At 64.9% G+C, this 113,413-nt stretch carries 103 protein-coding genes, 3 tRNA genes, 1 other RNA gene and 2 pseudogenes (2 of these 109 cut by a window edge); 47 read left to right on the forward strand and 62 right to left on the reverse strand.

Annotated features, from left to right (window positions below; translation table 11 throughout):
- From ACZ1II_RS17145 to efp, 5 genes are all read right to left on the reverse strand, one after another.
- Positions 1–100, reverse strand: partial view of a hypothetical protein gene (locus ACZ1II_RS17145; protein ID WP_465144827.1) — the start only. 1,604 nt of this gene lie to the left of the window's left edge; 100 of the gene's 1,704 nt are visible here — the first part of the coding sequence; the start codon lies at positions 98–100; its stop codon lies off the left edge, out of view.
- Between the two features lie 519 nt (positions 101–619).
- Positions 620–703, reverse strand: a tRNA-Leu gene (locus ACZ1II_RS17150).
- A gap of 75 nt (positions 704–778) precedes the next feature.
- A complete protein-coding gene (locus ACZ1II_RS17155) occupies positions 779–1,594 on the reverse strand; it encodes an inositol monophosphatase family protein (RefSeq protein WP_147215175.1) in 816 nt (271 codons plus the stop codon).
- A 43-nt stretch (positions 1,595–1,637) separates the two neighbouring features.
- Positions 1,638–2,093, reverse strand: a complete 456-nt coding sequence (locus tag ACZ1II_RS17160; RefSeq protein WP_465144828.1) for a hypothetical protein — start codon at positions 2,091–2,093, stop codon at positions 1,638–1,640.
- On the reverse strand, positions 2,093–2,656 hold the full coding sequence (efp, locus tag ACZ1II_RS17165; RefSeq protein ID WP_147215179.1) for an elongation factor P: 564 nt from the start codon (positions 2,654–2,656) through the stop codon (positions 2,093–2,095). Before efp ends, ACZ1II_RS17160 begins: the two co-directional genes overlap by 1 nt.
- A 106-nt stretch (positions 2,657–2,762) precedes the next feature.
- Between efp and ACZ1II_RS17170 the strand changes: the two genes are divergently transcribed.
- From ACZ1II_RS17170 to ACZ1II_RS17180, 3 genes are all read left to right on the forward strand, one after another.
- Positions 2,763–3,197: a hypothetical protein gene (locus ACZ1II_RS17170; RefSeq protein WP_465144829.1), complete on the forward strand. Its 435-nt coding sequence runs from the start codon at positions 2,763–2,765 to the stop codon at positions 3,195–3,197.
- A 31-nt stretch (positions 3,198–3,228) separates the two neighbouring features.
- Positions 3,229–3,717, forward strand: coding sequence for a hypothetical protein (locus tag ACZ1II_RS17175; RefSeq protein ID WP_465144830.1), 489 nt, complete (start codon positions 3,229–3,231; stop codon positions 3,715–3,717).
- A 118-nt stretch (positions 3,718–3,835) separates the two neighbouring features.
- A complete protein-coding gene (locus ACZ1II_RS17180) occupies positions 3,836–4,780 on the forward strand; it encodes a cation diffusion facilitator family transporter (protein ID WP_465147326.1) in 945 nt (314 codons plus the stop codon).
- Between the two features lie 146 nt (positions 4,781–4,926).
- Here the strand turns inward: ACZ1II_RS17180 and ACZ1II_RS17185 are convergent, their stop codons facing one another.
- Together ACZ1II_RS17185 and katG are read right to left on the reverse strand one after the other, a co-directional pair.
- Positions 4,927–5,292 (reverse strand): c-type cytochrome, encoded by a 366-nt coding sequence (locus ACZ1II_RS17185; RefSeq protein ID WP_465144831.1) that lies wholly within the window; start codon positions 5,290–5,292, stop codon positions 4,927–4,929.
- A gap of 146 nt (positions 5,293–5,438) precedes the next feature.
- A complete protein-coding gene (gene katG, locus ACZ1II_RS17190; RefSeq protein WP_465144832.1) occupies positions 5,439–7,682 on the reverse strand; it encodes a catalase/peroxidase HPI in 2,244 nt (747 codons plus the stop codon).
- A gap of 355 nt (positions 7,683–8,037) precedes the next feature.
- On the opposite strand from katG, the gene ACZ1II_RS17195 reads away from it, so the two are divergent.
- Positions 8,038–8,340: a hypothetical protein gene (locus tag ACZ1II_RS17195; protein WP_334185249.1), complete on the forward strand. Its 303-nt coding sequence runs from the start codon at positions 8,038–8,040 to the stop codon at positions 8,338–8,340.
- A 92-nt stretch (positions 8,341–8,432) separates the two neighbouring features.
- Entirely contained in the window at positions 8,433–9,221 is a 789-nt protein-coding gene (locus ACZ1II_RS17200; RefSeq protein ID WP_465144833.1) for a hypothetical protein, read from the forward strand.
- A 55-nt stretch (positions 9,222–9,276) separates the two neighbouring features.
- Here ACZ1II_RS17200 and purQ read toward each other — a convergent pair whose 3' ends face one another.
- Positions 9,277–9,954, reverse strand: a complete 678-nt coding sequence (gene purQ / locus ACZ1II_RS17205) for a phosphoribosylformylglycinamidine synthase subunit PurQ (protein ID WP_465144834.1) — start codon at positions 9,952–9,954, stop codon at positions 9,277–9,279.
- A complete protein-coding gene (gene purS, locus ACZ1II_RS17210) occupies positions 9,954–10,187 on the reverse strand; it encodes a phosphoribosylformylglycinamidine synthase subunit PurS (protein ID WP_132262461.1) in 234 nt (77 codons plus the stop codon). Before purS ends, purQ begins: the two co-directional genes overlap by 1 nt.
- Positions 10,188–10,322: 135 nt before the next feature.
- Between purS and ACZ1II_RS17215 the strand changes: the two genes are divergently transcribed.
- Positions 10,323–11,228 carry an SDR family NAD(P)-dependent oxidoreductase gene (locus ACZ1II_RS17215; protein WP_465144835.1) on the forward strand — a complete coding sequence of 302 codons (906 nt, stop codon included), beginning with the start codon at positions 10,323–10,325 and terminating at the stop codon, positions 11,226–11,228.
- Between the two features lie 73 nt (positions 11,229–11,301).
- Positions 11,302–12,393, forward strand: a complete 1,092-nt coding sequence (locus ACZ1II_RS17220) for a hypothetical protein (RefSeq protein ID WP_465144836.1) — start codon at positions 11,302–11,304, stop codon at positions 12,391–12,393.
- Positions 12,394–12,395: 2 nt separating this feature from the next.
- On the opposite strand, the gene ACZ1II_RS17225 is transcribed toward ACZ1II_RS17220, so the two are convergent.
- From ACZ1II_RS17225 to ACZ1II_RS17240, 4 genes are read right to left on the reverse strand one after another with little or no spacing between them, the layout of a single operon-like run.
- Entirely contained in the window at positions 12,396–12,758 is a 363-nt protein-coding gene (locus ACZ1II_RS17225; RefSeq protein WP_465144837.1) for a DUF2794 domain-containing protein, read from the reverse strand.
- 7 nt (positions 12,759–12,765) lie between these two features.
- The gene (gene epsC, locus ACZ1II_RS17230; RefSeq protein WP_465144838.1) at positions 12,766–13,467 is read right to left on the reverse strand and encodes a serine O-acetyltransferase EpsC; all 702 of its coding nucleotides are present in this window, start codon (positions 13,465–13,467) and stop codon (positions 12,766–12,768) included.
- A gap of 44 nt (positions 13,468–13,511) precedes the next feature.
- Positions 13,512–14,186, reverse strand: a complete 675-nt coding sequence (locus tag ACZ1II_RS17235; RefSeq protein WP_465147327.1) for a P-loop NTPase family protein — start codon at positions 14,184–14,186, stop codon at positions 13,512–13,514.
- Between the two features lie 11 nt (positions 14,187–14,197).
- Positions 14,198–15,484, reverse strand: a complete 1,287-nt coding sequence (locus ACZ1II_RS17240) for a heavy-metal-associated domain-containing protein (RefSeq protein ID WP_465147328.1) — start codon at positions 15,482–15,484, stop codon at positions 14,198–14,200.
- A 218-nt stretch (positions 15,485–15,702) separates the two neighbouring features.
- Here ACZ1II_RS17240 and purM point away from each other — a divergent pair, with 218 nt between their 5' ends.
- Together purM and purN are read left to right on the forward strand one after the other, a co-directional pair.
- Positions 15,703–16,806 carry a phosphoribosylformylglycinamidine cyclo-ligase gene (purM, locus tag ACZ1II_RS17245; protein ID WP_465144839.1) on the forward strand — a complete coding sequence of 368 codons (1,104 nt, stop codon included), beginning with the start codon at positions 15,703–15,705 and terminating at the stop codon, positions 16,804–16,806.
- Complete coding sequence (purN, locus tag ACZ1II_RS17250) at positions 16,799–17,764, forward strand: phosphoribosylglycinamide formyltransferase (protein WP_465144840.1); 966 nt, start codon at positions 16,799–16,801, stop codon at positions 17,762–17,764. Before purM ends, purN begins: the two co-directional genes overlap by 8 nt.
- A gap of 187 nt (positions 17,765–17,951) precedes the next feature.
- On the opposite strand, the gene ACZ1II_RS17255 is transcribed toward purN, so the two are convergent.
- From ACZ1II_RS17255 to ACZ1II_RS17275, 5 genes are all read right to left on the reverse strand, one after another.
- Positions 17,952–18,206, reverse strand: a complete 255-nt coding sequence (locus ACZ1II_RS17255; protein ID WP_465144841.1) for a YdcH family protein — start codon at positions 18,204–18,206, stop codon at positions 17,952–17,954.
- A gap of 75 nt (positions 18,207–18,281) precedes the next feature.
- Entirely contained in the window at positions 18,282–18,527 is a 246-nt protein-coding gene (locus ACZ1II_RS17260; protein ID WP_465144842.1) for a hypothetical protein, read from the reverse strand.
- A gap of 237 nt (positions 18,528–18,764) precedes the next feature.
- Positions 18,765–19,187: a nucleoside-diphosphate kinase gene (gene ndk / locus ACZ1II_RS17265; RefSeq protein WP_465144843.1), complete on the reverse strand. Its 423-nt coding sequence runs from the start codon at positions 19,185–19,187 to the stop codon at positions 18,765–18,767.
- Between the two features lie 251 nt (positions 19,188–19,438).
- Positions 19,439–19,876 carry a DNA polymerase III subunit chi gene (locus ACZ1II_RS17270; RefSeq protein WP_465144844.1) on the reverse strand — a complete coding sequence of 146 codons (438 nt, stop codon included), beginning with the start codon at positions 19,874–19,876 and terminating at the stop codon, positions 19,439–19,441.
- A gap of 21 nt (positions 19,877–19,897) precedes the next feature.
- A complete protein-coding gene (locus ACZ1II_RS17275) occupies positions 19,898–21,361 on the reverse strand; it encodes a leucyl aminopeptidase (protein WP_465144845.1) in 1,464 nt (487 codons plus the stop codon).
- A 94-nt stretch (positions 21,362–21,455) separates the two neighbouring features.
- On the opposite strand from ACZ1II_RS17275, the gene ACZ1II_RS17280 reads away from it, so the two are divergent.
- From ACZ1II_RS17280 to rsmA, 4 genes are all read left to right on the forward strand, one after another.
- Positions 21,456–23,759 carry an LPS-assembly protein LptD gene (locus ACZ1II_RS17280; RefSeq protein WP_465144846.1) on the forward strand — a complete coding sequence of 768 codons (2,304 nt, stop codon included), beginning with the start codon at positions 21,456–21,458 and terminating at the stop codon, positions 23,757–23,759.
- 206 nt (positions 23,760–23,965) lie between these two features.
- On the forward strand, positions 23,966–25,333 hold the full coding sequence (locus tag ACZ1II_RS17285; protein WP_465144847.1) for a peptidylprolyl isomerase: 1,368 nt from the start codon (positions 23,966–23,968) through the stop codon (positions 25,331–25,333).
- A gap of 19 nt (positions 25,334–25,352) precedes the next feature.
- A complete protein-coding gene (gene pdxA / locus ACZ1II_RS17290; protein WP_465144848.1) occupies positions 25,353–26,399 on the forward strand; it encodes a 4-hydroxythreonine-4-phosphate dehydrogenase PdxA in 1,047 nt (348 codons plus the stop codon).
- Positions 26,396–27,220 (forward strand): 16S rRNA (adenine(1518)-N(6)/adenine(1519)-N(6))-dimethyltransferase RsmA, encoded by an 825-nt coding sequence (gene rsmA, locus ACZ1II_RS17295; protein WP_465144849.1) that lies wholly within the window; start codon positions 26,396–26,398, stop codon positions 27,218–27,220. Before pdxA ends, rsmA begins: the two co-directional genes overlap by 4 nt.
- Before the next feature lie 49 nt (positions 27,221–27,269).
- Here the strand turns inward: rsmA and ACZ1II_RS17300 are convergent, their stop codons facing one another.
- Both ACZ1II_RS17300 and ACZ1II_RS17305 read right to left on the reverse strand, forming a co-directional pair.
- A complete protein-coding gene (locus ACZ1II_RS17300) occupies positions 27,270–27,644 on the reverse strand; it encodes a hypothetical protein (RefSeq protein ID WP_465144850.1) in 375 nt (124 codons plus the stop codon).
- 90 nt (positions 27,645–27,734) lie between these two features.
- Positions 27,735–29,864, reverse strand: a complete 2,130-nt coding sequence (locus tag ACZ1II_RS17305) for a malate synthase G (RefSeq protein WP_465144851.1) — start codon at positions 29,862–29,864, stop codon at positions 27,735–27,737.
- A gap of 284 nt (positions 29,865–30,148) precedes the next feature.
- On the opposite strand from ACZ1II_RS17305, the gene ACZ1II_RS17310 reads away from it, so the two are divergent.
- Positions 30,149–30,436 (forward strand): hypothetical protein, encoded by a 288-nt coding sequence (locus tag ACZ1II_RS17310; protein WP_465144852.1) that lies wholly within the window; start codon positions 30,149–30,151, stop codon positions 30,434–30,436.
- Between the two features lie 61 nt (positions 30,437–30,497).
- Here ACZ1II_RS17310 and ssrA read toward each other — a convergent pair.
- Positions 30,498–30,865: a transfer-messenger RNA gene (gene ssrA / locus ACZ1II_RS17315) on the reverse strand.
- Between the two features lie 57 nt (positions 30,866–30,922).
- Complete coding sequence (mscL, locus tag ACZ1II_RS17320) at positions 30,923–31,348, reverse strand: large conductance mechanosensitive channel protein MscL (RefSeq protein ID WP_334185370.1); 426 nt, start codon at positions 31,346–31,348, stop codon at positions 30,923–30,925.
- Between the two features lie 202 nt (positions 31,349–31,550).
- On the opposite strand from mscL, the gene ACZ1II_RS17325 reads away from it, so the two are divergent.
- The 4 genes from ACZ1II_RS17325 to ACZ1II_RS17340 are packed head-to-tail and all read left to right on the forward strand — an operon-like array spanning position 31,551 to position 34,231.
- The gene (locus tag ACZ1II_RS17325) at positions 31,551–32,156 is read left to right on the forward strand and encodes a LemA family protein (RefSeq protein WP_465144853.1); all 606 of its coding nucleotides are present in this window, start codon (positions 31,551–31,553) and stop codon (positions 32,154–32,156) included.
- A 4-nt stretch (positions 32,157–32,160) separates the two neighbouring features.
- Positions 32,161–32,982 carry a TPM domain-containing protein gene (locus ACZ1II_RS17330; protein WP_465144854.1) on the forward strand — a complete coding sequence of 274 codons (822 nt, stop codon included), beginning with the start codon at positions 32,161–32,163 and terminating at the stop codon, positions 32,980–32,982.
- Between the two features lie 14 nt (positions 32,983–32,996).
- Positions 32,997–33,680 (forward strand): TPM domain-containing protein, encoded by a 684-nt coding sequence (locus ACZ1II_RS17335; protein WP_465144855.1) that lies wholly within the window; start codon positions 32,997–32,999, stop codon positions 33,678–33,680.
- Complete coding sequence (locus tag ACZ1II_RS17340; protein ID WP_465144856.1) at positions 33,677–34,231, forward strand: NUDIX hydrolase; 555 nt, start codon at positions 33,677–33,679, stop codon at positions 34,229–34,231. The genes ACZ1II_RS17335 and ACZ1II_RS17340 overlap by 4 nt, the downstream gene beginning before the upstream one ends.
- A gap of 410 nt (positions 34,232–34,641) precedes the next feature.
- On the opposite strand, the gene mmsB is transcribed toward ACZ1II_RS17340, so the two are convergent.
- The 6 genes from mmsB to ACZ1II_RS17370 all read right to left on the reverse strand — a co-directional run bounded on the left by mmsB (position 34,642) and on the right by ACZ1II_RS17370 (position 40,875).
- Positions 34,642–35,511 (reverse strand): 3-hydroxyisobutyrate dehydrogenase, encoded by an 870-nt coding sequence (gene mmsB / locus ACZ1II_RS17345; RefSeq protein ID WP_465144857.1) that lies wholly within the window; start codon positions 35,509–35,511, stop codon positions 34,642–34,644.
- Positions 35,512–35,736: 225 nt separating this feature from the next.
- Positions 35,737–36,519: an enoyl-CoA hydratase-related protein gene (locus ACZ1II_RS17350; protein WP_465144858.1), complete on the reverse strand. Its 783-nt coding sequence runs from the start codon at positions 36,517–36,519 to the stop codon at positions 35,737–35,739.
- Positions 36,516–37,589 carry an enoyl-CoA hydratase/isomerase family protein gene (locus tag ACZ1II_RS17355; protein ID WP_465144859.1) on the reverse strand — a complete coding sequence of 358 codons (1,074 nt, stop codon included), beginning with the start codon at positions 37,587–37,589 and terminating at the stop codon, positions 36,516–36,518. The genes ACZ1II_RS17350 and ACZ1II_RS17355 overlap by 4 nt, the downstream gene beginning before the upstream one ends.
- Before the next feature lie 13 nt (positions 37,590–37,602).
- A complete protein-coding gene (locus tag ACZ1II_RS17360; RefSeq protein ID WP_465144860.1) occupies positions 37,603–38,745 on the reverse strand; it encodes an acyl-CoA dehydrogenase family protein in 1,143 nt (380 codons plus the stop codon).
- A gap of 27 nt (positions 38,746–38,772) precedes the next feature.
- Positions 38,773–39,252 (reverse strand): hypothetical protein, encoded by a 480-nt coding sequence (locus ACZ1II_RS17365; protein ID WP_465144861.1) that lies wholly within the window; start codon positions 39,250–39,252, stop codon positions 38,773–38,775.
- 129 nt (positions 39,253–39,381) lie between these two features.
- A complete protein-coding gene (locus ACZ1II_RS17370) occupies positions 39,382–40,875 on the reverse strand; it encodes a CoA-acylating methylmalonate-semialdehyde dehydrogenase (protein WP_465144862.1) in 1,494 nt (497 codons plus the stop codon).
- A 142-nt stretch (positions 40,876–41,017) separates the two neighbouring features.
- On the opposite strand from ACZ1II_RS17370, the gene ACZ1II_RS17375 reads away from it, so the two are divergent.
- From ACZ1II_RS17375 to ACZ1II_RS17385, 3 genes are read left to right on the forward strand one after another with little or no spacing between them, the layout of a single operon-like run.
- Positions 41,018–41,914 carry a LysR family transcriptional regulator gene (locus ACZ1II_RS17375; protein ID WP_465147329.1) on the forward strand — a complete coding sequence of 299 codons (897 nt, stop codon included), beginning with the start codon at positions 41,018–41,020 and terminating at the stop codon, positions 41,912–41,914.
- A gap of 49 nt (positions 41,915–41,963) precedes the next feature.
- Positions 41,964–42,458: a flavin reductase family protein gene (locus tag ACZ1II_RS17380; RefSeq protein ID WP_465144863.1), complete on the forward strand. Its 495-nt coding sequence runs from the start codon at positions 41,964–41,966 to the stop codon at positions 42,456–42,458.
- A gap of 1 nt (position 42,459) precedes the next feature.
- Positions 42,460–43,242, forward strand: coding sequence for an alpha/beta fold hydrolase (locus ACZ1II_RS17385; RefSeq protein WP_465144864.1), 783 nt, complete (start codon positions 42,460–42,462; stop codon positions 43,240–43,242).
- A gap of 112 nt (positions 43,243–43,354) precedes the next feature.
- Here ACZ1II_RS17385 and ACZ1II_RS17390 read toward each other — a convergent pair whose 3' ends face one another.
- Positions 43,355–44,500 (reverse strand): acyltransferase family protein, encoded by a 1,146-nt coding sequence (locus tag ACZ1II_RS17390; RefSeq protein WP_465144865.1) that lies wholly within the window; start codon positions 44,498–44,500, stop codon positions 43,355–43,357.
- A 279-nt stretch (positions 44,501–44,779) separates the two neighbouring features.
- Here ACZ1II_RS17390 and ACZ1II_RS17395 point away from each other — a divergent pair, with 279 nt between their 5' ends.
- Together ACZ1II_RS17395 and ACZ1II_RS17400 are read left to right on the forward strand one after the other, a co-directional pair.
- A complete protein-coding gene (locus ACZ1II_RS17395) occupies positions 44,780–45,730 on the forward strand; it encodes a GGDEF domain-containing protein (protein ID WP_465144866.1) in 951 nt (316 codons plus the stop codon).
- A 76-nt stretch (positions 45,731–45,806) separates the two neighbouring features.
- Positions 45,807–46,061, forward strand: a complete 255-nt coding sequence (locus ACZ1II_RS17400) for a hypothetical protein (protein WP_465144867.1) — start codon at positions 45,807–45,809, stop codon at positions 46,059–46,061.
- A gap of 166 nt (positions 46,062–46,227) precedes the next feature.
- Here ACZ1II_RS17400 and ACZ1II_RS17405 read toward each other — a convergent pair whose 3' ends face one another.
- Positions 46,228–47,010 (reverse strand): enoyl-CoA hydratase-related protein, encoded by a 783-nt coding sequence (locus ACZ1II_RS17405; protein ID WP_465144868.1) that lies wholly within the window; start codon positions 47,008–47,010, stop codon positions 46,228–46,230.
- Positions 47,011–47,175: 165 nt separating this feature from the next.
- On the opposite strand from ACZ1II_RS17405, the gene htpX reads away from it, so the two are divergent.
- Entirely contained in the window at positions 47,176–48,045 is an 870-nt protein-coding gene (gene htpX, locus ACZ1II_RS17410) for a zinc metalloprotease HtpX (RefSeq protein WP_465144869.1), read from the forward strand.
- A 7-nt stretch (positions 48,046–48,052) separates the two neighbouring features.
- Here htpX and ACZ1II_RS17415 read toward each other — a convergent pair whose 3' ends face one another.
- The 3 genes from ACZ1II_RS17415 to ACZ1II_RS17425 all read right to left on the reverse strand — a co-directional run bounded on the left by ACZ1II_RS17415 (position 48,053) and on the right by ACZ1II_RS17425 (position 50,705).
- Positions 48,053–48,868 carry a LysR family transcriptional regulator gene (locus tag ACZ1II_RS17415; protein WP_465144870.1) on the reverse strand — a complete coding sequence of 272 codons (816 nt, stop codon included), beginning with the start codon at positions 48,866–48,868 and terminating at the stop codon, positions 48,053–48,055.
- 58 nt (positions 48,869–48,926) lie between these two features.
- On the reverse strand, positions 48,927–49,325 hold the full coding sequence (apaG, locus tag ACZ1II_RS17420) for a Co2+/Mg2+ efflux protein ApaG (protein ID WP_465144871.1): 399 nt from the start codon (positions 49,323–49,325) through the stop codon (positions 48,927–48,929).
- Positions 49,326–49,496: 171 nt separating this feature from the next.
- On the reverse strand, positions 49,497–50,705 hold the full coding sequence (locus ACZ1II_RS17425; protein ID WP_465144872.1) for a trans-sulfuration enzyme family protein: 1,209 nt from the start codon (positions 50,703–50,705) through the stop codon (positions 49,497–49,499).
- A 143-nt stretch (positions 50,706–50,848) separates the two neighbouring features.
- Here ACZ1II_RS17425 and ACZ1II_RS17430 point away from each other — a divergent pair, with 143 nt between their 5' ends.
- On the forward strand, positions 50,849–52,132 hold the full coding sequence (locus tag ACZ1II_RS17430; RefSeq protein ID WP_465144873.1) for a phospholipid carrier-dependent glycosyltransferase: 1,284 nt from the start codon (positions 50,849–50,851) through the stop codon (positions 52,130–52,132).
- Between the two features lie 17 nt (positions 52,133–52,149).
- Here the strand turns inward: ACZ1II_RS17430 and ACZ1II_RS17435 are convergent, their stop codons facing one another.
- The 8 genes from ACZ1II_RS17435 to ACZ1II_RS17470 all read right to left on the reverse strand — a co-directional run bounded on the left by ACZ1II_RS17435 (position 52,150) and on the right by ACZ1II_RS17470 (position 58,029).
- Positions 52,150–52,497 (reverse strand): hypothetical protein, encoded by a 348-nt coding sequence (locus ACZ1II_RS17435; RefSeq protein WP_465144874.1) that lies wholly within the window; start codon positions 52,495–52,497, stop codon positions 52,150–52,152.
- Positions 52,498–52,598: 101 nt separating this feature from the next.
- Positions 52,599–53,228, reverse strand: a complete 630-nt coding sequence (locus tag ACZ1II_RS17440; protein ID WP_465144875.1) for a DUF2238 domain-containing protein — start codon at positions 53,226–53,228, stop codon at positions 52,599–52,601.
- A gap of 5 nt (positions 53,229–53,233) precedes the next feature.
- Entirely contained in the window at positions 53,234–54,409 is a 1,176-nt protein-coding gene (locus ACZ1II_RS17445; protein WP_465144876.1) for a glycosyltransferase, read from the reverse strand.
- Between the two features lie 62 nt (positions 54,410–54,471).
- Positions 54,472–55,515, reverse strand: a complete 1,044-nt coding sequence (leuB, locus tag ACZ1II_RS17450; protein ID WP_465147330.1) for a 3-isopropylmalate dehydrogenase — start codon at positions 55,513–55,515, stop codon at positions 54,472–54,474.
- Positions 55,516–55,534: 19 nt separating this feature from the next.
- Entirely contained in the window at positions 55,535–56,140 is a 606-nt protein-coding gene (recO, locus tag ACZ1II_RS17455; RefSeq protein WP_465144877.1) for a DNA repair protein RecO, read from the reverse strand.
- 121 nt (positions 56,141–56,261) lie between these two features.
- The gene (locus tag ACZ1II_RS17460) at positions 56,262–56,510 is read right to left on the reverse strand and encodes an accessory factor UbiK family protein (protein WP_465144878.1); all 249 of its coding nucleotides are present in this window, start codon (positions 56,508–56,510) and stop codon (positions 56,262–56,264) included.
- 67 nt (positions 56,511–56,577) lie between these two features.
- Positions 56,578–57,132: a TspO/MBR family protein gene (locus ACZ1II_RS17465; protein ID WP_465144879.1), complete on the reverse strand. Its 555-nt coding sequence runs from the start codon at positions 57,130–57,132 to the stop codon at positions 56,578–56,580.
- Positions 57,133–57,225: 93 nt separating this feature from the next.
- A complete protein-coding gene (locus tag ACZ1II_RS17470; protein ID WP_465144880.1) occupies positions 57,226–58,029 on the reverse strand; it encodes a TlyA family RNA methyltransferase in 804 nt (267 codons plus the stop codon).
- A gap of 47 nt (positions 58,030–58,076) precedes the next feature.
- On the opposite strand from ACZ1II_RS17470, the gene ACZ1II_RS17475 reads away from it, so the two are divergent.
- Positions 58,077–58,625: a hypothetical protein gene (locus ACZ1II_RS17475; RefSeq protein WP_465144881.1), complete on the forward strand. Its 549-nt coding sequence runs from the start codon at positions 58,077–58,079 to the stop codon at positions 58,623–58,625.
- A 908-nt stretch (positions 58,626–59,533) separates the two neighbouring features.
- The gene (locus ACZ1II_RS17480; RefSeq protein WP_465144882.1) at positions 59,534–60,634 is read left to right on the forward strand and encodes a branched-chain amino acid aminotransferase; all 1,101 of its coding nucleotides are present in this window, start codon (positions 59,534–59,536) and stop codon (positions 60,632–60,634) included.
- A 60-nt stretch (positions 60,635–60,694) separates the two neighbouring features.
- On the opposite strand, the gene ACZ1II_RS17485 is transcribed toward ACZ1II_RS17480, so the two are convergent.
- Positions 60,695–61,336 carry a TetR/AcrR family transcriptional regulator gene (locus ACZ1II_RS17485; protein ID WP_465144883.1) on the reverse strand — a complete coding sequence of 214 codons (642 nt, stop codon included), beginning with the start codon at positions 61,334–61,336 and terminating at the stop codon, positions 60,695–60,697.
- A 203-nt stretch (positions 61,337–61,539) separates the two neighbouring features.
- On the opposite strand from ACZ1II_RS17485, the gene yghU reads away from it, so the two are divergent.
- Together yghU and ACZ1II_RS17495 are read left to right on the forward strand one after the other, a co-directional pair.
- Positions 61,540–62,388 carry a glutathione-dependent disulfide-bond oxidoreductase gene (gene yghU / locus ACZ1II_RS17490; protein ID WP_465144884.1) on the forward strand — a complete coding sequence of 283 codons (849 nt, stop codon included), beginning with the start codon at positions 61,540–61,542 and terminating at the stop codon, positions 62,386–62,388.
- Between the two features lie 86 nt (positions 62,389–62,474).
- Positions 62,475–62,549, forward strand: a tRNA-Gln gene (locus ACZ1II_RS17495).
- Positions 62,550–62,723: 174 nt separating this feature from the next.
- Here the strand turns inward: ACZ1II_RS17495 and ACZ1II_RS17500 are convergent.
- Positions 62,724–63,257: pseudogene (locus ACZ1II_RS17500) on the reverse strand (tyrosine-type recombinase/integrase); the annotation flags it as partial.
- Between the two features lie 57 nt (positions 63,258–63,314).
- On the opposite strand from ACZ1II_RS17500, the gene ACZ1II_RS17505 reads away from it, so the two are divergent.
- Positions 63,315–63,908, forward strand: coding sequence for a site-specific integrase (locus tag ACZ1II_RS17505; RefSeq protein WP_465144885.1), 594 nt, complete (start codon positions 63,315–63,317; stop codon positions 63,906–63,908).
- A gap of 154 nt (positions 63,909–64,062) precedes the next feature.
- Here the strand turns inward: ACZ1II_RS17505 and ACZ1II_RS17510 are convergent, their stop codons facing one another.
- From ACZ1II_RS17510 to ACZ1II_RS17545, 8 genes are all read right to left on the reverse strand, one after another.
- The gene (locus tag ACZ1II_RS17510; RefSeq protein ID WP_465144886.1) at positions 64,063–64,692 is read right to left on the reverse strand and encodes a hypothetical protein; all 630 of its coding nucleotides are present in this window, start codon (positions 64,690–64,692) and stop codon (positions 64,063–64,065) included.
- Position 64,693: 1 nt separating this feature from the next.
- Positions 64,694–65,422, reverse strand: a complete 729-nt coding sequence (locus tag ACZ1II_RS17515) for a HupE/UreJ family protein (protein ID WP_465144887.1) — start codon at positions 65,420–65,422, stop codon at positions 64,694–64,696.
- An 8-nt stretch (positions 65,423–65,430) separates the two neighbouring features.
- Complete coding sequence (locus tag ACZ1II_RS17520) at positions 65,431–65,814, reverse strand: hypothetical protein (protein ID WP_465144888.1); 384 nt, start codon at positions 65,812–65,814, stop codon at positions 65,431–65,433.
- A 53-nt stretch (positions 65,815–65,867) separates the two neighbouring features.
- On the reverse strand, positions 65,868–66,623 hold the full coding sequence (locus ACZ1II_RS17525; RefSeq protein ID WP_465144889.1) for a DUF4198 domain-containing protein: 756 nt from the start codon (positions 66,621–66,623) through the stop codon (positions 65,868–65,870).
- A gap of 191 nt (positions 66,624–66,814) precedes the next feature.
- Entirely contained in the window at positions 66,815–70,051 is a 3,237-nt protein-coding gene (locus tag ACZ1II_RS17530) for an efflux RND transporter permease subunit (RefSeq protein WP_465144890.1), read from the reverse strand.
- Positions 70,048–71,211 carry an efflux RND transporter periplasmic adaptor subunit gene (locus ACZ1II_RS17535; RefSeq protein WP_465144891.1) on the reverse strand — a complete coding sequence of 388 codons (1,164 nt, stop codon included), beginning with the start codon at positions 71,209–71,211 and terminating at the stop codon, positions 70,048–70,050. Before ACZ1II_RS17535 ends, ACZ1II_RS17530 begins: the two co-directional genes overlap by 4 nt.
- Positions 71,208–72,476 (reverse strand): TolC family protein, encoded by a 1,269-nt coding sequence (locus ACZ1II_RS17540; protein WP_465144892.1) that lies wholly within the window; start codon positions 72,474–72,476, stop codon positions 71,208–71,210. The genes ACZ1II_RS17535 and ACZ1II_RS17540 overlap by 4 nt, the downstream gene beginning before the upstream one ends.
- 57 nt (positions 72,477–72,533) lie before the next feature.
- Positions 72,534–72,956 (reverse strand): hypothetical protein, encoded by a 423-nt coding sequence (locus ACZ1II_RS17545; RefSeq protein ID WP_465144893.1) that lies wholly within the window; start codon positions 72,954–72,956, stop codon positions 72,534–72,536.
- Positions 72,957–73,334: 378 nt separating this feature from the next.
- On the opposite strand from ACZ1II_RS17545, the pseudogene ACZ1II_RS17550 reads away from it, so the two are divergent.
- Positions 73,335–73,627, forward strand: a pseudogene (locus tag ACZ1II_RS17550) (ATP-binding protein); the annotation flags it as partial.
- Positions 73,628–73,887: 260 nt separating this feature from the next.
- Here ACZ1II_RS17550 and ACZ1II_RS17555 read toward each other — a convergent pair.
- Positions 73,888–74,985 carry an ROK family transcriptional regulator gene (locus ACZ1II_RS17555; protein ID WP_465144894.1) on the reverse strand — a complete coding sequence of 366 codons (1,098 nt, stop codon included), beginning with the start codon at positions 74,983–74,985 and terminating at the stop codon, positions 73,888–73,890.
- A 244-nt stretch (positions 74,986–75,229) separates the two neighbouring features.
- On the opposite strand from ACZ1II_RS17555, the gene ACZ1II_RS17560 reads away from it, so the two are divergent.
- The 5 genes from ACZ1II_RS17560 (at position 75,230) to ACZ1II_RS17580 (ending at position 86,440) form a co-directional block, all read left to right on the forward strand.
- Positions 75,230–77,848 (forward strand): TonB-dependent receptor, encoded by a 2,619-nt coding sequence (locus ACZ1II_RS17560; protein ID WP_465144895.1) that lies wholly within the window; start codon positions 75,230–75,232, stop codon positions 77,846–77,848.
- Between the two features lie 63 nt (positions 77,849–77,911).
- Complete coding sequence (locus tag ACZ1II_RS17565; protein WP_465144896.1) at positions 77,912–78,811, forward strand: glycerophosphodiester phosphodiesterase family protein; 900 nt, start codon at positions 77,912–77,914, stop codon at positions 78,809–78,811.
- A 187-nt stretch (positions 78,812–78,998) separates the two neighbouring features.
- Entirely contained in the window at positions 78,999–82,310 is a 3,312-nt protein-coding gene (locus tag ACZ1II_RS17570; protein WP_465144897.1) for a TonB-dependent receptor, read from the forward strand.
- Positions 82,311–82,366: 56 nt separating this feature from the next.
- The gene (locus ACZ1II_RS17575; RefSeq protein WP_465144898.1) at positions 82,367–83,170 is read left to right on the forward strand and encodes a S1/P1 nuclease; all 804 of its coding nucleotides are present in this window, start codon (positions 82,367–82,369) and stop codon (positions 83,168–83,170) included.
- A 294-nt stretch (positions 83,171–83,464) separates the two neighbouring features.
- Complete coding sequence (locus ACZ1II_RS17580; RefSeq protein ID WP_465144899.1) at positions 83,465–86,440, forward strand: TonB-dependent receptor; 2,976 nt, start codon at positions 83,465–83,467, stop codon at positions 86,438–86,440.
- A gap of 28 nt (positions 86,441–86,468) precedes the next feature.
- Here ACZ1II_RS17580 and ACZ1II_RS17585 read toward each other — a convergent pair whose 3' ends face one another.
- Entirely contained in the window at positions 86,469–86,726 is a 258-nt protein-coding gene (locus ACZ1II_RS17585; protein ID WP_465144900.1) for a hypothetical protein, read from the reverse strand.
- Between the two features lie 218 nt (positions 86,727–86,944).
- Between ACZ1II_RS17585 and ACZ1II_RS17590 the strand changes: the two genes are divergently transcribed.
- Together ACZ1II_RS17590 and ACZ1II_RS17595 are read left to right on the forward strand one after the other, a co-directional pair.
- A complete protein-coding gene (locus tag ACZ1II_RS17590) occupies positions 86,945–87,469 on the forward strand; it encodes an RNA polymerase sigma factor (protein WP_465144901.1) in 525 nt (174 codons plus the stop codon).
- Positions 87,466–88,500, forward strand: a complete 1,035-nt coding sequence (locus tag ACZ1II_RS17595; RefSeq protein WP_465144902.1) for a FecR family protein — start codon at positions 87,466–87,468, stop codon at positions 88,498–88,500. The genes ACZ1II_RS17590 and ACZ1II_RS17595 overlap by 4 nt, the downstream gene beginning before the upstream one ends.
- 347 nt (positions 88,501–88,847) lie before the next feature.
- Here ACZ1II_RS17595 and ACZ1II_RS17600 read toward each other — a convergent pair.
- A tRNA-Ser gene (locus tag ACZ1II_RS17600) sits at positions 88,848–88,939 on the reverse strand.
- A gap of 257 nt (positions 88,940–89,196) precedes the next feature.
- On the opposite strand from ACZ1II_RS17600, the gene ACZ1II_RS17605 reads away from it, so the two are divergent.
- The 3 genes from ACZ1II_RS17605 to ACZ1II_RS17615 all read left to right on the forward strand — a co-directional run bounded on the left by ACZ1II_RS17605 (position 89,197) and on the right by ACZ1II_RS17615 (position 91,967).
- Complete coding sequence (locus ACZ1II_RS17605; RefSeq protein ID WP_465144903.1) at positions 89,197–90,003, forward strand: DUF1134 domain-containing protein; 807 nt, start codon at positions 89,197–89,199, stop codon at positions 90,001–90,003.
- A 213-nt stretch (positions 90,004–90,216) separates the two neighbouring features.
- A complete protein-coding gene (locus ACZ1II_RS17610) occupies positions 90,217–91,395 on the forward strand; it encodes an amino acid aminotransferase (protein WP_465144904.1) in 1,179 nt (392 codons plus the stop codon).
- Positions 91,395–91,967: a GNAT family N-acetyltransferase gene (locus ACZ1II_RS17615; protein WP_465144905.1), complete on the forward strand. Its 573-nt coding sequence runs from the start codon at positions 91,395–91,397 to the stop codon at positions 91,965–91,967. Before ACZ1II_RS17610 ends, ACZ1II_RS17615 begins: the two co-directional genes overlap by 1 nt.
- 114 nt (positions 91,968–92,081) lie before the next feature.
- Here the strand turns inward: ACZ1II_RS17615 and ACZ1II_RS17620 are convergent, their stop codons facing one another.
- The 3 genes from ACZ1II_RS17620 to ACZ1II_RS17630 are packed head-to-tail and all read right to left on the reverse strand — an operon-like array spanning position 92,082 to position 98,181.
- Positions 92,082–93,680 (reverse strand): amidohydrolase, encoded by a 1,599-nt coding sequence (locus ACZ1II_RS17620; RefSeq protein WP_465144906.1) that lies wholly within the window; start codon positions 93,678–93,680, stop codon positions 92,082–92,084.
- A gap of 5 nt (positions 93,681–93,685) precedes the next feature.
- Positions 93,686–95,278, reverse strand: a complete 1,593-nt coding sequence (locus tag ACZ1II_RS17625; RefSeq protein ID WP_465144907.1) for an amidohydrolase — start codon at positions 95,276–95,278, stop codon at positions 93,686–93,688.
- A gap of 17 nt (positions 95,279–95,295) precedes the next feature.
- On the reverse strand, positions 95,296–98,181 hold the full coding sequence (locus ACZ1II_RS17630) for a TonB-dependent receptor plug domain-containing protein (protein WP_465144908.1): 2,886 nt from the start codon (positions 98,179–98,181) through the stop codon (positions 95,296–95,298).
- A gap of 646 nt (positions 98,182–98,827) precedes the next feature.
- Between ACZ1II_RS17630 and ACZ1II_RS17635 the strand changes: the two genes are divergently transcribed.
- From ACZ1II_RS17635 to ACZ1II_RS17645, 3 genes are all read left to right on the forward strand, one after another.
- Positions 98,828–101,302 carry a zinc-dependent metalloprotease gene (locus tag ACZ1II_RS17635; RefSeq protein WP_465144909.1) on the forward strand — a complete coding sequence of 825 codons (2,475 nt, stop codon included), beginning with the start codon at positions 98,828–98,830 and terminating at the stop codon, positions 101,300–101,302.
- A 49-nt stretch (positions 101,303–101,351) separates the two neighbouring features.
- Positions 101,352–101,936, forward strand: coding sequence for an Lrp/AsnC family transcriptional regulator (locus ACZ1II_RS17640; RefSeq protein WP_465144910.1), 585 nt, complete (start codon positions 101,352–101,354; stop codon positions 101,934–101,936).
- A 419-nt stretch (positions 101,937–102,355) separates the two neighbouring features.
- Positions 102,356–103,225, forward strand: a complete 870-nt coding sequence (locus ACZ1II_RS17645; protein WP_465144911.1) for an OmpA family protein — start codon at positions 102,356–102,358, stop codon at positions 103,223–103,225.
- Between the two features lie 217 nt (positions 103,226–103,442).
- Here the strand turns inward: ACZ1II_RS17645 and ACZ1II_RS17650 are convergent, their stop codons facing one another.
- A complete protein-coding gene (locus ACZ1II_RS17650) occupies positions 103,443–103,958 on the reverse strand; it encodes an N-acetyltransferase family protein (protein ID WP_465144912.1) in 516 nt (171 codons plus the stop codon).
- A gap of 127 nt (positions 103,959–104,085) precedes the next feature.
- Between ACZ1II_RS17650 and ACZ1II_RS17655 the strand changes: the two genes are divergently transcribed.
- On the forward strand, positions 104,086–104,742 hold the full coding sequence (locus ACZ1II_RS17655) for a glutathione S-transferase family protein (protein WP_465144913.1): 657 nt from the start codon (positions 104,086–104,088) through the stop codon (positions 104,740–104,742).
- 10 nt (positions 104,743–104,752) lie between these two features.
- On the opposite strand, the gene ACZ1II_RS17660 is transcribed toward ACZ1II_RS17655, so the two are convergent.
- Together ACZ1II_RS17660 and ACZ1II_RS17665 are read right to left on the reverse strand one after the other, a co-directional pair.
- A complete protein-coding gene (locus ACZ1II_RS17660; RefSeq protein ID WP_465144914.1) occupies positions 104,753–106,819 on the reverse strand; it encodes a putative bifunctional diguanylate cyclase/phosphodiesterase in 2,067 nt (688 codons plus the stop codon).
- Positions 106,820–106,918: 99 nt separating this feature from the next.
- Positions 106,919–107,050, reverse strand: coding sequence for a hypothetical protein (locus ACZ1II_RS17665; protein ID WP_465144915.1), 132 nt, complete (start codon positions 107,048–107,050; stop codon positions 106,919–106,921).
- Positions 107,051–107,096: 46 nt separating this feature from the next.
- On the opposite strand from ACZ1II_RS17665, the gene ACZ1II_RS17670 reads away from it, so the two are divergent.
- Together ACZ1II_RS17670 and ACZ1II_RS17675 are read left to right on the forward strand one after the other, a co-directional pair.
- Positions 107,097–108,524: a protoglobin domain-containing protein gene (locus ACZ1II_RS17670; protein ID WP_465144916.1), complete on the forward strand. Its 1,428-nt coding sequence runs from the start codon at positions 107,097–107,099 to the stop codon at positions 108,522–108,524.
- Between the two features lie 297 nt (positions 108,525–108,821).
- Positions 108,822–110,576: a chloride channel protein gene (locus tag ACZ1II_RS17675; RefSeq protein WP_465144917.1), complete on the forward strand. Its 1,755-nt coding sequence runs from the start codon at positions 108,822–108,824 to the stop codon at positions 110,574–110,576.
- A gap of 203 nt (positions 110,577–110,779) precedes the next feature.
- On the opposite strand, the gene ACZ1II_RS17680 is transcribed toward ACZ1II_RS17675, so the two are convergent.
- Together ACZ1II_RS17680 and ACZ1II_RS17685 are read right to left on the reverse strand one after the other, a co-directional pair.
- Positions 110,780–112,693, reverse strand: a complete 1,914-nt coding sequence (locus tag ACZ1II_RS17680) for a CocE/NonD family hydrolase (protein WP_465144918.1) — start codon at positions 112,691–112,693, stop codon at positions 110,780–110,782.
- A 163-nt stretch (positions 112,694–112,856) separates the two neighbouring features.
- A protein-coding gene (locus ACZ1II_RS17685; protein WP_465144919.1) for a class II 3-deoxy-7-phosphoheptulonate synthase crosses the window boundary here: on the reverse strand, positions 112,857–113,413 show its 3' end. Its footprint extends 817 nt past the window's final position; only the last 557 of its 1,374 coding nucleotides appear in the window; its start codon lies off the right edge, out of view — the gene reads right to left on this strand; the stop codon is at positions 112,857–112,859.

Raw genomic sequence — 113,413 nt, forward strand, 5'->3', positions numbered from 1 at the left:
GATAGGACAGAAGTTCCGCCAGTTTCGGCGAAGACCGGAAAGTAGAACCGGCGAGGACACGGCGCAGCGCCTCGCGATATTCTTCGTCGGTGGGTTCCATATCGTCCCCCTCCGGATCAAAATAATCCGGAGGGGGAGATTTGGCAAATACGCTTCCAGTTGCGACCCGAAGCGGCTTTCCAAAAACCTTGCCTGTCGAGAGGCTTCTCGAACCTTGCGTCCTGCCGGACGAGGCGCGGAAGCCGAACTGCCGGAAGCGTGCCGATGGTCCCAGCGGCCATCGGTGTCCCGCAGCCTCGTTTCCTCGGTTCGGAACGAGCTTCCGGCAGACCTCGACGTCGATCGCCATCCCGGAGGGAACGAACGCAGCCCCCGAGGGAGCGACCGGACATGCCACCACAAGTCTGCGGCGGGATTTCAAGGTTATTACCAATGTAGAAAAATTGGAGCGCGAAGCATCCGTGTTTAACCGTTAAATTCAGGGATTCTCCGCGCAGATCGAAGGCTTCATGCCCGATCGGATCATCTTGCGTTCACCATTGAACATATCTTCAGGTGCGCGGAACCCGGACACGAAAAAGCCGCGAGACCCGATCCGGGTTCGCGGCTTTTCGTTTTTTGGTGCCCCTGGCCCGACTCGAACGGGCACGCCTTGCGACAAACGATTTTGAGTCGTTCGCGTCTACCATTCCGCCACAGGGGCAACCCTGCCACCATGATCCTTGCGGATCACGGCATCGACGCGGCTCACTTAGCCGCGCCTTGGCTTCGGCTCAAGTCACTTGAGCGCGTTTGCCAACAACTTGTGGAGACGCGAGTGCAGCGCGTCGTTGCCAGCGAGGATCTGCGTGTCGTGGATGGGCAGCGAACGCCCCTTCCAGTCGGACACGAAACCACCGGCCTCGCGCACCAGCAGGCAGCCTGCCGCGGTGTCCCAGGGCTTGAGATCGGCTTCCCAGAAACCTTCGTAGCGACCGGCGGCCACCCAGGCGAGATCGAGCGCAGCCGAGCCGAAGCGGCGGATGCCCGCGACTTGCGGGGCCAGCGCGTGGTAGATCTTGGTCCACTCGCCCGCATCGCCGTGACCGGCAAAGGGAATGCCGGTGGCGATCACGCTTTCGTCGAGGTGACGGCGCGACGAGACGCGCAGGCGCTTGTCCTGCAGCCAGGCGCCGCGGCTCTTTTCGGCCCAGTAGCTCTCGTCGGTGACCGGGTTGTAGATCAGGCCGGCAGTGACTTCACCCCAGCCCTTGCCGTCCAGACGCGGCTCCTGCACGGCGATCGAGATCGCGAAGTGCGGGATGCCGTGCAGAAAGTTGGTCGTGCCGTCGAGCGGATCGACGATGAAGCGCGGCTTGTCGGGATCGCCCTCGATCTCGCCCGCTTCCTCGAAGAGGTAGCCCCATTCGGGACGCGCCGCGCGCAGTTCGTCCCAGATGGTGCGTTCCGAGGCCTGATCGGCCTTGGAGACGAAATCCGCCGGTCCCTTGCGCGAGACCTGGAGGTGCTCGATTTCGCCGAAGTCGCGGCGCAGGCGGCTACCCGCCTTGCGGGCCGCCTTTTCCATGACGCGAATGAGACCGGAGATGGCCATAAAACTTACCTTGTCCTTCGAGGTCCGGCCGTAGCCGGTCTGATTATCGGCCCTGCGGCGCGGGTTGTTGCGGGGTGGCGGCGGGAGCAGCCGGAGCACCGGCGGCGGGCGCCGTGGGCTTGTAGCCGCAGATCACCACCATGGCGCTCAGCAGTTCGGTGGGGTTGTCGCGGTGAATCTTGCCGGGGTTCTCGGCGATCACCTTGTCCATCGATTCGCTGATCTTCTGGAGCGAGTTGTTGTAGATGCAGCCGACGAGCGCGCCCTTGGCCGGGGCCTCCACCTTTTCGGACTGGAGGCCGCTGATCAGCACTTTCAGGTAGAGCATCGCGCTCTCCACTTCGGGAGAAGCGGCGTGCGCGCCCGCAGCCGGAGCCGCAACCCCGGTCTTTGCCGGAGCAGCGGCCTTCGCCGGCGCCTTCTTCGGCGCGCCTTGAGCCGGAGCAGCAAGCCCTGCCACCAGGGCAGCCGCAGCGATGATCGACGCCAGCGCGCGCATCAGTCGGCCTTCTTCACGTAGGACTTCTCGTAGACGTCCACGACGATGCGCGTGCCGCTTTCGATGTGCGGCGGCACCATCACGCGCACGCCGTTGTCGAGCACGGCGGGCTTGTAGCTGGACGAGGCGGTCTGGCCCTTCACCACGGCGTCGGCTTCGACGATGACGGCTTCGACCTGTTCGGGCAGCTGCACCGAGATCGGGCGCTCTTCCCAGAGTTCGAGCAGGACCTGCATGCCGTCCTGAAGGAAGGCTGCGGCATCGCCCAGAAGGTCGGCGGGAAGCTGGATCTGTTCGTAGGTCTCGATGTCCATGAACACCAGCTGGTCGCCCTCGACGTAGAGGAACTGGAAGTCCTTGGTGTCGAGACGAACCTTTTCGACGGTGTCGGCGCTGCGGAAGCGGACGTTGGTCTTGCGGCCGTCGATGAGGTTCTTCATCTCGACCTGCATGAAGGCGCCGCCCTTGCCCGGCTGGGTGTGCTGCGTCTTGGCAACTTTCCAGATGCCCTTTTCGTATTCGAGAATGTTGCCGGGACGAATGTCGACGCCGCTGATCTTCATGGGATGAACCTTAAGATGGGAAAGAGCCGGTACTACCGAAAGCATGCGCCCTTAGCCGAGGAGACTGCCTGTGGCAATTGCTTCGCGCCGATGCTAGCGGTTCGTCATGATGCGCGCCCTTCGTAACGCCCCTTTCGCCGCCCTCCTCCTTGCTGCCGCCGCTGCGGGAACGGCCAGCCCCACGCCGCCGCCCGTTCCCGGCGGGCCGATCGGCACGATGGAACTCGGCCCCTACAATTGCGAACGGGACGGCACCGCGGGCGGTCCGGTCGGCATCCGCCTGCCGCAGTACGACTTTCGCGCCGTGACCGGCTCCAACTACAAGACGCCGGACGGCGTGCGCGGCAGCTACCTGATGACCGGCGACCAGATCCTGATGACCGGCGGCGAACTCAAGGGCACCCGGCTGCACCGCACCTCCAAGGGGTTCCTGCGCCATATCGGGCCGGACGGAGCGGATACCGACGTGCGCTGCGTGCTGACCCGGAGTGGCCGTGGCCCGCTCGATCCGGCCGGAAACGTCAACGAACCGGATAGCTGACTTCGAAAATCGCCAGCCTGGGGTACAAGACATGCCTGCTGCCCGTAGAATCGCCCTGCTCGCATTTCTTCTCGCCGCCCCGGCCAATGCAGCTCCGGCCCCGGAACCGAAATTGACGCCCGCCCAGTACGACCAGTTGATGCGCGCGGCGGGCTACGTGAAAGCCGGTGTGTCCTGGAAAGGCTGCGACGGCGCCACGACCGTCACCCGCGACGACGTGACATTCCGCGACCTCAACGCGGATGGCCGCGCCGAAGCGCTGATCGTGGACGAAAGCACCGCCTGCTACGGCATGACCGGCATGGGCTTCCAGCTTCTGCGTCAGACACCTGCCGGATGGCAGCTCATGACCAGCGAAATCGGGATCGCCACCTTCCAGAAGGAACGCGGCGTGGGCGGCTATCCGGACATCGAGATCGGCGGCCCCGGCTTCTGCTTCCCGATCGCCCGCTGGAACGGACGCGAATACAAGACGGTCCGCTTCGCCTACGAAGGCAAGCCCTGCAAGTCGCCGGGCTGAGACCGCACGACACCCGGCATTCGGGGCGCTTGCGAAAACCCGTCCGGCCGCCAACATGCGACAGGGCCTGACCGCCCTTCCCCTTACCCGCCCCCTGCAAAGAGGAACCGGCTTCGCGATGGACCAGCCCGACAGCGTCACCGCGCACTTCAAGGCCAATATCGTCCTTTACGGCGCGCTGGCAGCCAATCTCGGCATCGCCGTCGCCAAGTTCTCGGCAGCCGCGATCAGCGGTTCCTCCTCGATGCTGACCGAGGGCGTGCACTCACTGGTGGACAGCGGGAACCAGGTGCTGCTGCTCTACGGCCAGAAGCGCGCTGCCCGAAAGCCGGACCAGACGCACCCCTTCGGCTATGGCCGCGAGCTCTATTTCTGGGCTTTCGTGGTCGCCATCCTGATCTTCGCGGTCGGCGCGGGCGTGTCGATCTACGAGGGAATCGTCCATATCGCCGACCCACATCCGATCGCCGACCCCAGGCTCAACTACATCGTGCTGGGCATCGCCTTCCTGATGGAAGGCGCATCGTGGTCGCTGGCAGTGCGCGAATTCAACGCCCGGCGCGGCGAACAGACGTGGTGGCAGGCGATCCACCGCAGCAAGGACCCGCCGGGCTTCATCGTGCTGTTCGAGGACAGCGCCGCACTGATCGGCCTCGTCATCGCCGCACTCGGCAGCTGGGCCTCGATCCACTTCGCCGATCCGCGCATAGACGGTCTCGCCTCGGTGCTGATCGGCGGCGTGCTGGCGGGCGTGGCGATCCTGCTCGCCCGCGAATCGAAGGAGCTGCTGATCGGCGAAGCCGCCGATCCCCGCCTGATCGCCCGGCTTCGCGCCGTCATGGAACAGGACCCGCGTATCGTCGCGGTGAACCACATCCGCACCATCCACACGAGCCCCCAGGCGATCTTCGTCGCAATCAGCGCCGACTTCGAAGACAGCCTGGTGATGGGCGCCGCGGAAGCGCTGATCGAGGACCTGGAGTGCCGGATGAAAGCGCTCTCCCCGTGGATCACCTCGATCTACATCCGCCCGGAAAAGCGCAGCGAGGCAATGGTCTGGTGAGTTAGGGCCTGTGGGGATTCAGTTCAGGTGGAGCCGGGAATAGTGGACTTTCGTGACCCGGAGCGCAGCGTACTTTCGGTACGTGAGCACCGGAAGCGCGAAACGCCGCCATTCGCAGGCCCGCATGGGCCGGATATCCACAGGCCCTACTTCAGCGTCATCAGGTAATCGATCACCTGCTTGCGCTTTGCCGGATCGGGAATGCCCGCGAAGGGCATCTTGTTGCCGGGCACTTTCTTCTGCGGCGACGTCAGCCAAGCGTCGAGCGTAGCGCGATCCCAGGTAAGGCCGGAAGCCTTGAGCGCAGGACTGTAGGCATAGCCGGGCTGGCTCCCGGCCTTGCGGCCCGCGACGCCGTGCAGGTTCGGGCCGTAGGAGGTCTTGCCCGCCTCGGTCGCATGGCAGGCCGCGCAAGTGCCGAAGATCGGCGGACGCGGTGCCGCGCTCTGGGCCGAGCCGGCGGAGGCCATCAGGGCGGTAAGCGGAACGGCTGCGAGAAAATAGGTCTTCACGAAAAAGCATTCCAATAGAAAGGATTGGCGCCTCTAGCGCCCGAAGTCGATCCAAACCACCCCGTCGCTCCCGCGGAGGTGTGGGCGACGAAGAGTATTCGGCTAAGGTAATGGCGGCGCCGGATCACCGGCACCGCCACCTGTCTTCAGAACCTGTCGAGGTTCATCACTTTGCCCCAGGCCGCCACGAAGTCGGTCACGAACATCTGCTTAGCATCGTCGGAGGCATAGGCTTCCGAAACCGCGCGCAGTTCCGAGTTCGATCCGAACACGAGGTCGACCGGGCTGGCCGTCCACTTCAGCTTGCCGCTGGTGCGGTCATAGCCTTCGTAGACGCCGGGGGTCTTGGCCGACTTCTGCCACTTGGTGCCCATGTCGAGCAGGTTGACGAAGAAGTCGTTGGACAGCGTTCCCGGCGCCGCCGTGAACACGCCGTTCGCCGAATGGCCGGTATTGGCATCAAGCGTGCGCAGACCGCCCACCAGCACCGCCATCTGCGGCACCGTCAGTTCCAGCTGGTTCGCCTTGTCCACCAGCATCTCGGCCGGGGAGTGATCGCTGTCCGCCCCGTAGAAGTTGCGGAAACCGTCGGCGCGTGGACGCAGGTAGTCGTAGGACTTGGGGTCGGTCTGCGCCTGCGCGGCATCGACACGGCCCGGCGTGAACGGCACGGTCACGGTGTAACCCGCCTTCGCCGCCGCCTGCTCCACCGCCGCATTGCCGCCCAGCACGATCAGGTCCGCCAGCGAGACCTGCTTGCCTGCCGGAGCCGAAGCGTTGAAGGCCTTGCGCACGCCTTCCAGCTTGGTCAGCACCTTGGCCAGTTCGGCAGGATCGTTGACCGCCCAGCCCTTGGCCGGATCGAGCCGCAGCCGCGCGCCGTTGACGCCGCCGCGCATGTCGGTGCCGCGGAAGGTGGCCGCAGCCGCCCATGCCGTCTTCACCAGTTCGCGCGGTGCTATGCCGGTGGCGAGGATTTTCGCCTTCAGTGCGGTCGCGTCGGCCTGATCGATCACGGCATAGTCAGCCTTGGGCAGCGGGTCCTGCCAGACGAAGCTGACATTGGGTGCATCCGCACCGAGGTAGCGCGCCGAAGGCCCCATGTCGCGGTGGGTCAGCTTGAACCATGCCCGCGCGAAAGCCTGCGCGAAGAGTTCGGGGTTCTCGCGCCACCGGGTGGTAATCGCGCGGAAGCCCGGATCTTCCTTCAGGGCGATGTCGGTGGTGAACATGATCGGCGCGTGGCGCACGTCGGGGCGGTGCGCGTCGGGCACAAGCTGAGCGGCGCTCGCATCGCTGGGAATCCACTGCGTGGCACCTGCCGGGCTCTTGGTCTTCACCCAGTCGAAACCGTAGAGGTTGTCGAGGTACTGGGTGGTGAACTTCACCGGATCGGCCGACCATGCGCCTTCGAGGCCGCTGGTGATCGTGTCCTCGGCATTGCCCTTGCCACACTTGTTCGCCCAGCCGAGGCCCTGCTGCTCGACCGGCGCGGCCGAGGGATCGCCGCCAAGGCACTCTTCCGGCTTGTGCGCGCCATGCGCCTTGCCGAAAGTGTGACCGCCCGCGATCAGCGCGGCGGTTTCCTCGTCATCCATGGCCATGCGGCCGAAGGCGAGGCGGATATCGGCGGCGGCGGCCAGCGGATCGGGATTGCCGTTCGGGCCTTCGGGATTGACGTAGATCAGGCCCATCTGCGTGGCGGCCAGCGGGCCTTTCAACCCGGTCTTGGCATCGCGGCGCTCGTCGCCCAGCCACTTCTTCTCGGGACCCCAGAATACCGTGTCCGGCTCCCAGCTATCGGCGCGGCCACCCGCGAAGCCAAGCGTCTTGAAGCCCATGTCTTCCAGTGCGACGTTGCCCGTCAGCACCATCAGATCGCCCCAGGAGATCTTGCGGCCATACTTCTGCTTGATCGGCCAGACGAGGCGGCGCGCCTTGTCCAGACTTACGTTGTCCGGCCAGGCGTTGAGCGGATCGAAGCGCTGCTCACCGCCCGCGCCGCCGCCGCGGCCATCGACCACGCGGTAGGTGCCGGCGCTGTGCCAGGCCATGCGGATGAAGAACGGACCGTAGTGGCCGTAGTCCGCCGGCCACCAGGCCTGCGAGGTGGTGAGCGTCTTGCGGATATCCGCCTTCACCGCCGCGAGATCGAGCGTGGCGAACTCCTTCGCGTAGTCGAAGCCGGCGCCATAGGGGTTGGACGCGGGATCGTTCTGGCGCAGCGGCGAGAGGTCGAGCCGGTCGGGCCACCAGTCCTTGTTGGTATTGGGGCCATTGGTATTGGAGGCAGCAGCGGGTGCGGTTTCGGCAGCCTGCGCGGGATTTGCCGCCAGCGGCAGCATCACGGCTGCCATCAGCGCACAAAGCGATGTCGATGTCCTGAACATGGGTTCCTCCTCCTGTTGATCGAACGCTTGTTGGATCTTTCGGATAGCCCCTTTGATATTTTCGGAAAAACTGATCGAACCAATGATTGTGATCGCCTGCCACGATCATGCAACATTTTGTCACAGTTGGATTCCTCGGCGATGCACGCCTGCCCGGACGGTCGCCGCACGCGCCGAGACGAGGCCAGACCGGCTGGAACCGGACGCCGTTACGTAACTTATTGCACATGGCAGGCCGGTTTCCGTTCACCTTTGCGGAAGCACGGTCGGCCAGAATCGCATTGTTCACGCTTCCCCGCTCGGCTTGGAGCGGCGCGGGGCTGTTAAACAACATAGACAACAAGGAGTGAATGCGATGTCGCCTTATCTGACGAAACTTGCCCCTGTCGCCGTGATCCTCGTCGGATCGATCGGCCTGGGTGGCTGTGCCACCAAGGGTTTTGTGCGAGACCAGATCGCCACCGTGAACCAGCGGATCGACGGTCTCGATTCCCGTCTCCAGCAGACCGATGCCACCGCGAAGCAGGCCCTCGCCGAGGGACAGGCCGCTTCCGGCCAGGCCCAGCAGAACGGTCAGCGCATCGACCAGCTCAATTCGCGCGTCGACGGCGTCGAGCAGCAGCTGGCCGCCAGCCAGCGCAAGCGCGCGCGCAACTGAGCGCCGTTACCGGCCTCCGGCCGAAAAGACTGTGATATCATGGTCGGCGCCTGTTCCGGGCGCCGACCATTTTCCATGAGTACACCACGCCGATGACGAGCCTTTCCCTGGCCCTTGCCGCCCTCGCGCTGGCAGGCGCCGCACCGCACCCTGCCCCCGTCCGCGCCCCCACCCGCGAAGGACCCGAGACGCATCTCGCCAAGGCATCTACGAAAAAGGCTGCGGCCAAGAAAACCGCCGGGAAGAAGGCGCCTGCAAAGCAAGCGAGCGCACCCGCGAAAGCGCCGGAAGCCGCGCCGGAACGGGAACTTTCCGCCCCGGCCCTGCAAGTCGCGAACTGGGTGGCAGGCTCGCTCGACAACCATTCCCTGCCCTACATCATCATCGACAAGAGCGCCGCGCGCGCCTTCCTGTTCGATGCCGAGGGCAAGCGGCTGGCCGATGCCCCGGTACTGATCGGCAAGGCGCTGGGCGACGAGGCCACCCCCGGCATCGGCGCCAAATCGCTTTCCGAGATCGGCCCCGCCGAAAAGACCACGCCCGCCGGGCGCTTCCTGGCGAAGTTCGGCTGGGCGGCGGGCAGGCAGAGGGTGCTCTGGGTCGACTATGCGACCTCGGTGGCGCTCCACACGATACCGAAGGGCAACAAGGAAAATCGCCGGGCGCGGATGTTGTCCGAGACGATCGAGGACAACCGCATCACCTTCGGCTGCATCAATGTGCCGATGGCGTTCTACACCAACGGCGTCAGCCCGCTGTTCAAGGAGAAGGGCGGCTACGTCTATGTCCTGCCGGACATCAAGCCGCTGGAGGAAGTCTTCCCGCGCCTGCGCGTGGAAGCCGTGCTGCACGCCAACGCCGCAACGCTGGGCCAGCAATAGTCACAAGTCAGGGAAACGGGGCCATGGCGCTGCCACGGCCCCCGAAACCGGAGTGTCAGGCGCCAACCAGCCCGCGGATGGCGCTTTCGAACAGCGCGCGGCCGTCGGTACCGCCGTGGGTGTTCTCGATGGCGCGCTCGGGGTGCGGCATCATGCCCAGCACGTTGCCTGCCGCATTGAGCACGCCCGCGATCTGGCGAGCCGAGCCATTGACGTCCTCGGCATAGCGGAAGGCCACGCGGCCCTCGCCTTCGAGGCGGTCGAGCGTTTCCTCGTCGGCATGGTAGTTGCCGTCATGGTGGGCCACCGGGATGCGGATGTGCTGGCCGGTCTCGTAGCCCGAGGTGAACAGCGACTGCGCGTTCTCCACCTTCAGCGAAACCTCGCGGCAGACGAAGCGGATGCCCGAATTGCGCAGCAGCGCACCCGGCAGCAGACCGCTTTCGGTAAGCACCTGGAAGCCGTTGCAGACACCGAACACCGGCACACCGCGATTTGCCGCTTCGATCACCGCCTGCATGACCGGCGAGCGCGAGGCGATCGCGCCGCAGCGCAAGTAGTCGCCGTAAGAGAACCCGCCGGGCAGGCCGATGAAGTCCAGGTTGTCCGGCAGTTCGGCATCGCCGTGCCAGACGCGGATGCACTCGGTGCCCGAGACCTTTTCCAGCGCCACCGCCAGATCGCGGTCGCAGTTGGAGCCCGGGAACGTGACGACAGCGGAGTGGAAAGCCATCAGGCGACCTTCTCGATGCGGTAGTTCTCGATCACCATGTTGGCGAGCAGCTTCTTGCACATGTCGTCGATCGCTTCGTCGCTGACTGTGTCTGCAACGTCGAGTTCGAACAGACGGCCGGCACGCACGTCGTTGACGCCCGAGAAGCCCAGGCCTTCGAGCGAGTGATGGATCGCCCGGCCCTGCGGGTCGAGGACACCAGGCTTGAGGCTGACGTGGACGCGGACTTTCATCTCAGGGCCTTTCGCTAAGGGCGCAGATTCGTTTCAGGCCGCCTATGGCCCCGGACAGGCGCGGGGGCAAGGTTTGTGATCGTATTGAGAGGACCGGCATTGAAGCCCTCGGCGCAACCTGCCATTTCCTCGGCCATGCAGAACTATATCTCGTTCGCCGGACAAGTCGCCGTGGTAACCGGCGCCGGACAGGGCCTCGGCCGCGCCTATGCGCTGGAACTGGCGCGGCGCGGTGCGAAAGTGGTCGTCAACGACATCGGCGCCGCGCGCGACGGCAACGGGCATTCGGACGCCGCCCTCGCCGTCGTCGAGGAAATCCGCGCGGACGGCGGCGAGGCCATGGCGGACGGCGGCGACGTTGCCGACTTCGCGCAGATGGAAGCGATGGCCGCCCGCGCCCGCGAGGCCTGGGGCGGCGTGCATGTGCTCATCAACAACGCCGGCATCCTGCGCGACCGTACGTTCGCAAAGATGGACATGGCCGATTTCGAGCGCGTCGTGCGGGTCAATCTGCTCGGCAGCGCCTATGCGACCAAGGCCGTGTGGGAAACCATGCGCGAACAGAACTACGGCCGCGTGCTGATGACCACCAGTTCCAGCGGCCTCGGCGGCAATTTCGGCCAGGCCAACTACGGCGCGGCGAAATTGGGCGTGCTCGGCCTCGCCCGCACCTTGCGCATGGAAGGCGCCAAGTACGGCATCCGCGTCAATTCGCTGGCCCCCACGGCGGGAACGCGGATGACGGCGGACATCTTCCCCGACGAGGCCTACAACGCCTTCCGCCCCGAAGCCGTCGTCCCGGCGGCACTGTTCCTCGTCTCGAAGGATGCCCCGAGCGACGCCGTGGTCGGCGCTGGCGGCGGCGTGTGCCAGAGCGCCTTCATCACCATGAACGACGGCGTGCTGCTGGAAGAGAGCGCGTTGACCGTCGAAGGCTTCGCCGCAGCCTGGCCGCAAATCCGCGACCGAGGCGGCGACTTCGTGCTGGAGACCGGGATGGAACAGGCGCATCATGCCTTGTCGATGCTGCTGAAATCATAGAGTTAAAATCCGGATAATCCGTTGACCTCGCGTAAAAGGCGAGACAGTTTGCCAAAAATTCAGGGAAACGCGGGTGTATTCGGAACAAGATTTGCAATCCGCGATTTCGGCGGGCGCCATTAGCGCAGAGGCAGCGGAGGCGTTGCGCTTCCATGTCCAGAGCCGCCGCACCTTGCCCATGGCCGACGAGGAGAATTTCAGGCTTATTACCGGCTTCAACGATATATTCGTTGCGATCGCCTGCCTTCTGGTGATTTCTTCGGGGCTCTACGCGGTCGGCTTCAAATACATGTGGGCGGGCGGCCTCATCGTGGCCGCAGTAAGCTGGATCATGGCAGAAATTTTCACGCGCAAGCGCCGCATGGCCCTTCCATCGATCATTCTGCTGATGGCATTCGTGCTTGGGCTTGCGCTTTTTTCGGGCGAATTGGCCACGCTGGCTCTGCCGCAGCACCTCGTTGTGCGCCATCATCAGTTCCAAGGGCGCGACGAAGTTTGGAACACGCTCGAACGCTATCCCTGGCAGGATGCCACGATCGCGCTCTGCGCTGCCATTTTTGGGATGGCAGGCGCCATCGCCCACTGGCTGCGCTTTCGCGTATCGATCACGGTAGCCGCGGGCACGGCTGCCCTTGTGCTGACCCTGCTTTCCATCATCGCTGCCGCCACTGGCCTGAAACTGGAAACGAATCCCGTCATGGCGCCGGCCGCCTTTGCGTGCGGTCTAGCCGTTTTCGCCTTTGCGATGCGCTGGGACCTATCGGATCGGGAGCGACTTACACAACGTGCGGATATCGCCTTCTGGCTACACCTGCTGGCAGCGCCCCTGATCGCCCACCCGCTGTTTTTCTGGTTAGGAGCACTGAATGACGATATCTCGAACATCCGCAGCTTCGGTGTCCTGGCTATCTACATGGCCTTCGCTTTTGTAGCGCTCGTCATCGATCGCCGCGCTCTTCTGGTCTCGGCTTTGCTTTATGTTCTCGTGGCGCTCAACGGCATTCTGACTCAATTCGGCTCAATCGGTGCGAGCCTTGCCATCACGACACTGATCATCGGCTGCGCCTTGTTGATGCTGTCGATTTTCTGGGCGCCCCTGCGTCACCGTCTGGTATCGCATCTCCTGCCGAAAAACTGGCAAGACAGACTACCTATGGCAGCCTGAAATCAGTCCTCGACCACTTTCAGCAGCTTGCGCTCCAGCGGGCTGAGCACGCCCGCCAGTTCATGACCGCGCTTGAGCACTTGGCCGACTTCTCCGAACAGGGTCCACATGCCCTGACGCCCCCGCAGCGAAGGGCGTTTCTCGATGCGCGCCTGGGGCCGCTCGGCAGCGCGGCGGAAAGCGGAAAAGTTGGCCGCTTCCTTGCCAAAATCCATCGCATAGTCGCGCCAGATTCCGGCGGCGACCATGCGTCCGTAGAGGTCGAGAATGCGCTGGAGTTCGATCCGGTCGAAACCGACCTGGAGCGGCACCCGCCCTGGAAAGGCGACGACGGTTCCGGGATGAGGATGACTGCCTGCGGCCATCCGCCGGTCAGACGCCCTTCACGACCGGCTCGGCCCGCTTCTCTTCTTCCAGCTTGCGCATCAGCGTATCGACCTGGGCGCGCAAAGCCGCAACCTGCTCTTCCAGTTCGTCCACGCGCTGGCTGCCCACCGGCTCGCACGGCTCCTTGCAGGGCGTGCCGTAAGGCATGAATTCCTTGGCGTAAGTCTCCGCCTTGACCAAAGTGGAGCGGGCCTTGACGCCGATCATCGTCGCGCCTTCCGGCACGTCCTCGGTCACGACCGCGCTGGCACCGACGCGGGCGCGCTTGCCCACCGTGACCGGGCCGATGATCTGCGCGCCGGAACCGACGATCACATTGTCCAGCAGGGTCGGATGGCGCTTGCCGCCCTTGCCGTTGGTCGGGTTCGAACCGCCGAGGGTAACGCACTGATAGATCGTGACGTTGTCGCCGATATGGGCAGTCTCGCCGATCACGGTGAAGCCGTGGTCGATGAAGAAATTGCGGCCGATCGTGGCGCCGGGGTGAATGTCGATCGCGGTCAGGAAGCGCGAGACGTGGTTCACCACGCGGGCGAGGAAGAACAGGTCGGCGCGGAACAGCCGGTGCGCGATCTTGTGGAAGAACAGCGCCCAGACGCCGGGATAGAGCAGGACTTCCCAACGCGAACGCGGTGCAGGATCGCGCGCGACGACGGAATCCAGATAGCGAACCAGATTAGCCAACATCGCACGAATCTCCCATCAATCGGCCCGCGTGGCAAGCCATGAGGTCAAGAGGCCTCCGGATCGCCATCTGCCCCGTCATCCCCACGCCCGGCCAGCCCGTCCGAACCGTAGAGTTCGAACAGCGCCTCGCGCCAGATCGCCAGGGTTGGCGGCTGCTTGCGCTCAAGGCTGAGGCGGTCGATGGCGGCGACCAGGTTTTCGACGCCGAGATGGCTACGCTCGCAGCGCGGTACAAGATAGTCGCGCGCCGAAGGATCGAGCGAAAGTCTGCGAACCTGGGCATGCACGTCGATGAGTTCGCCGAGCATCTCCTCGTCGGGATCGCCGATTTCCAGTTCCAGCGCGGCGCCGAGGCGAGAGCCGAGGTCGGGCAGCTTGACCTGCCACAGGCCTTCGGCTTCCGCGCCGCTCACGGCCCGGCGGCGGTTGGAGATGATCAGCAGCGGGCGGCGGCTTTCCTGCGCGCGGTTCCAGCTGTGGAACACCGCGTGTTCGTCCATGCGATCGGCATCATCGAGCACGTCGCCATGGCTCGATTCGACGAACCAGCGCGCCAGCAGCGACTTGCCCGAGCGCGGCGGCCCGTAAAGGATCGCGCTGTGAAACGGCCAGGACGCCGATTCCAGCAGCCCGTCGACCGCATGGGCATTGGCATTGCCGACGACAATGCGCGGCGGGCTGTCGCTCGCGGCGGACAGCGGGAGTGCGATCTGCTTCATCATGGGAGGACCTAGCGGGTGATCCTCAGGGCGCCGCCGCCGCTCGTCACCTTCCAGCCCTGCCCGCGCAAGGCCGAGGCAAGCCGCTCGCTGCCCCCCTCGACGGTCACGCGCATCACCGAAGTGCCGCCGACGGCGAGACTCATCGTCGCCGCGCCGCGTACGCCGGGAACCCCGCGCACGGCGGCGAGCGCCGCATCGACCGCCGCCGCATCGGGCGAGGCGAACTGGACGGACACGGTCTCGACCGGCGCCCTGGGCGCCAGCGGCGAAGGCGTGGAAGTCGGTATCACGGCCTGCGACGGCAGCACATCGATCGGCGCGCCGCCCTTGGGCATGAGCTTGGTACGCAGCTCGGCAAAGGCGCGGTCGAGCACCTGGCCGCTGGTGGTCAGCGTCGGATCGGGGCGAAGCTGGCCGCCCGAGAGCGCGTCGCGGTAAAGGCCGTCCATGCGCTGGACCGCCTTTTCGAGCATGGCGGGCAGTTCCTGCTCGCTGCCCGCGTCCATCTCGAACGTGCCGAGGAAAGTGTTGTCGGGGCCGTAGCGCGCCGTGAAAGTGCCGTGGATCGGACCACCCGGCCACTGCCGTTCGAGGCGGGCATAGGGGATAACCACGTCGGCGGCGTCGAACTGGTTGAGCACGTTGCGCCACCACAGACGGCTGCGGCGCGAGGCCTGCCCTGCCGTGAGGATCAGCGATTCGCCGCCCGCGCCCACCGGGCGCACATAGTCGATCGGGCTTTGCGAGGCCTGGAATTCGGCCCAGGCCCGCTGCCAGGGGCCGCGCACTTCGAATACCTGCTGCACGCCGCCCGAATAGAGCACCGGCAGCACCAGCATCGGCGCCGAACGGATCGTCGCGCCGCCGGCACCGACATATTGTCCGGCGCGGGCCTTGTTGAAGATCACGCCGAGCGTGGCGATGTAGCGGCGCGGGCCGACCTGTTCCTGGCCGATCACCACGGACGAGACCATCGCGTCGATCGCCTCGACCGGCATGTCGGGGCCGCCGAGCTTCTTCCAGGCTTCCTTCTCGGCCTGCTTCCAGCCTTCCAGGCGCGCATCGGCGCCGGTCTTGGCGGTCACGTCGACTTTGATGCCGTTGACCTGGATATCTTCGGAATTGGCGAGCGGGGCGATGCCGCGATCGCCCTCGACTTGCGCCACGAGGCGATAGCCGCCCGCCGCGCCGAGTGCGAGAATCGCCGCGCCGCCGGCCACGAGCGCCATGCGCCGCGCAGAAGCCGGAGCGCTGCCGGCCACACGCCGGATTTTGGGGGAAAACGTCAGAGCCATCATCAAACCGTGTCGCCTTTTGCCCAAACCGATCCGGAAAACCAAGCCGTAATCCAAGTCCCGGCGCTCGGCTCACAAAGAACGCACAGGCGAAATCGGCGGAACAGCTTGAACACGGCGATCCGCGAGAAATTTTTCCGCGCGAATTGCCGGAAATATCCCTGCCGAAAGTCATGCTCGGGCGTGACAGCGGCGCGTTTGCACACTATGCGCGCGCAATGTCCGACGATAACACCCCGCAGAGCTATTCCTACGAGCAGGCCGGCGTCTCCATCGCCGCCGGCAACGCGCTGGTGAAGGCCATCGCCCCGCTCGCCAAATCGACCGCGCGCCCCGGCGCCGATGCGGAGCTTGGCGGCTTCGGCGGCTTCTTCGATCCGCGCGCGGCGGGCTACAAGGACCCGCTGCTGGTGGCCGCCAACGACGGCGTCGGCACCAAGGTCAAGCTGGCGATCGACCATGACCGCCACGACAAGATCGGCATCGACCTTGTCGCCATGTGCGTGAACGACCTTATCGTCCAGGGCGCGGAGCCCCTGTTCTTCCTCGACTACTTCGCCACCGGAAAGCTTGAGAACGGCGTCGCCGAACGCGTCGTCGCCGGGATCGCCGAGGGTTGCCGGATCTCCGGCTGCGCCCTGATCGGCGGCGAAACCGCCGAAATGCCGGGCATGTATGCCGCGGGCGACTACGACCTCGCAGGCTTCTGCGTCGGCGCCGTGGAGCGCGGTGAGCAGCTGACCGGCGACAAGGTTGCCGATGGCGACGTTCTGCTGGGCCTTGCTTCCTCGGGCGTGCACTCGAACGGTTATTCGCTGGTCCGCCGCCTCGCCGCAGACAAGGGCTGGAAGCTCGACCGTCCGGCCCTGTTCGATTCGGACACCCTGCTGATCGACGCGCTGATCGCGCCCACGCGCATCTACGTGAAGAGCCTGCTGCCGTTCATCCGCTCGGGACGCATCAACGCCCTCGCCCACATCACCGGCGGCGGTCTGCTCGAAAACATCCCGCGCGTCCTGCCCAAGGGTCTCCATGCCCGCATCGATGCCGGTGCCTGGGAGCAGCCGCGCCTGATGGCCTTCCTTCAGGCCCAGGGCAATATCGAGCCCGGCGAAATGGCCCGCACCTTCAACTGCGGCATCGGCATGGTGCTCGCGGTTCCGGCCGATGACGTCGCCGCGCTCAAGGCCGAACTCGAAGCCGCCGGAGAGACCGTCTTCGTGATCGGCATCGTCGAGGAAGGCGAAAAGGGCTGCACCGTGCAGGGCAGCGCCGAAGTCTGGTCCGCCCGCGAGGACTGGGAAGCGGTGCATCTTGCCTGACAGGGCTTCCGGGAAGGCCAAAGTCGCCGTCCTGATTTCGGGCAGCGGCACCAATATGGCCGCCCTGCTCTATGCCAGCCGGGACGAGGACTGTCCTTATGAGATCGTCCTCGTCGCCAGCAACAAGCCGGATGCGGGCGGCCTCGCCCTTGCCGCCGCCGAAGGCGTGGCGACTTTCGCGCTGAGCCACAAGGGCCTCTCGCGCGAAGACCACGATGCGGCGATGGATGCGGCGATCCGCGAATCCGGCGCGCAATGGGTCGCGCTCGCGGGCTACATGCGCATTCTTACCGAGGGCTTCGTGCGGGGCTGGGAAGGCCGGATGGTCAACATCCACCCCTCGCTCCTGCCGAAGTACACCGGCCTCCACACCCACCAGCGCGCCATCGACGCGGGCGACAGCCACGGCGGCGTCAGCGTCCACCTCGTCATTCCCGAACTCGACGAAGGTCCGATCCTGGGCCAGGTTCCGGTCGCCATCGTGCCCGGCGATACGGCGGATACGCTGGCCGCGCGGGTGCTGATCGCCGAGCACCAGCTCTATTCGCGCTGCCTTGCCGCGCTCGTCGTGCGCGAATCGAGTCCGGAATGGCTGCTCGAACGCGTGCGCGAACGCGCCATGGCGCTGCCCGAGGCGGACGAAGTGGAAAGCCACGGCATGCCCTGCTTCGGCGTGATCAAGGGCAAGAAGTTCGCCTATTTCACCTCGAACCACCATGCCGACGGGCGCATAGCCCTGCTGGTGAAGATCAGCGGCGCCGATGAGCAGGCCATGCTGATCGAGCAGGACGAGGACCGCTACTTCCGCCCCGCCTATTTCGGCGACGGCTGGATCGGCATCCGCCTCGATCTCGGCGAAAACGACTGGGATGCGATCGGGGATTGGCTGTCGCGCTCTTGGCGTGCGATTGCGCCGAAGAAGCTGACTTCGCTGATGGATGCTGCCGACCAGTTCTGATTATGGAGAAAGGCGATAGCCGCCCTCCGGTCCAATACCTGCTGAATCTGCCGCCTAATTCCCGTCATCCCCGCGAAGGCGGGGATCCCGCCTCTGCCGCGTAAGGCGAGAGGTCGCAAAAAGGCAGCGGGGCCCCCGCCTTCGCGGGGGCGACGGAGTTGGTGGATTGAACCGTTAGCTCTTCCGATCAGGCGCCGACTGCCCCGGCATCGCGGATCATCCGGCCAAGTTGGTCGAGCAGGCAGAGGCGTTCCTTCTTGAGCTCCTCCAGCCGGGTGTTCGAAGCGGCTTCCAGCGTAGCCTCGATCCGATGGATTGCGCCGTTCACCTCATCATAGCGGTCGGCCAGCACTGCGAAATGGCCGCGGGTGGCCTTGAGATGGTGCAGGGCTTCCAGATCGTCCGGAAACTCCGCGGCGAGTTCGTGGGCTTTGTGGGACATCGGCTCTCCTCTTCGCTCTGGCTGCATCGCAGGTTATCCTGCCTTGTCCATCCCCGCCTTGCGCGGGATCAATCGTCAGATCTCCGAATAGTCCACTTGCGGACGGCTTTCGCGGGTCCCGCGATAGTGCTTCTCCGGCTCTGCCGGGTCCCCGGCGATCAGCACATGGTCGTCATGCACTTCGACCAGCCTGCCGACGATGGGAAAGCCTTCGAGACTGCCGTTCACGCGGTAGCTGACGGTATCGCCGACCTTGAAGCTCTTCGCGTCGAAATTGAACGCCCACGGACGGGCTTCGTCCGAAGTGACCGCGCCTTGCATCTTCGCTCTCCGACTTTTTCGGAGAACCTAACGCAAAACTGCCCTCTCCCAAAAACAAAAAGGCCGCCCAAGCGGACGGCCTTTTTTTGTCGTTTGATCCGGCTTGCGCCGGATAGCGGCACCGGCCCTCTCCCCCACCCGACCTCCCGACGAGAGTATCCTATGGGAGGTCGGGTGGGGGAGAGGGCCGGTGCCGCTCAACGAATGCGCTTATGCGCATTCGTCAAACAGCTTGCTTCAGCCGACGATTTCTTCCGGCTTGAAGAAGTAGGCGATTTCGATCGCCGCGTTCTCTTCCGAGTCCGAACCGTGGACCGAGTTGGCTTCGATCGATTCGGCGAAGGTCTTGCGGATGGTGCCCTCGGCGGCGTCGGCCGGGTTGGTGGCGCCCATCACGTCGCGGTTGGTCTTGACGGCGTCTTCGCCTTCGAGAACCTGCACGACCACCGGACCCGAGATCATGAACGACACGAGGTCGCCGAAGAAGGGGCGTTCCTTGTGGACGGCGTAGAAGCCTTCAGCCTGCTCTTGCGAAAGCTGGATGCGCTTCGAAGCGACGACGCGCAGGCCGGCTTCTTCGAGCAGCTTGGTGACGCCGCCGGTCAGGTTGCGGCGGGTCGCGTCGGGCTTGATGATCGAGAAGGTGCGGGTAACCGCCATGGTGAGTTCCTTAAAAAGGGGTTGGAATCTTGCGCGCGCCAGTAGCCGGGAACGCGCGGGACCGCAAGGCGGGCGCGGATTAACTTCCGGCAGTCCGGATACTGATCCAGGGTGTGTGGGGTTTTAGGCCAGGTGGAGCCGAGAATGGTGGGCTTTCGCGACCCGGAGCGCAGCGTACTTTAAGTACGTGAGCACCGGAAGCGCGAAAGACCGTCGTTCGCAGGCCCGCATGGGCTGAAACCCCGCACACCCTAGGCCGCCTGAACCCAGCGGCCGCCTTCCTGCTTCCAATAGTAATGCTCCACGCCCTCGCGCCCGCGCAGCATGCGCCAGGTATCGCGGGCGTGCTGGAGCGTGCTCTCGTCGAACAGGAAGAACGTGCGTTCGAACGGCACTTCGCCCTCGCGCCACTGGCCGTCGGCGATGGCCATGAACGTCGCGCCGTTGGCGGGTTCGGGCGCTTCGGAGAGCAGGATCGGCTGGCGATCCTCGTTGCCCTCGCCTGCAAAGCCGTTGGCGAGGAAGCTCTCCGGCCCGGCGGACCAGAGCGCCTGACAGATGCGCTGGCGCTGGCCGAGGTCGGCGGAGACGACGAGCAGGCGCCCGCCATTCCCCGCGACCTTTCCGGCAATCAGCGCCAGAGCGCTTTCGGCAGGGTCACGACTGAGCTGATAGAAATCGACGCGCATGTCGCGGCCCTGCCCTTTCGATCAGGCTTCGAGCGTATCGCGCACGAAGCGGTCGAGCAGGCGCACGCCGAAGCCCGAGGCACCCTTGTCCCAGGTCGCGCCCGGCTTGTCGGTCCAGACGGTACCGGCGATGTCGAGGTGCGCCCAGGGGGTGTCGTTCTCGATGAAACGCAGCAGGAACTGCGCCGCGGTGATCGAGCCGCCGAAACGCGGGCCGACGTTCTTGATGTCGGCAATCGGGCTGTCGATCATCTTGTCGTAGTTCGGGCCCATCGGCATGCGCCACAGGCGGTCGCCCGACACATTGCCAGCGGCGGTCAGCTGCGCGGCCAGGTCGTCATTGTTCGAGAACAGACCGGCATACTCGTGCGCGAGGCTGAGGATGATCGCGCCGGTCAAGGTGGCGAGATCGACGACCTTGGCGGGCTTGTACTCGCGCTGCACCCAGGTCAGCGCGTCGCAGAGCACCAGACGGCCCTCGGCGTCGGTGTTGATGACTTCGATGGTCTGGCCCGACATCGAGGTGACGACGTCACCCGGACGCTGGGCATTGCCGTCGGGCATGTTTTCCACAAGACCGCAGACGCCGATCACATTGGCCTTGGCCTTGCGCAGCGCGAGCGCGAGCATCGTGCCGGCCACCGCACCGGCGCCGCCCATGTCCCACTTCATGTCTTCCATGCCGGCTGCCGGCTTGATCGAGATGCCGCCGGTGTCGAACGTCACGCCCTTGCCGACGAAGGCAACCGGAGCCTCGCCTGCCTCACCGCCGAGCCATTCCATGACCAGCAGACGCGCCGGACGAACCGAGCCCTGCGCCACGCCGAGCAGCGAACCCATGCCGAGTGCGGCCATTTCCTTGTCGTCGAGCACGCGGACCTTGAGGCCGCTGCCCGCCACTTTCGCCTCGACGCGGGCGACGAAGGATTCGGGGTAGATCACATTGGCCGGTTCGGTCACCAGTTCACGGGTGAACGAGACGCCCGCGACGATGGCCTGCTCGACTGCCCAGACCGCTTCGGTGCCTTCCGGCGCGCCGACCACGGCGATGTCCACGAGGCTCGGCTTGGCGTCTTCGGCCAGCTTGGTGCGATAGGTATCGAGGCGCCAGGCGCGCAGCACGGCGCCGAGCAGAGCGCCCGCCGCTTCGTCGGCCGTGAGACCGGCGCCGGTCAGGTCCAGCGTCACGGCGGTCTCACCCGAGGTCAGATACTTGGCGACGACGGCCGCACCCGCGCGCTCGACGGCGCCCTTGCGGTCAGCAGCGTCAGCCGCGCCGATCCCGGCCAGCGCCACGCGCACGGCCTTGCCGTCGCGCTCCACGAAGCCCTCGAAAACCTGCCCGGTCTTGCCGGTGAAGCGCGAGGCCTTGGCGCCTTCGACGAGGACCTGCTCGATATCGGCGGGAATCGCATCCTGGTTCACGAAGCGGGCGACGAGACGCGCCGGGGCGGCGGCAGCAGCGTCAAGGAACTGGATATTCATGGGATCTCCTGAATCACGGGGGCGGGCGCCGATCTTGTGCGCTTCGCCGCAACAGCGGATTGCAGTTAGGCACAGGCGGTGCGATAGGCAAGTGATGCTCCCTGCCGCGCCGACCCTGCTGCAAGCCCCCCTCCGCCGCTTGCGACCCGTTTCGCTGAGCGTGCTGGCCCTTGGAATCGCCGCATTCGGCCTGCCTTCGCATGCCTTTGCGCAGGACGTCTCGCGTCCCGTCGATACCGGCCCGATCGAGGGTGCGCCCCCTGCACCGCCCGCCTCCACCGACGACAACGTGCCGATCGCCTTCGAGGCGGACACCGTCGAATACGACCAGAACGACGAATTCGTCACCGCCACCGGCAATGTCGTGCTGCGCAAGGACAAGCAGTCCGTCCGCGCCGACAAGGTGACGTGGAACCGCAAGACCGGGCAGATCCTGGGCAGCGGCAATGTCCGCATGGTCGATCAGGACGGCAACCAGCTCTATACCGAAAACGTCGAGCTGACCGACGAGCTGAAGACCGGCATGATGGAGAACCTGCTGCTGGTCATGCGCCAGGGCGGACGCCTCGCCGCCAACAAGGGCGAGCGAATCGCCAATGGCGATGTCGTACTCCAGCATGCCGCCTATACCGGCTGCGCCGTGGAAAACGACGAAGGCTGCCCCAAGAAGCCGACCTGGCGCGTCGTCGCCAAGACGGTGGTCTATAGCGAGGAGCGCAATCGCGTGCGCTTTAGCGATGCCCGGCTCGAACTGTTCGGCGTGCTCCAGCTGCCGCTGTTCGGCCTTTCGGTGAGCACCAACGGCGGCGCGGTATCCGGCTTCCTGGTGCCCGACCTGCGCACCAGCCCGTCGAACGGGATCGAGGTGGCGCAGTCCTATTACTGGCGCATCGCCGACAACCGCGATCTCACCGGCTCGCTCCACGCCTATACCAAGGCGGCGCCGATGGCCTCGTTCCAGTACCGCGCGCTGACCGATATCGGCGCTTACCAGATCACCGGCTATGCGACGTCGAGCAACCGCATCCCGATCAACAGCAGCAATCCGGACCCGAACCGCGAACGCGCCTTCCGCGGCTACATTTTCGCCAACGGCAAGTTCCAGCTCGACGAGAACTGGAGCATCACCGCCTCGATCCGCCGCGCCACCGACCGCACCTTCGTGCGCCGCTACGACATCTCACGCGACGACCGGCTGCGTTCGTCGGTCGAAGTCGAGCGGATCGACCAGGACAGCTACTTCTCGTTTGCGGGCTATGCCACGCAGACCCTGCAATCGAGCCGCGACCAGGGCCAGATTCCGGTCGCCTTCCCGGTGCTCGACTATCGCCACCGCTTCAACGAATCGCTGCTGAGCGGCAAGATCGAGACCCAGGTCAACACGATGGGCGTTACCCGCGTCGATGGGCAGGACACCCAGCGCGCCTTCGCCAGCACCCAGTGGTCGCTGCGCAAGCTGACCGGCATGGGCCAGGAAGTGACGCTGACCGGCCTCGTGCGCGGCGACGTCTATCATTCCGACGAGAACGACCTGACCACGACTGCGCTCTATCGCGGGCAGCCGGGCTGGCAGACGCGCGGCATCGCGCTGGCGGCCGTGGACGTGAAGTGGCCGCTGGTCGGCCAGGTGTTCGGCGGCAGCCAGATCCTGACCCCGCGCGTCCAGTTCGTCGCCACGCCGAAGGTCAAGAACCTGGCGATCCCCAACGAGGATTCGCGCGCGATCGAGCTGGAGGATTCCAACCTCTTCGCCCTCAATCGCTTCCCCGGCTACGACCGTTTCGAGGACGGCGTGCGCTTCACTTACGGCGTCGACTGGATGTTCGAACGTTCGCGCTGGCGCATCAAGTCCACGGTCGGTCAGTCGATCCGGCTCAGCAACAAGCCCTCGATCCTGCCCGACGGTACCGGCCTTGCCAGCAAGACCTCGGACATCGTCGGCCGCACCGAACTGCGCTATCGCAACTTCTTCAACATCATCCACCGCTTCCGCGTCGACAAGGACACGCTGGCGGTGCGCCGCAACGAGTTCGACATTTCGCTGGGCAACAACCAGACCTACCTCGAACTCGGCTATACCAAGCTCAACCGCGACATCTCGATGGACATCGAGGATTTGAAGGACCGCGAGGAAGTGCGCGCCGCGGGCCGCGTCGCCTTCGCCAACTACTGGTCGCTGTTCGGCTCCGCCGTGGTCAACCTGACCGACCGCAAGGAAGACCCGACGTATGGCTCGGACGGCTTCCAGCCGCTGCGCTCGCGCGTCGGCATGGCCTACGAGGACGACTGCCTCCAGGTCTCCTTCACCTGGCGGCGCGACTACGTGACCTTCGGCGATGCGCGCAAGGGCAACTCTTTCCAGCTGGGCTTCGCGCTCAAGAACATCGGGGCATGGTGATCCAGCCCTGCCGATCAAAGCGGCCCCTGCCGGAGCCGCCATCGCCAAAGCGGCCCCAGCTGGAGCCGCCATCGCCAAAGCGGCTATCGGACGTGCTCAGTTTCGGTTAAGCCGCGTGCCGACATAGGGTCGGTAATGCGTCCCTCGGCGAAATTCTCCATCGAGCGGCAGCGGCCGTGCGGGTCGAATACGGGATATAGGTCAAGGTGAAAGCTATCCAACGCAACACGTTCTTCAAGCGCGCGGCCTTTGCCTGCACTGCCCTCGCCACTTGCGGCACGCTGGCCGCAGCGCTCTCGTCGGGCGCAGCCTCTGCCCAGTCCGCGCCGCAGGGCGAGATCGTCATTCCAGATGACGTGAAGATCTTCGGCAACGACAATCCCAACTTGCGCCGCGCCACCGCCGTGGTGAACGGCTCGGTCATCACCGGCACCGACGTCGACCAGCGCCTCGCCCTGATCCTCGCCGCCAACCAGGGCAAGATCAGCGAAGACGAACAGAAGCGCCTGCGCCTGCAGGTGCTGCGCAACCTGATCGACGAGACGCTCCAGATCCAGGAAGCCAAGGCCGCCGACGTCGCCGTTTCCGATGCCGAGGTCGACCAGTCCTACGCCCGCGTCGCTTCGCAGAACTTCAACCAGAACACCCAGGCGATGGACGCCTACCTGAAGCGCGTCGGCTCCTCGCCGGACTCGCTCAAGCGCCAGATCCGCGGCGAACTGTCGTGGCAGCGCCTGCTCCAGCGCAACGTCCAGCCGTTCATCAACGTCTCCGACGACGAAGTGAACGAAGTGATCGACCGTCTCAAGGCCTCGAAGGGCACCGAGGAATACCGCCTCGGCGAGATCTATCTGGCCGCCACGCCGGAATCCGAGCAGCAGGTCGAGGCAAACGCCGGCCAGATCATGCAGCAGCTGCGCCAGGGAGGCAGCTTCGTCGCCTATGCCCGCCAGTATTCGCAGGCCTCGACCGCTCCGGTCGGCGGCGACCTCGGCTGGGTCCGCCTCGGGCAGCTTCCGAACGAAGTGGGCGAAGCCGTGCGCGACATGCAGCCCGGCCAGCTCGCCGGCCCGATCGCCATCCCCGGCGGCTACGACATCGTCTACCTGATCGACAAGCGCCAAGTCCTCACTGCCGATCCGCGCGACGCCGTGCTGGCGCTCAAGCAGATCTCGCTCGAGTTCCCCAAGGGCATCAGCGAAGCCCAGGCCAATGCCAAGGCCGAAAACTTCGCCAACACGATCAAGACCGCCAAGGGCTGCGGCGATGTCGACAAGGTCGCCGCCACCATCGGCGCCCAGGTCGTCGCCAACGACCAGGTCAAGGCCCGCGACCTGCCCGCGCAGATCCAGTCCTCGATCCTCACACTCTCGCCCGGCGAGACCCTGCCGCCGTTCGGCTCGCTGACCGAGGGCGTCCGCATCCTGATGCTCTGCGGCCGCGACGATCCGCAAGTCGATTCCGGTCCGAACTTCGAGCAGGTCATGGCCCAGCTTGAGGACGACCGCGTCAACAAGCGCGCGCAGATGTACTTGCGCGACCTTCGCCGCGACGCGGTGATCGAGTACAACTGACGATAACGGGGGCGGCACGATGGCGGCCAATACCAACGGCGCGCCGCCCCTGGCGGTTCCGCCTCTCGCCGTTTCCTTGGGCGATCCGGCGGGCGTAGCTCCGGAACTCATCGCGCAGGCCTGGGCCGTGCGGCATGAAGAGGGGCTCATGCCCTTCTTCGCCGTCGGCGGCGCCGAAGTGCTCAGGGCCGCCGCGCGCAGCCGCGGGATCGACCTGCCGGTCGTCCGCATCGCCGCCCCGCAGGAAGCCGCCGAAGTCTTTGCAAAGGCCCTGCCGGTGCTGGGCGAAGAGGATGCCGAAGCCCGGTTCGGCCAGCCGGACCGCAGCGGCGCCGCCCTCGCCCTCCATTCGCTGACCCATGCCACGCAGCTCGCGCTGTCCGGCGCGGCCAGCGCGGTCGTCACCGGCCCCATCGCCAAGTCGAAGCTCGCCAAAGTGGGCTTCACCCAGCCCGGCCAGACCGAATTCCTCGCCGATGCCTGCGGCGTCGCCCATGGCGATGCGGTGATGATGCTGGCCGGTCCCAACTTGCGCACGGTGCCGCTGACCGTCCACGTCGCGCTCTCACAGGTCCCGGCGCTCGTCACCCGCGATCTCATTGAAGGCAAAGCCCGGATCGTCGCCCGCGCGCTCGTCCGCGACTTCGGCCTGTCCCCGGCGCGCATCGCCATTACCGGCCTAAACCCCCATGCCGGGGAAGACGGTCGCATGGGCCGCGAGGAGATCGAGACCATCGCCCCCGCCATCGCCGCCCTCGCCGCCGAGGGACTGGCCGTGACCGGCCCGCACCCTGCCGACGCCCTTTTCGCCGCGCATGAGCGCGACAGGTTCGACGTCGCGCTCTGCATGTACCACGATCAGGCGCTCGTCCCGATCAAGACCCTCGATTTCGACGCGGGCGTCAACGTCACGCTCGGCCTGCCGATCGTGCGGACCTCGCCCGACCACGGCACCGCCTTCGGCATCGCGGGCCGGAACGTGGCGAGCGCGGGCGCTACCATCGCCGCCATCCGCATGGCAGGCCAATGCGCCGCGCGCAGGCTTTCGCCGGAGACACCAGCATGACCACTCTTCCTCCGCTGCGCGAAGTGATCGCCCGCCACGGCCTTTCCGCCTCCAAGGCGCTCGGCCAGAACTTCCTGTTCGACGAACAATTGCTGGACCGCATCGCCGCCATCCCCGGCGGTCTTGAAGGACGGCAAGTGCTGGAAGTCGGCCCCGGCCCCGGCGGCCTTACCCGCGCCCTGCTGCGCGCGGGCGCCACCGTGACCGCGATCGAGATGGACCGCCGCTGCCTTCCGGCGCTGGCGGAAGTCGAGGCCGCCTTCCCCGGCAAGCTCAAGGTGATCGAGGGCGACGCGATGAAGATCGCCCCTGCCGACCTGTTCGACGGGCCTTACGCGGTCGTCGCCAACCTGCCCTACAATGTCGGCACGGCGCTGTTCACCGGCTGGCTCTCGGGCGAAGCCTGGCCGCCGCAGTGGTCGTCGCTGACGCTGATGTTCCAGGAGGAAGTGGCCCGCCGCATCGTCGCCGAGCCGGATACCTCTGCCTATGGCCGCCTCGCGGTGCTGGCGCAGTGGCGCTCGCAGGCGAAGCTGGCGATGAAAGTCCACCGCAGCGCCTTCACGCCGCCGCCCAAGGTCATGTCGGCGATCATCCACGTCGAGCCGGGGCAGGCGCCCGAAGGCGTGTCGATGCGGGTGCTGGAGCGCGTGACCGAAGCCGCCTTCGGCCAGCGCCGCAAGATGCTGCGCCAGAGCCTCAAGGGCGTGCCCGGCGCACTGGATGCACTGGAGAGCCTGGGAATCGATTCCCAGCGCCGCGCGGAAACGCTGTCAGTCGCAGAATTCGTCAGCGTGGCTAAGGTACTTACCCGGCCCTGACCGGACCGGGTGGGGGAGTTGACCCGGTCCTGATCGGACCGGGAGGGGCTTACTGCGCGGCTTCGGCGGAAACGGGCTGCCTGACGGCCCCGAGATCGGGCTTGGCAAGCTGCGCCGCCACCCAGACCGCCACGGCAAGGCCAAGCCCCATCAGCGCGAACTGAACGAGACGCCCCGTCAGCGGTCCATCGGATGCAAGGAAACGGACGACACCGCGCTCCTTCGGAAAACGCAGGGCTTCCGCCGCCAAAGCGACCGGCAGCACTTCGCGATCCGAACCCGCGCGTTCCCGCTCGGCGCGAACCGAGTCGAGACGCACGACCCGCGCGCCTTCTTCCGAATTGATACCGTCGGCCGGGACACCGACAGGCGGCGTACCGGAGATGGCGCGCCCATGGGCACGATCAGCACTGGACTTCTTCAACGCCGGGCCCCCCTAGCGAACACCACGTTGAATAGTGCCTTGCACGCGATAGATCAAATCAAAGTTAACGCACGGGTGAGGCTTTTGCGGTCAGACCTCCGCCAGCGAAGGCACGACAGCCGCTGCCTTTTTCCGACGGCGCCAGGCATGAAGCAGCGGCTCGGTATAGCCACTCGGCTGCTCCACGCCCTTGAAGACGAGATCGCAGGCCGCGCGGAAGGCAAACGAGGTCTCCCAGTTGCCTGCCATCGGCTCGTAGAGCGGATCGCCCGCGTTCTGCGCATCGACCTTGGCCGCCATGCGATGCAGCGAATCCATGACCTGCTCGCGCGAGCAGACCCCATGGAGCAGCCAGTTCGCCATGTGCTGGCTGGAGATGCGCAGGGTCGCGCGGTCCTCCATCAGGCCGACATCGTCGATGTCCGGAACTTTCGAGCAACCGACGCCCTGATCGATCCAGCGCACGACATAGCCGAGCAGGCCTTGCGCATTGTTGTCCAGTTCCCCGCGCACTTCAGCCTCGGACCAGTTGGTGCCCTGCGCCAGCGGGACTTGCAGCAGGAGATCGAGACCGGGAATCTCCGCGCCCGCCATCTCGCCCCGCAAGCCAAAGACATCGATCTCGTGATAATGCATGGCATGAAGCGTCGCCGCAGTGGGAGACGGCACCCAGGCGGTGTTCGCCCCGGTGCGCGGATGGCCGATCTTCTGTTCGAGCATGTCGCGCATCCGGTCCGGCGCCGCCCACATGCCCTTGCCGATCTGCGCGACGCCCGAAAGCCCGTGCCGCAACCCGATCGCGACATTGCGCTTCTCGTAAGCGGCGATCCAGCCCGAGCCCTTGATCGCGTTCTTGCGGATCATCGGCCCGGCCCGCATCGAGGTATGGATCTCGTCGCCGGTACGGTCGAGGAAGCCGGTGTTGATGAAGACGATCCGGTCCTTAACCGCATGGATGCAGGCCGCGAGGTTCGCCGAAGTGCGCCGCTCCTCGTCCATGACGCCGACCTTGATCGTGCGGCGCGGCAGGCCCAGCAGGTCCTCGACCGCATCGAACAGGTCGTTGGTGAAGGCGCATTCCTCCGGCCCGTGCATCTTCGGCTTGACGATATAGATCGCCCCTTCGCGGCTGTTGCCGAAGCGGGTCAGGCCTTTCACGTCCTGCGCCGAAATCGCGCTCGTCAGAACGGCATCGAGGATACCCTCGGGAATTTCCGAACCGTCGGCCAGCAGGATCGCCGGATTGGTCATGAGATGGCCGACATTGCGGACGAACAGCAGGCTGCGTCCCGGCAGTTCGAGCACCTCGCCCGAGGGCGTCTCGACCGCCTTGTCCGGCGCCAGCGCGCGGCTGTGGGTGCGGCCGCCCTTCTCGAAGGTTTCGGTGAGGTCGCCCCGGATCACGCCGAGCCAGTTGGCATAGCCCGCCAGCTTGTCCTCGGCATCGACCGCGGCGACGGAATCCTCCAGGTCGACGATCGTGGTGAGCGCGGCTTCCAGCACGACATCGGCAATGCCCGCCCGGTCGGACCGGCCGACTTCGCTGCCCGCATCGACAACGATCTCGATCCCGAGACCGTTCGAGCGATAGAACCGCCCGGCCTGCGTCGTCCCGACATATTGGGCCGGATCGGCCAGAGCGACGTCGAGGCTCTCGGCATCGGCCCAACTCCCCGAGGCCAGCGGCAAGGCCCTGTCGAGAAACCGCCGCCCTTCGGCGATCACCGCCGCGCCGCGGGCCGGATCGTAGCCCCGCCCCTGCGCAGGCTCGGCATCGAGCGCGTCGGTGCCGTAGAGCGCATCGTAAAGACTGCCCCAGCGCGCATTGGCGGCGTTGAGCAGGAAACGGGCATTGAGCACGGGAACGACGAGTTGCGGCCCCGCCATCGTCGCGATCTCGGGATCGACGCCGGTAGTACCGATGGAGAAATCGCCGGGTTCGGGCGCCAGATAGCCGATCTCGCGCAGGAATGCCTGATACTCGGCCTGATCGATGGACTTGCCGGGGCGCTCCAGGTGCCAGGCGTCGATCGCCGCTTGCAGCGCATCGCGCCGTTCCAGCAGCGCCCGGTTGCGCGGCGCCATTTCGGCCACCAGCGCCGCAAACCCCGCCCAGAACCCGGCCGCATCCTGACCGATCGGCGGCAGGACTTCCTGCTCGACGAAACGCGCCAGGGCGCCATCGACCCGCAGGCCCGAACGTTCGACTCTGTCTGTCATCTTTCCTCGCATTCCAGGCACGCAGGCACCAAAGTGCGTGCGGCGACCGTGACATCTGTTCAAGATTGTCCTGGGGAGGATTGGCCCTGCTATGCCCGATCCGGATGGGCTTGGCAAATGCGAACTCGCCGCCGGTCTCCATTACGGTCCCAAAGTGGTACCACCTCGGACCAGCTTAGACCTTGCGCCGGAAGGACTTACGACCGACATTCCCCTCGGCTTCGGGAACCTTCGAGCGGCTCCCCCACTTGCGCATGAGGACGCGCGGTACTGGAAGGATCGGAATGCTTCGCAAGATCAGCCGGCTTTTCGTCATCAAGACGCGCTGGGAAGCGTTCATGATCATCTACGCCCTCGCCCTGGGCGCGGTGGAACGCGGCAGCGTCTACCTCACGCGCTTTCCGGGATGGGGGGGAAGACTGCTGTTCCTGGCCTGCACCGGCGCCGTCTTCATGGCCGGGGCGAAAATCCTCGACTGCCTGAAGTTCGAACAGGCCCAAAAGCTGGCCGAAGAAGCGGAAAATGCACCCGAAGTGGACGAGATAGTCCCCGAACGCGCAAACGCCGCCTGAGAAAAGCCCGGATATGTCGGAAGGGTGGGGTGATTCTGTTGCAAGGCTCACCCCGGGCCCCTGGAATCCCTTCTGTTGCCCGGTGGGTCCAACCGCGCTTTAGCTTTGTAACGTCAGGGCGTTAGCCCCTAGAATTACGCGGCGAGAGCGAGTGCTTCGTTGTCGTTGGCACTTGTGAGTTTTGAGCCTTGAACGGGTTACTCAGCCCGAATGAAAACACCGCTTTTCAACACACGTCGATCCTAGTTCGGCCCCGTCATCACCCCTGCGACAACAGGGTTGTCCGGCCGGATGGCAGGACGGGTGATGGTGGAGCCGCCGGGTACCGCCCCCGGGTCCGCTGTGCCTATTGAACGGCGCAGTTTATCATCATAGCCAGCCGAAGCTGGCAGGACCTCATATAGGGCGCCCGCCGGAAAAGAAAAGGGCGGGAATGACCCCGCCCTTCCGCAATTCACAGCCGATTTCTCACGGCCGTTTTTCGGCTCAGTCCTTCTTCAACGCGTCGCGGATTTCCGCCAGAAGTTCCACTTCGGTCGGGCCGGTGGGCGCTGCGGGTTCTTCCTTCTTGGGCAGCAGGCGATTGGCCTGGCGCACGATCAGGAAGATCACGAAGGCGAGAATCAGGAAGTTGATGATCGCCGTGAGGAAGGCGCCATAGCCGAACATGGCGACGCCCGCCGCCTTGAGACCGGCATAGGTCATCGGCCCGGTATAGCCCGCCGGGATCGTGCCAAGCACCACGAACTTGTTGCTGAAATCGATGCCCCCGGTGATGAGACCGATGAACGGCATGATGACATCGTCGGTCAGCGAGGCAACGATCTTGCCGAAAGCCGCGCCGATGATCACACCGACAGCGAGGTCGAGCACGTTGCCGCGCGCGATGAAAGTCTTGAATTCCTGAAGCATGGGTCGGTTTCCCCTCGATCCTGTGCGGTCCACGATTGGCGGCAAACCTGCCACATCGCTCGTTATGTAACAATCGCCCGAGTAACAAACGGTTGCGCGCGTCGTTTCAGCGGAGCGACCGTCCTTGAACCGGGACGGGCGGCTGCTATCTATTCCAGCTAGAGGCATGGCCCCTTGGCCGCGCCGATCAGGAGGATCACGAATGTCCCTTTCCGCCCTGGCCCGCAAGAGCCGCAATGTGCTGGCCCTCGCGGCGGCGCTGTCGCTGGCTGCCTGCGGTTTCAACTCGGTTCCGACCAAGCAGGAAGCCGCCAAGGCCAAGTGGGCCGATGTCCAGGCCGCCTTCCAGGAACGCGCCAACCTCGTCCCCAACCTCGCCGCCGTGGCGAAGGGCGCCGCGACGCAGGAGAAGGAAATCCTCACCGGCGTGGTCGAAGCACGCGCCAAGGCGACCTCGATCCAACTGACCGCAAACGATCTTAACGATCCGGCCAAGATGCAGCAGTTCCAGGCCGCGCAGGGCCAGCTCGGACAGAGCCTTTCGCGCCTGCTGGTCAGCGTCGAGCAGTATCCCGAGCTCAAGTCGATCGTGAACTACCAGATGCTCCAGACCCAGCTTGAGGGCCAGGAAAACCGCATCCGCATCTCGGTGCGCGACTACAATGCCGCGGTTCAGGACTACAACACCGAAGTCCGCACCTTCCCGACCATGATCGGCGCCAAGCTGCGCGGTGCGGACCCGCTGGTCCCCTATCAGGCGACGACGCCGGGCGCCGAGAACGCGCCGAGCCTCGAAGGCAAGATCTGATCCCGTGATCCGTTTCCGGGCCGTCCTCGCGGCCATCCTTCTGGCGTTCGGCGCGCTGCTTGCCCAGCAGGCAGCCGCCGAACCCACCTTCCCAAAGCTGACCGGCCGTGTCGTCGACGATGCCAAGCTGCTGAACCCGCAGCAGACCGCCCAGCTCACGCAGAAGCTGGAGGCGCTGGAGAAGAACTCCGGCCGCCAGCTGGTCGTCGTCACCCTGCCCAGCCTTCAGGGCTACGAGATTTCCGACTACGGCTACCAGCTCGGCCGGGCCTGGGGCATCGGCGAGAAGGACAAGAACAGCGGCGCCCTGCTGATCGTCGCGCCGAACGAACGCAAGGTGCGGATCGAGGTCGGCTACGGCCTCGAACCGATCATCACCGACGGCCTCTCCTTCCTCATCATCAACAACCAGATCCTCCCCCGCTTCAAGGCCGACGACTATCCCGGCGGCATCGCGGCGGGCACCGACGCCCTCATCAAGCAGCTCACCCTGCCGCCCGACCAGGCCCGCAAGGTGGCGGCAGACGCCAATGCCGCGCGCAAGCAAGGCTCCGGCGGCGGCTTCCCGATCGGCACCATCGTCTTCATCCTCATCATCGTGTTCTTCGTGGTCATGCCCATGATCAACGAAGCACGCGGCGGCGGGCGGCGGCGCGGCGGCTTCGGCGGTCCGATCATCTGGATGCCCGGCAGCTTCGGCGGCGACGATGACGACGATCACTTCGGCGGCGGCTGGGGTGGAGGCGGCGGATTCGGCGGCGGCGGTGGCGGCTTCTCGGGCGGCGGCGGCAGCTTCGGCGGCGGCGGCGCGAGCGGCAGCTGGTAAGGGGGACAGAAACGATGCCGATACCCGTCTATCTCTCCGCCGAGGACCACGAGCGCATCAGCGCCGCCGTGGGCGAGGCGGAAATGCACAGCGCCGGCGAGATCGTCACCGTGCTGGCCGACCGCTCGGACGGCTATACCGACGTGGCCCTCGCCTGGGCCGCGATCGTCGCCTTCCTCGCCCTCGCGGCGCTCGCGATCGCGCCCGAATTCTACATGGGCCTCTACGAAGACCTCCTGGCCGACTGGGGGCACGAATGGAACCCCAGCATGATCGTCGGCCTTGCCGCCGGGATCGCCGCGATCAAGTTCGGCGCGATGCTGCTGCTCCAGCTCATCCCGCCGCTCAAGTTCTGGCTGGTCCCGCCGCAGATCAAGACCATGCGCGTCCACGCCCACGCCCTCCGCGCCTTCCGTATCGGCGCCGAACAGCGCACCACGGGGCGCACCGGCGTGCTCATCTACCTCTCCATGCGCGAACACCGCGCCGAGATCGTCGCCGACCGCGCCATTGCCGCCAAGGTCGATCCCGAAGTCTGGGGTCAGGCCATGTCCGCCATGCTCGCCCATGTCCGCGAAGGCCGGACCTCGGACGGCATGGTCGTGGCCGTGGGCAAAGTCGGTGCGATCCTCGCCCAGCACTTCCCCCGCGCCGATGACGACGTGAACGAACTTCCCGACAGGCTGATCGAAATATGACCGACACGACCATTCTCCCCCCCGACGCCGACGCCCCTGACGAAGTCGTCTGGCAGGGCCGGTTCATCACCACCCGCAAACGCGGCCGCTGGGAATACGTCAGCCGCGCGCGCGGCATCCGCGCCGCGGTGATCCTCGCAGTGGATGCCGAAGACCACGTCATCCTCGTCGACCAGTACCGCGTGCCGCTCGGCAAGCGCTGCATCGAACTGCCCGCCGGTCTCGTCGGCGACCACGTAGACAACGCCGACGAAGACGCCAGCATCGCCGCCGCCCGCGAACTCGAAGAGGAAACCGGCTACCATGCCGGGCGCATGGAAAACCTCGGCGAGTTCTTCTCGTCGCCCGGCATGGTCAGCGAAAGCTTCACCCTGTTCCGCGCCCACGACCTCGTGAAAGTGGGCGAAGGCGGCGGCGTCGACAGCGAGGACATTATTGTTCACCGCGTCCCCCTCGCCGGGATCGAACAGGCCATCGCCGACTGGCGCGCGCAAGGCTACGCGATGGACGTGAAACTGCTCACCCTGCTCGGCGCGCGGCTGCTCGGCTGACATGCGGACGCGCTTCGGCGTCTGCCAGCGCAAGCGGCGCTATGCGAGCGAGGCGGAGGCCCTGGAGGTGGCGGCCAGGGCTACCGTCGTGCTGCGGCCCTATCGCTGTGCGCTCTGTCGGCAGTTTCATCTGACCGGGCGGACCAAGGGGATGCGGGTGCCTCGGTTCTTGCTGGAGAGGCAGAAGGAAGAGGAAAGCAGGGGAGCATAGCCCCCCTGCACCCCCATTACTGTCCAGGGCACGCGGACCAACCGCGTCACGCGCCCATGGTGATGTCGTCAGTCTTATTGGCTGCGCCGCTAAGCAGCAAAAAACCTCGTCGCCCCCGCGAAGGCGGGGGCCCCGCTACCTTTTGCCACCTCTCGGCATACACAAAACAAGCGCGCGCCCCTTCTCGGGGATGACAGTCTCAAAGCGTCGTGAAGATCGCCCCGAAGTCCTTGCCGCCGTTCCCGGCCTCGACGAAAGCCTCGTAGATTTTCGTCGCGTGCTCGCCCATCGGCACAGTAGCACCGGACGTCGCTGCTCCCGCCATCGCCAACCGCAGGTCCTTCAGCATCAGCGCCGAGGCAAACCCGCCTGCATAGCCATTGTCCGCCGGGCTACTCACACCGACACCGGGCATCGGCGTATAGTCGTTGAGCGACCAGCAATAGCCGGTGGCCTTCGAACTGATCTCATAGAACGTCTGCGGATCGAGTCCCGCCTTCTGCGCCAATGCCAGAGCCTCGCAAGTGCCGATCATGTGCACCGCCAGCAACATGTTGTTGCACATCTTGGCGACCTGTCCCGCCCCGGTATCACCGGCATGGATCACCGCCTTGGCCATGGGTTCGAGCACCGCCTTCGCCCGCTCGAACACCGCATCGCTGCCGCCGACCATGAAGGTCAGCGTACCGCCGTTGGCCGCCGCGATCCCGCCCGAAACCGGCGCATCAACCATCTCGTAACCCGCCGCCTGCGCCAGCGCGACGACCTCGCGCGCCGTTTCGAGATCGATGGTCGAGCAATCGAGGAACAGCGCCCCCTCGGGTGCATGGCCGAAGACTTCGGCGGTATAGACCGACCGCACGATAGCCCCGTTCGGCAACATGGTGACGACCGCATCGACGCCCTCCACCGCTTCGGGAACGGTGGCGAAAGTCGCACAGCCCTGCTCCGCCGCCTTGGCGACGGCATCGGCGGACAAGTCGAACGCACGGACCTCATGTCCCGCCTTCACGAGATTGGCAGCCATGCCACCGCCCATGTTGCCGAGACCGATAAAGGCGATTTTCATGACATTTCTCCCAGATTTTCGTGCCGGCCCGATTTATGCGGGCGACAGCTTCTTTCCGAAGCGTAGCCCCTTCTCCGTCATCCCCGCGCAGGCGGGGATCCCGCTTGCGAAACAGCGCAGGCGCCATTCGCCAAAAGCGGGATTCCCGCCTGCGCGGGAATGACGAAGTTGTTGACTAAGGACTTGGCTCTATTGAGCCTCTAGAGCCAAGCCCCTCACGCAAGCTTACTTGCCCTTCCAGACCCCCGGCCGCTTCTCGACGAAGGCCTTCATACCCTCGACCTTGTCCTCGGTCGCCGTCAGCACCTGGAACATGCGGCGTTCCAGAACGAGCGCGGTGTCGAGCGTGGTCTCGAAGGCGAGGTTGACCATTTCCTTGTTCATCGTCGCGGCCAGCGGCGGCATTCCGGCGATCGCCCCGGCGGCCTTGAGCGCCTCGTCCAGCAACTGATCGAGCGGCACCACACGGCTGACGAGACCCGAACGCTCGGCTTCGGCGGCGTCCATCATCCGGCCGGTGAGGCACATGTCCATCGCCTTCGACTTGCCAACCGCGCGGGTCAGGCGCTGCGAACCGCCCATACCGGGGGCGACGCCGAGCTTGATCTCCGGCTGGCCAAACTTCGCGTTTTCCGAAGCGATGATGAAATCCGCCATCATCGCCAGTTCGCAGCCGCCGCCGAGCGCGAAGCCGTTCACCGCCGCGATCCACGGCTTGCGGGTGGTCTTGACGATCCGCGAAGTCCAACCGGCGAAGAAGTCCTCCGAATAGAACTCGGCGCTCGGCTTGTCGGCCATTTCCTTGATGTCGGCGCCCGCTGCGAAGGCCTTCTCGCCCGAGCCGGTGAGCACCGCGCAGCCCTGCGAAGGATCGCCCTCGAAAGCCGCGAATGCCGCGATCAGGTCCTCCAGAACCCGCGAATTCAGCGCGTTGAGCGCCTGCGGGCGGTTCAGCGTGATGAGCGTGACGTTGCCTTTTTTCTCAACCAGGATCGTCTCGTAGCTCATAGGGGCTTCCATTCCTCTTCTGGGGCGAGCGGCGCGAAAATCGCATCCAGCATCGCATCGGTGACACCTTCGGGCGCCGGGGGATTCCACTTGGGCGCATTGTCCTTGTCGACAATGACCGCGCGCACGCCTTCCGCGAAGTCCGGCAATACCAGCACGCGGCTGGCCAGCCGGTATTCCATCGCCATGTTCTGCGCGAAATCGTCCAGCGTCAGCGAAGTGGCGAGCTGGCGCAGCGAAACCTTGCAGGCCTGCGGACTCTTGGTGCGCAAGGTGGCGAGTTCGCGTGCGGCCCATTCGCTGTCGTCGCTTTCCAGCGAGGCGAGCACCTGTTCCAGCGTGTCGAAGGCGAAGTGCCTGCGAATCTGCCCCTCATGCGCGGCGATCCTGGCTTCCGGCGGCTTGGCCGAGAGCGCGCCGAGCACGCCGCCGATCTCGTGCCCGGCGGCGATCCGGCGCTTGGCCTCGGGCAGTGCCTCGCTCGGCAGGTAATGGGTGGCGAGACCGGCCCAGAGGCATTCCGCGCCGTCGAGCCGCGCCCCGGTGAGCGCCAGGAACTGGCCCAGCCGCCCGTCGAGCCGCGAGAGATACCAGCCGCCGCCGACATCCGGGAACAGGCCGATGCCGGTTTCGGGCATGGCGAAGCGGGTATGCTCGGTCGCCACGCGGAACTGCGCGGGCTGCGAGATGCCGACGCCGCCGCCCATGGTGATGCCGTCCATGAAGGCGACCACCGGCTTGCCGTAAGTGAAGAGCTGATGGTTGAGCCGGTACTCGGACAGGAAGAACCTGCGCCCTTCCCGCCCGAGATCCTCCAGCGCGGAGCGGCGCAGCAGGTTGATGTCGCCGCCCGAACAGAAGCCGCGTCCCTCGCTGTGCTCGATCATGACCGCCTTCACCGCTTCGTCTCCGGCCCAGCCGGCAAGCAGCGCGCTCATCGTCTCGCACATGCCGAGCGTCAGCGCATGGATCGCTTTGGGGCGGTTGATCGAGATCACCCCGGCCACGCCCTCGCGGCGATCGAGCACTTCTGCGGTCAGGGTATCGGCGGGCAAAGTATCTGCAGTCATATCCTCGTGCCCCTTACTTCAGGAGATCGCGGCCGATGATCATCCGCATGACCTCGTTGGTGCCTTCGAGGATACGATGGACGCGCAAGTCGCGCCAGAAGCGCTCAATGGGATAGTCGCGAAGATAGCCGTATCCACCGAACAATTGCAGCGCGCGGTCGACCACCGAGGAGCCGGTGTCGCTGGCCATCATCTTGGCCATGGCGGCGAAGCGGGTCTTGTCGGGCGATCCGGCAGTGACCTTGGCGGCGGCGAGATAGAGCAGCGCGCGGGCAGCCTCCAGTTCGGCGGCCATGTCCGCCAGGGTGAACTGGGTGTTCTGGAACTCGGCAATCGGCTGGTCGAACTGCTTCCGGTCCTTCACGTACTGGACCGCCTCGTCGAGACAGCGCTGCGCCCCGCCCAGCGAGCAGGCACCGATATTGAGGCGGCCGCCGTCGAGACCCGCCATCGCGAACTTGAACCCGTCACCTTCGGCACCGACCCGGTTCTCCGCCGGAATGCGGGCATCCTCGAAGATCACCTGCGCGGTGGGCGAAGCGTTCCAGCCGAGCTTCTTCTCAGGCGCGCCGAAGGAGACGCCGGGCGTGTCCTTGTCCACCACGAAGCAGGAAATCCCGCGCGACTTGTGCTCCCCGGTGCGGGCCATGACGACATAGACGTCGTTGACGCCGCCGCCCGAGATGAACTGCTTGGTGCCGTTCAGCACATAGTGGTCGCCGTCCAGCCGTGCGCTGGTCTTGAGCGCCGCCGCGTCCGAACCGGAGCCGGGTTCGGTCAGGCAATAGGAGCCGATTGTCTCCATCGCGCAGAGATCGGGCAGGTAGCGATCCTTGAGCTGTGCATCGCCGAACCGGTCGATCATCCAGGCGACCATGTTGTGGATCGAGATATAGGCGCTGGTCGCCGGGCAGCCGTAGGACATCGCCTCCATGATGAGCGCGGCCTCAAGACGGCCGAGGCCGATGCCGCCGCTTTCCTCAGACACGTAGATCGCGCCGAAGCCGAGTTCGCCCGCCGCCTTCCAGACGTCCACCGGATAGTGGTGCTCCTCGTCCCACTCGGCGGCATAGGGGGTGATGCGGTCTGCGGTGAACTTGCGCGCGGTCTCCTGGATCGCGAGCTGGTCCTCGGTCAGGCCAAACTGTTCGGTCATCTCTATCCCTGTCAGGTGCAAATGCTTCTAGGAGCACTTGGTATATGTAAGCATGCCGGGCATGGCGTCCGGCCCGGTGTCCTTGCGGATCAATGTCCTGCCGCCGTCCGGCGAAGAGAGCGCGACGTCAAGCTTCCAGCTCTGCCCCTCCCCCGAGAAGGCGAATTCGCCGTCGAGCGCGGAAGCGGAGCCGGAGCGGATCGTGCCCAGCTTCGCCACCGATTCGTAGAACTTCAGCGTGTCGGCATCGACCGTCAGCAGCCCCTTGGCGTCCCCGAGCGTGCTGGTGCAGTCGGCATCGACGAGGCCCCAACGCCCCTGCAACTGCGCAGGGATCGCCGTGGGTATCGCGACCGCTTCCTCGGTCGCCGAGGCCGTGGGGGCAGGCTCCGGCATTTCCGTCGCGGTTTCGGTCGGCTTGGCCGGTTCCTTAGAGCAGGCGGCCAAGCCCAGAACGAGCAGCGAAACCGTCACGGCCGGAGCGAGTAGGTTGCTGATCTTCATCATCAGGCGACTTTCCTTTCAGCAGGTATTCCTGAAAGAACACCCGCTATCCGTACCCTGTTCCGCCGCCCCTGTCCCCATCGGCAGAGTGACGGGTTTCCGTCACTCCATGGTCGAAGTGACGGGTTTCCGTCACCCCATGGTCGGAATGATGAAGGCGCTGTCGCCCGCTCCGCCGTCCGGCCAGCGCTGGGTCACGGTCTTCACCTTGGTCCAGAAGCGCACGCCTTCCATGCCGTACTGGTTGTGATCGCCGAAGGCCGAGCGCTTCCAGCCGCCGAAGCTGTGATAGGCGACCGGCACCGGGATCGGCACATTGACGCCGACCATGCCGACCTGCACGCGGCTGACGAATTCGCGCGCGGCATGGCCGTTGCGGGTGAAGATGGCGACGCCGTTGCCGTACTGGTGCTTCGTAGGCAGTTCCACCGCTTCCTCGAACGTCTTCGCGCGAACGATCTGGAGCACCGGGCCGAAAATCTCCTCCTTGTAGGCGCTCATTTCCGGCGTCACGTGGTCGAACAGCGAGGGCCCTACGAAGAAGCCCTCCTCGTAGCCCTGGAGCGAGAAGCCGCGGCCATCGACGACCAGTTCCGCGCCCTCGTCGACCCCGGTCTGGATCCAGTTCTCGACCTTCTGCTTGTGCACGGCGGTGACGACCGGGCCGTACTGCGCCTCGGGATCGTTGGAGACGCCGACCTTCAGCTTGTCGATCGCGGCGACGAGCTTTTCGCGCAGGATTTCCGCGGTTTCGTCACCGACGGGAACCGCGACCGGCAGCGCCATGCAACGCTCGCCCGCCGAGCCGTAGGCGGCACCGATGATGTCGTTCACGGCCTGGTCCATGTCGGCATCGGGCATGACGATCGCGTGGTTCTTGGCGCCGCCCATCGCCTGCACGCGTTTGCCGGCAGCGACACCGCGCGAATAGACGTAGTGGGCGATGTCGGACGAACCGACGAAGCTGACCGCGGCAATGCCGGGATGGTCGAGGATCGCATCGACCATCACCTTGTCGCCATGCACCACCTGCAGCACGCCCTCGGGCGCTCCGGCTTCGAGGAACAGTTCGGCGATACGGTTCGGCACCGAAGGGTCGCGTTCGGAAGGCTTGAGGATAAAGGTGTTGCCCACCGCGACGGCAGGCGCGAACATCCACATCGGGATCATTGCCGGGAAGTTGAACGGGGTGATGCCCGCGCCCACGCCGAGCGGCGCGCGCAGCGAGTAGACGTCGATGCCCGGCCCGGCGCCCTGCGTATATTCGCCCTTGAGCATGTGCGGGATGGCACAGCAGAACTCCACGACCTCAAGCCCGCGCTGGATGTCGCCCTTGGCGTCGTCCACCACTTTGCCGTGCTCGCTCGCCAAGAGTTCGGCGAGGCTCTGCATGTTCTTCTCGATAAGTTCCTTGAACTTGAACAGCACGCGGGCGCGGCGCTGCGGATTCATCGCCGCCCATTCGGGCTGGACCGCCTGCGCGGTTGCCACCGCCCGGTCGAGCAGCGCGGCGTCGCCCAGCGGCACCTGCGCTTGCACCGCGCCGGTGCTGGGATTGAAGACATCGCCCAGGCGCGAGGCCGGACCGCCGGGGCCGCCAACTACGAGATGGTCAATCAGGCGCATTCCTCATCCTTTCGCACAGTCTGTAACAGGCACTCGCGGCGCCCTTTCCATGGTAGGTGGTCCTGCGCCGATTTGCAGGCAAGCTGAAAATACGCCATCGGTAGCTGCATAAATGCAGCCCTGAGGATCACCAATTGCCGTGATGATACCTTCGATCGACTGGAGCGACTACCAGGCCTTCCTCGCCATCGCCCGCGCCGGGCAGCTTGCCGGAGCCGCGCGGGTGCTCGGCGTCGATCCGACGACGGTGGGCCGCCGCCTGCGCCGCCTCGAAGCCTCGCTGGGCACCGCGCTGTTCGAGCAGACCCGCAGCGGCCAGGAACTGACCGAAGCCGGAGAGACCCTGCTCGCCTCGGTAGAAGCCATGGCCAGCGCGGCAGGCCGGATCGCCGAGCAGGCCGAGGGAAGCGACGGCCTCCACGGCACCTTGCGGATCAGCACCTCGGAAGGGTTCGGCTGCTGGTTCCTCGCGGGCCATCTGCCGCGCTTCCAGGCCGCCCACCCGCGCCTCGCCATCGATCTGGTCGCCAGCAGCGGCTTCCTCAGCCCGACCCGGCGCGAGGCGGACGTCGCGATCATGCTTTCGCGCCCGCGCACCGGGCCGCTGGTGGCGCACAAGCTCTCGGACTATACGCTGAAGCTCTACGCCGCGCGCGACTATCTCGACGCCCACGGCACCCCCATTCGCCCGGCCGACCTGCTCGAAGGCCATGCGCTGGTCGGCTATATCCCCGACCTCATCTATTCGCCCGAACTGCGCTATCTCGACGAAATCCAGCCGGGGCTGAAAGCCGCGATCCGCTCACCCAGCATCACCGCCCAGCACGGCATGATCGCGGGCGGCGGCGGGCTGGGCGTACTGCCCTGTTTCATGGCCGAATCCGACCCGCGCCTCGTCGCCGTCCTGCCCGAGAAACGGATCGTGCGCAGCTTCTGGTTCGTCACGCATCAGGACATCCGCAAGCTGCCGCGCGTAACAGCCTTCCGCCAATGGCTTGACGAAACCGCCGCGCAGATGGAGGGAATACTGAAGCCCTGACCTTTTGCGGCGATCTTTCGCAGCCTTCCATGACAGGATGAACGACCCAGTGACGACCACGACCATCGATCCGGCAGAATTCCGCAAGGTGCTGGGCAGCTATCCGACCGGCGTCTGCGTGATTACCGCGCTCGACGATGACGACAGGCCCGCGGGCATGGTGGTCGGCTCGTTCACCTCTGTCTCGCTCGACCCGCCGCTCGTGGGCTTCTTCCCGGACCGCCGCAGCACTTCGTGGCCACTGATCGAGAAGGCCGGACATTTCTGCGTCAACGTCATGGCCAGCGACCAGACCGAGGTCTGCCGCGCCGTCACCGCCAAGGGCGACCAGAAGTTCGTGGGCGTCGACTATATCGTCTCCGACCACAACCTGCCGATCATCAAGGACTCGATCGCGGCGATCGAATGCCGCCTCTATTCGGTGACCGAAGCGGGCGACCACTGGTTCGTGCTGGGCGAAGTGCTGCGCATGGAAGCCGTGCGCGAGGAAGACCCCATGCTGTTCCACAAGGGCCGTTACGGCGGCTTTGCCGAGCGGATGTAAGGTGCAGCCCTTTCGCATCGCGCTGGCCGACGCGGAGATCGTCGGCGCGCGGCGCGAAGGTGGGGGCACCCCGCTCGTTCTCGTCCACGGCTTCGGCGGTTCCCGGCACGACTGGAAGGCGGTGATCGCCGCCCTACCCGCCGACCGGCCGCTGATCGCCTACGACCAACGTGGCTTCGGCGAATCGCCCGTGGTGCCGGACAGACCCTTTTCTCATGCCGAAGATCTGCTCGGAGTGATGGATGCGCTGGGCATCGACCGGGCCGATCTCTGCGGGCTTTCGCTCGGCGGCGGCACTGTGCTGAACTTTGCGCTCAATCATCCGGAGCGGGTGCGGCGGCTGGTCATGGTCAGTCCGCTGATGGTCGGATGGTCGTGGAGCCGGGACTGGATCGAGCGCTGGAAAGCCATCGGCCGCGCCGCGCGCAGCGGAGATATCGAGATTGCCCGCGCACTCTGGTGGGATCATCCGCTCTTTGAGACGACGAGAGCGAGTTCAGGCGCCGAGCATCTGCGCGCCGCCATCGCAGCCTTCCATGGCCTCCAATGGATAGAGGATCACCAGCGTCCGGAGCCGCCGAAAACGGAGCGGCTGGCCTCACTGGCCGTACCCACGCTGCTGCTCACTGGCAGCCACGACACTCCGGACTTCCGCCAAATGGCAGACTGCATCGACGCCGCAAGCGGACATGTGCTGCGGATCGACCATGCGGGAGCGGGTCACTTGCTCAATCTGGAAATTCCGCAGCAGATCGCAGCGGAGATCACGACTTTCCTAAGGTAAGCGCCGCAGGCTTTTATCCCAGAAAGGAGCGCACAACGCATCTGCGCGCACGAGGTCGACATTAACGGGGGTCCAGGGGGGCTATGCTCCCCTGGTTTTCCCCTTACCCCCTTCAGGCCACCGCGACCTTACCCTCGACCTTGCGCCGCGAACGCTGCCGCTTCAGCCCGATCAGCGGCCGCAGCGGCCCGATCTCCCGGCCGATCAGGTAGAACAGCCAGGACCCGCCCGCCACGGCGGCGCAGAGCGTGAGGAATTCTGCCAGCGCACCGAGGCCCATGTCACGGATGCCGTAGCTGACGAAGACCATCACCGTCTGGTGGGCGATGTAGATCGGGAACACCGCCTCCACCAGCGTCGCGCGCCAGCGGTGGTCGAAGTTCCAGAAGCGGTCGGCGATGCCGAACAGCGCGATCACCGTGCCCCAGCACTGCATCGACTTGGCGAAGGACAGCGGTTGCTCCCAGGCGGCGGGTGTCGGGATGTTGCCGGGATAGAGCAAGGTGTCGCCGATCACCCAGGCATAGCCGAGCAGGCCGAGCGCCAGTGCCGGCTTCCACTGCCGCGCGATCGCCTGTTGCATCGGCTCGGAGCCGCGCAGCAGGAAGCCGAACAGGAACATGCCTAAGTAATGCAGGTGCGCGCCGCGATCCTGGAGGAAGTTGTGCATGTCCGTCCAGCCGTAGGGCAGCAGGCGGATCAGGAAGATCAGGCCGATGCCCAGCGGCAGCAGTGCCGGTCCGGAAAGCAGCCGTTCCGCGCCGCGGCGAAGTGCCGCGCGCCACGCCTCGGGCAGCAGCATCAGCGCTGCACAGAGCGCCAGCGTATAAGCCAGCAGGTAGATCACGAACCACATGTGCATCGTGGCCGGAAGCACTTCGTAGCCCACCTTGTGGAAGCGAAAGGCGTCGTGGAACAGGAAATAGCCATAGCCGTGGGCATAGCCGCTGTTGACGAGGCCCATGTAGGGCTGCGGCGGCACGACCACTGTCAGGCCGAAAAGCAGAGGGATTCCAAGGCGCAGGATGCGACTCTTGAGGAAGGCCCGATTGTTGCCGTCCTTCTTGAGGAGCGCCGCGCTGGCATAGCCGGAAATCGCGAAGAGCAGCGCCAGGCGCCAGGCACTGAGGCCGAGCAGCGGGATTTCCGCCCAGCCGACCACGCCGCGCGAGGGGGTCTGATAGCCCCAGGGCGTGAACGAGAAACCGACGTGGTAAAAGATCAGCAGAACGAACGCGCCTATGCGCAGCCAATCCATTCCATAGTGGCGTTGCGACGGGGCAGGCTGCATCGTTCTCCGGTGGGGTGGGCGGGTCCGCCAGCTGCGGAAGCACGGCCCACTTAGGGATTTCGCGGCTTTTCTGCAATGACGGGGTTGTATCAGGTCGTCGCAGCGGCTCCCCAGGCTGGCCCCAGCAAGGGACTTGCAATGGTTAGCAATACATTTACCCCAGATGCTTATACCCAGCTAACAGGCCCGCTCCGGGCTGCACCTTTTTTATCCTTTGCGCCCTCTCCCCCCGAGGACTCCGCCGACTTGAAGCACGCGATCATTCCGTCCCTGTCGACCGCGCCCGCACCGCCCTTGGCGGCGGCCGATCCGGCGCAGCTTTATGCGCAGGCGGCGGCGCTGACCGCGATGGGCGCGTGGTCCTGCGACCTTGCCACGCAGGCGCTGTCCTGGACGGAAGGCGTATTCCGCATCTTCGGCGCCCCGCTGCACCGGCAGATGGACCGCCGGGAAACCCTGGAATTCTACAGCGAGGAATCGCGCGCCCTGCTCGAACGCCTGCGCTCCCGCGCAATTGCCGAAGGTGCGGGTTTCTCGATGGAAGCGCAGATCCTGCGCGCGGACGGCGAGCGGCGCTGGATGCGGATCAATGCCGCCGTCCGCATGGAGCACGGCCGGGCGACGACGCTCTACGGCATGAAGCAGGACGTCACCGAGGAGCGAATGCGCTGGGACCGCCTGCGCGAACTGGCCGAGAACGACGCCCTGACCGGCCTTGCCAACCGCGCCCGCTTCCACGCCGACTTCCTCGACCGCGCCCCGGACGACGAGATGCTGGCCGATATCGGCGCGCTCGTGCTGTTCGACATGAACGGGTTCAAGGCGGTGAACGACATGTGGGGCCACGCGGCGGGCGATGCCTGTCTGGCGGGGTTCGCCCGGCGGCTCTGCATGACCTTCCCCGAAGCGCGGCTGATCGCGCGGATCGGCGGGGACGAATTCGCGATGATCCTCGGCCGCAGCAGTTCCGCCGCGGCGCTGGAAATGACCGTGCGCCACCGCATCAACGCGCTGGTCCTGCCGGTGGTCTGGCAGAGCCACCAGTTACCGCTCGGCACCAGTGCGGGCATCGCCTTTCCGGGGCCCGGCGGGCAGGTCGATGCCGAAGCCCTGTTCCACCGCGCCGATGCCGCGCTCTATGCGGCCAAGCGCCAGGGCGGCAACCGGCTCTGCACCGCCGAGGCGCTTTCCCGCTGACGCAGACCCGCTGCGAACGGTTGCAGCAAGGGCGCCCCCATGCGACCAAGGCCTTCAACTCCTTGAAGGATTCGCCATGCCCACGATGCAGGACAAGCGACACGATTTCCTCTGGCTGGTCCAGCTCTGGATGCAGCGGGAACGCGACATCGCCGGCTGGACGGCCACCTGCGGCGATGCCGTCGCCGCCAGTTACCGCATTCCCGCGACAATGACCGCGCGCGATGCCGCCTTCGATTTCATGGCCTTCCACAGCGCCTCGTTCCGGGGCGAGAGCGAGAACGAGTGCCCCGAATGGATGGCTGCATTGAGCGATCCCGACTACGCTTGAAGCCGTTTTCCTACAGGACCGGGCATGGGCTATGACGTACCCATGCCGTTCCGTCCCCTAAACTCCACAGGCCACAGCCCGAGCCTCTCTGTAATTCCTCGGCAAGGTGACGGTTTTTTCCGCTCTGGACCGTGTCAACTGTGTCAACCAAAGTGTCACCTTGCGGTCAGCGCCCCTTGAAGACGGGCGGCCTTTTCTCGGCAAAGGCAGTGACGCCTTCCACGAAATCCTCGGTTCGCGAAGCGTCGCGCTGACCGAGGCGCTCACTGGTCAGGGCCTGCTCCAGCGTGGAGTCGGTCGCCGCCCAGGCCACCTGCTTGATCCGGCGCAGCGACCAGGGTCCCTGCGCCAGCTCGCCCGCCAGCGCCAATGCGGCAGCGTCGAGGTCCTCGTCGGGCACCACGCGGTTGACGAGGCCCCACTCCAGCGCTTTGGCGGCAGGCAGACGCTCGCCCAGCAGCATCATTTCCATCGCCCGCACCCGCCCCACCGCGCGAGTGAGCAGCCACGAGGAACCGCCGTCGGGCACGAGGCCGACATGGCGGAAGGCCTGGAGGAAGAAACCGCTCTCGCCGCAGAGAATGAGGTCGCCCGCCATCGCCAGTCCGGCGCCGACGCCCGCCGCCGCACCGCGCACGGCGGTGACGATCGGCTGCTCCATGTCCCGCATGGCGATGATGACGGGATTGAAGTGGCGGTCCAGCAAAGTGCCGACGTCGCGGCGCGGGTCAGCGAGCATCTCGCCCGCATCGCCGAGGTTCGCACCGGAGCAGAACGCCTTGCCCTCACCCGTCAGCACCACCGCGCGCGCCTCGAAAGCAGCGCGGCCCAGGGCATCGAACAGTTCCTCGCCCATCTGCGCCGAACCTGCATTGCGCGTGGCGGGATCGTTCATCGCAATCCGCGCAACGCCGTTATTCAAGCTGTAGAGCACTTTTTCGTAAGTCATTTCAGGCATCGCTCCGCGTGGTTCGTGCCGGTTGGAACCGGCATCCTTGCCTGACGGCATTCACGATTTCGCCGGCTTCGGCAACGCCCCATCTCGTTCCGGATATTGAAAGCCGCAGCGTGATACCCAGATTGCCGCACTCGACAATTTCAGGAGTTTCAGAACGTGAACGGTTTCAAGACAGCCATGCTGCTGGCGGCGCTGACGGCGCTGTTCATGGGGCTGGGCTATATCTTTGGCGGCAGCGGCGGGGCGATGATCGCGCTCGTGGCGGCGACGGGGATGAACCTGTTCACCTTCTGGAACGCCGACAGCATCGTCCTCAAGATGCACAATGCCCGCGAGGTGGACGAACGCTCGGCGCCGGAATTCTACACCCTCGTCGCCCAGCTGGCCCGCCGCGCACAGCTGCCGATGCCGCGCGTCTATCTGGTCGACAGCCCCAACCCCAATGCCTTCGCCACGGGCCGCAACCCGGAGCATGCCGCCGTTGCCGCGACGACCGGGCTGCTCGACACCTTGAACCGCGAGGAAGTGGCTGCGGTCATGGCGCACGAACTCGGCCACGTGAAGAACCGCGACACGCTGATCATGACGATGGTGGCGACGATTGCCGGCGCGATCTCGATGATCGCCAACTTCGGCCTGTTCTTCGGCGGTGGTCACGGTGAAGACCGTCCCAACCCCATCGCCGCCATGGCCGCCGTATTCATGGCGCCTTTCGCGGCAATGATCGTGCAGATGGCGATCAGCCGCACCCGCGAATTCGGTGCGGACAAGGCAGGTGCCGAAATCAGCGGCAATCCCCGCGCGCTCGCCTCGGCCCTCGCCAAGATCGCCGGACCGGCGCAGGCCGTGCCGAGCGTTGCGGCGGAGCGCAATCCGGCGGCGGCTCAGCTCTATATCGTGCCCACGGCGGTCTCGGACCTGTTCTCGACCCACCCGGCGACCGAGAAGCGAATCGCCGCGCTGATGGCCATGGACGGCACGCCCGAGCGCCGTTCCGCCTCGGCGCTCGATCCGACCCGGCGTTAGAGGAAGCTCAGTCCGAAGGCGACTGGTCGGTCAGCGCCGAGACCAGCGCCTTGACCTTCTTCTGGCGCCACTGCGGCAGCGGCGCCACCAGCCAGTAGCCGCGGCGGCTGGGTATGGTCGTCTGCTTCACGCTGTCGTCGCCGGGAGCGATCAGGCCCTTGGCAAGCAGGCCGGGGACACGGGCGCGGCCAAGTCCGGAGCGCGCGGCGGCGATTGCCTGTCCGGCATCGCTGACGGCGATGGCGGGCTTGGCTTCCTCTTCATTGGCTTCGGCTTCGGCGCCCGGCGTCGGGTCGCCCGGCCAGCCGATCCAGTCGCCCTCGCCCACTTCGACCCATTCCGCCGCGCCCAGCGCCGCGCCTTCGAGTTCGCCGGGACCATCGGTCCAGCGCACGGCGAGATCGAGGTTGGCCTCGGTGAAGTCGGTGAGTTCGCCGTCGACGATGACGTAGCGCACTTGCGGGTTCTCGGCCCGGAACGTCGCCAGTCGCGGTGCCAGCCAGGCGGCGAAGAACTCGCGCGGGGCCGCGATCGTGTAGACATGGCTGGACTGGCCTGCCTGCATCGCCTGCACCGCATCCTCGAAGTGCAGGAAACCGGTGCGCAGCGCGGCAAGGCCCGCGCCCGCCTCGTCGGTGAGTTCCAGACCCTTGCTGGTGCGGCGGAACAGGACCACACCCAGCAGGTCCTCCAACGCGCGGATCTGCTGTCCGACGGCCGCAGGCGTCACCGCCAGTTCGTCGGCGGCGCGGGTGAACGAGAGATGGCGTGCCGCTGCGTCGAACACGCGCAGGGCATTGAGGGGCAGGTGGGTGCGCTTCATGGGAGTTCCCTATGCGCTGGCTTGCACACGGGCAATGACGAACTGACTTATGCCCGACTCAGCGCGCCGTTGCGGGCGCCGCAAGCGGGAAGAACGGGATCTGCGCCTCCACCTCGCTGCCGTCGTCGCGCAGGAAGGTGTAGTGCCCTTCCATCGAGCCCTGCGGGGTCGGCAGCGGGCATCCCGAGACGTAGTCATGGCTATGGCCGGGTGCGATGACCGGCTGTTCGCCGACCACGCCTTCGCCATCGACCATGCTGACGTCGCCATTGCCATCGGTAATGCGCCAGTGCCGGGTCATGAGTTGCAGGGTCTCGTCCGACTCGTTCTCGATACGGATGTGATAGACCCAGAACCACTTGCCCGCCTCGATGCGCGATTGCTCGGGCAGGAAGTTGACGGCGACCCTTACGGTCACGCCGTCCGTCATCGCGGTATGCTGGAAGAATTCCTTCATAACGCCCGCGAGACTAACGACGAATTGACGGCACGACAACCGCGCAAGGCCCAAGCGGCGTCCCGATTTCGAGCGGTTCGCCGTATGGCAGGGGCTGCAAAACGATAAATCCCTGTAAAAGAACCCGCGCCGACACGGCAAAGCCGGCGTGGAGCCGCCCGGCGCGGTTCCTCAGAGGCCTGCCTTGCCCAGCGCCTGATCGAGGTCTTCGATCAGATCGTCGGCGTCTTCGAGGCCGACATTGATGCGCAGCATGCCTTCGGTAACGCCCATGGCCTCACGCCCTTCCGGACCGACGCCGTGGTGGGTGGTCGAGGCGGGATGGCACATCAGCGAACGCGAATCGCCGATGTTGTTGGAGATGTCGATCAGTTCGAGCGCATCGAGCAGGGCATGGGCCTGCGCACGGCCGCCTTCGAGTTCGAAGCTGAAGATCGGCCCGCAGGCGTCCATCTGCTTCTGCGCGAGCGCCTGCTGCGGGTGGCTGTCGAGCCAGGGGTGGAGGATTTTCGGCACACGCCCGGCAACGAACTCACCGACCTTGAGCGCGTTCTCGCTCTGCTTCTTGGCGCGCAGATCGAGCGTTTCCAGCCCCTTGAGCACGACCCAGGCATTGAACGGCGAGAGGTTCGGCCCGGTGTTGCGCTGAAACGGTAGGAGCTTGTCGTTGATGAATTCCTCGGTGCCGCAGACGGCCCCTGCCAGCACGCGGCCCTGACCATCCATCAGCTTGGTCGCGGAATAAGCGACGACGTCCACGCCGAACTCCATCGGGCGTTGCAGCGCCGGCGAGCAGAAGGCGTTGTCGACCACGGTGGTGATGCCATGCGCCTTGGCGATGGCGCAGATGCCTGCGATGTCGGCGATGTCCATGGTCGGATTGGCCGGAGATTCGAAGAAGAACACCTTCGTATTCGGACGGATCGCCGCTTCCCACGCGGCGGTGTCGGTGGCGTCGACCACCGTCACCTCGATGCCGAAGCGCGGCAGCAAGCTGTCGCCCAGCCAGCGGCAGGACCCGAAAGCAGCACGGGCCGAGACCATGTGGTCGCCCGCCGAAAGCTGGCAGAGCAGAGCCGTGGTCATCGCCGCCATGCCCGAGGCCTGGGTGCGGCAGGCTTCCGCGCCTTCGAGCAGGGCGATGCGCTCTTCCAGCATCTGCACGGTCGGGTTCTGGAGACGCGAATAGGTCATGCCGTCGTCCTCACCCTGGAAGCGGGCGGCAACGGTGGCGGCATCGTCGTAGCTATAGCCGGAGGTGAGGAACAGCGCCTCGCTGGTCTCCCCCATTTCCGAGCGCCAGGTCCCCCCGCGGATCGCGCGGGTGGCGGTGCGCCAGTTGCGGGTCTTCGAGCGGTCCTGTCCGGTGGTGCGTTTCATGGCCCAAGCCTCTAGGATCGCGAAAGCGCCAGTGCAAGTGCCCGTGCAGGCGCCTCTGCAACCTTCCCTCCCGTATCGCTTCGGTGGAGCAAGTTTCCGCCAGTCTTGCAGTCCCCCCGCTTCGCCCTTATTCCGCCGCTCCGATGCCGAACGCTTCGCGCAATGACCGAGATCCGATCGGCTGGAGCCTGATCGTGGCGGGCCTGTTCCTGGCCCTCGCCCTGTTCCGACTCGCGGAGCCGGGGCGCTACTATTTCGACGAAGTCCACTACGTTCCGGCGGCGCTGAAGCTGCTGGAACTGATCCCGGCCAACCGCGAGCACCCGATGTTCGCCAAGGAAGTGATCGCCGGTTTCATCGCCCTCCTCGGCGACCGCCCGCTGGCCTGGCGCATCGGCCCGCTGCTGTTCGGCGCCTTCGGCCTGTTCGCCTTCGCCCGCTTCGTCTGGCTCTTGTCCGGCCGCCGCCGCGCGACGATCACCGCGACGGTGCTGCTGGCGACGAACTTCATGTGGTTCGTCCAGAGCCGCATCTCGATGCTCGACATGGTCGAGGCCGCGCTCTGCATGGCCGGCCTCTGGCAATTCGCCGCAGCCCTGCGCGCGCGGACGCGCGGCGTGGCCCGTGCCCATCTAGCGGCGGCGGGCATCGCACTCGGACTTTCGCTCGGCGCCAAGTGGAGCAGCGCGCCTGCGCTCATGATCCCCGGCCTGTGGTTCCTGGCACTGCGCATCCGCGAGAACGGCTGGAACCTCGTCGGTCGCAAGGGAGCCGGTCCGATCCCCGGCATCTCGCTGGTGGAAGCGGCGTTCTGGCTCGGACTGCTGCCGCTGCTGGTCTATTGGGCGACTTACGCTCCCGCCATGTTCTACAGCATCAGGCCGACCTCGCCCTGGGGCTTCATCGAGCAGCACCGGCACATGATCGCGCTTCAGGACAGCGTGAAGAAGCCGCACCCCTATCGCAGCTACTGGTACCAGTGGATGGTCGACTGGCGGCCGATCTGGTACCAGTTCGAGAACATCGACGGCCATCAGCACGGCATCGTCATGCTGGGCAATCCGGTATCGATGATCGCCGGGCTCTTCGCGCTGGGCTGGGGCCTATGGGCCTCGCTGCTGCGCGCCCGGCGCGACGTGCTGACGGTAATCCTGCTCTATGCGAGCACGCTCGGCATCTGGATCGTCAACGGCAAGCCGATCCAGTTCTACTACCACTACCTCCTGCCCGGCGCATTCCTGATGGCGGTGCTGGCCTTTGCGCTGGACGCGCTGTGGCAGCGCAAGGACCGCTGGCGTCACCTTGCCACCTGTGCCTTCGTCGGCTCGGTCGGCCTGTTCGTGCTGTTCTATCCGATCATCTCGGGCGCGCCGCTGCCGACCAAGGAATTCTACAATTTCTGGATGTGGTTTCCGAACTGGCGCTGAGTGATCGGGCTGAGCGTTCAGGCGCTCTGCATTTCGGCCGTCAGCACGTCGATCCGGCAATCGCCTTCCAGCAGCAGTTCGATCACACCTGAGGTTCCCGGCGGCCTGCGATGGCGAGCAGGCCATCCCTCGCGACCGGCGATGGCGAAGACTTCGGCAATGGTCAGCGGCGTGGCCAGCGCGATACCGCACTCGCCCGAGGAAGAGGCCCCTTCCGGCCGCTCCAGAACTTCGAGATCGGGACCCTGCCTTGAGGCAATGCGCCAGCCCGCCCCGGCATCGACCGCCGGACGATCGACGATTTCGGCAAGCACGGCCGCGACATGACGTGGATCGCGGACCTTCATGGAAACGCGCAGTATCATGGTTTGCCCTATCCCCCGTCGGTTTTCCGCGAAGACAGGATCGCATCATACTCCACAAAGGGAATCCGGCGAACGCCTTACCGGCACCGTCGAAGGTATTTTCAGGAAAGGCGCGCTTTCACCCGCAGGAAGACAGCCGCGAGCACCGCGCCCAGCCCCGCCATCGCCATATCCTTCTGCGGGTCCCAGGGATCGCCCTGCTGCCCGTTGTAGGCCAGCGCGTCCGGCCCGGCCATGAACACGGTGAGCAGCCATTCGAAGATTTCGTAGAGCGCGCTACCCGCCAGCACGAATTCGACCGCAATATAAGTCGCGAGCGTCAGCGACAGCGCCTTGTGCCGGGCGAGCCAGCACGAGATCGGATGGACCCAGAGCGCGCCGAAGCCGAAATGGACGAGCCGGTCCCAGGAATTGCGCTCCAGCCCCAAGGTCGCGGTAGGCGAAGGCAGGCCGAGCGTCCGCGCCCAGTCCTCATAGGGAACGAAGGAATAGATATAGCGCCCGCCGACCGTGTGAAGCACGAGGAACAAGCAGGCGCAAGCCACCGCACTCGTCGGCATCGGCCAGCGCCGCAGCGAGCAGCCGATCGCGGCGAGAATCGCCAGGGTCGGCAGGTTCTGCATCGGCGCCAGACGCGGAAACGGCGTGTCCAGCAAGCTGAACAACGCCGCCATGCCCGTCACCACGAGCAACAGGATCTGCCCGCGCGGCACGCGGTGCCGCGTCGTCATGGCGCTCAGTACTTGCCCCAGACGAACTTCGACGAGAGCGCGAAGTTGAACACCGAGGCCAGCAGCACGCCGGTGATCACCGCCAGCACGTCATGAATGCCGATGGTCTTGAGCACGGCCGCCGAACCGATGTTGGTGAGCAGGCCCAGCGAGCAGGTCAGTGCAAACTGCGCCCAACCGCGCATCAGCGGGCCGAAGCCGCGCAGGCGCTTGTCGGAATAAGTCAGCTCGTTGTTGAGCACGAAGTTGAACGTCATCGCGACGACCGCCGCAATGGTGTTCGAGATGTTGAAGGTCGCGCTCTCCGACCAGTTGCCGTAGACGAAGCGCTCGGCGAACACGAGGTGAAGCATCACCCAGAGCACGCTCAGCTGCACCACCACGCCCAGCGCACCGACGGTGCCGAAGAGCGCGAAACGGGTCGGGATGATCCGACCCAGCCATTTGTCGTAAAGGCCCACGAGGAATTCGAACACGACGGTCTGGTCCAGTTTGCTTTCACCTTCCGCACGCGCCGCGAAATGGAGCGGGAACTCCTTGACGCGCAGCGGACGGTCGACGGTTGCGAGGATATCGAGAAGAATCTTGAAGCCCACGCCCGAAAGGCGGTGCGCATCGGCGCGCAGGGTTTCGGCGCGGAGCATGAAGAACCCGCTCATCGGGTCGGTCAGTTCGACGCCTGTGACCTTGTTGGCGATGCGGTTGGCAAGGCCCGAGGCTTTCACGCGGTCGGGACGGCCCCATGCCTCGGTGCTGGCGCCTTCGGCGAAGCGCGAGGCATAGGCGAGGTCGTATTCGCCCGAGGTCACGGCCTTGAGCATGCCCGGCAGCAGCGCCGGATCGTGCTGGTGGTCGGCGTCCATGACCGCCACGACCGGCGCGGCGGTGGAGCACATGCCCTCGATCGCCGCGCTGGCAAGGCCGCGCCGCCCGATGCGCTGGATGCAGCGCACGCGCGGATCGACGAGCGAGAGGCGGCGCGCCTCGTCCGAAGTGCCGTCCGGGCTGTTGTCGTCGACGAAGACGGCTTCCCACGCCACGCCTTGCAGCGCCGCGTCGAGCCGCTCGATCATCGTCGCGATGTTCTTGCGCTCGTTATAGGTGGGCAGGACGATCGCCAACTCCAGAGGCCTGGCGCCAGCGTCGATCGTCCCTGCAATATCCGAACCGGTAATGTTCATGCGCCCCGTGGTAGGTGGTAAATCTGAATAAATCTTGTCGCCGGTAAAGGCCTGCGAACGCCTTACAGGCGTTCGAGCACCGCGTCACCGATTTCCCGCGTACCCGCGGTGCCGCCGAGATCGCCGCCCTTGATCCCGTCGGCCAGCGTCTTCGCGACAGCCGCCTCGATCCGCGCCGCCTCGGCTTCGAGACCGAGCGAATGGCGCAGCAGCATGGCCGCCGAGAGGATCGTCGCCATCGGATTGGCGAGGCCCTTGCCCGCAATGTCCGGCGCCGAACCGTGGATCGGCTCATAGAGGCCGTAAGTGCCCTCGGCAAGGCTGGCCGAAGCGAGCAGTCCGATCGAGCCCACGCACATCGAGGCCTGATCGGAAAGAATGTCGCCGAACAGGTTGCCGGTGACGACCACGTCGAACTGGCCGGGGTTCTTCACCAGCTGCATCGCCGCATTGTCGACGTACATGTGAGTGAGTTCGACCTCGGGATATTCCTTGGCGACCTCGATCACCACGTCGCGCCAGAGCTGCGAGGTTTCGAGGACGTTCGCCTTGTCGACGGAGCAGAGCTTCTTCGAGCGCCCCATCGCCGCCTTGAAACCGACATGGGCGATACGGCGCACTTCGTCCTCGGCATAGGACATCATGTCCCAGCCCTGACGGCGGCCGTCTTCGAGCGTGCGCAGGCCCTTCTCGCCGAAGTAGACGTCCCCGTTCAGCTCGCGCACGATCAGCAGGTCGATCTTGCTGGCGACTTCGGGGCGCAGCGTCGTCAAGTCCTCAAGGCCCGCGAAGACTTGCGCCGGGCGCAGGTTCGCGAAGAGGCCGAGTTCCTTGCGCAGGCCGAGAATGGCCTGTTCCGGGCGCAGATGGCGCTCCAGGTGGTCGCAGGAGAAATCGCCCACGGCGCCGAACAGGATCGCCTGCGCCGAGCGCGCGATCTCCAGCGTTTCGGCGGGAAGCGGGTGGCCGTGCTTGTAATAGGCCGCGCCGCCGACATCGCCTTCGACCAGCTCAAGCCCCGGAAGTTCAAGCTTTTCGAGAACGCGCACCGCCTGCTCGGTGACCTCGGGACCGATCCCGTCTCCTGCAAAAACCGCGATACGCATGTCGTTCTCCGCTTGCTTGTCAGCCATGAATCCGTGCCAGCCGCTCACGCAGCAGGACGCGCGACCCCATAGCGTCTCCACGCCGATCGGCAAGCGGATAGCGCGCAAGCTCGCGCCCGAGCCGGTCGAAAGTGGTGAGTATCGCGTCCCAATCGTCGTCCTCGGGGCGCCCGACCGGCACGCCGTAACCCAGCTCGCGCAGCAGCAGGACTTCGTAGGACAGCAGCGGCAAAGTCCACCCCCGCGCCGAGGGCGCGACGCAGATCGCGTCGAGCAAGGCGCAGAGAGCATCGTAGAGCGCGGGGAACGGCTGACGCTCGGGCAAGGCCATGGCGGTGAGCGCCGTAACCCAGGAAATCGCCGCCGCAGGCAGCGGCTCGGTCAGCCAGGGGCCGCGGCTGGTGACGAGTTCGATCCGCGCGAAAGGCAGCTGGCTGTCGCTCTTGGAGCGGACTTCCGCCTCCACGGCATTGCCCGGAATCAGCACCGGACGCAGTTCCCGTCCCCTGCCTCCAGCGACATAGGCCGCGACGACCCCCGCCTCGGCGGTGAGCAGCCGGGCGATCACCGCCGCCTCGCCGTGCGGGCGGGCGGCGCAGACTATGGCGGGCGCGCGAAGCTGCATGAGGTGCGGTTAATGGCGTTCGCGCTGCGGCATGACAAGCGCCGAGCCCGGAAACGCAAAACGCGGAAGGAATTCCCCCCGCGTCTTTACATGGTCCCGGATTTCGGAGCGAAAAGCGGCCTTACTGGCCCGACTTGCCTTCGAGCGCCTCGATACGCGCCTTCAGCGCCTCGACTTCGCCGCGCGCAGTGGCAGCGAGTTCCTTGACGGCCTCGAACTCCTCGCGAGTGACGTAGTCCATGTCGCCCAGCAGTTCCTTGAAGCGTTCGCGAGCGTTGTCGCGCGCTTCACGGCCCACGCCGGCGAGCGTGCCGGCAGCACTGTTCATCATCTTGACGAAATCGGCGATGAAGGGGTTTTCGCTTTGCATGGGGCCTATTTGGTATCTTGCGCGAAACCGCGCAAGAGGCTCCGGCGATTTTCCGGCGAAGAGGCGCTCAGATCTCGAACCGCTGGACGGCACGCGGACCTTCCACCCCGTCCAGCGCCGGATTGGCCTGAAGGAAAGCATAATTGAGGTAAGTCGCGAAGCAGACCCACGCGAGATAGGGCACCAGCAGCAAGGCCGCGACCGGGCGAATCCGCGCGAACAGGGCAATCGTCACCAGCACCGCAAGGTCGAGCAGGCCGATCACGACGAGACCGCCCGTGATCCGGTGAGCGCCGAAGAACACCGGGCTCCAAGCCAGGTTAAGTACGAACTGCACGGCGAAGACGATGACCGCCAGACCGCGCCCCCGTGCACCCCGCGCCGCGCAGACCATCGCCAGTGCGACGCCCATCAGCACGTAGAGAAAGGTCCAGACGATCGCGAAAGTGATCGGCGGCGGATAGATGTCCGGCTTCACCAAGGCATCGAACCAGGGATTGCCCGGCCCGCTCTGCGCCATGCGGCCCGATACGAAGCCGAGAAGCACGACGAGAGGAACGAGCACGAGCGCCCAGCGCAGCAGGCTGGCGCGCAACTGGCCGGACGAGGCGATCAGGTTCATTCCCTTGGCAACTCCCGAATCAGGAAAAACGGCGCTGATACGCGGGTTGTGTAACGAGCCTGCCTTGCACGCAATCGCCACAGGCCCGGAAAATCACCCGCGCTGCGCCGAAACGAGGAACTCGATATTGCCTTCCGGTCCCTTGATCGGGCTTTCGACGATGCCCTGGATGACCCAGCCGTCCGCTTCGAGCCAGTCGCGCACTTCGTTGCAGACCCGTTCGTGCAGCACCGGATCGCGGACGACGCCGCCCTTGCCCACCTCGCTCCGACCGACCTCGAACTGCGGCTTGATGAGCGCCACCAACCGGCATTCGCGCGCGGCGAGGCGCAGCGGCACTTCGAGCACTTTGGCGAGGCCGATGAAGCTGGCGTCGCAGACCACCCAGTTGCACGGCGCATCGATCTGCTGCGGCGTCAGGATGCGGGCGCTGGTCTGCTCCAGCACGGTGACGCGCGGGTCCTGACGCAGCTTCCACGCCAGCTGGTTCGTGCCCGAATCCACGGCAAAGACCCGCTCCGCGCCGTTCGTCAGCAGAACGTCGGTGAAGCCGCCGGTCGAGCTGCCGATGTCCATCGCTACCGCGCCTGTGGGATCGAGTTCGAAATGCTCGATGGCATGGGCCAGCTTGATTCCGCCGCGCGAAACCCAGGGATGATCGCGTCCGCGCACGTCGAGCGGGGCATCGGCCTTGATGCTCTGGCCGGGCTTGGCAATCTTGGTTTCGCCCGAAAAGACCAGCCCCGCCAGCACCATCGCCTGCGCACGGGTACGGCTCTCGACAAGCCCGCGATCGACCAGCGCCTGATCGACGCGCGTCTTCGTGGCCTTGGGCGCTGCCTTGGGGGCAGAGCCCGTTTTCTTTTCGACGGGACGGGGTTCGATCGGGTCAGTCATGGCTTTGCATACTTGAGATGAGCGGCGCCTCATTCCATACCAAGGGGATGAAGGCAAATCCGCGCCGGCGCACCGACGCCCATTCGTTGTCCCGCAAGCTGCTGGCGACCGCTCCCCTGACCGCATTGGCTCTCGTCGCCGCCTGCGTTCCGGCCACCAAGCCGCCCGTCCCGGCGCCGCGCCCCGTGCCGACGGCGCCTGCCGCACCGCCTCCGCCTGCCGCTCCGCCGCCCACGGACTGGCGCGATGCCCCGCAGACGCCGGGCGACTGGCGGATCACCAGCCCCGGCATCGCCAGCTTCGCGAACGGCGCGTTCGGCATCCGCTGCAACCGCGCCGCTTCCACGATTTCACTTTTCCGCAGCGGTGCGAGTGCCGGCCCGGCCTCCCTGTCGATCACGACTTCCGACACGACTCGCGCCCTCGCCGCCCATCCGGTCAGCGGCGGTGTCCAAGTCGATCTGCCCGCACGCGATCGCCTGCTCGATTCGATGGCCTTCAGCCGCGGTCGCTTCATGGTGCAGGCACAGGGCACTCCGACGCTCTACGTCCCGAGCTGGACGGAGATCTCACGAGTCATCGAAGACTGCCGCTGATCCTCCCAGGATCCTCACGCCGTCCAGCACCGTTCCGGATGCATTGCCTGCTCCATTTCCAAGAGAACAGGAGCAGGCTGTTTCCGCCCGATTCCCCCTCGTCTTCGTTATGGCCAGAAGTGAACGGGAATCGCGCCGTCAAAAATTGCTTCAAAGCGATGCGATTCAGCGCAAAATCGAGCGTTTTCAGGATGTTTAAGGCCGCAGACATCAGCCCCCAGAAACCACCCTTCGGCAAGGCATGCAGGCTGGGGAAAACTTGCCCGAAGCGTCGATAATGACCGCAAAAAAGATGTTTTCAAGGCTTGTTGTGCGCTGCGGAATCGGACACAAATTTCACAGGACGAAGGGTTAACGGGAAACGCGCCCGGAACATTCCGAAGTCCGGCCGCTCGGTGCAATATCCAGTGCGGCAACCTTGGCTCAACAGCGCGAAAGGAGGTGATCCGATGTCTCATGGTTCAGCAGAGAGGTCGGCAATTTCCGTCGCGAGGCATTATCGCTAAATTCTGATGAAGCGATAAAGGCTTTCGCTGGCGGCACTTCCCGGCCGCTGACCATGCGAAGGGCCGCACCGGGCAACCGGGGCGGCCCTTCTCATTTGAGCTTCCTTTTTTAGAGCGCCGCCTCCGGTGAGCGCCCGCCCTTCCGGGTCGCGACAAGAAAACCTCCGAAAGGCTCATCCCGCGCATCCCGAAAGGCGAATTTCGCACTGGTCCTTCGCGAATTCTCGACGCAAAGGCATTCTGCCAACGCCTCCTCGTTCAGGGCCTTTCTGGCAATCATGTTTGCCTCACCCCAGCGGCGTGGTAATGCTATAAAAGCGTGTATCAAAATTACTTTTCGGTTGTCATGGGTGTAATTTTCATTCAACGAGCGCCGGAAACGCACAATAGAGGACTAGTTCGATGGCGACGCTCGCCGATGCCGGCCTGACTTTCACGACTTTGCCCCACCCTTCGCCTGCCAGTGCGGAGCACCGTGAGGGCGTACTTGCCAACCCCGGCTTCGGCACGAACTTCTCCGATCACATGGTGACGATCGAGTGGACCGAAGGCCAGGGCTGGCACGATGCCGTCGTCGGCCCGCGCCAGCCGATCGCGCTCGATCCCGCTGCATCGGTGCTTCACTATGCGCAGGAAATCTTCGAAGGCCTCAAGGCCTACAAGCAGGCCGACGGCTCGATCGCCCTGTTCCGCCCCGAAGCCAACGCCGCCCGCTTCAACCAGTCGGCCCAGCGTCTCGCCATGCCCGAACTGCCCGAAGCGCTTTTCGTCGAGGCGATCGAACGCCTGGTGAAGCTCGACAGCGCCTGGATTCCGGCAGCCGAAGGCGCTTCGCTCTATCTGCGCCCCTTCATGATCGCCACCGAGGCCTTCCTCGGCGTGCGCCCGGCCAAGCAGTACAAGTTCATCGTCATCGCCAGCCCGGCGGGCAACTACTTCAAGTCCGGCGCCCCGGCCGTCTCGATCTGGGTTTCGGACTACACCCGCGCGGCCCCCGGCGGCACCGGCGCGGCCAAGTGCGGCGGCAACTACGCCGCCAGCCTCGTGCCCCAGGCCGAAGCCATCTCGCGCGGCCATGACCAGGTCGTCTTCCTCGACGCCGCCGAGCACAAGTGGATCGAGGAACTGGGCGGCATGAACCTCTACTTCGTGTTCGAGGACGGCACCCTGCTGACCCCCGCCCTCACCGGCACGATCCTGCCCGGCATCACCCGCGACAGCCTGCTGCAACTCGCCCGCGAAGAAGGCCTGAAAGTCGAGGAAGGCAAATACAGCCTGGACCAGTGGCGCGACGATGCCACCTCGGGCAAGCTCATCGAGACTTTCGCCTGCGGCACCGCTGCGGTCGTCACCTCGGTCGGCAAGGTCTCGGGCCGCGACGGCGAATTCGTGATCGGCTCCGGCGGTCCCGGCCAGCTTACCGCCAAGCTCAAGAACCGTCTGGTCTCGATCCAACGTGGCGAAGCTGCGGATACCCATGGCTGGATTCGCAAGATCTCGTAAGAAAACAAAAATGCCGGGGGCCGCGCGGTTCCCGGCATTCTTCCGTCGAAGCACCTTCCATCAACGTCCCGGCGTCACTCCGATCAGACGGAGCATCGCGTTCTGCGTCCGCGACAGGCGGTCGACTGCCTCATCCAGCGACAGGTCCGGACGCACGCTGCTGCGATAGACACGCGGGCCGATCATCGCCCAGGTCAACAAGAACGTAGCGAAAGCCTCGGCATCCATTTCCGCTGCCTCCCCGTTCTCGCCGAACTGCACGCGCAGACCTTCCACAAGAGCATCCCAACGCGGATAACGCGCAGCGACAGATCCCGAGGCCAGGAATTCCTCGGTCCAGAGCGCAACGACTTCCGGCTTTTCAAGCACGAAACGCGTGAGGAAACGCGTTCGGCTTTCCGTCGGATCGGATGGTGCGAAGGCTGCTGCGAGCTGATTGGCCGACCATTCCCGCACCGCGGCGAGGAGCGCCTCACGGCTGTCGAAATGATAATAGACTGTGGTGCGATTAACCCCGGCCTCACGCGCCACCTCGGAAAGCGACAAGGCTTCCGTGCCCTTCTCCGACATCAGCCGCACAGCCGTGTCGATCAATAATACGTGAGTCTCCTGAAAGCCCTTGTTGCGCCGACGCGAAGGTTGCCGCCGTCCCACTGGAGTGCCCCCGATTGGAGCGCTCGGCGCGTCGATGGTCTTGGTCATTCGTCTTCCTGACTGATCTTCCCGTGCGACACTACCGTCGCAAACATACTAGATAATTGATTTAAAATGATATTCGCAAAAGTCGCGCGTTGGGGCAAGGGATATGTAGTTCGCGTCCCACCCATCGCCACGAATTGCGCGGCGGGCTTGTTCCCGCCCCGCCCGCTTCCTAGATTTGCGCGCAAGACATCAAGGAGTTGCTCATGGCCGATCTTACCTACACGCCGCCCAAAGTCTGGACCTGGGACAGGGGTAACGGCGGCGAATGGGCCAGCATCAACCGGCCGATATCCGGCGCGACGCACGACAAAGAACTGCCACGCGGCGAACACCCGCTGCAACTCTACTCGCTGGGTACTCCCAATGGGCAGAAGGTCACGATCATGCTGGAGGAACTTCTGGCAGCCGGTGTGGCGGAAGCGGAATACGACGCCTGGCTGATCAATATCGGTGAAGGTGAGCAGTTCGGTTCGGGCTTCGTGTCGATCAATCCGAATTCGAAGATTCCCGCCTTGCTCGATCATTCGGGCGACGCGCCGGTCCGCGTATTCGAATCGGGCGCTATCTTGCTCTATCTTGCCGAGAAGTTCGGAAAGTTCGTGCCTGCCAGCTATAACGAACGTGCGGAATGCCTGTCCTGGCTGATGTGGCAAATGTCGACCGCCCCGCTGATCGGCGGCGGCTTCGGCCACTTCTACGCCTACGCCCCTGAAAAGTACGAATACCCGATCAACCGCTACGCGATGGAAACCAAGCGCCTCCTCGACGTGGCCGACAAGCGCCTGGGCGAGACACGCTATCTGGCCGGCCCCGACTACACGATTGCCGATATCGCCGCTTATGGCTGGTTCGGCGGCTTCGTACGCGGCGATGCTTATGGCGATGCCGCGACATTCCTGGACGTACCGAGCTACAAGAACCTGATCCGCTGGGGCGAGGAAGTGGGCGAACGCGAACCCGTGAAGCGCGGCCGCATCGTCAACCGCAACGGCGAGGGTTTCGTGCGCGAGCGGCACAGCGCGGCCGACATCGACGCGGTATTGACGCCCTGATCGCACGAGGTTGAAACCGGCGCTGGAAAACTCTTCGATAAGGGCTTTTCAGCGCCGGCATTAGCCGCTAAGCGCGCACTCCCTGCTGGGGCGTCGCCAAGTGGTAAGGCACCGGTTTTTGGTACCGGCATTCGCAGGTTCGAATCCTGCCGCCCCAGCCAGCAGACTTCCGCGATTAGCGAAGAAATCAAGCCTCGGCACAAATTTCCGTTCCGCACTTCGTTCCGCAATTCAAACACGATTGGCCTCCAGTTTCGCCACCGCCGACACGCGGCCGCGCGAGGCCTCGCCTGATAGCGGTCGAGCATGTCGTTGACGGTTTTTCCGGTCCAACCGAGCATCGTCGCTATTTGTGACGGCGTGCATCCGGCGTCTGCGAGTTTGGTGCAGGTCGTGCCTCGTAGGTCGTGGAAATGCAGGTCATCTAGCCCCGCCGCTAGTGTTACAAGGCGCCACTCGCGCATGAAAAGGATCAGACGCGGGTCCGTGCGCCATGGCTTGCCGTTGGCCATCGTCAGGATCGTCGTCGCCCGGCACGTCTCCGCATCAAGAACGGCTTTGAGTTCCGAATAGACGGGCATGTTGACCAGGCGCTTACGCTTGCCCTGCCGGAAGATGATGCGCCCACCCTTGTACGAAGACCACGACAGCTTGAGCAGGTCGCTCTGCCGCTGGCTGGTCCACAAGGCGAGTTCCAGCACAACCTTCAGTTCGTGAGGCGTTGGCGCGTCGCGTGGTTGTGCGAGATCATGCCGCGATCGCGCGCCCACTCCAAGATGATTCGCAGGACACCGAAAGTCGCATCGGTCTGGCGGGGTGATGATTTCGCCAGCCCCTGTTTTCGCCGGCCAGCGACTATGAGCTGGCACCTACCAACCAGCCTTCAACGACCGATTATCCCTTGGGATCAGTCCCGTTCGAAGATAATGCGGACAATCCGCTGCCACCTTGTCAACCTGCCCTGCCTGAACGCGGCGTGCCGGTTCGAGAGCGTGCAGGCGCGGCGACGGACAAAACCGCCCGCCGATCAGGCCCGCATGCTGTTCCAACTCCCGTCCTGGAAAGGCTTTGACAACCTCGCGCGGCGCAACCGGCCGGGATCGCGGATCGTCCATGACGCCGGATACTGGCTTCCGCTCCTGGCGCACCACACCGGGGCACGTCGAAATGAACTCGCCAAACTCATGCTGACCGACATCGACATTGAGAATCACATTCCCGACCTGCGGATCGATGCGACCGCTCCCGGCCGGATCAAAACCCCGCGCTCGAAAGGGTTTATCCGACCGCCGGTGAAATCATCCGGCTTGGGTTCCTCAAATACGTTGCCGCCGTCCGGCACGACGGAAAGCGCCTGCTGTTCCTCGATCTTGTCCCGGGTACGCAAAGCCAGACGATGGGCGACATCTACTCCAAGCGCTACTGGCGCGCCGTGGCCCGGCAACTCCCATTTCCTAAGCCCGGACAAGCGCGATTCATGCCTTCCGGCACCTGCGGTGCCGGAAAGCATGACGACATGAACGCAATGTTCGCGAACAGTCGCAATCCGGTCCGCCCAGCCGGACAGGCGAGTTGAACCGGATCACAATCTCGTTACGACCAGCATCTGCCCCAAATGATCAAGCTCCGTATTGCGCGATTACGGGCCATTTTCAGGCAGACCGGCGCTACAGCTTACTCTTCACCCGGTCGGAACAGGTCCTTGTAGAACCCGTTCGTCTTCACGGTGATAGTCACGGGCGTATCGCCCTTGTTGCGCCAGTACCAGCCGTGGGTTCCTTCGAACGGCGCGGTGAAGTCACCCTTTGCCGAGGCGAGTTCGCGTTCCTTCCAGTAGCTGGTGAACTCGCCCTCGGCGGCGTTCGGGTGTTCGCCGTGCATGTCGACCTTGACCGGGCTGCTGGCCTTCCATTCGAAGACGAAGCTGTCTCCGGCATTCATGTGCGCCTTCACTTCCTTGCCGCTGTGCGGGGGAAGTTCGATGGTCATTTCGTCGCTGCGCATGGCCGAGGCGCGCTCGATAGTGGTGCGGCTTGGGAGAGCGGCGGCAGGCGCTGCCCCGGCTACCGGCGTTGCCGGTGCGGCTTCGGCATCGGATTCCGCCGTACCCGTGGCCATCCCGGCAATGCCGAGCATGCCGCCGATGCCGGTGGGGTCGATCCCGGCCTCGGCCGGAAGCACGCAAGTCACCAGCAGTACCGCGGCCACGGCTGCCGCGCCGAAACTCGCCTTGGCCAGCGTCTTTGCCGGAACCTGGATCGAGGACGGCGGCACGAGATTGGGATTGAAGGTCTGGGCCGTCATGTCAGGCTCCCTTGGTGAAATAGCCGGTGAGCTGGAAGCCCACGAGGACGAAGCCCGCGCACATCAACGCGGCATTGGCGGTGATGGCGCTGCGGCGGAAGCTGGGGGTGAGCCGCCAGAGGTTCATCGCGATCAGGATCAGCGACAGTGCCATGAGCTGGCCCATCTCGACCCCCACGTTGAAGGCCACGAGGTTCGGCACGAGGCCGTCGCGCGAAAGCGTCAGGTCCTGCAGCTTGGTCGCCAGGCCGAAGCCGTGGAAGAAACCGAAGATCAGCACTGCCGCCTTGGGATTGGGCGAAAAACCGAAGACCGTCTTGAACCCGCCCAGATTGTCGAAGGCCTTGTAGGCCACCGAAAGCCCGATCACGGCATCGACGATGTAGGGATTGGCGCGGATGTCGAAGATCACACCCAGCAGCAGCGTGGTGCTGTGACCGATGGCGAAGAGCGTGACGTAGGCGCCCACGTCCTTCATCCGATAGAGGAAGAAGATCACGCCGCAGAGGAACAGCAGGTGGTCGTAGCCGGTCACCATGTGCTTGGCGCCGAGGTACATGTAGGGGATGATGTTCACCCCCGAGGTGCCCTGGATGAAGGCCGCGTCGTTTTCGGCGACGCCGTGGGCCTGGGCCGCCGAAGCGATGAGTGCGAGGCCGAGCGCGGCGATGAACGCCGCGCCCGTTGCCGCCCATCCTGTCGGTCTTCCCGGCATGAGGGATGCTGCCATGCCCATCGTCAATTGACGGTGAAGGAGGCAAAGGTCTTGGCCTGATCGCGCTTGTTGACGAGGGCGACGACGACCTTGGCACCCTTGGGTGCCACGAGACCGGGCGCCGAGAAGCGATTGCCGCCGGCAGGCGCGAGGGCAACCGAGGTCTTCTTGCCGGCCACGGTCACGGTCGCCTTGGCGTCGAATTCGGAAGCGGCAACCGGCTCGTCTTCCTCGGTGACGAAGAAGCTCACGCCCTTGGGACCCTTGACCAGTTCGACGAGAATCTCGCCGGACATGGCGACGATGCCGCCGTGCTGGGGCTTCATGCTGCCATGAGCGAAGCTGGCAACCGGGGCGGAAAGGACGAGGGACGCTGCGAGCAGGGCAGCCATGCGCTTGGTGTTCATCGGGAAGAATCCTGTTTGTTCAAGTGAATTGGGCAGATGGATCGGGGAAACCGTCACTCGGGCAGATGCGGCAGCACGAAGGAGAGCGAGGCGCGGTGCTCCAGCTGCTGGTACTTGGCGGGATTGTCGGTGGGGCTGACGAAGATCGCCATCAGCACGTTGATGCCCTGGTTGCGCACCTTGACGGTGGCATAGCCGTCGGCATCGGTCTTGACCGGCACTTCGTCGGGATCGTTGACGTAATCGGTCATGACCTGTGCCCCGGCGGCGGGCTTGCCGGCGTAGTAGACGCGGACCTTCATCGGCATACCCAGCTTCTGCGGGATATCGGTGCCAACCGGGACAAGTTGCAGCGTCTGGCCGGGCAGCAGGGGAACCTGCTTGGTCGGCATGCGGGTCAGGTGGACGGCATACTTGAAGTTGTGCTCACTGAGGCCCGCGTTCGGCACTTCGTCGCGGCCCTTGTTGTGGAATTCGCCGGAGGCATCCTTGGTCCAGATACCGTAGTCCATGACGGCGGCCACTGCGCTGACCGGCTCATCGCTGTCCACGACCGGGATGGCACCGGCATCGCGCAGCTTGATATCGACGGGGTTCCAGTCCTCGTCATAGCCCTTGACCAGCGTCAGCTTGCTTTCGCGCGCAACCGCATCGAGATCGTCGGCACCCACGCCGTAGATCAGCGCCAGCTGGCGGGCGCGCTGGGCGAACCAGATTCCATGCGCCTGGGCGGGCAGCACGGCGGCCACGCTGGTCGCCGCCGCGAGTGCGAGGACGGAGGCACGAATGACGTTCCTGTAAGATACCATGGCTTATTCTCCTTGAACCCGTTGAGAGCAGGCTGACCTGTTTGCTCGGTCGATTGCCCTGTTGTGCAGCTTCGGATCGGCACGGAAATTTGAAATCCTGTGCCTTGATGGTGTAACATTTCGTGTCTGGACGGACCGGGAATCGGTGCGAAAAGCGGGCCTGCGCGGCGCCTGAAAAGCCGCTTTGCAGGTCATGCCTGCAGCCCTTCGATCGGCGCCGGATTCTGCCTGTGACCGGCACTTCCGCGCCGAGCGACCAGTGCGGTTATCGCCGGAAGAACCAGCAAGGTCAGGACCGTGCAGGTGATCAGTCCCCCGATCACGACAGTGGCGAGCGGGCGCTGCACTTCCGCGCCGGTGCCGGTCGCCAGCGCCATCGGCACGAAGCCGAGGCTGGCGACCAGCGCGGTCATCAGGACCGGCCGGACACGCTCCATGGCGCCGCCGACGATCGCCTCGTCCGCAGCCACGCCGTCGTCCGTCCGCTTGCGGATCGCGCTCATCATGACGAGGCCGTTGAGCACGGCGACGCCCGACAGCGCGATGAAGCCGACCGCCGCCGTGATCGAGAACGGGATGCCCCGCAGCAGCAGCGCGAAGACACCGCCCGCCAGCGCCATCGGCACGGCGCTGAACACGATCGCCGCCCGGCCGAGACCGCCCAGCGCCATGGTGAGCAGCGCGAAGATCGCCGCGAAGCAGACCGGCACGACCAGCAGAAGACGAAGCCGCGCGGATTGGAGGCTTTCGAAGGTGCCGCCCCAGTCGGTGTACATTCCGGAAGGGAGCGACATCTCGCCGATCCTGTCCTGCGCCTCGGCCACGAAACCGCCGAGATCGCGGCCGCGCACATTGACCTGTACGACGACCATGCGCTTGCCGTTCTCGCGGCTGATCTGGTTGAGCCCCTGCGTATAGGCGAACCGCGCGACTTCCCGGAGCGGGATGGAACCCGCGTTCCGGCCATCGCTCGCCGGGAGCATGACCGGGATCGACCCCAGGGTTTCCAGATCGTCACGCTGCGCGTCGGGCAGGCGCACCACCACCGAGAAGCGGCGGTCGCCCTCGAACAGCAGACCGGCTTCCCGGCCGCCCAGAGCCGCCGCAACTGTATTGGCGACATCCTCGACCGTAAGGCCGTAGCGGGCCGCCGCCTGGCGGTCGATCCTGACGTCGAACGTCGGCGCGCCCGAGGTCTGCTCGGTGCTGACATCGCCGGCGCCGGGGATCTTGCGCAGAACAGCGGCGATCCTGCGGGCCTGCTCGCTCATCTGGTCGAGGTCGTCGCCATAGAGCTTGACCGCAACGTCGGCGCGAACACCGGCGATCAATTCGTTGAAGCGCATCTGGATCGGCTGCTGGATTTCGGTCCGGTTGCCGACCATCGGTTTCATCTTCGCTTCGATTCGCTTGAGGATGTCCTCCTTCGTCTTGACCTCGGCGGGCCATTCGCTCTCGGGCTTGGGGATCACGTACGTGTCCGAGGCGTTCGGCGGCATCGGGTCGGTGCCGAGGTCGGCATTGCCGTTCTTGGAAAAGACCAGCGCCACTTCCGGCAGCGTCTTCAGCGCATCCTCGATGCGAAGCTGCATCTGCGTCGACTGGTCGATCGAAGCCGAAGGCACACGGAAGTTGGTGACGGTGATGTCCTTCTCGTCGAGCTGGGGCATGAACTCCTCGCCCAGCAGTCCGAATGCCAGCACCGCGGCCAGGAAGATGCCCGCGCCGCCGAACACGAAGGGCAGCGGACGCGCCACGGCCCTGACGAGCAGCGGCTCGTACTTTTCCTTGAACCAGCGGATCGGTTTCACTTCGATCTCGCTGACCTTGCCGGTGATCAGCAGCGCGATCATGGCGGGCACGAAGGTAAGCGAGAGGACGAAGGCGGAAGCCAGCGCGATCATCAAGGTGATCGCCATCGGTGCGAACGTCTTGCCCTCCACGCCCTGGAAGGTGAGCAGCGGAATGAAGACGAGGAAGATGATGAGCTGGCCATAGACGGTCGGCCGGATCATTTCCTGCGCGGCGAGGTTAGTCTCCTCCATGCGCTCGCTGCGGTTTAGCAGCCTGCCTTCGTGCTCCTGCCGTTCGGCAAGCCGCCGCAGCGCGTTTTCGACGATGATGACCGCGCCGTCGACGATCAGGCCGAAGTCCAGAGCGCCGAGACTCATGAGATTGCCGGAGACGCCGAGGCCGTTCATGCCGGTCGCCGTCATCAGCATGGTGACCGGGATCACCGCCGCGGTGATGAGCGCGGCCCGGATGTTGCCGAGCAGCACGAACAGCACGACGATGACGAGCAGCGCGCCCTCGATGAGGTTCTTCTCGACGGTGGCGATGGTCGCATTGACGAGCTTTGAGCGGTTGTAGACCGGCTCGGCGAAGACATCTGGCGGCAGCGACTTGTTTACTTGCGTGAGCTTGTCTGCAGCACTGTTGGCGACGATCCGGCTGTTCTCGCCGGTGAGCATCAGCACGGTCGAGATGACCGCCTCCGAACCCATGCGGCTGCCCGATCCGGTGCGCACCGCGCCGCCGATCACGACCTGCCCGACATCCCGGACGCGGACGGGCACGCCCTGCCGCGAGGCGACGACGGCCTCCTGGATATCCTCGATGGATTTGAGACGCGCGTCGGCACGGACCAGGAAGCTCTCGCCCGCCCGGCGCACATAGTTCGATCCGGCAGAGAGATTGGCTTTCTCAAGCGCATCGGCAAGTTCGGTGATCGAGATGCCGTAGGAGGTCAGCGCTGCGAGGTTCGGCTCGACCAGATATTGCTTCACATAGCCGCCGTTGGAATCGACCCCGGCAACGCCTTGCACGTTGCGCATCTGCGGGCGGATGATCCAGTCCTGCACGGTGCGCAGATAGGCAGCCTTCGCCAGTTCCGTCGTCAGGCGCTCACCTTCCGGGGTGAGGTAGCTTCCGTCGGACTGCCAGCCGGGCTTGCCGTCCTCTGTCCTGATTCCCTTGCCGTCCGGATGCCGGAAGGCGACCGAATAGAAGAATATCTCGCCAAGACCGGTGCTGAGCGGCGCCAGATTGGGCTGTACGCCGACAGGCAGGCTGTCCTTGGCCTGTGCCAGCCGTTCGGTAACCTGTTGGCGCGCGAAGTAGATGTCGGTCGCGTCGGTGAAGACGGCCGTGACCTGGCTGAAGCCGTTGCGGGTGAGCGAACGGGTCATCGTCAGGCCGGGGATACCGGCAAGCGCCGTCTCCACCGGGAAGGTGACCTGCTTCTCCATGTCCACGGGTCCAAGCGTGGGGTTGAAGGTGTTGATCTGGACCTGGCGGTTGGTGACGTCGGGCACGGCATCGATGGGCAGCTTGGTCAGTTGCCACAGGCCGAACCCCGCCACTATCAGCGTCAGGAAGGCGACAAGCCATCGCCCCCTGATCGACAGGCTGAGAGTACGGGAAATCATTCGGCCGACTCCTTCTCCAGTTCGGCCTTGAGCAGGAAGGCATTGGTGGTGGCGATCGGCGTTCCCGCCTTCAGGCCCGAAGTGATCGCGACAAGGCCGCCGCTGCGGCTGCCGATCTGCACCGTCTGCGCCTTGAAGCCCTTGGGCGTGCGAATGAACACGACGGTCCGGCTGCCCGTGGTCTGGACCGCGTCCTGGGGCACCATGACACCCGATGACACCGTACCGCCGCTGGCAAAGATACGCGCCTGCACGAGCTGACCGGGCGCCAGCGCGCCTTGCGCACCGCTCGCTTCCAGAACCACCGTGGCCGCCCGGCTTTGGGTATCGACCACGCCGGTCGTCGAGCGCACGCGCCCTTCGATGACCTGCCCCTCAGCAATTGTGAGTTCTACCCGGTCACCCACGCGGATTCGTGCCGTATCGGTGGCCGGGACGCTGGCGGTGATCTGCAATTTGCGCGGATCGGCGACGCGGAAGAGTTCGGTCTCCGCAGCCACGAACTGGCCGAGGTTGGCCGAGGCCAGCGTCAGGCGACCGGAGACCGGGCTGACGACCATGACCGAGCGCCCGTCGCGCGAAATCCGGGCCGCGCCCGCCGCCGCGCGGGCGCGCTGGGCATCCGCACGCGCCACGGCAAGGTTCGCCTGCGCAGTGTCGTAGTCTGCACGCGGGCTGACGCCTTGAGCGAGCAGAGACTTCTCTCGGGAAAGCTGCCGATCGGCAAGCGTCACGCGGGCCGCCGCAGCTGCCTGATCGGCAGCGATGGCGGAGGCATCGCGGCTTTCGACGAGGGCGAGCGTCTCACCGGCCTGAACCGGATCGCCGATGCGCTTGAAAATGCGCGTGACGGTTCCCGGCGCCCGTGCCGTCAGCACGGCTTCGGCATCGGGTGTCGCCTCGATGGTGGCCGATGCCGGAATGGCGGAATCGAGCGCGCCCGAGGCCGCGGAGGCCACGCCGATCTGCGACTGCTTGATGCCCTCTGCGGTTATTTCCACCTCGTCGGTGGAAGCGGCTGGAGCAGCCTCTTCCCTATCCGCTTCGACCGTATCGATGGAGCCGCCCGGCCCAGTCAGACGCGCCGCCCCGAAACCGATCGCAGCCGCGGCAACCAGTGCGATCGCCGCACCGGCGTAAAGTCTATTCTTGTCGTTCATTGGACCGGTTCTCCGGTGATCGTGAGGCCCTGAAGGCGGGCAAGGCGGGCACGGGCTTCGAGGCGGGCCGTCGCGGCATCGAGAATGACACCGCGCGCGACGCCGAGACCGTGGCGGGCGTTCAGCAGTTCGATGAGTGGGGACTTGCCCGCCTCGTAGGCGATGCGGGCGAGCCGATAGGTCTCTTCCGCCGTTCCAAGCGTCCGTTCGGCGGAAGCAACCCGCGCATCCGCCGCCTCGTTCAGCGCCAGCGAGGTGGCGATCTCGGCCTGCATGTTCAGCAGGGTCGCTGAATCGCGTGCGGCAGCAGCACGAACGTCGGCCTCAGCGGCATCGATGTTGCCGCGGTTACGATCGAAGATCGGCAGCGGAACGCTGAGCCCGGCGACCAGGGCATTGGCCTTGTCGACCTCAAGCCGGCGAACGCCGAACGATGCCGTCACGTCCGGAATCGCCTGACGTCTTGCTGCCTTCAACCGCCTTTCCGCCGCTTCCTTCTCCGCTCTGGCGGCAAGATAGGGCGCGGTCTGCAGCGGATCGACGGGACCGTATCCGGCCTTCGGATCGAAACGGCCAAGCAGCGGTTCCGCCAGCTCCAGGAAGGCAGTGCTTTGTCCGGCCAGTGCCGAGAGCCTGGCATAGGCGCCCACGCGCTGGGCCTTGGCCATATCCACCTCGGCCCGCAGCGAATTGACCTCGGTCTCCGCCTGAAGGCTTCTGAGCCGTGCTTCCTTGCCGGCAGCGACCAGCGCCTTGGCCGCGCGCATGTCGGCTTCCGCTTCCTCGACTTCGTCCTCCGCGAGGTCGATCCGGCGATCGGCGATTTCCGCAGCGCCGTAAGCGAGCGCCAGATCGTAGGCATAGATCAGCCTGCCATCCCGCGTGCGCGCGACGGCGGCATCCACCCCTGCCTTGCCGGCAGCGATACGGGCCGAGCGCTTGCCGCCAAGCTCGATGGGCTGGTTCACCTGCAAGGTATTCTCGGACCGATCGAATTCGCTGTACGGGTTCTGGCCGGCAAAGTTCTCCGCCATCACGCTGACCGTGGGATTGGGGCGAGCGCGGGCCTGCAGGGCCAGCCCCTCGGCACGGTCGACCTCGGCTTCGAGTTCGATCCGGCGAGGCGCGTTTTCCGTCTCGCGAAACAGCTGGGCAAACGGCGGCGCCGTCTGCGCATGCGCATCCGTGTAGGCAAGGCCGGCGGCCACGCCCATCAGCCCGACCAGCGCTACACGTACGCGCTGTCGGCCGATAAAATCGGTCATTTTGGATAATTCCTCTGTTGTCTGATTTCCGCAGTGCGCCTCAGGGACGCGACGGAATCAGACCCGAGGAGGGCGCAGCAGGCCTTCTGGCGAAATGCCGGAAAGCGCGAAGCTCTTGCCGGCAAACCAGCTGATCAGGCGCACGTAAGTGCCAAACGTGATGTCCAGATTGGGCACCAGGCCAGTAAAGCCATGCACCATCGCATGGGTGGTATTGTGCATATCGGGAGCGGGAGAACCCTGTTTCTCACCCGAATCTGATGGCTGCTTTTCGAACTGAGCCTCATGATCATGATCATGATCGTGATGATGCTCCAGCAGCGCACCATCCGCGTCGGCGTCGTTATGGTGAAGCATGGAGGTGTGCCAGATCGACAGCGACAGGACGTTGGTCAGCGCCAGCAGTGCAAGCATCGCTCCGAGAACGAGGGAAAGCCTCGCCGGGTTACGATCATTGCCAAGGCAGGCGCGGACGAACATTCGGTACCGGATAACCTCAAGTGGGTGCTTCTACCACAAACCTGCGAAAAGTTCGTGCAGGGCTGGGCATCACTGCAGCTTTTTCCATCGTGGATGAAGACCGTCGATCACATAATCGTGAACGGCGCCCCCTTCCGGATGATCCTGCCGAAGATGTGCATGATCCAGGTATAATCTGCGGTGCTCGTGCCGGATCACGTCAGGACCGGCAGCCGACCAGACAATCATGGCAAGTGCGACACCCAACGCCGCAATCCCGCACATGGCCACAAAGGCGGAGGTGATCGACCAGCGGATAGCAGATCAGGCGGCGGACATAGCTTATGCAAACGGGGGAGCGAGAGTGCCGGATGATCTTCGGAGGTGGAAGGAGCGCTTGCCCGCGTCCGGTTCTACAATACCATCGACTTGGTAAACCTGCTCGAGCTTCTGATCCTCGACGAACTGGGGTATCTGCCATTCGCGCGCACCGGCGGCCAGTTGCCGTTCCACCTATCGGTCGCCTCTAAGAGCGTACATCGATCATCGTCACCGGCAACCTCGCCTTCGGCGAATGGCCCACCGTCTTCGGCTATGCCAAGATGATCGCGGCCTTGCTCGACCGGCTCACGCACCATTGCGACATCATCGAAACCGGCAACGAAGGCTGGCGCTTCAAGAGCCGCAATTGAGTCTGGCTCCGGGCAAAAAAGACGATGTACGCAGTTGCCGAACGTCTCCGGGCTACGCGCTTACGCCGTTCCGCAACGGCGTAAGCGCGCATCAAAACCACGGCCCCCATCGCTTTTCCAGCAATACGGCGAAAGCCGCGCCATCTCCTCATCCGTCAGCCAATATAGCTCGGTCATCCTCGGTCTTCTCACTGCGCCTGAATCAGATTGCAGTCCGCCAATCAATAGGTCCTGTGCCCTAGTAAAAACCTCGCATCGGCTCAGCGGGAGCGGACCGGAAAAAGCGCATCGCCAAGCGCTAGTGCCGCAGCCCCGGCCATGCCGGCACCGATCCCGAGTTGCGAGGTCCGCAAGATTGGTACGGGCAGGAACCGTCTCGTCGTCGCGCAGAAATCGGGCGTATCGAGCCGCGCGACGAGCGCTTCGCCGAAGCGTGGCGGGATGGCGCCGCCCACGATGATCGCTTCCGGATCGAATGCCCCAGCCAGAACACCGAGCGCGGGCCGCAATTGGTCGGCCGCGCGCGCGATCCACGCATCGATCACGGTTCGCCCCTCGTCGGCCACCATAGGAAGATCCGGCAGATCATCCACCGTCAGTCCTGCCGCGCGCAGTGTGTCCATAAGGTCCTGTCCCGAGGGGCGCACGGTACCGACCGGGAACGGCACGCCGAAGACCCCCGCATTGCCGTGGGCGCCCCGCACGAGCCGCCCGTCGACAACGACCCCGCCGCCCAGGCCGTAGTTCACATCGACGAAGAGGTAGTTGTCGAACGTCTTGGCCGCGCCCAGCAGATGCTCGCCCCAGGCGGCGCAGGCGCCGTCGTTTTCCACCAGGACCGGCACATCGAATTCGGGCTGGAGCAGGCTCGCGATATCGAGGTTGTCCCACTGCGGGAAGTAGGCTTGCGTGATCTGGCCCTGGCGGTTGAAGTATCCGGGGAACGAGAAGCCGATGCCGACGATCCGTTTTGCGATACGGCGATGGCGCCGCACCACCTTCTGGCGATACTTCCGCATGGCGGCAATGAGCCCGGACACCGTGAAATCGTCCAGAGTGATGGTTTCCGCCTTCTCCACCACGCCGCCAGTACCCAGCAAGCCGATCTCGATCCGACTGCGCCAGACTTTCACGCCGATCGCATAGGCGCCGTCAGCCGTCATCGTCACGCGGCGGACCGGCTGACCGCGCGCTCCATCGCGGCTGGGGGCTTCGGCTACGAGACCCTTTTCCATCAGCGCACGCACGATGTTGGTCGCTTGCGTGCGCGACATTGCGAGCCGTTCCGCGAGCATGATGCGGGAGGCTTCGCGCTCCAGCCAGATGATCTGGAGGGCGGCGCGTTCCGTCCCGTTCAACTGCAATGCGTTCTCGCCTGTCGCCATAGAGGACGGCACCTAGCGCATTTTTCCGGGCCTCGCGACACCTAAGCCGGTCCATAACAGGGACATTAAATAAGATTTGTGAATTTTATAAAAGTGTCATCGAACGCGCCTATCGGGACGGCGAACGGTTCCCCGAAGGGGCCATACAGGGATCGCGACAGGGGTGACTTCGATGAATCTACGCAAAAGGCACGCAGCCCTGCTTACCGCCGCATGCATGACCGCGCTGGCAGCCGGAACGGTGCAGGCCCAGGAAGCAGTCGGGGAGGACGCGGCGGGAGCGGATATCCTCGTGACCGGCATCCGCGGCTCGGTGGTTCGCGCGCTCCAGAGCAAGGAACGCGATATTCGCGTGACCGATTCCATTCAGGCCGAAGACCTGGGCAAGTTCCCGGACACCAACCTTGCCGAATCGCTTCAGCGCGTGCCCGGCGTCTCGCTGGAGCGTTCCGCCTCGGGCAACTCGCGCACGATCACAGTTCGCGGTCTCTCCTCGCAGTTCACGCAAGTCCAGATCAACGGCATGGGCGGCGCGACCGGCGGCGGCGGACGCAGTGCCCGCTTCGATTCCTCGCTGCGCAACGCGGGCAACGATGGCCGCAACTTCAGCTTCGATGTCCTGCCGTCCGAACTCTTCACCTCTGCCGTAATCGCCAAGAGCCCCCAGGCGCGCGACGTCGAGGGCGGTATCGCCGCCAACGTCGAACTCAGCACGCCCGGACCGTTCGATCTCAAGGACGGTAACGGCTCGCTCGCCGTCGAAGGCACCTGGACCGAAAAGGCAGGCGTGACGCCCAAGGTGTCCGGGATCGCCAGCCACCGCTTCGGGGACACGTTCGGTATTCTCGTCGGCGGCGTTTACTCCAGGAACTGGAACGTCACGCGCCAGCAGGGCTACAACCGCTTCGTCAAACTCTCGACCGTCGCCGCCGATGCCTCCTCGCTGACGCCGGAACAGCGCGACGCTCTGGTGCCGGACGGTACGCAGAATGTGGTGCGCGAGCGCAAGACCGACAACTACACCCTGCTTGGGGCAGCCGAATGGCGCCCGAATTCGGACACGCACCTGCGCTTCGATGCGATCTACAGCAAAGTCGACGGCATCGAGGAAGAGACGCAGGGACGCTACCGCATGACCGGCGGCGTGGTGCCGACCGCGCTGAACATCCGCGACGGCGTGGTCCAGTCGGGATCGCTCGCCAGCTTCACGCGCTCGGAGATCGAGTTCGAATCGAACGATGTGGACGACACCCTCCAGCAGTACACGCTGAGCGGTTCTGTAGGCCTTGGCGACTTTGCCGGCGCGCACTGGTCGTTCGAGCCTTTCGCAGGCTACAACAAGCGCGCCCAGCGCCGCCCGTTCACGCAGATCAACGCCTATGGCGCGGCAGGCACGTTCGACTGGAATCTTGCGAACGGCGTCACCGGATACGCCACTTCCGCGCCCGATTTCGGATCAAACCCCGAGAACTTCCGCCTTGCCAACGTCTACAGCTCGATCAACTCGGGCCAGAGCGAGCAGTACGAAGGCGGCCTGAACCTACAGGGCAATTTCGACGGCCCCGTGTTCAAGGCCCTGCGCTTCGGCGCCCGCTACACGCACCGTTCTACCGAGGTCGCGGAGCCGTTCTGGGGCGTCATCAACACCGGAGCCGGCCCGACGCTCGCCGATATCGAGACGACGACCAAGCAGGGTCTCCTCTTCACCGATATCCCCGCGGCGGGCGACTATCTGCTGGGCGGCCAGAGCCAGTTCGAACCGGGCTTCGACATCACCCGCACGCGCATGACAGGCATCACCATCGGTACCGATGCCGCCAATGCCCTTGCCGCCTCGCAAGTGACCGAGAAAACCATTGCGGGTTATCTTGAGGCCGACTTCAAGCTCGGCCCGATCGACCTCAATGCCGGCGTGCGCATCGTGTCGACGGACGTGCGCTCGCAGGGGGCGGCAAACGTCAACGGTGTCGTCACCGCCGTGGACGCGCCGGGTTCCTACACCCGCGCGCTGCCCGCGCTGAACGCGAAACTGAACCTCACGCCGGACCTGTTCCTGCGCGGTTCCTATTCGCGCGCGCTCAGCCGCCCGTCGCTGGCGGCACTCGCCCCGCGCGAGACGTTCAACTACACCTCGCTTACCGGAACGCGCGGCAACCCCGAACTCAAGCCCTTCGTGGTGGACCAGTTCGACATCGGCGCGGAATGGTACTTCCACCCCGAAGCGCTGGTGGCGGCAACCTACTTCCACAAGAAGTTCTCGAGCCTGATCGCGTCGGAAACAGTCTTCCTGCCGCGCGAAGTGGTCGGCGCCGACGGCACGACGACGACCGAGCAGATCGAGTTCACGCAGCCCTACAACGCGGGCAGCGGCAGCGTCAGCGGCGTCGAGGTGACGGCGCAGTCCGCGCTGTACTTCCTGCCGGGCATGCTCAGCAACTTCGGCGTACAACTGAACTATACCCGCCTCGACTCCAAGACGGCGATCCCGGCGCAGGACGGCAACCAGGCCCAGCCGTTCCCGAACCTCTCGCCGTCGAGCTTCAACGCCGGGATCTATTACGATGACGGCCGCTTCGACGCGCGCCTGAACTATGCCTGGCGTGACGGCTTCCTGCAGGACGGCATCAGCCCCGAGGAGAACTATCCGTATCAGGATGCCTTCGGCCAACTCGACCTGACGATGAACTATCGCCTGACCGAACGCCTGAACCTCCAGATCCAGGGCAGCAACCTGACCAACGAGAAGCTCACTTATTCGAGCAGCCTGGCTCCCCTTGCGGTTTCGGAAATCCGCCTGGGACGCCGGATCGTGGCCGGGGCGCGCTATAGCTTCTAAGGTCGCGGATGCAGTACACGCTGCCGCGCTTTCTCTTCCGAATTCAGCGGACGAAGGAATCCGATGCACCTCCCCACACACCTCTTTTCACGCGGTAGCCTCGCCAAGCCGCTTGCAGCCGTGCTCTTCGTGCTAGGCGGGTGCGCGATGACACCCCTGCCCAGCCCGCCCCTGCCCGAACGCTTCGCCTGCTTGCGCGAACGCGGCGACCTCATCGTCAGCGCTCATCGCGGCGGCCCAGATGCCGCCCATGCGGAAAATACACTGGCAGCTTATGCGGCGCTCTCCGCGCACGGGCTGACGCTTGCGGAAACCGATGTGCGCACGACCCGCGACGGGGTGCTCATGCTCAGCCACGATGCCGACCTTGGCCGCGTCAGTTCGCTGACAGGCGCCATCGCGGATCATGACTGGGCAACGATCAGCACCGCAAGGATGCGCACGCGCTCCGGCGATCTCACGGACTTCTCCCCCGCAAGACTGGCGCAGTTGCTGGATGCGACGCGAGATGGCCCGATCCTTCAGCTCGACATCAAGGAAGGCACGCGCATTGATGCCGTGCTCGATGCTGTCGAGGCAGCAGGCGCTGCCGGCCGGGTGATCTATCTCGCCTATACGGACACCGACATTGCCGCCATCGTGCGCCGTCAGCCCGAAGCGCTTGTCGCAACGGTCATCCCGAACCTTGCCGCCCTGGCGCGGATCGAGGGGATAGGCATTGCGCCTCGGCAACTTCACGCCCTGTTCTTCGAAAGCGCCATCGACCGTGCGTTCTTTGCCGAACTGCGCAAGCGGGAAGTAACGGTTCTCGTCGCGGCCACATCTGCGGAAGAGACCGGGGCGCACGAAAGCCATCCCCTGCCAGCGGCACGCTATCGGACGATCCGTGATTCAGGAGCGCAAATCCTGGTGAGCGATCACCCCATCGAAGCTGCCGCTGCACTGGCGAGCAAGGACTGCTGAACGCGAAAGCGCGGCAGAAGTGATGCGAAATCCCTGCAAGGTACGCCTTGTCGGGTATGCCCCTGCATGCCCAAATAAAACCTACAAGAGACTGATATAAAACAATAATTATGTCACAGAAGGTTCATCGCACTCACCCATAGGCCCCTCGCCCACTCGCTTGTGGGGGTTCAATCGGGAGCGACCCTTGAGACATTCCATTTACGGCGCCAGCGTTCTGGCGCTGGTGGCGGCCTGCGCCACGCCTGCATATGCACAGGAGATCACCTCGGCCATCCGCGGCCAGGTTTCCGACGACGCAGGCCAGCCCGTCGCGGGCGCCCGTGTCAGCATCGTCCACATGCCATCCGGCACGCAGGTGTCGCAGACGACCGACCAGTCCGGCACATTCAGCCTGCAGGGCCTGCGCCCCGGCGGTCCCTACCGGGTCAGCGTCGAAGCTGAAGGCTATGCGAACGCCCAGGTGCAGGGCGTCAACGCCGCCATAGGCGAAACCCGCTCGCTCGCCATCGCGCTTGCCCCCGCCGGCGGCCAGGACATCGTCGTCACCGCGCGCAACACGACCGATGCCGTCCGGACCGGCGGCGACACAACGCTTACCGCCGACGCCATCCAGGGCATCGCTTCGGTCAACCGCGACCTTCGCGACCTGATGCGCCGCGATCCCCTGACCAGCCTCGATCCGAACCCTCGCGGCCGTGCGATCTCGATCGGCGGCGCCAGCCCGCGCAGCAACCGCTTCACTATCGACGGCGTCGCCATCGGCGACGATTTCGGTCTCAACGCCGGCGGCCTGCCTTCGGCGCGCGGGATCGTCTCGCTCGACGCGATCGATCAGGTCAGCATCAAGGCCGTGCCGGTGGACATCGCCGAGGGCGATCTTCAGGGCGGTTCGGTCAACATCATCCTGAAGTCGGGCACCAACACGTTCCACGGCGGCGTCTATGGCATCTACAGCAATGACGACATGCAGGGCACCAGGAACTACGATACCGTCCGCAGCGACGGCAGCGTGGTCAAGGGCACCGGCAAGCTGACGCCTGTCCCCGAATTCAAGGACTTCGGCGCCTATCTTTCCGGCCCGATCGTCAAGGACAAGCTGTTCTTCGCGCTTTCCTACGAGCAGCTCGAGGAAAGCCAGGTCAACGCGCGCGGCCTTGCCGGCGAAGGCGCGGCGACCGAAGTGCCCTTCATCACCCGCGACAAGGTCGACCGGGTGCGCGATATCCTGCAAAGCCGGTACGGCTTCGACCCGCTCGACATCGCCAGGACCCTGCCGGAGAAAGATCGCAAATTCTCGGCAAAGCTGGACTGGAACGTCACCGATGGCCAGCGCCTTGCCGTCACCTATATCCATCACAAGAACGAGGTGCCGCGCGACGTCGGTTTCAGCACCAGCTCTTCCAACCCGTCGGTCGGCCTGCAATCAAACTTCTATCTGCTGGGCGAGACGACCAACGCCTATGCCGCGCAGCTGAACTCCACCTGGAGCGACAACTTCTCCAGCGAACTGCGCGTCACCCACCGCGACTACCAGCGCCGCCAGACGCCCTACGGCGGGCTGGACGTGCCGGAATTCGAGGTCTGCCTTGACGATGTGTCCACCGGCAGCCTCCTCAACTGCTTCGCGAATGGCACCAATTCGCCCAGCGGCCGCGTTCTGGCGGGTCCGGACATGTACCGTCAGGCGAACTCGCTCTCGGTCAGGAATACCGGCCTGTCATGGACCGGCCAGTATTCCGGGAACGGTCATATCATCAAGCTGCTGGCCGAAGGCGAGCAGGTAAAGATCGACAACCTGTTCCTCGCCTCGGCGCTGGGCCGCTACTACTTCGATTCGATCGCCGATCTCGAGGCGGGCCGCGCCAGTCAGCTGACTTATGCCAACGCGCTCAGCGGCAACCCCGAAGATGCGTCAGCCAAGTTCAACTACATGTCCTATACCGTGGGCGTGCAGGACAGCTGGTCGATCACGCCGGACATCACCCTCGTCGGCGGCTTGCGCTATGACTGGATCGATTCCGAGCGCCCGGTGCTCAACAGGCGTTTCCTTGCAGCTTACGGGTTCGCCAACAATGCCATGCCGACCGGCGGCGTGCTGCAGCCGCGCCTGGGTCTGACCTGGCAGGCAACGCCTTCGCTGCGCATCGCGGCAGGCGGCGGCCTGTTCGGAGGCGGCACGCCCGGCGTGTGGTTTGCCAACGGCTTCTCCAACGACGGCACCCGCCAGAACAACCTGCTGTTCCAGCGCACCGCCACCGGCTTCATCGACGCGACCCAGACCGGCGCTGCCGCCAACATCGCCGCATCGCTCGGCTCGGCCGCGCTCGACAACGTGACCGGTGCAGGTGTCCCCTCGATCGTCGATCAGTACCTCGCGGGCGTCGGCGCACCCCCTGCAGCCTCTGTCGCCGCGCTCGATCCGGATCTCAAGCTGGCCTCCACCTGGAAAGCGAACTTCACCGTCAACTGGGCCGGCAGCCTGCCGTTCGGCCCAAGCTGGCTGGCCGACGATTGGGAATTCAACCTCAGCGCGCTGGCCAGCGAAGTGCAGAACGCCTTCGTCGCCACCGACCTTCGCACCAGCCTGATCGGTGCCCTGCCCGACGGCCGCCCGCGCTACGACGGCTCGACCGGCGCCAACTGGGACATCGTCCTGCGCAACACCGGAAAGGGCCGCTCGCGCGTGCTCGGCGTCGGCCTTGGCAAGCGCCTGGGCAACCTGACGCTGGGCGCCAACTACATCTACTCGGACGTGAAGGACGTAGGCTCGTACACCGGCTACACCCCGACCGAGCTTCTGGGCGTGACCACGGCGGACCCGAACCTTGGCACCCTTGGCCGTTCGAGCTTCGAGACGCGGCATAACGCCAAGCTGCAGATCGGCTACCGCACCGACCTGTTCGACGACAATGAATTCCGCATCGACCTCTTCGGCGAATTCCGCAGCGGTACCCCCTACAGCTACACTTTCACCGACGCCGCGAACGGCCGTTCGGGCGTGTTCGGCACGGTGGGTGGCAACGGGCGCCACCTGTTCTACGTGCCGGACTTCAACCAGACCGCCGTCGTCAACGATGCGGGTCGTCTGCAAGTGGGCAATGTCGAATTCGCCAACCAGGCCGCGCTCGACGGTGTCCGCGCTGCCGTGGATGGCAGCAAGCTCAAGGGCTATTACGGCAAGATCGCGCCGCGCAACCTCGGCACCTCTCCCTCGTACTCGAAACTCGACCTGCACGTCTCGCAGGAGCTTCCGTTCTTCTTCGGCAAGATCAAGGTCTTCACCGATATTGAAAACGTGCTCAACCTGCTGAACCGCAACTGGAACACCTACAAGGTCTACACCGGCTCGGTCAGCGTGGCGAACGTCTCGTGCGTTGCCGTCGGCAGCAACTCCTGCGGCCGCTACCTCTACTCGAACCCCGGCACGCAGACCGCGACGACCTATCAGAGCGCCTCGCTCTGGCAGGTGCGCATCGGCGCCCGCTTCGACTTCTGACCCATGCGAGGGGGCGGCCGGCGTGTCGCCCCCTTCTTCCTTCCGGGAGCCTTTGGATGCGTATCCTTTCCACGCTGCTTGCCGCCGCCGCCCTTGTCACGCCGGGCCTTGCCCATGCCTGGGGCACCACCGGCCACCGCGTCAGCGGCGAACTGGCCGCACGTTTCGTCTGCGGCCAGACCCGCCTTGAAATCCGCGACCTGCTCGGCATCGAGACCCTGGCCGATGCTGCCAACTGGGCCGACTACATGCGCATGTCGTCCGACCCGAACTGGAGCCAGACCACTTTCAACTGGCATTTCGTCACCATCCCGGACGGCAAGGGCTATTCCCAGGTCGGTGCCCCCAGGCAGGGCGATGCGGTGGAAGCGCTTGCCCGTTTCCGCGCGGTCGTCCGCGATACCTCCGCTCCGCTCGACAAGCGCCGCGATGCACTGCGCATGATCGTCCACATCGTCGGCGACCTCGGCCAGCCACTGCACTCGGGCAATTCGCGCGACCGCGGCGGCAATGACGAGATCGTCACCATGCGCGGCGAGCCGATCAACCTGCATTCGGTCTGGGACAGTGCCCTGATCGACATGGAACAGATGTCCTACCGCGAGTGGGCCGATTATCTCGAAGCCCGCGTCACCAGCGAGCAGGCGATCGCCTGGTCCGGCGCCGACCCGGTGAAATGGGTGGACGAGTCGCGCGGCCTCCACGCGAAGATCTATCCTGCCGACAAGAAGATCGACGGCGACTACATCTATCGTCTGCGTCCGCTCCTGCACGAGCAGATGACCAAGTCGGGCCTGCGCCTTGCCAGCTATCTCGATGACCTGTTCGGCCACTGCGCAGGCGCCCGCCCCAAGCCCTGACCTCGATGCGCGCCTCTCCGCGATTTGCTCGTGAGGGCGCGCAACGCTCTGCACGATCGCAGAGATCGAATCCCCCGCACAATGGGAAGAAGAACGAGAGCCGATGCAGCATCCAAGCCGAAGTCATGGCAGTGTCTCGCCGTCACCTCATGCTTTCGGATGGGTTCACCGGACGTGAAACTGCGCGATAATGGATAGATGCGCCCATTTGCTTCTGCTTTTTCGGCGGCGGTCATTCTTCCGCTTCTGGTTCCGACGCCGGCCATAGCACAGGCGGCCGGTGCCCAGCGGGTAGTGTTGCGGCAGAAACCGCTCGGCACCGCGCTTCAGGAAGTCGCACGTCGTTTCCGCGTCGAGCTGCTGTTTTCGAACGATCTCGTTGCATCGCTGAAGGCCCCATCGATATCCGGAAACTTCACCGTTCAGGAGGCGCTGAACGCATTGTTGGCCGGGTCCGGACTGCGGCTGAGGGGATCGGCTACGACGGGCTTCATCGTCGTTCCCGCTCCCGAACCGGATGAGCAGGCCACTCCTGCACTTCCGGACATCCTCGTCATCGGGCACCGGACCCAGAACGCCGATATCGAACGCCGGGCAAGCGACGTGCAACCTTATCAGGTACTGTCGCGGCAGGATATTCATGCCGCCCATTCCTCCACCCTGGAGGAATTGCTGAGCAAACGTTCCTCGCAGAATTCCGTTGGACTTTCCGCAACCCGCCTTCCGGTTTCCGCGGCCGGATCGGTGCGGTCGACGTTCGACTTGCGCGGCCTCGGCAACGACCAGACACTGGTTCTCGTTGATGGACGGCCCATGCCGCGCATTCCCTCGCGACAGTTCGTGCTCCTTCAGCCCGACGTCAACGCCTTGTCGACCGAGGCGATAGAAAGAGCCGAGGTCATCACCTCTACGGCCGGAGGTATCTATGGTCCGGGAGCCATCGGCGGGGCGATCAATTTCGTGCTGCGGCGCGACTATCGCGGGGCGGAAGCGACCGCCACGACCGGAATAACCGAAAGGGGAGACGGAGCCTATCGGCGCATCGATGTTCGTTTCGGCTCCACGCCGGATGACGGAGCGACGGACGTGATGTTCGCCTATGGCCGATCGCAGAGCGACGGGCTGACGACAGGCGACCGCGATTTTGCCGATCGCGTGAAAGCGCGCCGGTTTGCCAGCGGTCTGGGCTATGTCTGGGTCGACCTGCCGATATCCCATTCGATCAATCTCGCCAGCGAAAGCGGACAGCCGCTGACCCTGAAACCGGACTACGGCGGGCAAGCGCTGGCCAGCAGCCTGTCCTATCTGGCACCGGGAGATGCGCGCACGCCGTCAGATCTCGGTACGGCCCTGCTCGCCCATGCAGGCAGTATCGATCTCTCTCAACCCGATGGACGCAGCGGGAAGGCGAGCAGTCTGGTGGCGACTCAGGAATCGAGCATGATCCTGTTCAATGCGCGCCATACCTTCGCTCCCGGCGTTGTGGCCTATGTCGACCTGATCCACCTTCGCAATGAAGGGCACGTCGATTTCTCTCAAGTCGCGGTCTATCAGCAGTTGAGTGCGGACGATCCCCGCAATCCGTTCGAGCAGAACATCGGGCTGGTCCGCGCGGTGCCGGGAATGGGGCGCAGCGGAGGAACGACAACCCGCACCGCGCGCATGAGTGCCGGCCTGATCGTCGATCTCCCCGGAGGCTGGAAATCCAACCTCGACTACAGCTTCGGATCGGTTCGCCAGAGGATCGCCTTCCGGGGCACGACTTACGGTGTTAACGCGATCTACGCTCTCTACGGCTTTCCCCTGCCCGGCTATCCGGCCCTCGACCTGTTTGCGAGCGATGCGGACTTCGAGAATGCCATGTCCGCCTATGTCGTGCCGTCGGACTACCGCTTCGATCAGGTCAATCGGATGATGGACGGTGCCGTCAGGTTCGCGGGGCCGCTTGCGGACTTCGGCGCCGGCCCGGTTACCGCGACCTTCCTTCTGGAGCAGAGAAAGGAGCGCGTCGCGCAAAGCCGGTATGACGAAACGACCGTGCTGTTCGGCATCCCCAGCGGCGAGATCGTTCCCGGACATTCCGAACGCATCCGCTCGGCCTATGTCGAGTTGCGGGCGCCGATCCTGGGAGACATGACAGATATCGCGCCGAGCCGGGGCCTGGAATTCCAGCTCGCCTTGCGGCGCGATGCCACGCTCGTCAGATTGCAACCCGGATATCTCAGCGACGAGACCGGGGCCAACGACGGTTTCGACACCGCGCGGCATGCGGCGCTGACTTACACGGCCGGCCTCAGGGCCATGGTTTTTCCCGGCCTGATCGCACGCGCCAGCATCGCGACCGGGGAGCAGACGCCGCCGGTCAACGCCCTTGCCAATGCGCAGGTGATCGGGGAAACAGGTCCCGACCCCAAACGCGGCGACACGTTTATCGAGACGCCTTACGAACTGATCATGTTCGAAAACGGCAAGATCAGGCCGGAACGGGCACGCGCGCTGTCCGCAGGTCTGGTCTTCACGCCCACGCCATCGCAAGGGCTGATGCTGAGCCTGGACTATACCCATATCCGCCGGAGCCGGGAAGTGAACGGACGATCGATCGGCAGCGTCTTCTATTTCCTACAAAACGAGGATTCCTATCCCGACCGCGTGACCCGCCTGCCGCTGACCGCAGAGGATGCCGCGCGGGGCTATACGGGCGGCGTCATCACGCGGATCGACACCTCCTATCTCGATCGCGGTTGGACCGTGATCGACGCCGTGGACGTCCAGGCCAGATTGCCGGTTCGCACGGCGGCTCTGGGCGATTTCGTCTTGCGCGGCAATCTCACCTGGCAGCCACGTTTCGACCGGCTGTCGCGGATCGAAGACCCCGTCTCAAGCTTGGTCGATTATGCGGACGGCACGCTGGAATGGCGCGGCAATGGCGGGATAGACTGGATCAAGGGGGCGCTGAGCATTTCCCTGAACGGGCAATATTTCGGCCCTTATCGGATCACGAAGACAGGCGATGCTGCGACGAATGCATCCGCCGTGGCCATCCAGGGCAGCGAATGGATCAAGGCGCAGGCAACGTTCGACCTGGCCGCATCCTATCGCCTGGAATTGAATGGTCCCGCTACGGCCAGCCGCACGATGGACCTGCGCCTCGGGGTTCTCGACATTTTCGATCACCGACCTGCCATGGCCGCGTACACGGATGGCGGATACAGCCATTATGCCAATCCGTTCCGGCGCCGCTTCGAGCTGTCGGTCTCCGTGGGAATATAGAAGACGGTCCGGGCTGGAGGTGGGCTGTTCAGCTTTCCTGCGCGGGAATGATATCCAGCAAGCTCTTTCCGCAATTGTCGAGCATATCCAGGAGGCTGCGAATTTCTGCCAGATCTGGCTCATCCCGGTCGATCCAGCGGTTGCAGGCCGCAGTGATGAACAGAAGGCTGGTAACGGGGCCGCGCAGGCTGGTTATCAGGCCTTCCGCGTCGGCCCGACCTTGCAGATCTTCCGAAAGCGAAGCTTGCGCCGCGCTTTCGCTGCTGGATTCAGGCGCTTCAGCCACATGTTGCTCCCTCGCGGTGAAATATCGACATCGATAAGTGGGGACGCACGGCATCCGTAAATCCACAAAGGTTTGTCGAAAATAAAAGCACCGTTGCACCATGTGGATCGTCCCGAAGACTGCGTCCCTAGGAGATGAACTACAAAGCCGGACGGAATCGATCACTCATGTGCCAGGGCAGGCTGGATTCCGAATTCGAGATCGCGCAAACGGTCGTCATGGCCGACGATGAGATCCCATTCGACAAGGACGCTCCGCGCTCGGCCGAACTGCGCGACCTTCGTGCAGACCTGAATCGCTATTTCCGCTGGCGGGTCAGGGAGGCGGAGGACATTCCGGACCTGGTGCAGGATGTCTTCGTGCGCCTGCTCGGGCGCGAAGGCGGGACCGATATCGACAATCTGCGCGGCTATGCGTTCCAGGTTGCTGCCAGCGTTCTGGTGGATCGGAACCGGCGCCGTACCGTGCGGCATCACGATGCCCACGTCGAATTCGATCCCGGCCGATCCGTCCAGACCGAGATCGGCCCCGACCGCATCGTTGCGGGACGCCAGGAACTCAAGGCGCTGCTGGCACTCGTGGCGGCGATGCCGGAGCGCACCCGCACCGTTTTCGTGCTGCGCAGGCTGGAGCACATGTCCTACAAAGATATCGCAAGAAAGCTCGATCTGTCGGTCAGTGCGGTCGAAAAGCACATGGTGCGCGCTGCCGAACGGCTGGCCGGTTTTGGAGAGCAGCCATGACGGTCAACGTGACGCGAGCGATCCTCGCAGACCTCACCCCGGCAGAGGCTGCGGCGCTCTGGCAGGTGCGGCACGATCGGGGCAGCCCCTTCGATGCGGACCTGTTCGAGGAATGGCTTGCTGCCGACGAGGCCCATCGCGCCGCCTGGGAAAGGCTGGACTCGGCATGGTCCCTGTTCGGCGATGCCGACGATCCGCTGTTCGCCGCAATCAGGAGCGAGGCTCTGGCAGCGGGCCCGATCGAAGAGGCTCGAAGCTTAAAGCGCAACTGGAAACACGCCCTGGCCGCGTGTCTGGCGCTGGGCCTGATCGGCAGCGGGGTTGTGCTGCTTGTTCGCGATGATCCGCTGTCGCAGCGTACCGCCCAGTTTGCCGGTCGAAACGAGACCGGCGGCGAGCGCTATGCGGCAGAGGATACCGACAGGACATTCGCCCTGGCGGATGGTTCCGAGATGGCCCTGACCAAGGGCAGCACCGCACGCGTCGATTTCGCAGCAGGCGAACGCCGGATCGTCCTGGAACGGGGACAGGCCCGATTCAAGGTGCGCCACGATCGCGCGCACCGTTTCAGTGTGATCGCGGGACGATGGTCGGTCGTCGATTACGGAACCCGATTCGAGGTCGGCATCGAGGGGGACGGCCTGCGCGTCGCGCTATTCGAGGGTGCCGTGCAGGTCGAGGGAAACGACAGGCCGCCGACCATGCTCAGCCCCGGCAAGCAGCTTGTCGCCAGAGCCGGATTGCCGGACCGGATCTCAGATATCGATGATGACGGCAACGGCGTCTCGGCCGGAAATAACGGATTTGCCGAGTTCGAGGATGCCACGTTGACCGAAGCGGTGACCCGTTTCAACGCGGTGAACACGGTCCAGTTGGTGATTGCCGACCAGCGCGCCGCCGCCCTCCACATCACCGGACAATTTCGTCTGAATGACCCGGCCCGATTCGCCGAGACCATCGCTCAATTCCTTCCCGTCAAAGTTTCCAGACCGGAAGCGGGCACCATTATGATCACGTCCCGCCGCAAATAACGTCTCCGGATGCCCGCAGGCGGCGCCGAGGGTGGAGAGCGACGCGGTTGCCGCCGATCAGCAGGGTTTCGAGACAATCAGGACGCGCTGGGCAGGACCGCGCTGGGCAGGAGACGCTAGGCCGCCCTTCCCTTATGATCGTTAAGCCCATCGACGCCTTGGAACGACCGCGCAGAGGAGCCGAGCGACGATCATCGAGCAAACGATGAATTCATAGATACGAGGTGTTTGGAAGGGGTCTGCCCGTATCCATATCCGGCCATCTAAAACATGAAGCTTTACATGAGCACGGATATGGGCACGGGCTGAAACCCAGGCCTTAGATAGCGCTGAGATCAGCGCTGCCTTGGCGGAGACGGAGGGATTCGAACCCTCGGTACCCCCTTAAGAGTACGACGGTTTAGCAAACCGCTGGTTTCAGCCACTCACCCACGTCTCCGGCTGCGGCCTAGGAGGCGCCGTATAACGAGGGGTGTTTGTATCGGCAAGAGGGTCTTGTCGGAGTTTTTTGCTTCTGTGGAAATGTTTTGTGCCGGCCGCCGTTTCCTGCCGATTCAACCTGCCGCAAAACCGACTCAATCCATCGCCCGTTCATTGCGGGGACATGCGCTATGGATTCTCTAGTGACATGCGGTAGTGCGCGAAGCAGCGCGCCTGCCTGCGCTGAATTAAGGATCGCCATTGGAGGGCCACCAGATGTCATTCACCAAGCAGATCGCCGCCAGGGGAGCGACGATTCGCCTGCAACGGAGGATTGGCGGGGCCGTCGCAGCCATGCTGGTTCTCGTCGCCCCCCTCGCCCCCGCCACGGCACAAGTGACGACCGTCGATCCGGACGCAGCGATCGACAGCGATCTCGGCGGCAACAACGGAGCAGGCGCGACTTATACGCCTCCAGCCGAATCGCAGCCGCCTGTGGATGCGCCCTCGCCCTATCCGGGCAATGGAACGCCGGTCGAATCGCCCAATAGCGGAACAGCTTACGCCCCTCCTGCGACGCAGGCACCGAGCGACAGCTCGACGACCTACCATCAGGACGACCTGATCGGCGCGGCCGAAGGCGTGTTCGGCAAGGGCGCCAAGGGTCTTGCCGGGGTGATCGAGGATCTGCTGAAGAAGCAGGGCGAACCCAACGGCTACATCATCGGCCGTGAAGGTGGCGGCGCCATCGCCGTCGGCCTGCGCTACGGTTCGGGCACGCTCTATCACAAGGTGGAAGGCCAGCAGCCCGTCTACTGGACCGGGCCGTCGATCGGCTTCGATGCCGGCGCCAATGCGGGCAATGCCTTCGTGCTGGTCTACAACCTCTACGACACCGAGGATCTCTATCACCGCTTCGGCGCGGGCGAAGGCCAGGCCTATCTCGTCGGCGGCTTCACCGTCAGCTACCTGCGGCGCGGCAATATCGTGCTGATTCCGGTGCGGGCCGGCGCGGGACTGCGCCTGGGCGCCAATATCGGCTACATGAAGTTCACCCACAAGCAGAGCTGGATGCCGTTCTAACGCGGCATTCCGCCAATTGCGGGCCAACTGCGAATAGACATGCGGCGCGGAGCGATTCCGCGCCGCATGTTTGTAATCTTTCGCCAATTCCAAACATAATTTCGCTGCCCCTGCGATCCGAAGGCGTGCGGCGCGATAATTTTGCGGTTCTCGGCAATTCCCGGTCGATCCGGCATTGCGCGGTGCGGAAGCTCGGTCTAAGGCCCGCCCGCCATGCTTACGAACCTTCAGCAACAGCCCGCCGACGCGCTTCTTGCGCTGATCAAGCTCCACAACGACGATCCGCGCGCGGACAAGATCGACCTTGGTGTCGGCGTCTACCGCACCGGTGAGGGCGACACGCCTGTGTTCCGCTCGATCAAGGCCGCAGAGGCCAAACTGGTCGCGGAGCAGGATTCGAAAGCCTACCTCGGCCCCGAGGGCGACATGGGCTTCGTCGAAGCGCTGATGCCCTACGTCTTCGGCAAGGCCGACCCCAGCATGGGCGGCCGCATCGAAGGCATGCAGACCCCCGGCGGCACCGGCTCGCTGCGCCTCGCGCTCGCCATGGTGAAGCGCGCAGGTTACAATCGCATCATCGTCGGCGTCCCCAGCTGGCCCAACCACGCCCAGATCTGTGCCGACCTCGGCCTTGAAGTCGTTGAATTCAACCACGCGCTCGCTTCGGGCACCACCGACATGGACGCGCTGCGCGGCGCCATCGCCAACGCTCAGGAAGGCGACGCCATCCTGCTGCACGGCTGCTGCCACAACCCCACCGGCATCGATTACAGCAACGAGCAGTGGGACGAGATTGCGGGCCTGATCGCCGCATCGAAGATTTTGCCCATTCTCGACCTCGCCTATCAGGGACTGGGCAAGGGCATGGAAGAAGACGCCTACGGCCTGCGCCGCGTGCTCGCCGCCGTGCCGGAAGCGCTGATCTGCTATTCGTGCGACAAGAACTTCGGTCTCTACCGTGACCGCGTCGGCGCGCTCTACGCGATGGTTGCCGATCCGGCCGACCTCGCCAAGGTCATGTCGAACGGCCACAATCTGGCCCGCGCCAACTGGTCGCAGCCGCCAGATCACGGCGGTGCCGCTGTCCGCCTCGTCCTCGAAGACGAAGCGCTGACCGCCGACTGGCTCGCCGAGCTGGACGAAATGCGCGACCGTATGCGCGAAGTGCGCGCCAAGCTCGCCGAAGCCGGTACCGCCGGTTCGGCCGACCTGACGCCGATGGGCGGCCAGAACGGCCTGTTCTCGATCGTGCCGCTGAACAAGGACCAGGTCCTTGCCATGCGTACCAAGCACGGCGTCTACATGGCCGGTTCCGGCCGCATCAACGTGGCGGGCCTGACGATGGGCAACATCGACAAGTTCATCGCCGCCGTTGCAGACGTGACTGCCTGATGGATCGCCAGCCGGTCCTCGAAGGGGACCGGCTGGTCCTCCGTCCCCTTCGCGCAGACGATTGGGACGCGCTCTACGCGGTCGCTTCGGACCGTGAGATCTGGGCGGTTCACCCCGCCCACGATCGCTGGCAGGAAGCGGTGTTCCGCCAGTTTTTCGCCGACGCTCTGGATGGCGGCGGCGCTTTCGCCATTATCGAAAAGCAGAGCGATGCCGTGATCGGCTCCAGCCGCTATGGCCCGCCTGAGGGCAATTATGGTGCGCCCGAGGGCGACGAAATCGAGATCGGCTGGTCGTTCCTCGCCCGCGCCCATTGGGGCAGCGGGCTCAACGCCGAGATGAAGCGCCTGATGCTGGCCCACGCGCTGGCGCATTTCGAGCGGGTAGTCTTCAAGGTCGGCGCGGACAACGTTATCTCGCGCAAGGCCATGGAGCATATCGGCGGGCGGCTGACCGACCGCACCTTCGAGCAGGAAACCTGCGGCGTCGTGGGCGTGCATGTGATCTACGAGATCACGCGCGAGAGCTTCGCGACCGGGCCTTTGAACGGCCACCGTACGGCGAAGGGGTAAGACCACGCCCGCGACCACCAGAGGCCGCGGCGAACAAAGCAGCAAGAAAGAGACCGGCCGGAGCAGTTCCAGTCTCGTCAGGGTGTTGATCGCTCCGGCCGGTGGCGCCCTGGGCTATTTGCCCGCACCGGAAGTTTCACGCCCGGCAGCCTCGTAATCGACGCCAAGCTGTTGCAGGTAGGAATCGTACTTTTTCGGATCGTAATACTGCCCCTGCATCGAAGGGCGGATCTGCGCCATCGTGCGGGCGTTACGGTCGATCGCTGGCATGTCGGTCGGCGCCATCAACGGGTCGTATTTTTGATCCTTCAACTGGACGTCCTTCATCCAGGTCTTGGCGTCGCTGATAAGCTGCGGCGTGGTCATGAGGTCGAGGATGGTCATCGCCACCGCCTTGGCGCCGACGACAGTGCCCTTGTGCGCGATCGGTGTGGCCATCGCCATCGCGGCGGTGGCGTGGTGGAAGATCACGTTGGGAATGTTCGCCGGATAGCCGATGGTGACGGTGGGCACCGTCCACATGACATCGCCGATATCGTCCGATCCGCCGAAGCTGGCATCGCCGCGCGTCTCGGGCGTGGAGAGCGGCATGACCTTGTCCGATAACGGCGCCACCTTGAGGTGGTTCTTCACCTGCACTGCCTTGGCAAAAGCCTGGTCGGCGGCGGACCACTGCGGCACGCCTACCGTCTCGATATTAGCGTAGAGCGCCTCGGCCAGCGGCTTATTGCCATAGTTCGGCGCGGCGAAGCCCAGCACCTTGCGGCTGACCGTGGTGCCCGTCGCCAGTGCCGAGGCTTCCGAAATCTGGTTGCCCACTTCGTAGAGATTGCGCAGCGTCGCGAAATCCTTGTCGCGGAAGTAGTACCAGCTGCTCGCCTTGTCCGGCACGACGTTGGGCTGGCCGCCGCCGTTGGTGATGACATCGTGCGAACGCTGCGTGAGCGGCAAGTGCTCGCGCCGGAAGTTCCACATGACATCCATCAGCTCCACGCCGTCGAGCGCGCTTCGGCCCTCCCACGGCATCCCGGCGGAATGTGCGGTCTTGCCCTTCCACTCGTATTCGACCGAGATCATGCCGGTGAGGCCGAGGTCGCCCCAACCGGTGCCGAACCCGGTGTTGACGTGCGCGAAGATCGAGGCGTCGACATCCTTGAACATCCCGGCGCGCACGTAATAGGCCTTGGTCGCCAGCAGTTCCTCGGCAACGCCGGGCCAGAGCATCAGGCGGCCCTGGATGCCGTGCTTCGTCATCACCTGCTTGGCGGCGAGCGCAGCGGCGACCATCAGCGGCATGCCGGAATTGTGCCCCTCGCCATGCCCCGGCGCGCCTTCGGTCAGCGGCTTCACATCGGCAACGCCGGGCACCTGCGACACGCCGAGCAGCCCGTCGATATCGCTGCCGAGCGCAATCTTCGGGCCGCCGCTGCCCCATGTCGCGGTGAAGGCGGTCGGCACGCCCGCCACGCCGCGCTCCACCTTGAAGCCGCTCTTCTCCAGAATTCCGGCGAGATATTCGCTGGTCTTCACTTCCTGGAAGCCCGGCTCGGCGAACGAGTAGATCTCGTCCACCATGACCTGGATCTGCTTGCGCTGGGCCTCCACGGCGGCGGCGACTTCCTGTTTCAGCGCCGGATCGGCAGCCGCCTGCGCAGCGGCGGGGATCAGCGAGGCCGCAGCGAGCGCGGCGGCGATCAGGATACGTTTGCTCATCCCTCTTACTCCGCCGGCTTCGTCAGGGTCGGGTACTTGATACCCAGCTGGTCGAGATACGTCGGATACTTGGCCGGGTTGTAATAGTACTTCTCCATCATCGGCCGGTAGAGCTGCATGTTGCGCTCGTTGAGCCAGATCGCGGGCACGTCCTTGTCGGTCAGGACCGGGGCGTAAGTGTCGGTCTTCAACTGGACATCCGTGAAGTAGGTCTTGGCATCGGTGACGAGTTGCGGCGTCGTCACGATGTCGAGCACGGTCATGGCCACGGCCTTGGCGCCTGCTTCCACGCCCTTGTGCGCGATCGGCGTCGCCATCGCGAAAGCCGAGGTGGAGTTATGGCCGATCATGTTGGGAATGTTGGAGGGGAAGCGGATGGTGATCGTCGGCACGGCCCACATGATGTCGCCGATATCGTCCGAGCCGCCGCCGGTGGAGGGCTTGCGGTTCTCCGGCGTCGAAAGTTCCGCGACCTCGCTTTTGAGCGGCTCGATCTTGCGCTCGTTGAAGGTCTGCGCGGCTTTGGCGAAGGCCTGATCGTCGGCGCTCCACTTGGGCATGCCGACCGCCTTGATATTGGCATAGGCCGCCTCGGCCAGAGGCTTGTTGCCGAAGTTCGGCGCGGCATAGCCCAGCGTCTGCTGCGTCACCGTGGTGCCGGTGGCGAGCGCGGCGGCCTTGGCGATGTCGTTGCCGGTCTCGTAGAGCTTGCGGATATCGGAGAAGGTACGCTCGCGGAAGAAGTACCAGATGCTGGCCTTGTCCGGCACCACGTTGGGCTGCCCGCCGCCGTTGGTGATGATCATGTGCGAGCGCTGGGTCAGCGGCAGGTGCTCGCGCCGGAAGTTCCAGGCGACGTCCATGATCTCCACCGCGTCGAGCGCGCTGCGGCCTTCCCACGGCATGCCCGCCGAATGCGCGGTCTTGCCCTTGAAGCTGTACTCCACCGAGACCATGCCATTGTTGCCCATCTCGCCGTACCCGGTCGAGAAGTCGGAACTGACGTGGGTGAAGATCGAGGCGTCGACGTCCTTGAACATCCCGGCCCGCACGTAATAGGCCTTGGTCGCCAGCAGTTCTTCGGCCACGCCCGGCCAGAGCATCAGGCGCCCTTCGAGGCCGTGCTTCGTCATCACCTTCTTCACCGCGATGGCGGCGGCGACCATCAGCGGCATGCCGGAGTTGTGCCCCTCGCCATGCCCCGGCGCGCCTTCGACCATCGGCTTCAGGTAAGGCAGGCCGGGGGTCTGCGAGACGCCGAGCACGTCGTCGATATCGCTGCCCAGCGCGACTTTCGGACCGCCCTTGCCCCAGGTGGCGGTGAAGGCGGTGGGAATGCCCGCCACCCCGCGCGTCACCGTGAAGCCGTTCTTTTCGAGAACACCAGTAAGGTATTCGCTGGTCTTTACTTCCTGAAAGCCGGGTTCGGCAAAGCTGAAGATCTGGTCGACCATGACCTGGATCTGCTTGCGCTGCGCCTCCACTTCGGCGGCAACTTCGTCCTTGAGCGCCTGCGGAGCGGCGGCATGGGCAGGCGCGCCCGCCAATACAGTAGTGGCGAGAGCGGCAGCGAGAGCGGCGCGCTTGAACATCTTCATGATGCGATTATCCTCTCTTAGAACTCGACCCGGGCGGAGACGCGGAAGGTGCGGCCGATCACATCGTAACGGCTGCGGTTGGTCTGGGCATAAGCAGGCACGTTGTTGCCGTCGGGACCGTTGCCGACGAGCACCGGGTCCTTGTTCAGCACGTTGTTGACGATGAAAGTCAGGTGCCCGATGCCGTTGTTCATCGCCGGGAACTTGAAGTCGACCGAGGTGTCGAAATAGACCGCGCCCTTGATCGAATTATCGTTGATCGTGCGATACTGCGCGGTGCTGGTCGGGCAATTGCCGTCGCACTCGATCCAGTCGTTGCCGTAGACGCCGTTGGTGAACCCGCGTGCGACCACGTTGAAGGTGACGGGATCGATGTCGTAGAACGCGCTCAAGCGATAGACCCAGCTGGGCGAGGCATAAGTGCCGCTGGTCAGCACGCCCGCATAGTCGATCGGGAAGCTGATACCGTCGTCGACCACGTTCTCGATATAGTGGGTGGTCTGGCCGTGCAGGCGCAGGTTGCCGGGGCCGACCTGGGTGGAATAGCTCGCCTCGATATCGAAGCCCTTGGTCTTCTGGCGCGCGAAGTTGATCGGCGTGAGGTCGATCGTGCTGAGCTGTCCGTTCACGAAGTTGATGTTCGGGCAGTAGGAGCTGATGCCCTGCTCATAGCACAGGTCCACCGTCTGCTGCGCGGTGATCGATCCGATCGCGTCCTTGATCTTGATCTGGTAGTAGTCGAACGAGAGCGAGAAGCCCGGCAGGAAGGTCGGTTCGAACACCGCGCCCAGCGTCCAGCTGTCGGCCACTTCGGGCTTGAGATTGCGGTTGCCGAAGGCGTTCTGCACGAATTGCAGCGATCCGGTCTGCGGGGCATTGGCGCCGGTCGGGATGATGACCGAGTTGGTCCGCGCCGTACCCGCCGCGAACAGCTCATCGAGGTTGGGCGCGCGGATGTCGTGGCTCAGGGTGCCGCGCAGGCGCAGGCTGTCGATCGCCTGCCAGTTGGCGCCGACCTTCCAGGTGCCGACCCAACCCGACGTCGAATAGTGCGTCCCGCGCGCGGCGGCATTCACGTTCATGCCATCGAAGATCGGCACGTCGAGTTCGAGGAAGCCCTCGTAGACGTCGTACTTGCCACGGTTGACGCGGAAGTTGCCGTAGAGCCAGCCCGAATTGTACTGCGGATCGACCGAGCCGTTGATCTGCTCGCGCCGCCACTCGACGCCGGTGGCGAAGGCGAGATCACCGGCAGGCAGCGCAAAGGCCTTGCCCGAGATCGTCGCTGCGGCAACGTCCTGCTTGATGGTCTGGTGGCGCAGCGGCTGGTTGCCGTCGTTGTAGATGTAGTTCAGCGCCTCCTGCGAAGGTCCGTTGGTGCCGAGGCGGTCGATCGGCACGCAGCCGTTGCCCGGGTTGCTCAAGGTGGAGCGGCACACGATATTGCCGGAAGCGTCGAACACCGCATCCTGCGCCAGCGCCATGCGAGCATTGTTCCAGGTATTGGTCAGTGCCTCGCGCGCCTTGGTAACGCCCTTCTGATAGTAGACGTCCCAATTCATCGGCTTTTCGAACAAGTCGAGCGTGCCCTTGGCGCCGACCACGCCGCGATAGACCTGCCGCTTGATGTCGCTCCCCGGGATCGGGAAGCCGGCATTGGAAGTGCCCACGGTGATCGAGGACAGCCCCTGCGCCGCCATCGCCGCGGCAACAGCCGGGTACTGGCTGAGCAGGTAGGCGTTGTCCGCGGCAATGCTCACCCCGGTGCTGGGGGTCTGCTGGTAGGAACTGGCGCTGACCGAACTGTTGTAGGAGAACTGGCCGAAGATCTCGATCGCGGGCGTGATCTCGAAGCCGACGCGCTGGAACACGCTCAGGCGCTTGTCGAGCGGGACCAGCGTATTGGTGCCGAGATGGCCGTCCAGCGTCGTCTGCCAATCGCCGCCGATCATCCACGGATTGCTGGCGCTGGTGGTGCCGTAGGTGAGCTGCCCGGTCTGGCCCTCGCCCAGGAAATAGGTGCCGCGCAGCGGTCCACTGGTGATGAGACCGCCCGCTGTGTAGCCGGTGGGGCCGATGCCGCTGCCGACCAGACGCTGCGGTTCGCCGTTGGTGGCGGTGTAGGCGGGGTTGTTGATCTGGAAGTAGCCGCTGTCGTTCCAGCTGCGGTGGATGCCTTCCTCGCGCTCCTGCTTGAAGTAGGAAACGTTGGTGAGCAGGTGCAGCCGGTCATCCAGCAGCGAGAAGCCCGCCGTGCCGGTAAAGCGATAGTTGAAGGCATCGCCGTAAGTCGAGATGCCGGTATCCGCACCCAGCTTGAAGCCCTTGAACCCGGTATCGAGAATGAAGTTGACGACGCCGCCCACCGCATCCGAACCGTAAGCGGCGGAAGCGCCCCCGGTGATGACCTCGACCCGCTTCACCAGGTCCTGCGGGATCGTGTTGATGTCCACGGTACCGCCCACGGTCGAAGCCACCGAGCGCTGGCCGTCGACCAGCACCAGCGTGCGCCCGACGCCGAGACCGCGAAGGCCGATCGAGTTGATGCCCGCGCCCGCGTTGGAAAGGCCGCCCGAGGAATTGCCCGAGGTGCCGCTACCGGCGATGGCGGGAAGCTGGTTCACGAAGTCGGAGATGTTCGCCGGGGCCTGCGCTGCGATATCGGCCTCGCCCAGCACCGCCACGGGAGTCGGCGCACTGTAGCCGTCGCCGACGATGCGCGAACCGGTGACCACGATGTCCTTCAGCGGCTCTTCTTCGGTGGATGCCGCTTCCTGGGCCAGAACCGGCGCGGCAAGGAACAGCGGAAGCGCCGCGCCTGCCATAAGCAGGGTGCGAAGCGAACGCGCCGAAAAGGTTTCCATCGTCCCCGGCGCTGTCGAGGTCTGGACTGCATTGCGCATTGCGAAAACTCCCTGTGACTGAACCCTCTTCGCCACAGACGCCCTCATCCCGATGGATGGAGAAAAGACGCAGACTCCCCGGCGCACGAATGCACCCACCGTCACTGCGGTGCCGCTTGCAGGCGGACTGACGAGAAAACCCCTAACTCTCCGCTCCCGCATCCCTCTTGCGAGAAGCCCATCATCCGGCAGTGCCCGTCTTGTATCGGCCCCCTTCAAAGTATCGGTAGGTGCCGATCCGGACTTCCGCCTGACGAAGCCGATACTATCCGGAAGGGTGCGATTGATCCCACGAAAGTTGGGACATTTTTGGCAGGACTGTGATGGATTTCATCGCCAAGTCCGAATTTCACGCAAGATTGGTGCACGCCGCCCCGCATCGAGCGCACTTTATGAAACGTCGCAGCATCGTGATTCGCGAAATGCAATGCAGCATGGCGCCGAAGGCCTTCAAGTCGTGCAGGCCATCCCGCTTCCGCGCAGGAATTTCACGCCGATATCCGGCAATACGCAGGATTCCTTCAACGGCATGACAATCGTACCCGATAAGTTCGGGGAAGCTGCGCCGGGTTTGCGCTAGGCTTTGCTGCATCGGCGAACGAGGGTTCATGGTCTCGCCGAGAGCTTGCCAAGGGGAACTATCTCGATGCCGTTCGTCGCCCGTTTGAAGCCCGGTCTCGCCGCCGGTTGTGCCCTGATCGCCTGCATGACCGCCCTTCCCCAGATCGCCTGGGCAGCCCCGGTCGCGGTGACATCTTCCGCAGACGGGGCGCTGCTGCCGGTGCAGGTCGATGCGGCCAAGGGCAAGGTCCTGTTCACCCTGCCCGCCGCCGCTGCGGACGGAACCTCGGGCCGCTATCTCTTCACCCAGTCGATCAAGACCGGCCTCGGCTCCGCCGCGATCCGCATCGACCGGGGCATGCAGGGCGACACCAAGATTCTCGCCTTCCGCCGCATGGGCGGCAAAGTCGCGGTCGTGTTCGAAAACCCGCGTTACCGCGCCACCGGCGATGCCGGCGTGCAGCAGGGCGCCAAAGCCAGCTTCCCGTTCAGCACTGTCGCCATGCTCGATATCGTGGGCGAAAGCGGTGGCAAGACCACCGAGAGCGTAACCGTCGACCTCACCCCCCTGCTGATGACCGACGCCATGGACCTTTCCGGCGCCATCGGCGAAAGCGCCAAGGGCTACAAGCTCTCCGAGAAGCTCAGCGCGCTCGATCCCGCATCGGTGAAAGTCTTCCCGAAGAACGTCGAACTGGAAACGCTCCAGACTTTCACCGCCGACAGCGCGGGCCGCGAACTCGATACGCTCGCGCCCGACGGCCGCATGGTCAGCGTCACCGTCCATTCCTCGCTGGTCGCTCTGCCCGAACCCGGCTTCGTGCCGCGCAAGTTCGACATCCGCTCCGGCAGCCACGCCACCCAGGCCTACGACTTCGGCACGCCGCTCGGCTCGCCGATGCTGGTGGAATATTCCAACCGCTTCCGCCTGGAGAAAGTCGATCCCTCGGCCGCACGCTCGCCGGTCAAAAAGCCGATCGTCTTCTATATCGACAGCGCCGCGCCCGATCCGATCCGCACCGCACTGGCCGACGGCGTGCGCTGGTGGGCCGATGCCTTCGACGCGGCGGGCTTCGTCGATGCCTTCAAGGTGGAGATCCTGCCGCCCGGCGTCGACCCACAAGACGTGCGCTACAATGTCGTCAACTGGACCGACCGCCAGAACCGCAGCTGGTCCTACGGCGGCGGCGTGATCGATCCGCGCACCGGAGAGATCGTCAAGGGCGTGGTCGTGCTGGGCGCCCTGCGCGTGCGACAGGACATCACCATTTTCGAGGGCCTCGTCGGCACCGCGCAGAACGACAGCGGCGGCCGCAACGACCCGGTCCGGGCCGCGCTTGCCCGCATCAGCCAGCTCGGCGCACACGAAGTGGGTCATGCCATCGGCTTCGTGCACAATTTCAAGGCGAGCCTGCAGGACCGCGCCTCGGTGATGGACTATCCGGGACCGAAAATCGGCATCGTGGGCAGCAAGCTGGACCTCGGCGACGCCTATGCGAGCGGCATCGGCAAGTGGGACAAGTTCACGGTGGACTGGCTTTACGGCCAGCCCGCACCGGGTGTCGACGGCGATGCCGAAGCCGCCGCCAAGGCCGATGCGATCCACAAGGCGGGGCTGATCTTCGGCACCGATATCGACGGCCGCGCATCCGACCTCGCCGTGCCCGGCGTCAACATGTGGACCGAGGGGCAGGACACCCCCGCCGACCTCGCCCATACGCTGGAAGTGCGCCGCATCGCCCTTGCCGATTTCGGCCCCGGCGTCCTCCATTCCGGCGAGCCGCTGTCCAACTTGCGCCGCAAGTTCGTGCCGATCTGGCTGTTCCACCGCTATTCGATCGACGCCACCGGCAAGCTGGTGGGCGGGGTGAACTACGAATATGCCGTGGTCGGCGACGGGCGCGCCGCCCCCTCCCCGGTCCCTGCCGCCCAGCAGCTGGAAGCGATCGACGCGCTCGTCGCCACGCTCTCGCCGCGCGAACTGACGGTGCCCGCTACCCTCGCCATGGCCCTGTCGAGCGGCACCAGTGCCCGCACCGACGTGGAAGCCGCACCGGAAGTGCTGCGCGGCGCCGGATCGGCGGTATTCGATCCGCTCGTCGCCGCGCAAGTAGGCGCGCAGATGACGCTCGACAGCCTGCTCGCCCCGGCGCGCCTCACCCGCCTGCACATCCAGCACGGCTACGACGCCGCCCAGCCCGGCGTCGGCACCCTGCTGACCAAACTCTCGCCGGTGATCGCCGCGCACGGCGATGCGGTGTCGCGCCGGATCGCGCAGACCACCCTGCTTGCCCTGGCCGCCGCCCGCCGCGATCCCGAGACCCCGGCCGACGTCGCCGCCCTGCTCGACGGCTATCTCAAGGACAGCGCCCGCACATTCGCCAAGGCCCGCGGCACCGGCGAGGATGCCCTGTGGCAGGTCTCGATGGCGGCCTTGCTGGGCGATCCCGAGCGCCTCGAAGCCGAGATCGGCAAGCAGAGCCGCCCGCGCCCGCCGATCCCCGCCGGAATGCCGATCGGCGGCGACACCGGGTGGTTCGACAACATTCTGTCCGAATAATTCCCCTTCTCGCGCCCTTTTGTTTGAAATCTAGCGGATACCCGGCAATATGGTTTCGAAAATCAAAAAAGGGGGTCACAACAAGATGGACATGCAGTCCAGCAAACTGCACTGGCTCGATGCTGCGCGCGGAAGACCCGCGCAGCACGAACTGGACGATACCGATCTGCGCCTGATGCGGGCGCTCGTCTCGGACGGGCGTGCCTCGGACGTTTGTCTGGGCGAGAAGGTCCATCTGTCGAGCACGGCGGTCGCCCGCCGTCGCAAGATCCTCGAAGAATCCGGCTATATCACGCACTACTCGGCCAACCTCAACGTCCGCTCGTTGGGCTACGGGGCACTGGTGATGGTCTCGATCGAACTCGTGTCGCAGGCCGAATCCGTGCTCCAGGACTTCGAGACGGCGGTGCTCGACAGTCCGTCCATGCAATTCTGCGCCTTCGTCACCGGCGATACCGACTTTCTGATGATCCTCAACGTCCAGTCGCTCGAAGACTACGACATGATCTACCGCAAGGAGCTTTCGGTCCTGCCGCACGTCCGCCGCATCCGCAGCAGCTTCGTGCTGCGCGAAGTAGCCAGCCGCCAGATCGCGCCGGTCATTCTTCAGAAACCGTTGCAAGCGGTCAAATAGCGGCACGCCGCCTACCATTTCCAATTCCCTGTCGGGGCCGGGCCGCAATGCGACCCGGCCCCGCTGCATATGGGGATGCCCGCTTCCGGACTTGTTCAGGAAGAGCGATTCTCCGGCGCCCCAGCCCCGCTCTGCTGTCCCTTCCGGCAACGGTTCGTCGCAAGACGCTCTCGAATTACCCGCAGTATGAACGAGACTGCCGGGGCCGTTCATGTGCCCGCAAGGTTAATCTGAACACCGAGGAAGTCCAAGGTGTCCCGATGCAGCAATCGCTGCCCATCTTACGAAGTTTAGAAAGCGAGCCAGAAGAGGTTCCGACCGCCGGATACATCACCTCATCGATGATGAAAACGAAAGATGATCGGACGAAAAGCTGCTATTAAGCAGGCCGTACTGCTCGATTTTGGAGGAGTAGCACTATGAATATCATTTCCAAGACCCCTAAAGCTCTTGTAATGCTTGCATTACTTTCTGGCGCAGCCTCGGTAGGCGTCTCGGCGCAGACCCAGGAAACGCCCGATGCGGACGTTTCGGCAAGCTACAACGCCCCCGCCGCCGCGGCGACCGAAGGTCCCGAGGTCAAGGGCATCATCTCAGCCCGCAGCGGCGACAAGGTTCAGGTGACCACCGAAGACGGCACCAACACCGTCGTCACCGTCAACGATGCCACCAAGATCCGCGCCAGCAAGGGCTTCCTGGGTCTCGGCAAGGGCAAGCTGGCGGCGACCTCGCTGCTCAACGGCCTGCCGGTAACGGTCAAGACCCTGCAGTCGGGCGGTGAACTGGTGGCGAGCCAGATCAACCTCCAGAACAGGGACCTGCGCACCGCATCGATGATCCGCAACGGCACCGCGCAGGGCTTCGCCGAACAGACCGCTGCCACCGAAGCCCTTCGCGGCCGCATGGCAGACATCGACAAGTACAACGTCAAGGGCACGACCAACGTGAACTTCGACACCGGCAAGGCCGTGCTTTCGCCGGAAGCCAAGGCCGAACTCTGCACGGCGGCGAACAATGCCGAGGGCATGGACAACGCCCTGCTGCTCGTCGTGGGTTACACCGACTCCACCGGCAGCGAGGAACTGAACCAGGAACTCAGCGAAAAGCGCGCCAGCCGCGTGGTGAACTACCTCCAGCAGGCCTGCCACTGGAAGCCCTATCGCATGCTGACCCCTACCGGCATGTCGGAAGCCGATCCGCTGGCGGACAACACCACACCGGAAGGCAAGGCGCAGAACCGCCGCGTCGCGGTGAATATCCTCGTCAGCAAGGGCCTGGATGGTCTCTGAGACACCCGGATAAGTTGAACGCGGGGGCGGCCTTGGCCGCCCCCGTTTTCGTTTGCGACCTGTCAGAGTCCGTTTGGAAATTCGCGAAGCGAATTTCGCGGCACCGGCCCACGCCCCCACCCGACCACCCGCAGGATACTACCAATGGGTGGTCGGGTGGGGGCGTGGGCCGGTGCCGCGATGAAAATGCCCTCAAGGGCATTTTCCAAACAGACTTTCAGCCCTGCGGCGTCGCGCGGTCGTCCAGCACAAGCTGCAGGAAAGCGAGGTCCAGCCAGCGCCCGAACTTCATGCCGACTTGCGGCAGCAGCCCGACCTGCTCGAAACCGAGCTTTTCATGAAGCGCGATCGATCCCTGGTTCCCGGCCTCGATCCCGGCGACCATGACATGCTTGCCGATCGCCCGCGCGCGTTCGATCAGTTCCCGCATCAGGACCTTGCCGATCCCCCGCCCGCGCAGATCGGCGCGGACATAGACGGAATGCTCGACGGTATGGCGATAGCCGTCGAAAGCGCGCCAGTCTCCGAACGAGGCATAGCCGAGCACGCTCCCGTCCTCCTCGACAGCCACGAGCACCGGATAGCCCGCACGTTCGCGATCAGCCAGCCAGACGCGGCGATTGGCAATATCGACCGCCACTTCGTTCCAGATCGCCGTCGTGTTGAGCACCGCATCGTTGTAGATCGCCGTCACGCTCTCCAGATCACCGTCGCGCGCGTCCCGAACCTGCATTTCGTGTCTCCTTGCCCGCTTCGAACGGGGTCCATGCGGCTACTATAGCGGCGCGTCCCGAAGGCAAGCGGCTGGAACCGTCCGGGCCATTCGCCCGTTTCTCATCCTGTCCATAGGAAGCCCTGCGATGACCATTACCCTCTCCGTCTTCGCGCAGTCGCCCGATCGCGGGCGAGGCCTTGCCCGGGACATGGGGGTTCGCTGGGCACTGGAGGAAGCGGGCCTGCCCTATGAAGTACGCCTCGTCTCCTTCGCCGCCATGAAGGAACCCGCTCACCTTGCCCGCCAGCCCTTCGGACAGATCCCCAGTTACGAGGAGAACGGTCTCGTGCTCTTCGAATCCGGCGCGATCGTACTCCATGTCGCGGAACGTGCCCCCGCCCTGTTGCCAAGCGGACCGCACGAACGCGCACAGGCCATCGCCTGGATCTTTGCCGCGCTCAGCACACTGGAGCCGCCGATCTTCGAATTCACGATGTCCGCGCTCTTCGAGAAGCACCAGCCCTGGTACGAGGCGCGCCAGCCCATGCTCGAAACGCGGCTCCGCACGCGCCTGGGTCAATTGGACACCCGGCTCGGAGAGAACGACTGGCTAGGCGACTCCTTCAGCGCCGGAGACCTCATGACGATCACCGTGCTGCGCCGCCTCGACAGTTCCGGCCTGCTCGCGGACTACCCGCGCCTCGCCGCCTACGTCGCGCATGGCGAGGCGCGTCCGGCGTTCCAGCGTGCCTTCGCCGATCAGCTCGCCGTCTTCACCCGGTCGCAGACCGCTTCCAGGTGAGTCCGACAGATCAGGCAGGTTCAACGGCTTTCTGGCCGGCGCTTTCGAAGTAACCCGGCACATCGCCTGCCTCGATAGGACGGCTGTAGTAGTAGCCCTGCAAATGCGTGCATCCCGCGCTCTTGGTGGCGCCGATCAGATGGGCGTCGCTGATCCCTTCCGCCACCACTTCGGCCCCGACATGGCGCGCCATCGTGACCGCCGCCTCCAGAACCGCCACCGAGGCCGGGTCCTGCCCCAGGTCCATGACGAGGCTGCGGTCCAGCTTCATGCGGTCGAACTTGAAACTCTTGACCATCGACAACGACGAATAGCCGGTGCCGAAATCGTCCAGCGCAATGCGGAAACCCATGTGGCGCAGGAGGTTGAGCGTCAGCAGCGCGCGCGTGTTGCGCTCGATCGACAGCGATTCCGTCACTTCCAGGAACAGGCGCGATGGTGTGATGTCATACTGCTTGCAGCAGTCGAGCAGGAAGGCGCTGAAGCCCTCATGCTGCAATTGGAGCGGCGAGAGGTTGATGCTCATGTGCAGGTCCGGCCACATGGCGAAGTCCCGCAGCGCGCGCTGGATGATCCATTCGCCGAGGCGCACCATCAGCCCGCTGCGCTCGGCCGCCGGGATGAACGTGGAAGGCGGCACTTCGCCCAGTTCCGGATGCTTCCAGCGCACCAGCGCCTCGACTTCGCGGGTATCGTCGCACACCGCATGGATCGGCTGGTAGACCATGCGAAGCTGCTGTTTCTCGAAGGCGGTTTCGAGGTCCTTCTCCAGCGCCCGGTCGATAGCGCGTTCCTCCGCCATCGAGTCGGTGAAAGCGGTCGCGCAATTGCGGCCGCCTTTCTTGGAGGCATAGAGCGCCATGTCGGCATTGCGCAGCATGTCGTCGATGTCGAGATCATCCAAGCTGAGGGTCTCGACGAAGCCGAGCGAAACGGTAACCGCCACCGCATATTCGCCCAGACTGAAAGGCGCGCGCAGCATATCCACCAGTCGGTCGGCCAGTTCACTGCCGCCGCCCGCCGTCGAACCCGGCATGCACAGCGCAAACTCATCGCCGCCGACCCGCGCGATGATCCCGTCCGAACCAAGCGTCGAGCGCATGCGTTCCCCGATCAGGCGCACGAGTTCGTCGCCCGCCGCATGGCCGTAATCGTCGTTGACATGCTTGAAGCGGTCAATGTCGATCAGCATGAACACGAAACGCTCGCCAAGCCGGGAAGCCAGCAGCCTGCCGACGTCTTCCTGGAAGGCCCGCCGGTTGGGCAATCCGGTGGCGGCATCGCTGAAAGCCAGGTTCTTCACCGCCTTGGCATTTCGGCGAAAAGTTTCGAGCGGCCCCGACAGCGCCTTCAACTCCTTCAGGCGAAACGTTCCGATCTCCAGGTCGAGGTCGCCTTCGGCCAGTCCTTGCAGGTGACCGTGCATGCGGCGGATCGCCGGCAGGATATTGCGCAGGATGTCGAAGAGCACCAGCAGCACCACCATCATCGTCACGGCTCCAGTGACGAAGACCAGCATCTGCCAGCGCGCGATCGAGGCGATCAGCCGCTTCTGCTCTGCCCCCCGATCGGCCCGCGCCCGCGCGACGATCTCGTCGGCGAAAGCGGCCATTGCCGCGTTGCGCTTCTCGATCCGCTCGACCAGCGCCTTTCCAGCTACGCCTCCGGCCTGGACTTCGAGGATCGCGGTCACATGGCGATCGAGATCGGCGAAAGGATTGGCCCGCTCGGGAAGATCGTAAAGCGCCACGCCGCTGCCGCGCAGCTTGCCCAGCTTTTCGTCGATGGCGATGGCGGCATCGGTGAGTTCGTCGCTCGTGCTCGTGCGGTTGCTGGCAACCAGTCCGCGATTGGTCGCCATCCGCAGCTTGCCCACGGCTTCGGCGAATTGATCCGCGTTCTCCGCGATCGCCGAGGTCCTGATCAGCGCGTTGCTCTGTTCCCGCAGGCCGAACGCCTCGCGCTGGGTGACGATCTGAAGAAGCACGCCAAGCACGGCGATCAGGCAGAGCGCACCGACCAGCCGCGTTTCGAGAGACGCGAAGAAGCGTCCCAATCCGGAATTCGTATCTGACATCTTGCACCCGATTTTTCCCGTGCCGGAACTGTTCCCCCGCCCGGCTTTCGGCGGGCCGGTGGCTAGGATGGATTCTCTAAAAATTCCTAATCTTTTTAATTATTTAATATCGAATCCTGTCATCATGATGTCATAATATTCTTTTCGCGCGCCAGGCACTGCTTCCGGCTTGCCGAAAAATCGCCGGACCACCGCCGGAATCCACGGTTTTCCCTCTATAATGACGTTCATAAAACGATTTCATTCCGGTCGGTTGCATGCCGAACAGGAGACCAAAGTGACTGTAAAGACCGTCGAGGAACGGCTGGATTTCCTCGAGTTCGACGCCGCGCAGCGCCGTGTCCTCACCGCCGCGCAGCCCCTGCTCCGCAAGTGCATTCCCCCCGCCCTCGACCGCTTCTACGCCAAAGTCCGCAAGACGCCGACGATGGCCAGCATGTTCACCGGCGAGGCGCATATCAGCTCTGCGAAGGGCGCGCAGATCGGTCACTGGCTGGGCATCGCGACCGGTCGCTTCGACGCTGAATATTACGCCGCCGTCACCCGGATCGGCAAAGTCCACGCCCGGATCGGGCTGGAACCGCGCTGGTATATCGGCGGCTATGCACTGATCCTCGAAGAGATCATGGCCGCCGTCGAGCGCGCCGCCAGCCCCTGGCACCTGTTCACGCGCGGCGTGAACCCCGGCAAGCTCAATCGCGCGCTGATGAAGGCCGCTATGCTCGACATGGACCTTTCGATCTCGATCTACTTCGAGGAAGCCGAGGCCGAACGAAACCAGGCGATCGGCGCGCTCGATCGCGCGATGTCGCGCCTTGCCGCCGGGGACCTCGTCCACGATATCGACGACCTTCCCGCCGGGTTCCTCTCGCTCAAGAACTCGTACAACCGCAGCCTTGCCAACCTGCGCCAAACCATCGGCTCGGTAGTGAAGGCTTCCGACGCGATCTACGGCGAATCCGGCGCCATCGCCCGCGCTTCCGAGGATCTCGCCCAGCGCACGGAAAGCAGCGCGGCCAACCTCGAGGAAACCGCAGCAACCCTGCTTAGCGTCGAGGAGCGCGTAAAAGCGACCGCCAGCGGCGCCCAGGAAACGCTGGGCATCGCCGGTGAAGCGCTGGAAGCCGTTGGCCAGGGCCGCAGCGTCGCAGGCGATGCCGTGAAGGCCATGCATGTCGTCCACGAAAGCGCGCGCGGCATCGATGCGGTAATCGAAGGCGTCGACAAGATCGCCTTCCAGACCCGCGTGCTCGCCATGAACGCCGCGGTGGAAGCCGGGCGCGCGGGAAGCGCCGGACGCGGCTTCGCGGTCGTCGCCGACCTCGTAAGCTCGCTCGCCATGCGCGCCGAGGAAGAAGCCCGCAAGGCCCGTGACGGCCTCTCCGCCACCCGTTCGGAAATCGACCAGGCGGTCGCCACCGTCTCCCGCGTGGATCGCTCGCTGGAGACCATCGCCGGAGAAGTGGACCGCGTCCACTCGCTCGTCGAGACGATGGCGCGCGACAACGATGCGCAGGCCACCGCCATTTCCGAAGTCAGCTCCACCGTCGGCATGCTGGAACGCACGACCCAGCAGAACGCCGCCATGGTCGAGCAGACCTCGGCCGCTGCCCGCACCCTGATCTCGGACGCCACCGTACTGGCGGATCAGGCTGGTCGCTTCCAGATCGACGAGCAACGTGCGCCGGGGAAGCTGGTCGCCTGAGACGGGTCAGCAGGCTCGCTGACAAAACGAGCCGATCCAGCACCCTTTGATTCAACACCATCGTCGCCCCCGCGAAGGCGGGGGCCCCGCTTCCTTCTTGCCACGCACGCATGAACAAGCGGGATCCCCGCCTCCGCGGGGATGACGAGAGTTTGCGGGCTAGGACGTATCCTCGACCGCTTGGTAAACCGCCCTTCCCGCCCGAGTTTGGCTCGGTCACATGTAACGCGCTCCCCACGCCAAAAACGACAAGAGCCGCCTTGACAGGGCCACGCGCAGAGGCCCAATCGACACTCGATGCGACGCCCTGCCGTTAATGCCCTGAAAGCCCTGGTCATCCGCCAAAGGCAGCGCATGCGCGAGAGCGAACTGGCGTTCATCGTGCTCGCCGTGCTGGCAGGCATAGCCGCAGGCTGGCTCACGAATCTTCAGGGCTTCCTCGCCCATACGCTGCAACAGTTGTTCTACCAGATCGAAGGCAATCGCCTGAGCGCGCTCGGCGAGATCCGCCATCCCTGGCGCCTGCTCGCCCTGCCCTTCGGCGGGCTGGTGCTGATCGGCATCGGCTATCTGCTGCGCCGCCGCCGCCGCGCCCCGATCGACGTCGTCGAGGCCAATGCCCTGCATAGCGGACGCATTCCCTTCATCGACAACCTCATCATCTCCGCCCAGACGATCATCTCCAACGGCGCAGGCGCCTCGGTCGGACTGGAGGCCGCCTATGCGCAGATGGGCGGCGGCGTCGCCTCGGTGCTCGGCCAGTGGTTCAAGCTGCGCCGCGCCGACATGCGCACGCTGGTCGGCGCAGGCGCAGGCGCCGCCGTGGGCGCAGCCTTCGGCGCTCCCCTTGCAGGCGCGTTCTACGCCTTCGAGATCGTGATCGGCACCTACACGCCCTCCGCCATCGCGCCGGTCATCGCCGCCGCACTCGGAGCCGCCTTCATCACCCGCGAACTCGGCGTCGAACCCTACCTCATCGCCGCCTCCAGCGCGCGCGACCTGACCACCGGCGACTACTTCATCTACGCCGTGCTCGGCCTGCTCTGTTCGCTCGTCGGCATTCTCATCATGCGGCTGGTGACGTTCACCGAACTGCACGTCCAGCGCTTCACCCGCTTCGCCCGCTGGAAGCCCCTTGTCGGCGGCCTGCTGCTGATGCCGCTGGCCTGGGTCTCGCCGCAATCGCTCTCGGCCGGGCACGGGGCCATGCACCTCAACCTCGCCATGCAGCCCGCGATCCAGTTCCTGCTTCTGGTACTGGCGCTGAAAATCGCCGCCTCGGTGATCTCGCTCAGCTTCGGGTTCCGTGGCGGCCTGTTCTTCGCCTCGCTGTTCCTCGGCTCGCTGGTCGGCCTGATCTTCGCCGCCGCCGTGCAGATGCTGCCGCTCGGCATCGAACTCGACCCCACCCAGTCCGCCCTCGTCGGCATGAGCGCACTGGCCGTCTCCATCGTCGGCGGCCCGATGACGCTCGCCATGCTCATGCTGGAGACCACGCACGACTTCGCACTGATGGGCGTGGTGCTGGCGGCCTCGCTCGTCTCCAGCGCCTTCACGCGCGAGATGTTCGGCTATTCCTTCTCCACCTGGCGCCTCCACATTCGCGGCTCGATCATCCGCTCCCCGCGCGACATCGGCTGGATGCTCAGCCTCACCGCCGGACGGATCATGCGCAAGGACTGGATTGCAGCCCCGGCCACCCTCTCCATCGCCGACTTCCGCGCCCGCGTGCCGCTCGGCTCGGCGAGCAAGGCGATCCTGCTCGACGCGGACGACCACTACGCCGGGATCGTCACCACGTCCTCGGCCTACAACCCCGAACTGCCGCAGGACAGCGAGATCGGCTCGCTGGCGACGCTAAAAGGCACGACGCTCTCGCCGACAACCGACATCCGCGCGATGATCAAGGCCTTCGACGTGGCGGTGGCGGATGAACTCGCGGTGGTGGACGGCGTGGGGCAGGTCGTCGGCGTCGTGACCGAACGTCATGCGCGTCGGCGGTACTTCGAGGAGATCGAAGCCTCGCAGCGGGAATTGTTCGGGGAAAGTTGAAGTAAAGGAAGAAGCAGGGGAGCATAGCCCCCCTGCACCCCCATTACCGTCTAGGTCACGCGGGCCAACGCCGCCCCGCGCCCATGGCTGCGTCGGGAGACTTATTGGCTGCGCCGCGGGGAGCGCACTAAGGATAGGGCGCGCGCGACGTCGACATTCCGAGGGTCCGGGGGATCATCCCCCGGAATCTTCCCTCTTGTTCTTCAGTCCTTAGCCACCGGCAACCAGACAGCACTGGCCGCATCGCCGCCGTAAGTCACCGTCTCGGTCGCCTTCACATAGTCGCTCGCCTTGGCTTCCATGATCGAGGGCACCCACGACTGCGGATTGCGGTCGTAGAGCGGGAACAGGCTGGACTGCACCTGCACCATGATCTTGTGGCCCGGCAAGAACACGTGATCGACGTTCGGCAGCGACCACTGGAAGGTGTAGCCCTTGCCCGGTTCGAGCGGCTGCGGCTTGTCGAAGCCATTGACGTAGCGTCCGCGGAAAATCTCGATGCCGATGCCGAGCTGATAGCCTGCCAGTTGCGGATTGGCGGAGTTCTCCTGCGGGTAGACATCGATCAGCTTGACCACGTAGTCGCTGTCGCGTCCGCTGGTGGAGGCGTGGAGTTCGACCTTGGGCGCGCCCTTGATGTGGACCGGCTTGTCGAGCGTGCCGGTCGTGTAGCTGAGCACGTCCGGACGGCCATCGACGAAGCGCTGGTCGTGGACGAGCCAGGTCTTCCATTCCTCGCCCTGCATGTGGACCGGGCGCGGCAGCATCGGCACGGGCTTGGCGGGATCGGAGACGTAGCTGTCGCTGCCCGCCGCCGGCTTGTTCCACGAGAGGCCGTAGTTACCTGCCAGATAGAGCGGCGTGTAGGCGCCTGCGGGCCAGCTCTGCGAGACTTCCCAGCGGTTCTCGCCGGTCGCGTAAGTCAGCACGGGAGGCGTGTCGCACTTCGGCGCGACGGTCTTGAGGTGGCAATCGAGGAAGGGCTTCATGTAGCGCTGACGGAACTGCGCGCCGGTATCGCCTTCCCACTTGAGCGGGCCGAGTTCGCGCGCCTCGTAGTTGACCTGGGAGTGGCGCCAGGGACCGATGGCGAGGCTCACCATGTCGCTGGGCGTGCCGTTGGCCTTGAGCGCCTGATAGACCGCCGGGGCGCCGTAGCTGTCCTCCTGGTCCCACTGGCCGACGACGAGCATGGTCGGCACGGTCAGCTTGCGCTGCCCGAGCAGCTTGTCCACTGCCTGGCCCTGCCACCAGGCGTCGTAGCTCGGATGCTCCAGCACCTTGCGGACGACCGGCAGGTCAGTAAGGCCATAGGCCTTGGCATATTCCATGGCCGAACCGGCTTCGAGATAGGCCTGGTATTCGTCGCCCGTACCCTTGGGCACGGCGCCGCCGCCCTTCTTGACCGTCTGGCCGAGGTCGTAGTCGAAGCCGAACATGCGGAAGGCGCCGTTGTGGAACCAGTCGTCGCCCATCCAGCCATCGACCATCGGGCTCTGAGGCACGGCGGCCTTGAGCGCGGGGTGCGGATCGATCAGCGCCATCAGCGAGGTGAAGCCGAGATAGGAGGAGCCGGTGATGCCGACCTTGCCGTTGCTTTCCTTCACGTTCTTCACCAGCCAATCGATGGTGTCGTAGGCGTCGGTGGCGTGATCGACCTTGGTCTTGTTGAGGGGCCCGCGCAGCGGGCGGTTCATCACGTAGTCGCCTTCGGACCCGTCCAGCCCGCGCACGTCCTGATAGACGCGGATATAGCCGTCGTTGACGAAATCCGCGTCCATGACGGGCAGGATTTCCTCGATCTTCTGGCTGCGGTTGCGGCTGGTCATGCCGCCTGCGTTGTAGGGGGTGCGGCTAAGCAGGATCGGGCCGTCCGTGGTGCCCTTGCGCATGACGATGACGGTGTAGAGCTTCTTGCCGTCGCGCATCGGGATCATCACTTCGCGGCGGATATAGTCCGCCTGCGGTCGTACCCAATCGTAGGAGGCGACCTGCTCGTTCATCATCGTGTCGGTCGGCGCTGCTGCCGAGAGATGCGAAGCGGCGACAAGAGCGAGAGGCGCGCAGGCGAGGCTCGCGGCGATCCGGATGGCGTTGGCCCGAATGTTTCTGTTCATGGCTGCGCTTGGTGGCCCGTGCATTTCGAGCGGTCAAGCGGGGACGAGCGGCAAATCGCAATTCGCGTTCAGGATCGCGCCTTCAGTTCATCCCTCAAAAACGAAAGGGCAGGAAAGCCTCTGCTCCCCTGCCCTTGCAACGTTTTTTCTGAGAAGCGCCGGATCAGGCCGCCTGCTTCTGCCTTTCGGTCGCTTCGAGATTGAGCAGGTCCGCCAGCTCGAAAGCGAGTTCGATCGACTGCGCACCGTTGAGGCGCGGGTCGCAGTGGGTGTGGTAGCGGTCCTTCAGCGCCTCGTCGGTGATGGCGATGGCGCCGCCGGTGCATTCGGTCACGTCCTGGCCGGTCATCTCGATATGGATGCCGCCCGCATGGGTGCCCTCGGCGCGGTGGACGGCGAAAAAGCCGCGCACTTCGGCAAGGATGCGCTCGTAAGGACGGGTTTTGAAGCCGGTCTCGGTCTTGATGACGTTGCCGTGCATCGGATCGCACGACCACACGACCGGGTGGCCTTCCGCCTTCACCGCGCGCACCAGCTTGGGCAGGCCCGCCTCGACCTTGTCATAGCCGTAGCGGCTGATGAGGGTCATGCGGCCCGGCTCGCGGCTCGGGTTGAGCGTGTCGAGCATGCGCAGCAGTGCGTCCGGCTCAAGGCTGGGGCCGCACTTCATGCCGATCGGATTGCCGACGCCGCGCAAGTATTCGACATGGGCCGAGCCTT

This window comes from Novosphingobium sp. BL-S-20 (genome assembly GCF_055521635.1).

Coding starts and splice junctions, on each gene's coding strand:
- ACZ1II_RS17155 (WP_147215175.1), bottom strand. CDS start 1,594: ATGGCCATCTCCGGTCTCATTCGCGTCATGGAAAAGGCGGCCCGCAAG.
- ACZ1II_RS17160 (WP_465144828.1), bottom strand. CDS start 2,093: ATGCGCGCGCTGGCGTCGATCATCGCTGCGGCTGCCCTGGTGGCAGGG.
- efp (WP_147215179.1), bottom strand. CDS start 2,656: ATGAAGATCAGCGGCGTCGACATTCGTCCCGGCAACATTCTCGAATAC.
- ACZ1II_RS17170 (WP_465144829.1), top strand. CDS start 2,763: ATGATGCGCGCCCTTCGTAACGCCCCTTTCGCCGCCCTCCTCCTTGCT.
- ACZ1II_RS17175 (WP_465144830.1), top strand. CDS start 3,229: ATGCCTGCTGCCCGTAGAATCGCCCTGCTCGCATTTCTTCTCGCCGCC.
- ACZ1II_RS17180 (WP_465147326.1), top strand. CDS start 3,836: ATGGACCAGCCCGACAGCGTCACCGCGCACTTCAAGGCCAATATCGTC.
- katG (WP_465144832.1), bottom strand. CDS start 7,682: ATGTTCAGGACATCGACATCGCTTTGTGCGCTGATGGCAGCCGTGATG.
- ACZ1II_RS17195 (WP_334185249.1), top strand. CDS start 8,038: ATGTCGCCTTATCTGACGAAACTTGCCCCTGTCGCCGTGATCCTCGTC.
- ACZ1II_RS17200 (WP_465144833.1), top strand. CDS start 8,433: ATGACGAGCCTTTCCCTGGCCCTTGCCGCCCTCGCGCTGGCAGGCGCC.
- purQ (WP_465144834.1), bottom strand. CDS start 9,954: ATGGCTTTCCACTCCGCTGTCGTCACGTTCCCGGGCTCCAACTGCGAC.
- purS (WP_132262461.1), bottom strand. CDS start 10,187: ATGAAAGTCCGCGTCCACGTCAGCCTCAAGCCTGGTGTCCTCGACCCG.
- ACZ1II_RS17215 (WP_465144835.1), top strand. CDS start 10,323: ATGCAGAACTATATCTCGTTCGCCGGACAAGTCGCCGTGGTAACCGGC.
- ACZ1II_RS17225 (WP_465144837.1), bottom strand. CDS start 12,758: ATGGCCGCAGGCAGTCATCCTCATCCCGGAACCGTCGTCGCCTTTCCA.
- epsC (WP_465144838.1), bottom strand. CDS start 13,467: ATGTTGGCTAATCTGGTTCGCTATCTGGATTCCGTCGTCGCGCGCGAT.
- ACZ1II_RS17235 (WP_465147327.1), bottom strand. CDS start 14,186: ATGAAGCAGATCGCACTCCCGCTGTCCGCCGCGAGCGACAGCCCGCCG.
- ACZ1II_RS17240 (WP_465147328.1), bottom strand. CDS start 15,484: ATGGCTCTGACGTTTTCCCCCAAAATCCGGCGTGTGGCCGGCAGCGCT.
- purM (WP_465144839.1), top strand. CDS start 15,703: ATGTCCGACGATAACACCCCGCAGAGCTATTCCTACGAGCAGGCCGGC.
- ACZ1II_RS17255 (WP_465144841.1), bottom strand. CDS start 18,206: ATGTCCCACAAAGCCCACGAACTCGCCGCGGAGTTTCCGGACGATCTG.
- ACZ1II_RS17260 (WP_465144842.1), bottom strand. CDS start 18,527: ATGCAAGGCGCGGTCACTTCGGACGAAGCCCGTCCGTGGGCGTTCAAT.
- ndk (WP_465144843.1), bottom strand. CDS start 19,187: ATGGCGGTTACCCGCACCTTCTCGATCATCAAGCCCGACGCGACCCGC.
- ACZ1II_RS17270 (WP_465144844.1), bottom strand. CDS start 19,876: ATGCGCGTCGATTTCTATCAGCTCAGTCGTGACCCTGCCGAAAGCGCT.
- ACZ1II_RS17275 (WP_465144845.1), bottom strand. CDS start 21,361: ATGAATATCCAGTTCCTTGACGCTGCTGCCGCCGCCCCGGCGCGTCTC.
- ACZ1II_RS17280 (WP_465144846.1), top strand. CDS start 21,456: ATGCTCCCTGCCGCGCCGACCCTGCTGCAAGCCCCCCTCCGCCGCTTG.
- pdxA (WP_465144848.1), top strand. CDS start 25,353: ATGGCGGCCAATACCAACGGCGCGCCGCCCCTGGCGGTTCCGCCTCTC.
- rsmA (WP_465144849.1), top strand. CDS start 26,396: ATGACCACTCTTCCTCCGCTGCGCGAAGTGATCGCCCGCCACGGCCTT.
- ACZ1II_RS17305 (WP_465144851.1), bottom strand. CDS start 29,864: ATGACAGACAGAGTCGAACGTTCGGGCCTGCGGGTCGATGGCGCCCTG.
- ACZ1II_RS17310 (WP_465144852.1), top strand. CDS start 30,149: ATGCTTCGCAAGATCAGCCGGCTTTTCGTCATCAAGACGCGCTGGGAA.
- mscL (WP_334185370.1), bottom strand. CDS start 31,348: ATGCTTCAGGAATTCAAGACTTTCATCGCGCGCGGCAACGTGCTCGAC.
- ACZ1II_RS17325 (WP_465144853.1), top strand. CDS start 31,551: ATGTCCCTTTCCGCCCTGGCCCGCAAGAGCCGCAATGTGCTGGCCCTC.
- ACZ1II_RS17335 (WP_465144855.1), top strand. CDS start 32,997: ATGCCGATACCCGTCTATCTCTCCGCCGAGGACCACGAGCGCATCAGC.
- ACZ1II_RS17340 (WP_465144856.1), top strand. CDS start 33,677: ATGACCGACACGACCATTCTCCCCCCCGACGCCGACGCCCCTGACGAA.
- mmsB (WP_465144857.1), bottom strand. CDS start 35,511: ATGAAAATCGCCTTTATCGGTCTCGGCAACATGGGCGGTGGCATGGCT.
- ACZ1II_RS17350 (WP_465144858.1), bottom strand. CDS start 36,519: ATGAGCTACGAGACGATCCTGGTTGAGAAAAAAGGCAACGTCACGCTC.
- ACZ1II_RS17355 (WP_465144859.1), bottom strand. CDS start 37,589: ATGACTGCAGATACTTTGCCCGCCGATACCCTGACCGCAGAAGTGCTC.
- ACZ1II_RS17360 (WP_465144860.1), bottom strand. CDS start 38,745: ATGACCGAACAGTTTGGCCTGACCGAGGACCAGCTCGCGATCCAGGAG.
- ACZ1II_RS17365 (WP_465144861.1), bottom strand. CDS start 39,252: ATGATGAAGATCAGCAACCTACTCGCTCCGGCCGTGACGGTTTCGCTG.
- ACZ1II_RS17370 (WP_465144862.1), bottom strand. CDS start 40,875: ATGCGCCTGATTGACCATCTCGTAGTTGGCGGCCCCGGCGGTCCGGCC.
- ACZ1II_RS17375 (WP_465147329.1), top strand. CDS start 41,018: ATGATACCTTCGATCGACTGGAGCGACTACCAGGCCTTCCTCGCCATC.
- ACZ1II_RS17390 (WP_465144865.1), bottom strand. CDS start 44,500: ATGGATTGGCTGCGCATAGGCGCGTTCGTTCTGCTGATCTTTTACCAC.
- ACZ1II_RS17400 (WP_465144867.1), top strand. CDS start 45,807: ATGCCCACGATGCAGGACAAGCGACACGATTTCCTCTGGCTGGTCCAG.
- ACZ1II_RS17405 (WP_465144868.1), bottom strand. CDS start 47,010: ATGACTTACGAAAAAGTGCTCTACAGCTTGAATAACGGCGTTGCGCGG.
- ACZ1II_RS17415 (WP_465144870.1), bottom strand. CDS start 48,868: ATGAAGCGCACCCACCTGCCCCTCAATGCCCTGCGCGTGTTCGACGCA.
- apaG (WP_465144871.1), bottom strand. CDS start 49,325: ATGAAGGAATTCTTCCAGCATACCGCGATGACGGACGGCGTGACCGTA.
- ACZ1II_RS17425 (WP_465144872.1), bottom strand. CDS start 50,705: ATGAAACGCACCACCGGACAGGACCGCTCGAAGACCCGCAACTGGCGC.
- ACZ1II_RS17430 (WP_465144873.1), top strand. CDS start 50,849: ATGCCGAACGCTTCGCGCAATGACCGAGATCCGATCGGCTGGAGCCTG.
- ACZ1II_RS17435 (WP_465144874.1), bottom strand. CDS start 52,497: ATGATACTGCGCGTTTCCATGAAGGTCCGCGATCCACGTCATGTCGCG.
- ACZ1II_RS17440 (WP_465144875.1), bottom strand. CDS start 53,228: ATGACGACGCGGCACCGCGTGCCGCGCGGGCAGATCCTGTTGCTCGTG.
- ACZ1II_RS17445 (WP_465144876.1), bottom strand. CDS start 54,409: ATGAACATTACCGGTTCGGATATTGCAGGGACGATCGACGCTGGCGCC.
- leuB (WP_465147330.1), bottom strand. CDS start 55,515: ATGCGTATCGCGGTTTTTGCAGGAGACGGGATCGGTCCCGAGGTCACC.
- recO (WP_465144877.1), bottom strand. CDS start 56,140: ATGCAGCTTCGCGCGCCCGCCATAGTCTGCGCCGCCCGCCCGCACGGC.
- ACZ1II_RS17460 (WP_465144878.1), bottom strand. CDS start 56,510: ATGCAAAGCGAAAACCCCTTCATCGCCGATTTCGTCAAGATGATGAAC.
- ACZ1II_RS17465 (WP_465144879.1), bottom strand. CDS start 57,132: ATGAACCTGATCGCCTCGTCCGGCCAGTTGCGCGCCAGCCTGCTGCGC.
- ACZ1II_RS17470 (WP_465144880.1), bottom strand. CDS start 58,029: ATGACTGACCCGATCGAACCCCGTCCCGTCGAAAAGAAAACGGGCTCT.
- ACZ1II_RS17475 (WP_465144881.1), top strand. CDS start 58,077: ATGAAGGCAAATCCGCGCCGGCGCACCGACGCCCATTCGTTGTCCCGC.
- ACZ1II_RS17480 (WP_465144882.1), top strand. CDS start 59,534: ATGGCGACGCTCGCCGATGCCGGCCTGACTTTCACGACTTTGCCCCAC.
- ACZ1II_RS17485 (WP_465144883.1), bottom strand. CDS start 61,336: ATGACCAAGACCATCGACGCGCCGAGCGCTCCAATCGGGGGCACTCCA.
- yghU (WP_465144884.1), top strand. CDS start 61,540: ATGGCCGATCTTACCTACACGCCGCCCAAAGTCTGGACCTGGGACAGG.
- ACZ1II_RS17505 (WP_465144885.1), top strand. CDS start 63,315: ATGCGGACAATCCGCTGCCACCTTGTCAACCTGCCCTGCCTGAACGCG.
- ACZ1II_RS17510 (WP_465144886.1), bottom strand. CDS start 64,692: ATGACGGCCCAGACCTTCAATCCCAATCTCGTGCCGCCGTCCTCGATC.
- ACZ1II_RS17515 (WP_465144887.1), bottom strand. CDS start 65,422: ATGGCAGCATCCCTCATGCCGGGAAGACCGACAGGATGGGCGGCAACG.
- ACZ1II_RS17520 (WP_465144888.1), bottom strand. CDS start 65,814: ATGAACACCAAGCGCATGGCTGCCCTGCTCGCAGCGTCCCTCGTCCTT.
- ACZ1II_RS17525 (WP_465144889.1), bottom strand. CDS start 66,623: ATGGTATCTTACAGGAACGTCATTCGTGCCTCCGTCCTCGCACTCGCG.
- ACZ1II_RS17530 (WP_465144890.1), bottom strand. CDS start 70,051: ATGATTTCCCGTACTCTCAGCCTGTCGATCAGGGGGCGATGGCTTGTC.
- ACZ1II_RS17535 (WP_465144891.1), bottom strand. CDS start 71,211: ATGAACGACAAGAATAGACTTTACGCCGGTGCGGCGATCGCACTGGTT.
- ACZ1II_RS17540 (WP_465144892.1), bottom strand. CDS start 72,476: ATGACCGATTTTATCGGCCGACAGCGCGTACGTGTAGCGCTGGTCGGG.
- ACZ1II_RS17545 (WP_465144893.1), bottom strand. CDS start 72,956: ATGTTCGTCCGCGCCTGCCTTGGCAATGATCGTAACCCGGCGAGGCTT.
- ACZ1II_RS17560 (WP_465144895.1), top strand. CDS start 75,230: ATGACCGCGCTGGCAGCCGGAACGGTGCAGGCCCAGGAAGCAGTCGGG.
- ACZ1II_RS17565 (WP_465144896.1), top strand. CDS start 77,912: ATGCACCTCCCCACACACCTCTTTTCACGCGGTAGCCTCGCCAAGCCG.
- ACZ1II_RS17575 (WP_465144898.1), top strand. CDS start 82,367: ATGCGTATCCTTTCCACGCTGCTTGCCGCCGCCGCCCTTGTCACGCCG.
- ACZ1II_RS17590 (WP_465144901.1), top strand. CDS start 86,945: ATGGCCGACGATGAGATCCCATTCGACAAGGACGCTCCGCGCTCGGCC.
- ACZ1II_RS17595 (WP_465144902.1), top strand. CDS start 87,466: ATGACGGTCAACGTGACGCGAGCGATCCTCGCAGACCTCACCCCGGCA.
- ACZ1II_RS17605 (WP_465144903.1), top strand. CDS start 89,197: ATGTCATTCACCAAGCAGATCGCCGCCAGGGGAGCGACGATTCGCCTG.
- ACZ1II_RS17610 (WP_465144904.1), top strand. CDS start 90,217: ATGCTTACGAACCTTCAGCAACAGCCCGCCGACGCGCTTCTTGCGCTG.
- ACZ1II_RS17615 (WP_465144905.1), top strand. CDS start 91,395: ATGGATCGCCAGCCGGTCCTCGAAGGGGACCGGCTGGTCCTCCGTCCC.
- ACZ1II_RS17620 (WP_465144906.1), bottom strand. CDS start 93,680: ATGAGCAAACGTATCCTGATCGCCGCCGCGCTCGCTGCGGCCTCGCTG.
- ACZ1II_RS17625 (WP_465144907.1), bottom strand. CDS start 95,278: ATGAAGATGTTCAAGCGCGCCGCTCTCGCTGCCGCTCTCGCCACTACT.
- ACZ1II_RS17630 (WP_465144908.1), bottom strand. CDS start 98,181: ATGCGCAATGCAGTCCAGACCTCGACAGCGCCGGGGACGATGGAAACC.
- ACZ1II_RS17635 (WP_465144909.1), top strand. CDS start 98,828: ATGCCGTTCGTCGCCCGTTTGAAGCCCGGTCTCGCCGCCGGTTGTGCC.
- ACZ1II_RS17640 (WP_465144910.1), top strand. CDS start 101,352: ATGGTTTCGAAAATCAAAAAAGGGGGTCACAACAAGATGGACATGCAG.
- ACZ1II_RS17645 (WP_465144911.1), top strand. CDS start 102,356: ATGAATATCATTTCCAAGACCCCTAAAGCTCTTGTAATGCTTGCATTA.
- ACZ1II_RS17650 (WP_465144912.1), bottom strand. CDS start 103,958: ATGCAGGTTCGGGACGCGCGCGACGGTGATCTGGAGAGCGTGACGGCG.
- ACZ1II_RS17655 (WP_465144913.1), top strand. CDS start 104,086: ATGACCATTACCCTCTCCGTCTTCGCGCAGTCGCCCGATCGCGGGCGA.
- ACZ1II_RS17660 (WP_465144914.1), bottom strand. CDS start 106,819: ATGTCAGATACGAATTCCGGATTGGGACGCTTCTTCGCGTCTCTCGAA.
- ACZ1II_RS17665 (WP_465144915.1), bottom strand. CDS start 107,050: ATGAACGTCATTATAGAGGGAAAACCGTGGATTCCGGCGGTGGTCCGG.
- ACZ1II_RS17675 (WP_465144917.1), top strand. CDS start 108,822: ATGCGACGCCCTGCCGTTAATGCCCTGAAAGCCCTGGTCATCCGCCAA.
- ACZ1II_RS17680 (WP_465144918.1), bottom strand. CDS start 112,693: ATGAACAGAAACATTCGGGCCAACGCCATCCGGATCGCCGCGAGCCTC.